Source organism: Pseudomonas kielensis, assembly GCF_030505375.1.
In the GTDB taxonomy this organism is placed as follows: Bacteria; Pseudomonadota; Gammaproteobacteria; order Pseudomonadales; family Pseudomonadaceae; genus Aquipseudomonas; species Aquipseudomonas kielensis.
Genome location: NZ_CP130043.1, coordinates 2,631,109 through 2,746,451, shown reverse-complemented (window position 1 = coordinate 2,746,451; position 115,343 = coordinate 2,631,109). Strand labels below are relative to the sequence as shown.

Sequence of the window (115,343 nt, the reverse complement as noted above, 5' to 3'; positions counted from 1 at the left end):
GAACCGCAATGACCGACACACCGCTGTCCCCCGCCGAGTTCGAAGCCGCGCTGCGGGCCAAGGGCGCCTTCTATCACATCCATCACCCCTACCATGTGGCGATGTACGAAGGCCGGGCCAGCCGCGAACAGATCCAGGGCTGGGTCGCCAACCGCTTCTACTATCAGGTGAACATCCCCCTGAAGGACGCGGCGATCCTGGCCAATTGCCCGGACCGCGAGATCCGCCGCGAATGGATTCAGCGCCTGCTCGACCACGACGGTGCGCCCGGTGAAGACGGCGGTATCGAGGCCTGGTTGCGTCTCGGCCAGGCCGTGGGCCTGGACCCCGAGCAACTGCGCTCCCAGGAACTGGTGCTGCCGGGCGTGCGGTTTGCCGTCGACGCCTACGTCAACTTCGCCCGCCGCGCCAGTTGGCAGGAGGCCGCCAGCAGCTCCCTGACCGAACTCTTCGCCCCGCAGATCCACCAATCGCGCCTGGACAGTTGGCCACAGCACTACCCCTGGATCGACCCGGCCGGCTACCAGTACTTCCGCACGCGCCTGGGCCAGGCCCGGCGTGACGTCGAGCACGGGCTGGCGATCACCCTGCAGCACTACACCACCTATGCAGGCCAGCAGCGCATGCTGGAAATTCTCCAGTTCAAACTGGACATACTTTGGAGCATGCTCGATGCCATGAGCATGGCCTATGAACTGAACCGCCCGCCTTACCACAGCGTGACCGAGCAACGGGTCTGGCACCGAGGAATCGCCTTATGAGTTTCGACCGCAGCAAGACCCCGACCTGGCGTCCCGGTTACCGCTTCCAGTACGAGCCGGCGCAAAAAGGCCATGTGCTGCTGTACCCCGAGGGCATGATCAAGCTCAACGAAAGCGCCGCGCTGATTGGCGGCCTGATCGATGGCCAGCGTGACGTCGCCGCGATCATTGCCGAACTGGACAGCCGATTCCCCGGCGTACCCGAGCTTGGCGATGACATCGAGCAATTCATGGAGGTCGCCCGTGCACAGCACTGGATCGAACTCGGCTGATCCCGCGGCCCTGCCGGCCAAGCCTGAAGTCGGCCTACCGCTGTGGCTGCTCGCCGAGCTGACCTACCGCTGCCCGCTCCAGTGCCCCTACTGTTCGAACCCGCTGGATTTCGCCGCACAAGGCCAGGAGCTGAGCACCGAACAGTGGCTCAAAGTGTTCCGCGAGGCCCGGGAAATGGGTACCGCGCAGTTGGGCTTCTCCGGCGGCGAACCGCTGGTGCGCCAGGACCTCGCCGAGTTGATCGGCGAGGCGCGCAAGCTGGGGTTCTACACCAACCTGATCACTTCGGGCATCGGCCTCACCGAGCAGAAAATCAGCGACTTCAAAAAGGCCGGCCTGGACCATATCCAGATCAGCTTCCAGGCCAGCGACGAGCAGGTGAACAACCTGTTGGCCGGCTCGAAAAAAGCCTTCGCGCAGAAACTGGAGATGGCCCGGGCAGTGAAAGCCCATGGCTACCCGATGGTGCTGAACTTCGTCACCCATCGGCACAACATCGACAAGATCGACCGCATCATCGAGCTGTGCATCGCCCTGGAAGCCGACTTCGTCGAGCTCGCCACCTGCCAGTTCTACGGCTGGGCCCAGCTCAATCGGGTCGGCCTGCTGCCGACCCGGGAGCAACTGGTGCGCGCCGAACGCATCACCAACGAATATCGCGCCAAGCTGGAGGCCCAAGGGCATCCGTGCAAGCTGATCTTCGTCACCCCGGATTATTACGAAGAGCGCCCGAAAGCCTGCATGAATGGCTGGGGCAGCATTTTCCTGACCGTCACCCCGGACGGCACTGCGCTGCCCTGTCACGGTGCCCGACAGATGCCGGTGCAATTCCCCAACGTGCGCGAGCACAGCATGCAGCACATCTGGTACGACTCGTTCGGCTTCAACCGCTTTCGCGGTTACGACTGGATGCCCGAACCGTGCCGCTCATGCGACGAGAAAGAAAAGGACTTCGGCGGCTGCCGCTGCCAGGCCTTCATGCTCACCGGCGACGCCAGCAACGCTGACCCGGTGTGCAGTAAATCCGAACATCACGGCATGATCATCAAGGCGCGCGAAGAAGCCGAGCACGCCACCCAGACCATCGAACAGTTGGCCTTTCGCAATGAACGAAACTCACGCCTCATCGTTAAAGGCTGAAGCCTTGAGCGCCCTCAAAGCCGTGTCCGCGGGGGTCGACTTCGCGGACCTGCAGGTGGGCGCCCAGGGCCTGTTCTGGAATGAATATCGCCCCCAGGATGGCGCCTGCCGGATCTGGCACTGGCGCGAGCAGCGCGCCCATTGCCTGACTCCGCCCGGCTTCAGCGTACGCAGCCGGGTTTACGAATACGGCGGCGGTGCGTTTTGCCTGGGTGATGAGGCGCTGTTCTTCGTCAACGAGGCCGACCAGCAGCTCTACCGCCAAGCCCTGACTGGCGCAACACCCCAGGCATTGACCTCGGGCGAGTGCCGATACGGTGACCTGCAGTGGGCCAACGGCCAGGTGTTGGCCGTCGAAGAACAGGCCAACCAGCACCGCCTGGTGGCCATCACTGCCGAGGGTCAGCGCCAACTGCTGGTGGAAGGCGCGGACTTTTACGCCGCGCCGACCTTGAGCCCCGACGCCCGGCAACTGGCCTGGATCGAGTGGAGCCGCCCCCATCAACCCTGGAGCGCCACGCGCCTGATGCTCGCCGAATTGAACACCGACGGCAGCCTGGCCCCACCCCGCTGCGTGGCCGGCGCAGACATCGAAGAGTCGCTGCAACAACCGCGCTTCGATGAGCGCGGGCGCTTGTATTGCCTGAGCGACCGCGATGGATTCTGGCAGCCGTGGGTCGACAGCGAATCAGGCTGGCAACCGCTGCCCAGTGCCGCGGCCGACCACGCTCCGGCGCCCTGGCAACTGGGGGGGTGCACCTGGTTGCCGCTGGACGACCAACGCTACCTGGCCAGTTGGACAGTGGCCGGGTTTGGCCGCCTGGGCCTGTGCTCAGGCCAGCAGGTCGAGGACTACACCGGCGATTACAGCCGTTTTCGCAACCTGGCGCTGGATCCGCAGTTCATCTATTGCATTGCCGCCTCACCGATCAGCCCCTCTGCCGTGATCGCCATCGACCGCCAGAGCCACCAGGTGCAGGTCCTGGCCGGCGGCGTCGCGCTGTTACCCGCCGAGCAGATCAGCCAACCCCAGACCTTGCGCTACCCCAGCGGCAAGGGCGAGGCCCATGGGTTCTTTTACCCGGCCATCGGCAATGTGGAAAAACCACCGTTGCTGGTGTTCATCCATGGCGGGCCGACCTCGGCCTGCTATCCGATGCTCGATCCGCGCATCCAGTATTGGGCCCAGCGCGGCTTTGCCGTGGCCGACCTCAACTACCGCGGCAGCAGCGGCTACGGCCGAGCGTATCGGCAGGCCCTGCATCTGCGCTGGGGCGAGGTGGATGTCGAAGATGCCTGCGCGGTGGTGACGTACCTGGCCGGACAAGGCTTGATCAATGGCGAGCACGCGTTCATTCGCGGCGGCAGTGCCGGCGGCTACACCACCTTGTGTGCCCTGGCGTTTCATCAGGTGTTCCGCGCGGGCGCCAGCCTGTACGGGGTCAGCGACCCTGTGGCCCTGGGCCGTGCGACCCACAAGTTCGAGGGGGATTATCTGGATTGGCTGATCGGCGACCCCCTCGCCGACGCCGAGCGCTACGCCGCCCGCACCCCGCTGCAACACGCGCAGAACATCCAGGTGCCGGTGATCTTTTTTCAAGGTGAACTCGACGCCGTCGTTGTCCCGCAACAGACCCGCGACATGCTCAAGGCCCTGCAAGACAACGGCATCGCGGCGCAGGCCCATTACTACCCGGACGAACGCCACGGCTTTCGCAAGGCCAGCAATCAGGCCCATGCGCTGGAGCAGGAATGGTTGTTTTATCGCGAGGTGATGAAGCCGGCAAAGGGCTGATCGCAGCGCGGTTCACGCTGCGATCCACAGGTTTACCGCTTGGCGATGATGTACACCGCGTGAACGATGCCCGGAATGTAGCCACACAAGGTCAGCAGGATATTCAGCCAGAACGCGCCGCCGAACCCCACTTGCAGGAATACGCCCAGTGGCGGCAACAGAATGGCGATGATGATGCGAATGAAATCCATAGGGGCAGCTCCTGAGTAAGGTGGGCTGTGATCAGCCACACTCCTAATCGACCCTGGGCGTTGGCCAGGGTTCCGTAACCTTCCGGCCAGGTGCCACTATTGAGCCTCTTGCCAGCGAAGAGACCCAGATAGTGTTTGCGCAAAAAAAACGCCCCATGCCAAAAGGATCAGGCATGGGGCGATGCGTTATACCGCGAGACGGTTCGGGAATTCAGGTGTTGCGATCGCGTCAGACCGCGATGCCTTTGCGGCATTGCAATTGGGCGGTGCGCACCCGGGAAAAGGCGCGCGCCAGCCGTAGGAGCATTTCGTCGATGTTGGCCTGGCTGACGGTCAGCGCCGGGGTGAAGCGCAGGCAATCGGCTTGTGGGGCGCTGATCAGCAGGCCTTCGTACAGCGCGGCCTTGACCACGGCGTCGGCCGAGTCATCACTGAGCCTGAGCCCCCAGAGCAAGCCGTGACCGCACAACTCGCCGTGTCCGTAGCGATTGGCCAGGCGCGCCAGGCCTTCGTGCAGGTGTTGAGCGCTGTCACGCACATGCTCGAGAAAACCGTGATCGAGCACGCTATCGAGCACTGCCAGGCCGGCCGATGCCATCAAGGCATTGCCGTGATGGGTACCGTCCAGCTCGCCCGGTGCAAAACAGCAGGCGCTGCCCCGGGCCAGCAAGGCCGCCACCGGCACGCCGCCGCCGAGGCCCTTGCCCAAGACGACAATGTCGGCGCGCACGCCATACAGTTGCTCGGCCAGCAATCGACCGCAACGGCCCATGCCGGTTTGCACCTCGTCGAGGATCAGCAGAATCCCCAGCTCACGGCACAAGCGCTCGACACCCTTGAGGTAATGCTCGGTCGCAGGCAATACGCCCGCCGCCTGGATCGGCTCCAGCATGATGGCCACGGTTTGCGCATCCACCGCCGCGTGCAGGGCCGGCAAGTCGTTGAACGGCACACGATCGAAGCCCGGGAGCCGGGGCTCGAAGCGATTGTCCTGAGAGTCCGAGGCCGACAGGGCCGCGAAGCCATGACCATGGCAGCTACCGCTGGCGGTAATGATTCGCGAAGCCCCGCCGCGATGCAGCTGGCCCCATTTGCGCGCCAGCTTGATTGCCGCTTCACACGCCTCGCTGCCGGTATTGAGCAGGTACACCTGGTCGCTGCCGGTGCTGCTGCACAGCCGCTCGGCCAGGTTCAACTGGCCGCGATTGAGCAACCCCGAGCCAGGGTTGATCAGCGCCTGCGCCTGGGCCGCCATCGCCTTGACCAGTGCCGTGGGGCTATGGCCGAGGCTGTTGGCGCCGGCGCCCTGAGTAAAGTCCAGGTAGGCGCGGTCGGCGCTGTCCCACAGCCAGGAACCCTGGCCGCGGACGAAAATCTGCGGGGCTCGCTCAACACTCGGCATCAGGCACTCACTGGACAGGTTGTCGCTCCTTGCGGGTAACAAACGCTCGGCCGCCAGGTCATCCAGGCTCGGCTGCGGGCGACGCAGGTTGAACAGGTTCATGCGCGCAAGCCCTCCAGCGGCAAGCCCAGCAGGCGCGCAGTCCAATCCTCGACCCGCCCGCTGCGCAGACGTTTGATGGCGATATCGCGCCAGCGCGAAGACAGCGCCGGGCAATCAATCAGTTTTTTCAAACCGGCATGTTCCAGCGGCTCGCGATAAAAACTGCGTAACGCCCAGGCCACGGTCAGGCCGGGGTAACTGCGCTGGATCAGTTCGAACGGTTGCTCGGCGCTGACAAAGCCGGGCTTGAGCACGCGGTAGAACCAGCCGCAGCGACCGGTGTCCTGGGCGAGCTGGGGCAGGATCGGCACCCCCCAGCGATGGCTCAGGCGGTAGCACGGCGAACGCGGCTGGCTGACCTGCAACAGCGCGCCACCCCAGCGAAACAGATCGCCCAGACACACTTGCTCTTCACCCAGGCCGTGGGTCGAGAGGTTCTCGCCGAAAGCCGGCGCCTGCCAGTCGATCTGTGGATAACGTTTACGCCAGTACGCGTAGTGCTCGGCCGGGTAATGATGCAGGGCCCGCTCGGGACCGGTGTGAAAGCGCGGGTCGCCGTGCTCGTCACTGCCCAGGCCCTGCGGCCACAACCAGAGTCGATTGGCAATCCGCTCTTTGTCGGTATCGCTGATCAAACCCTGTCCCAGGTTTTTTGCCTTGCCTATGTAAACACCATCAACGTAAACGGTATTCATCGCGCTTTCTGGCCCTATAAGCCTTGTGAATGCGGTTAGACTAGGCTTCTGTGGGGCGCTGAGCCATTTCGATTTCCCAGCTTTTTCGATAAGAAATACTTATGGATTTTAAGCAACTGCGTTATTTCGTCGCGGTGTACGAAGAAGGCCATGTCGGCCGGGCTGCCGAACGTCTGTCGATCTCCCAGCCGGCGCTCTCGCAACAGATCCGGCAACTGGAACAGAACCTCGATGTGAGCCTGTTCGAGCGCAGCAGCAAACGGCTGCTGCCCACGCTGGCCGCGCATACCCTGTACAACCACGCCTTGCCTTTGCTCGATGGCATGCAACGGGCGCGCGAAGCCTTGGGCAACTTCAAGGGCCAGGCCTCGCGCACCCTGGCCATCGGCGTCCTGCAAACCGTGCACACCAGCCTGGTGCCGAAAATGCTCGAACGGGTACGCACGGCCCAGCCCCATTTGGTGGTGCAGATCTACGAGCTTACCGGGCTGGAGATCGAGCGCCGCCTGCTCAACGGCTCGCTGGACATCGGCATCAGCTATCTGCCGCCGCGCCAACCGGGGTTGCATGGCGTGCTGTTGTACGAAGACGAACTGACTCTGGTCATCCCCGTCGACCACCCGCTGCGTGAATTCAAGAAAGTCTCCATGAGTCAGGCTGCCGAGTTGCCGATGTTGTTGCTGGGCGAGGAGTTTCAGATCCGCCAGATCTGGCAGGGACAACTGGCCAGTCTCGGCCGCCGCCCACAGGTGCAGGCCGAGCTGAACAACATGGCGGGGATCCTCGACAGTTTGCCCCACACCCGGCTGGCGACGGTCCTGCCCGGACGCTCACAGCGCGAGCATGGCAACAAGGCGTTGCTGTGGAAACCGTTGAGCGAACCGCGGGTGCCGCTGAAGGTGGGATTGGTCTGTCGGGACGTGCAGCGTCAACAGGCCACCCTGGCGTTGTTGCGCAACCTGCTGGAGGATGTGATCAATGGCCCGGACGGGCGCCTGGCGAGCCCGACGGTCCTGGATGTCCAGGGTTGACGGGCAAAACATAAATCGCAGGCAAAAGAAAACCCCGCCGAAGCGGGGCTTTGCAGACTGTTTCCCTGACATCCATTTCACTCCGCCGTCCTGGCAGAATCCTACGTGTCCGTGTTGTTGCTTTGCGCTTCCTGCGCGACGTCCATGTGAGTAGATTAGCTGTGGATCCAATCTGCGAACAGGGGAGAACAGTAGCACGTCATGTAAGCAAATGCTTACATGCGGTTACATACCTCAGAACTGCGCGGCATCCAGCAGGAACAGCGACTCGCTACCGGCTTTGACCGAAGCGCTGAGCGAGTGGATCCGCGGCAGCAAACGGGCGAAGTAGAAGCGCGCAGTACCCAGCTTGCTGGCGTAGAACTCATCCTGTGTTTCCTTGCCCATCGCCGCCTTGGCCATCAGGGCCCACATGTAGGCGTAGGACACATAACCAAACACCTGCAGGTATTCGACCGACGCCGCGCCGATTTCGTTCGGATTGCCTTGCACCCGGTCCAGCAGCCAGGCGGTCAGCTCATCCAGCGTCTCCACCGCTCGGTTCAACGGCCGGGTGAACTCACCCAGCTCGGCGCCAGCGGTCGCGGTGAAATGACGAATCTCATCAGCGAACAGGTTATAGAGCGCCCCGCCGCTGCCCACGATTTTGCGCCCGACCAGGTCCAGCGCCTGAATGCCGTTGGTGCCTTCGTAGATCTGGGTGATGCGCACGTCACGCACCAGTTGCTCCTGGCCCCATTCGCGAATGTAGCCGTGACCGCCGAACACTTGCTGGCCGTGAATCGTGGTTTCCAGGCCCAGGTCGGTGAGGAACGCCTTGGCGACCGGGGTCAGCAACGCCACCAGGTCTTCGGCACGCTTGCGGGTGGTTGGGTCTTCGCTGAACTTGGCGGTGTCCAGTTGCATCGCCACGTAGGTTGAGAAGGCACGGCCGCCTTCGTTCGACGCCTTCATGGTCAGCAGCATGCGCCGCACATCCGGGTGAACGATGATCGGGTCGGCAACCTTGTCCTTGTTCTGCGCGCCGGTTGGCGCACGGCTTTGCAGGCGGTCACGGGCGTATTCGACCGCGTTCTGGTAGGAGCGCTCACCGGTGGCCAGGCCCTGGATACCGACGCCCAGACGCTCGTAGTTCATCATGGTGAACATCGCCGCCAGGCCCTTGTTCGGCTCGCCGACCAGGTAACCCACGGCTTCGTCGAAGTTCATCACGCAGGTGGACGACGCCTGGATGCCCATCTTGTGTTCGATCGACCCACAGTTGACCGGGTTACGCGCGCCCAGGCTGCCGTCAGCGTTGACCATGAACTTGGGCACCAGGAACAACGAAATGCCTTTCGGCCCCGCCGGGGCGTCCGGCAGCTTGGCCAGCACCAGGTGGATGATGTTCTCGGTCAGGTCGTGTTCGCCGCCGGTGATGAAGATCTTGGTCCCGCTGACCTTGTAGGAACCATCGGCCTGAGGCTCGGCCTTGGTGCGGATGATCCCCAGGTCCGTACCGGCATGGGGTTCGGTCAGGCACATGGAACCGGCCCAGACCCCGGCGTACATGTTCGGCAGATACTGGGCCTTCAGTGCTTCGCTGGCATGGGCGTTGATCGACAGGCAGGCACCGGCGGTGAGCATCGGGTACAGGCCGAACGACAGGCTGGCGGAGTTGACCATTTCCTCGACCTGGGCCGATACGCTCTTGGGCATGCCCATGCCGCCGAACGCCGGATCACCCCCTACGCCGACCCAGCCCCCTTCAGCGTAAGTCTGATAGGCCTGTGGGAAACCTGCCGGGGTGGTCACGACGCCGTCGCTCCAGTGGCAGCCTTCTTCGTCGGCGGCCCGACTCAGTGGCGCGATGCTTTTGCTGGTGACTTTGCCAGCTTCCTCAAGGATCGCCTCGACGGTCTCGGCATCCACGGTGTCGGCCAATGCGGGAAGTTCAGCCCAGAGCTTGGCTACCTCGAAAACTTCATTGAGGACGAAGCGCATATCGCGCAGGGGCGCTTTGTAGTCAGCCATGGCAAACCTCGTAATACGTGAAAGGTGATTCGTGGGGATCGGGATACAACCAGTGCCGGGAGTGTACCCGAACAACTTTTGCGACACATAGGGTCGACTTGTGACTTTTTTGTTATTTTTAGTCACTAAAGACCATCGCGGGCCATTCTCGCCCCTCCTCCCCCAGAGGTGCAGGGCTTGCCCACGACGGGCTTAAACCACCACCGTCAAAGCGCAAACAGCCCTGCGGGCAGCTTCATCAGGCAATCACTGCCTGCCTGCACCGCTGCCCGGTGGGCCGCCGTGCGCGGCAGCAGACGCTTGAAGTAGAACTCGCAGGTGGCCAATTTGCCCTCACAGTAGTCGGCATCACCACTGCCCGCCTCCCGCTGTGCCTGAGCCACCAGCGCCATGCGCAGCCACAGGTAGGCGTGGATGATGTAACCGCTGTACATCAGGTAATCCAGCGCTGCGGCCCCCACTTCGTCAGGGTTCTTCAGCGCCGCCATGCCAACCTGGGTGGTCAGCTCACCCCACTGCTGATTGAGCCCGTCGAGCTGCGCTACATAGGTTTTGAGCTGTGGATGCTGGGCGTTGGCCTTACAGAACGTATGGACGATTTTGGTGAAACCACGCAGCAACTGGCCCTGGCTGCCCAGCACCTTGCGCCCCAGCAGGTCCAGCGCCTGGATGCCGTTCGTGCCCTCATAAATGGGCGCAATGCGGCAGTCACGCACCAACTGCTCCATGCCCCACTCGCGGATATAGCCGTGGCCACCCAACACCTGCATCCCGTGGTTGGTCACTTCCAGGCCGGTTTCGGTCATGAACGCCTTGCAGATCGGCGTCAGGAACGCCAACAGGTTCTCGGCGTCCTGGCGTTGGCCGGCGTCACTGGACAAGTGCGCAACATCGAGCAATTGGGCGGTGAAGTAAGTCAGCGCCCGGTTGCCTTCGTTGAAGGCTTTCATGGTCAGCAACATGCGCCGCACATCGGGGTGGACGATGATCGGGTCGGCGACTTTGTCCGGGGCCTTGGGCCCGGTCAGCGCGCGCATCTGCAGGCGATCGTTGGCGTACTTGATCGCCCCCTGGAAACTCGCCTCCCCCAGGCACAAGCCCTGCATCCCGGTGCCGAGCCGAGCGTGGTTCTTCATGGTGAACATGCAGTTCAGGCCTTTGTTCGCCTCACCGATCAGGTAGCCCGTGGCGCCGTCGAAGTTCAGCACGCAGGTGGCTGAAGCCTTGATGCCCATCTTGTGCTCGATCGACCCACAGCTGACCCCATTGCGCTCGCCCGCTTCGCCTTGGGCGTCGGGCAGGAACTTGGGCACGATGAACAGCGAGATGCCCTTGGTCCCGGCTGGCGCATCCGGCAGCTTGGCCAGCACCAGGTGGATGATGTTGTCACTCAGGTCGTGCTCACCGGCGGAGATGAAGATCTTGCTGCCGGTGACCGCGTAACTGCCGTCGGCCTGGGGCACCGCACGGGTCTTGATGATCCCCAGGTCAGTGCCGCAATGGGCCTCGGTCAGGCACATGGTGCCGGTCCACTGGCCGGCCGTGAGTTTGCTCAGGTAGGTCTTTTTCTGCGGCTCGGTGCCGTGGGCGTGAATCGCCGACATCGCACCGTGGGTCAGGCCCGGGTACATACCCCAGGAAGTGTTGCTGGAACCGACCATCTCGCTGATCACCAGCCCCAAGGAACTCGGCAGCCCCTGCCCGCCATACGCCGGATCCGCCGCCAGCCCATGCCAGCCACCCTCGACGTACTGGGCGAACGCCTGCTTGAAGCCCTTGGGGGTGGTGACCACGCCATTGTCGAAATGGCAGCCTTCTTCGTCGCCGCTGCGGTTCAGCGGGGCCAGGACGTTTTCGCAGAAGCGGGCGCCCTCTTCGAGGATCGCATTGACCATGTCCGGACTGGCATCGGCGGCCCCGAGCGCGGCGTAATTGGCATGGAAGTCAAACACGTGGTCGATCAGAAAGCGCATGTCGCGCAGGGGGGCTTTGTACTCAGGCATGGTCATTGCTCCGTCAGCAGATCCTTGTAACCTACTGCCGCGCGCCACCCCGGACAATCACCGTGCAGGCGCTGAATGCGCCATCATCACTCAATCCGTTGCACCCTCCATACGCACCGCGCCACGGCGGCTCTGCCCGAACGCCATCACGCAGTTTCGCCCGGCCCCCTTGGCGCTGTAGAGCGCCTGGTCGGCGCTTTTCAACACCTCTTCCGGCGTGCGCTGCTCCAGGCGCTCGGCGACCCCAATGCTCACCGTGACCGCCACACTGCAGGCACTGGCCCCGGAGCGGCGCTGCCGACCTTGTTGATCGTCCAGGGGGCGACTGTCCTGATTGCGCAACTGAATGTTGTAGCTGGCAATCGCTTCGCGGATCTCCTCCAGGTGCGGCAAACACTCTTCAAGGCTCCTGGCCGCGAACACCAGGGCAAACTCTTCGCCGCCATAGCGGTAGGCACGGCCACCGCCACCGATCTTCGACAGCTTGCTGGCCACCAGGCGCAACACCTGGTCGCCGACGTCATGGCCATGGGTGTCGTTGAATTTCTTGAAGTGATCGACGTCGCTCATGGCCAGCACGTAATTGCGTCCCAGCCGTTGCAAGCGCTCGTTCAGCGCACGACGCCCAGGCAAGCCGGTCAACTCATCGCGAAACGCCATCTGGTAGGCCTCGTGTGCCACTGCGGCGGCGATCATCAACATCACCTGGCTGCACATGATGTTCAGGGTAAACGGCAGGATGAACGTCTTGGGCAACATCCAGAACAGACCGAGCAGGCCCACCAGTTGGGCGGCGTGCAAAGGCCGGGGGTGGCGCCAGTACTGATAGGCCAGTAACACAAAGGCCGCGAGGAACAGCGGGTACGCCAGCTGGATCAAGCTCATCCAGGCACCATGCAGCGCCGGCCAACGGATTTCCGCCAGCCAGGCCTGCACGGCCTGGGGATAACTTTGCTCGAGGGCCAGGGCCACACTGCCCACGGCCAGCAGGACGGCGAACCGCGCGACCAGGTCCTGAAACAGGTGGGTCCGCTCCTGCCACGCGGCGAATGTCCCGTACAACACCGGCAACAGCAGGCAGCAGAGATGGAAGACCACCGCAGCGTCTTCCCGCACCCCGCCAAAGTCACGGTAGTAGTCGGTTTGGGTGTCGAGCAGAAAGTAGGCGATGTACACCGTGACCATCAGGAACAACTCACGCTGACGTCGATAAACCGCGCAGTACGCACCGCCGAGCAGCAGCACCAGGGTCGGCAGGACGTTGAACAACGAGGTGAAAAACACGTTGAGTTCCCTGACGTAAGCCACCGCGAGGCCTGCCAGCAGCAACAGCAACGACGGCAGGAAGTGACTCAAACGTACAGCAGAGGAACGCGACAAGGGTAAAGCTCCGGCCCGGCAAATTGATTGATGGCATTATGCCTTCATGCTGGCACGACAGTGCATGAAATGCACGGTCTACCGCTCTTTAACGGCTGCCACCTCGAACGGTTGAGGGCTCCTGGCCGGGGGGTTGTATCGCTTTATTACGGGCAAAAAAAACCGCCGCACCCGAAGGTGCAGCGGTTTGTTGAAGGACGTGCCCGAGGCTTAGTAGCCCAGTGCGAAGTCTTCTTCTTTCATGTCCATCAGGTTGTTGGCACCCGACAGCATGGTTGCAACGTGGGTACGGGTACGCGGCAGGATGCGCTGGAAGTAGAAACGCGCCGTCTGCAACTTGGCGGTGTAGAACGCCTCTTCGGTGGTGCCGGCCGCCAGTTTTTCCGCGGCCAGGCGCGCCATGTCAGCCCAGAAGTAAGCCAGGCAGGCGTAACCGGAGTACATCAGGTAATCCACGGAAGCCGCGCCCACTTCTTCGCGGTCTTTCATCGCGGCCATGCCGACCTTCATGGTCAATTCGCCCCACTCTTTGTTCAGTGCTGCCAGCGGTGCCACGAACTCCTGGACCGCTTCGTTGCCTTCGTTGGTCTGGCAGAACTTGTGCACGATCTTGGTGAAGCCTTTCAGAGCCTCGCCTTGGGTCATCAGCACTTTACGGCCCAGCAGGTCGAGCGCCTGGATGCCGGTGGTGCCTTCGTACAGCATGGAAATCCGGCTGTCGCGAACGTTCTGCTCCATGCCCCACTCGGCGATGAAGCCGTGGCCGCCATAGATCTGCACGCCGTGGTTGGCCGATTCAAAACCGACTTCCGTCATGAAGGCTTTGGCGATTGGAGTCATGAAGGCCAGCAGTGCGTCGGCTTTCTTCTTCTCTTCTTCATCCACGCCGTACTTGACGATATCGACCTGCTTGGCGGTGAAGTAGACCATCGCACGGTTGCCTTCGGCGAACGCCTTCATAGTCAACAGCATGCGACGTACATCTGGGTGCACGATGATCGGGTCAGCGGCCTTTTCCGGGGCTTTCGGCCCGGTCAGGGAGCGCATTTGCAGACGATCGCGAGCGTATTTCAAGCCACCCTGGAAGCCGATTTCGGCGTGGGCCAGGCCTTGCAGGGCGGTGCCCAGACGTGCGGTGTTCATGAAGGTGAACATGCAGTTCAGGCCTTTGTTCGCCGGGCCGATCAGGAAACCGGTGGCCTCGTCGAAGTTCATCACGCAGGTGGCGTTGCCGTGGATACCCATCTTGTGTTCCAGGGAACCACAGGTCACGGCGTTGCGTGCACCGATGCTGCCATCGGCGTTGGGCATGAACTTTGGAACGATGAACAGGGAAATGCCTTTGGTGCCAGCCGGTGCATCCGGCAGGCGGGCCAGTACGATGTGGACGATGTTATCGGCCATGTCGTGTTCACCGGCCGAGATGAAGATCTTGGTCCCGGAAACCTTGTACGAACCGTCGGCCTGTGGCTCGGCCTTGGTGCGCAGCATGCCCAGGTCGGTGCCGCAATGCGGTTCGGTCAGGCACATGGTGCCGGTCCATTCGCCGGAAACCAGCTTGGTCAGGTAAGCCTCTTGCTGCTCTGGCGTGCCGTGCTCGGAGATGGTGTTCATCGCGCCGTGCGACAGGCCCGGGTACATGCCCCACGACCAGTTGGACTCGCCAACCATTTCGCTGACTGCCAGACCCAGAGACTCCGGCAGGCCTTGGCCGCCGTGCTCGACGTCGTGCGCCAGGCTTGGCCAGCCGCCTTCAACGAATTGTTTGTAGGCTTCCTTGAAGCCCGTCGGCGTCTTAACGCCGGACTCGCTCCAGGTGCAGCCTTCGGTGTCACCCACGCGGTTCAGCGGAGCCAGCACCTGCTCACAAAACTTGGCGCCTTCCTCGAGAATGGCGTTAACCATGTCCGGGGTAGCGTCCTGGCAAGCCGGAAGGCTCTGATAGTGCGCTTCGTAGCCGAGCAGTTCGTCACGAACGAAGCGAATATCACGCAAGGGGGCCTTGTAGTCAGGCATAGCGATAAACCTCTGCTGATGTAACCGGGAATGAACGACCGCGATGATTTGTTGTGACGGTCAAACAGTTGTTTGAAACATACGTTTACGCTGAAATCTTGTCAAGCGTCGATCCTTCGCCGTTCGTCAACGTCTTCTGAATGACGCGCACGCCAAGACGCACGGCCGATGCACAACGCATCACCGTGTGTCACAAAGATTAGTTGAAGGCGCCGCAATAGCCCGGCCCGGCAGCGTATCCATCACGCTGCCGGCCCGAGATCGAGTGCGAGCTAGTCGAGCAGGTCCAGCTGCAGGTGTTCGGCCACCGCTTCGGCGGTGACCACCTTGAGTTTCGGTACCCGTCCCAGACAAGGCGCGGGCAGTCGTTCGGCCAGGGTGGCGAGGTTTTCCTCCAGGCGCGAGGTTTTGGGTTCGATGATATTCGCCACCCATCCGGCCAGTTGCAGTCCGTCGCGGGCAATCGCTTCGGCGGTCAGCAAGGCGTGATTGATGCACCCCAGGCGCACCCCGACCACCAGGATCACCGGCAGGTCCAGGGCCATGGCCAGGTCCGACAGATTGTCCTGGTCGGCCAGCGGCACTCGCCAGCCACCGGCGCCCTCGATCAAGGTGAAGTCCGCCTGTTTATCGAGGATATGGCGCATCGGCGCCAGCAACGACTGGACCGTCAGCGCAATACCGGCCTCCCGCGCCGCCAGGTGGGGGGCGATGGCCGGCTCGAACGCCTGCGGATTGACCTCGGCGTAGGTCAGCGGCAGCGAACATTGCGCCAGTAACGCCAGTGCGTCGGCATTGCGCAGGCCCTTGGGTGTCACGTCGCATCCGGAAGCCACAGGCTTGCCGGCCGCCGTGCTCAAACCGGCCAACCGTGCGGCGTGCAACAAGCCGGCGGCTACGGTGGTCTTGCCGACATCGGTATCGGTGCCCGTGATGAAATACGCTGCGCTCATCGAGGTTTCTCCAATACGGCGTAGACCACCTGATACGTGGCCGGCAGCCCTTGCGCCTGACGAAACTGCTCATAGGCTGCGATCAAACCAGTGATGCGCGCCCGACCGGTCAGCCCACCTGGCCGACCCGGATTCAGATTATGCGCGCCCAGCGCTTTAAGTTCATGGGTCAAGCTGCGCACATCCGGATAATGCAGCACGTGGGCACACTGCTGCAGGTCCAGCACGTTCAAGCCGCTGGCCGCACACAACTGCTGATAACGGCTGAACTCACGGAACCGATTGACGTGCACCTGGCCGTCGACCTGCCGCCAACTGTCGCGCAACTCATACAACGTGCCGACGCACAGGCTGGCAAACGCCAACACGCCTCCCGGCTTGAGCACCCGATAGGCTTCACTGAGCACCGCGGCAAAATCGGCGCACCACTGCACCGCCAGACTGGAAAACACCAGGTCGCAACTGGCGTCCTGCAAGGGCAGGCGTTCGGCGTCCCCGGCAATGAAATGCTGCGCGCCCCCCAAGGGCCGGGCGTGCTCGAGCATGCCTTCGGCAATGTCCAACGCCACTCCGGCGCCTGCCGGAAACGTCGCCCCCAATGCTCGGCTGAAATACCCGGTGCCGCAGCCCACGTCCAGCCAAACAGCGGGGACAAAATCTTCCGGTAGCCGACGCAGCAACGCACTCCCCACGTCGCGCTGCAACTCGGCCACGCTGTCGTAACTGGCCGCCGCGCGGGAAAAGGACGCCGCCACCTGGCGCTTGTCGGGCAAACCGCCGGGCAGGTTGGGAACAGACAAATCAGTCATCACCGCACTCGTGCAAAAAGGCCTGGATCGCCCCCGCCACTCCGTGGGGGTCTTCCAGAAGAAATGCATGACTGGCCTGTTCAATCAGGCCAATTTCCACATCGGGTAGCAGGCTCAACAACTCGCCCGCAGCTTCGGCCGGCACCAACCCATCGAGGCCGGCGAACAGGTGCAACTGCGGCCCGCGAAAAGCCTGCAAGGCCTTGCGGGTGTCCAGTTGGGCGAGCAGTTCCAGGCCACTCATCAGCACCGCTGGCGCCGTATGGGGGGCACCGCCCAACAACAGCCGCGACAGGCCGCGCGGGTCTTCGGCGCCCTGGGCACAGAGCAGGCTGAAGCGCTTGAGAGTGGTGCGTGGGTCGGCGCTGCACCCGGCCTGAAACCCATCGAACGTCTGCGCCGGCATGGCGCTGGACCACTCGGCATGGGCGACAAACGATGGATTGCTCGCCAGCGTCAGCAGGCCACAGCAGCGCTCGCCACGGCGTGCGGCCAGCTCTGCGGCAAGCATCCCGCCCAGTGACCAGCCGCCCAGCCAGGCGTCTTGCGGCACACTGGCGTCGAGCTCTTCGAGCCATTCATCAAGGTCGCTGGAATCCAGCTCCGGCAAGGGCTCGATCTCCACCCGCAGGTGTTCGTCGAGCCCTTGCAACGCGGCCGCCAACGGCTCCAGTGGAGAAATACCCAGGCCCCAGCCCGGCAACAGAATCAGACGATCACGCATGGTTCGCCGCCGCTCCCAGTTGCTGCACACAATCGGCCAGCCCCTCTAACAATAGCTGCACCTGTGCTTCGCTGTGGGCGGCGGTCAGAGTCACGCGCAACCGGGCGCTGCCGGCCGGTACGGTGGGTGGGCGAATCGCTGTGACCATCAATCCGCGCTCACGCAGCATCTGCGAAAACCGCAGCGCCCGCCCGGCATCGCCGATCATGATCGGCTGGATCGGCGTGGCGCTGTCCATCAGTTCCAGGCCAATCTGCTCGGCGCCCTGGCGGAACTGGCGGATCAGCACCTGCAAGTGCTCACGTCGCCAATGCTCGCTGCGCAGCAACTCCAGACTCTTGAGGGTCGCGCAGGCCAGCGCCGGAGGCTGGCTGGTGGTGTAGATGTAAGGACGAGCGAACTGGATCAGGCTTTCGATCAACGCTTCACTGCCAGCCACAAAAGCACCGGCCGTCCCGAAGGCCTTGCCGAGGGTGCCGACCAGAACCGGCACATCCTCCTGGCTCAGGCCGAAATGCTCGACGACCCCACCGCCATTGGCACCCAGCGGACCAAAGCCGTGGGCGTCATCGACCATCAGCCAGGCGCCCCTGGCTTTGGTTTCCCGAGCCAGGGCCGGCAGATCGGCGATGTCGCCGTCCATGCTGAACACGCCATCGGTGACCACCAGGGTATTGCCGGTGGCTTTCTCCAGGCGCTTGGCCAGGCTCACGGAATCGTTGTGCAGGTAGCGATTGAAACGCGCGCCCGACAACAGCCCGGCATCCAGCAACGACGCGTGGTTGAGGCGGTCTTCGAGCACCGTGTCGCCCTGCCCGACCAGCGCGGTTACCGCGCCGAGGTTGGCCATGTAACCGGTGGTGAACAGCAACGCACGCGGGCGCCCGGTCAGATCGGCCAAGGCCTCTTCGAGGGCGTGATGAGGTGTGCTGTGACCGATCACCAGGTGCGAAGCGCCACCACCGACGCCCCAGCGGGTCGCCCCGGCGCGCCAGGCTTCGATCACCTGTGGGTGATTGGCCAGGCCCAGGTAATCGTTGTTGCAGAACGCCAGCAACGGCTGGCCATCAACCACCACTTCCGGGCCCTGGGGGCTTTCGAGCAGCGGGCGCTGGCGATAAAGATTTTCGGCACGACGGGCCGCAAGACGCGCGGCGAGATCGAAAGACATGCAGACCTCGATTAGCGCTCAACCCTGTGGGAGCTGGCTTGCCTGCGATGACGGCGGCACATTCAGCATCAATGTGCCTGACAGACCGCTATCGCAGGCAAGCCAGCTCCCACACTGGACCGCACTTCGACAAGAGATATGGCTTAAACAGCCGCGTTGTAGAACTGCTCGCTGCTTTTCTGTTCTACCAGCGCCTGCTCGATCGCCGCCTGGTGCACTTCATCGGCATGCTCTTCACGGGCCTCCGGCAAGATGCCCAGGCGCGCGAACAACTGCATGTCCTTGTCCGCCTGCGGGTTGGCGGTGGTCAGCAATTTGTCGCCGTAGAAAATCGAGTTGGCACCGGCGAAGAAGGCCAGGGACTGCATCTGCTCGTTCATGGCCTCACGGCCGGCCGACAGGCGCACATGGGATTGGGGCATCAGGATGCGCGCAACGGCCAGCATGCGAATGAAATCGAACGGGTCGATGTCTTCGGCGTTCTCCAGCGGCGTGCCCGCCACTTTCACCAGCATGTTGATCGGCACCGACTCCGGGTGCTCTGGCAGGTTGGCCAGTTGGATCAACAGATTGGCGCGGTCGTCCAGCGACTCGCCCATGCCCAGGATTCCGCCCGAGCAGATCTTCATCCCCGAGTCACGCACATAGGCCAGGGTCTGCAGGCGCTCGCTGTAGGTGCGGGTGGTGATGATGCTGGTGTAGAAATCCGGTGAGGTGTCGAGGTTATGGTTGTAGTAGTCCAGGCCTGCCTGCGCCAGGGCCGCGGTCTGGTCCTGGTCGAGCCGACCCAGGGTCATGCAGGTTTCCAGGCCCATGGCCTTGACGCCTTTGACCATCTCCAGCACGTAGGGCATGTCTTTGGCCGAAGGGTGTTTCCACGCCGCGCCCATGCAGAAACGGGTCGAACCGATGGCCTTGGCGCGAGCGGCCTCTTCCAGGACCTGCTGCACTTGCATCAGTTTTTCTTTTTCCAGGCCGGTGTTGTAGTGACCGGACTGCGGGCAATATTTGCAATCTTCCGGGCAAGCACCGGTCTTGATCGACAGCAGGGTCGAGACCTGAACGCGGTTGGCATCGAAATGCGCACGGTGCACCGTCTGCGCCTGGAACAACAGGTCGTTGAAAGGCTGAACGAACAGCGCTTTAACTTCGGCCAAAGACCAATCGTGACGCAATTTGGCGGTGATGCTGGCGCTCATCGGCTCATTTCCTTTCTTATGCTTTGACACGTACCCCGGGAAAAACCGAATCCCCACAGGTACAACACGGATGTTTCAGCATATTTAAGGAAGACTCATGCACTGTCAACCACAGTACGACGGACCGGTTTACATCTGGTTAAAAAACACACAGCGCTGTTTACTCTGCAACGAACCCGCCGACACCCCGCAGCCCCTTTGCCAGCCCTGTGAAGCCGAACTGCCCTGGCTGGTCGAGCATTGCACGGTCTGCGCACTGCCCCTGGCCCTCAGCGGCCTGGTCTGCGGCCAGTGCTTGAGCGCCCCTCCAGCTTTCGAACAGGTAATCGCGCCCTGGTCCTACAGCTTCCCGGTCGACAGTTTGATCACCCGATTCAAACACTCGGCCAACTGGCCTTATGGCCGCCTGTTGGGCGAACCTCTCGGGCAATTCGTGCAGCATCGCTTCGATGAAGGATTGCCGCGCCCCGCCGCGCTGGTGCCGGTCCCCCTGGCGCGGCAAAGGCTGCGCGCGCGAGGCTTTAATCAGGCGGCGATGCTGGCCAACTGGCTCAGCGCCAGCTTGCAGATACCCAGCGAGGAACACCTGCTCCAACGCATCCACGACACCACCGCGCAGCAGGACCTCAGCGCCAGGGCGCGCCGGCAGAACCTGCGCAACGCCTTCGCGCTGACCCCGCAAGCAACGATCGAAGGCCGGCATCTGGCCCTGGTCGACGACGTGCTGACCACCGGCGCCACCGCCCAGAGCCTGGCACGCTTGTTGATCGACGCGGGCGCCAGCCGGGTCGATGTCTATTGCCTGGCGCGCACCGCAAAACCCGGCGCAGCGGCTTGACTCTGACGCGCCGAGCCGCCAACGTCCGACCCCATCACCCGCACTCGCAGCGCAGAACATGTCCTTGCCTACCTTGTTGTCTCAACACATCGTCCGTCGCCCGCAACGCATTGCCCTGCTGCAGCACATTGCCGAACAGGGCTCGATCACCCGCGCCGCAAAAAGCGCCGGGCTGAGTTACAAGGCCGCGTGGGATGCCATCGATGAACTCAACAACCTGGCACAAAAGCCCCTGGTGGAGCGCAGTGTCGGCGGCAAGGGGGGCGGTGGCGCGCGACTGTCCAGCGAGGGCGAGCGAGTGCTGCGCCTCTACCTGCGCTTGCAGGCCTTGCAGGCGCAAGTGCTGGAGGCCGCCGAAGATGCCAGCGACCTCGACCTGCTCGGCCGCCTGATGCTGCGCACCAGCGCCCGCAACCAGTTGCATGGCACCGTCGCCAGCATCCAGGCCCAGGGACGCAATGACCAGATCGCCCTGACCCTGGCGGGCGGCTTGACCCTGCACGCGCAAATCACCCACGACAGCACCCAGCACCTGGACCTGCAAATCGGCACCGAAGTGGTCGCGCTGATCAAGGCCGGCTGGCTGGAACTGCTGGCGCCCGAACACGCGCCTACGCCTGGCTACAACGCCCTGAGCGGTACGATCGAGCAGATCCTCGATGCCGAAGACGGCCCCAGTGAAGTGCGAATCGTCCTGCCCAACGCTCAGACCTTGTGTGCCCTCGCCGAGCCCTTGCACCTCAACAGCAACAGCCTGCTGATTGGCAAACCGGTGCTGGTGCAGTTCTCCCCCGCCAACGTGCTGCTCGGCACACCGCGCTGAACCGCTGAGCACTGCAATATTTGTGTCATCAACGCCCCTTATGGTGACTGCCAAAACCAGCAGGGAGCCTGATGTGAGCCTATTAGAAGAAAACCAAGCCACCGACCTCGAACAAATCGTCGGCCTCAGCCGTCGCGGTTTTATCAGTGCCGGTGCGCTGTGCGGGGCCGCGATGTTCCTCGGCGGCAACCTGTTGAGCCGCAGCGTGCTGGCCGCCAGTGTCAGTGCCGGCAACAGCAAACTGCTGGGCTTTGCCAGCATCGCCGCCGCCACCAGCGACACCCTCACCCTGCCGGCGGGCTACACCTCCTCGGTATTGATCAGCTGGGGCCAGCCCCTGCACAAAGACGGCCCGGCCTTTGACCCCAGTGGCCACGGCACCGCCCTGCAACAGGAAGCCCAGTTCGGCGACAACAACGATGGCATGAGCCTGTTCGCGTTCCCGGACGACGACAACCGCGCCCTGATGGCCATCAACAACGAATACACCAACTACCGCTACCTCTACCCCCACGGCGGCATGCCGCAGTCGGCCGAAGAGGTCCACAAGGCCCTGGCCTGCGAAGGCGTATCGGTCATTGAAGTGCAGCGCCAGGACGGCCAATGGCACTTCGTCCAGGGCTCGCGCTACAACCGCCGCATCCACGGCAACGCGCCGATTCGTGTCGGTGGCCCGGCCGCCGGCCACGCCTTGTTGCAGACCAGCGCCGACCCCAAGGGGATGAATGTGCTCGGCACGTTCCAGAACTGCGCCAACGGCAAGACGCCCTGGGGCACCTACCTGACCTGCGAAGAGAACTTCACCGACTGCTTTGGCAGCAGCAACGCCGAACAGAAGTTCGACGCCGCGCAAAAACGCTACGGCGTGGTGGCGGCCAGCAAAGAGATCAACTGGCACCCCCACGACCCGCGTTTTGACCTGGCGAAAAACCCCAACGAGCTCAATCGCCACGGCTGGGTCGTGGAAATCGATCCGTTCGACCCCCAGTCGACTCCGGTCAAACGCACCGCCCTGGGCCGTTTCAAGCACGAAAACGCAGCCCTGGCCGAAACCCATGACGGGCGCGCCGTGGTGTACATGGGCGACGACGAGCGCGGCGAGTTCATCTACAAGTTCATCAGCCGCGACAAGATCGACCATCAGAACCCCAAGGCCAACCGCGACCTGCTGGACCATGGCACCTTGTACGTCGCCCGCTTTGATGCCGGCGACAGCAACCCCGATCACCCCAAGGGCCAGGGCCAGTGGGTCGAACTGAGCCACGGCAAGAACGGCATCGATGCCAGCAGCGGCTTCGCCGATCAGGCCGAGGTGCTGATTCACGCGCGCCTGGCGGCCAGCGTGGTCGGCGCAACGCGCATGGACCGCCCGGAGTGGATTGTGGTCAGTCCCCGCGACGGCCAGGTCTATTGCACCCTCACCAACAACGTCAAGCGCGGGGAAGAGGGGCAGCCGGCGGGCGGACCGAACCCGCGGGAGAAGAACGTCTACGGGCAGATCCTGCGCTGGCGCACCGGGGGCGACGACCATGCCTCGCCGACATTCGCCTGGGACCTGTTCGTGGTCGCCGGCAACCCGGCGCTGCACGCCGGCACGGCCAAGGCCGGCTCGTCGAACATCACCCCGCAGAACATGTTCAACAGCCCAGATGGCCTGGGCTTCGACCAGGCCGGTCGCCTGTGGATCCTCACCGACGGCGACTCCAGCAACGCTGGGGACTTTGCCGGCATGGGCAACAACCAGATGCTTTGCGCCGACCCTGAAACCGGGGAAATCCGCCGCTTCATGGTCGGCCCGGTGGGCTGCGAGGTCACCGGCATCAGCTTCTCGCCCGACCAGAAGACCCTGTTCGTCGGCATTCAGCACCCCGGCGAGAACGGCGGCTCGACCTTCCCCGAGCACCTGCCCAACGGCAAGCCGCGCTCCTCGGTAATGGCCATCCGCCGGGAAGACGGCGGGATCGTCGGCGCCTGACCCGGCACCTTCGCGAGTCGGCTCGTTTGCACAGCCCCATGTGCGAGCCGGCTCGCGATACCATCCGCACAGCCCCCACCTATCTGCGTCCGTCTGCGCTACCATGCTTGGCCGGACGCGGCAGCCTGCTGCGCGCAGGAGTCAGCATGTCTCACCCGTTTGAAACACTTACCCCCGATCTGGTGCTCGATGCCGTTGAAAGCATCGGCTTTCTCAGCGACGCCCGCGTCCTGGCACTCAACAGCTACGAAAACCGCGTGTATCAGGTCGGTATCGACGACAGCGAACCCCTGATCGCCAAGTTCTATCGCCCGCAGCGCTGGACCAACGAAGCCATTCTCGAAGAACACCGCTTCACCTTCGAGCTGGCCGAGTGTGAAGTGCCGGTGGTGGCGCCGCTGATTCACAATGGCGAAAGCCTGTTCGAACACGCCGGCTTTCGTTTCGCCCTGTTCCCGCGCCGTGGCGGCCGTGCCCCGGAGCCGGGCAATCTCGACCAGCTCTACCGACTGGGCCAGTTGCTCGGGCGTTTGCACGCGGTGGGCTCGACCCGCCCGTTCGAGCACCGCGAAGCACTGGGGGTGAAGAATTTCGGCCATGACTCGCTGAACACCCTGCTCGAAGGCAATTTCGTACCACGCAGCTTGCTGCCCGCCTACGAGTCAGTGGCACGCGATCTGCTCAAGCGTGTGGAAGAGGTGTACGCCAGCACGCCACACAAGAACATCCGCATGCACGGCGACTGCCACCCCGGCAACATGATGTGCCGCGACGAGATGTTCCATATCGTCGACCTCGACGACTGTCGCATGGGCCCGGCAGTGCAGGACCTGTGGATGATGCTTGCCGGCGATCGCCAGGAATGCCTCAGCCAGTTGTCGGAACTGATGGACGGCTACCGCGAGTTCCACGACTTCGACCCGCGAGAACTGGCCCTGATCGAGCCGCTGCGCGCCCTGCGCCTGATGCACTACAGCGCCTGGCTGGCCCGCCGCTGGGACGACCCGGCATTCCCGCGCAGCTTCCCTTGGTTCGGCACGGAGCGGTACTGGGGCGACCAGGTGCTGGCGTTGCGTGAGCAACTGGCAGCGCTCAACGAAGAGCCTCTGAAGCTCTTCTGACCCAGACAAATCCCCCCTGTAGGAGCGAGCGCTCCTACAGAGACCGATGTTCACAAATGACCTACCTATTCAGTCAGGGCATTCGCAGACAAATCTCCTTACAATCCACTCTTTGTTAGTTGCCTAAGCAAGGATTCTGCATGCAAGCCGCCAACCCGCGTCGCGGTTACATCCTGGGCCTGAGTGCCTACATCATCTGGGGCTTGTTCCCGCTCTACTTCAAGGCCATCGCCAGCGTACCCGCCGTGGAAATCATCATCCACCGGGTGCTGTGGTCGGCGTTGTTCGGCGCGTTGCTGCTGATGGTCTGGAAACACCCGGGCTGGTGGCGCGAACTGCGGGAGAACCCACGCCGCCTGGCGATCCTGGCCCTGAGCGGGACGCTGATCGCCGCCAACTGGCTGACCTACGTCTGGTCGGTGAACAACGGGCGCATGCTCGAAGCCAGCCTCGGTTACTACATCAACCCGCTCGTGAACGTGCTGCTGGGCATGCTGCTGCTCGGTGAGCGCCTGCGTCGCATGCAGTGGCTGGCCGTTGGCCTGGCGGCCGTGGGGGTGGCGCAGCAGGTCTGGCAAGTCGGCAGCCTACCCTGGGTGTCGCTGGTGCTGGCTTTGACCTTTGGCTTCTACGGCCTGATCCGCAAGCAGGCGCCGGTCAAGGCCCTGCCCGGGCTGGTGGTGGAAACCTGGATGCTGGTGCCGATTGCCGTCGCCTGGCTGCTCTTCAACCCGACCGCGAGCAGCGCTCAAGCCGAATTCTGGACCACCTCCGAGGCCTGGTGGCTGGTGGCGGCCGGTCCGGTGACACTGGTGCCGCTGGTCTGCTTCAACGCCGCAGCCCGGCACCTGCCCTACACCACCCTGGGCTTCCTGCAGTACCTGGCGCCCACCCTGGTGCTGTTGCAGGCAGTGCTGCTGTTTGGCGAACACCTGTCCTCCAGCACCCTGGTCGCCTTCATGTTTATCTGGGCCGGGCTGGCGGTCTACAGCGTCGACGCCTGGATCAGTCTGCGTCGGCGCAACTGATCAAAAAACGCACAACCAACTGCAGGCCACGAGGTGCGTGGCCTGCAGCCATCCTTCCCAAGGTTATCCACAACCTGATCCCCGCCGTTTGTGCACAAGCCCTTGAAACTGCTGGTTTTTTGATCAACACCTGAAAAGCCACGGCCCGCCTGGGCTGCAGCTCTGTCTCTACAGGTTATCCACAGGCAGGTGCAGGTTTTTCTTGGATAACCCGGCTTGCGCCTACGGATCGCTGCGCAACACCAACTCCACCATCAGGTCATCGGCCAGGGTTTCCAGGCGCGACTGCAGCACGTCCAGCGACAGGGTCAAGGGCACCGCCAGAATCGCTTCGGCGTGGAACAGCGGTTCACTGCTCATGGGCGCTGGCCGCACCTCGGTCACCAACCGCTCCAGGTTGACCCCCTGCTCACTGAGCAGGCGGGTAATGTCCCGGACAATGCCCGGACGATCGTTGCCTACCAGCTCCATGGCAATCGGCTTCCAGGTGCAGGACTGTTCGATCCCGCTCTCGGCAATCAATACCCGAATCCCTTGGCTGGCCAACGCCTGCAGCGCATCCACCAGTTCGTCGTAGGCCTCGGCCGGCACCCCCACCCGCAGGATCCCGGCAAATTGCCCGGCCATCCGCGACATCCGGCTTTCCAGCCAGTTGCCGCCATGTTCGGCGATACATTGGGCAATGCGCTCGACCTGACCGGGTTTATCCGGGGCGAATACCGTGAGTACGAGGTGGTCCATGGCGCAGCCCTCTTGTCATGACTCTTGTTCTGGAAAGGCAAGTATAGGCAAGGGTTCAAGGGGCGGGTCCGGCACCTTCGCAGGCCAGCCCCACGCGAACGGCCGCACCACCACAATCCGGCAAAACCACAAATCGTGTACAAGTTCTTATATTTAGCTGGAACAATCTCATGGTTTTTTGAGAACATCCCGTGCCCCGACGTGACTGCAATGCGTCATGGGGTCGCAGAACGACGTAATTAGTCTAATTTTCACAACCGCAATTCATCATGTAGTATGCCGCAGCGCGCACTACATAACGTTGGATCGATGTCTGCCGCAGGCACAATCGCAACCCTGAAAGCCCCGTCAGCAAGGCCTCCAAGCCGTTGATTGGTCCCACCCAGCCGCCCTTCATGGCATGTACTGGTAGGGCGGTTTGTGGTTTAAATGGCCAGTGGCTTCATTGTCATAATTGAAGAGCTGAAAAGCGAAATAGCTGAGCAGAGTGAGGCAAGCAATGACTGAACACGTTCAAGTCGGTGGCCTGCAGGTCGCCAAAGTCCTGTTCGACTTCGTGAACAACGAAGCCATTCCCGGTACCGGCCTCACCGCCGATAAGTTCTGGGCCGGTGCCGACAAGGTCATTCACGACCTGGCCCCGAAGAACAAAGCCCTACTCGCCAAACGCGATGACTTCCAGGCGCGTATCGACGCCTGGCACCAGTCCCGTGCCGGTCAAGCACACGATGCTGTGGCCTACAAAGCCTTCCTGCAAGACATCGGTTATCTGCTGCCAGAAGCGGCTGATTTCCAGGCGACGACGCAAAACGTCGACGAAGAAATCGCCCGTATGGCCGGCCCGCAACTGGTGGTGCCGGTGATGAACGCCCGTTTCGCCCTGAACGCCTCGAACGCTCGCTGGGGCTCGTTGTACGACGCGCTCTATGGCACTGACGCCATCAGCGAAGCCGATGGCGCGCAGAAAGGCAAAGGCTACAACAAGGTCCGCGGCGACAAGGTCATCGCCTTCGCCCGCGCCTTCCTCGACGAAGCCGCACCGCTGGCCGCCGGCTCCCATGTCGACTCCAGCCACTACGCGATTGTTGCCGGCAAGCTGGTCGTCAGCCTCAAGGGCGGCAGCAACACGGGCCTGCGCAACGACGCGCAACTGATCGGCTTCCACGGCGACGCCGCGGCACCGACCGCGGTGTTGCTCAAGCACAACGGCCTGCACTTCGAAATCCAGATCGACGCCAGCACCCCGGTCGGCCAGACCGACGCAGCCGGTGTCAAAGACGTACTGATGGAAGCGGCGCTGACCACCATCATGGACTGCGAAGACTCGGTCGCCGCCGTCGATGCCGATGACAAGGTCGTGATCTACCGTAACTGGCTCGGCCTGATGAAGGGCGACCTGTCGGAAGAAGTGAGCAAGGGTGGCCAGAGCTTTACCCGCACCATGAACGCCGACCGTACCTACACCGCGCCTGACGGCAGCGAACTGAGCCTGCACGGCCGCTCCCTGCTGTTCGTGCGTAACGTCGGCCACCTGATGACCATCGACGCGATCCTCGACAAGGACGGCAACGAAGTCCCGGAAGGCATCCTCGACGGCCTGGTGACCAACCTGGCGGCGATCCACAGCCTCAACGGCAACACCCGCCGCAAAAACAGCCGCACCGGCTCGGTCTACATCGTCAAACCGAAAATGCACGGCCCTGAAGAAGCGGCGTTCACCAACGAGCTGTTCGGGCGCATCGAAGACGTCCTCGAGCTGCCACGCAACACCCTCAAAGTCGGGATCATGGACGAAGAGCGGCGCACCACCATCAACCTCAAGGCGTGCATCAAGGCCGCCAGCGAGCGCGTGGTGTTCATCAACACCGGCTTCCTCGACCGCACTGGCGATGAAATCCACACCTCCATGGAAGCCGGCCCGATGGTCCGCAAGGCCGACATGAAGGCCGAGAAATGGATCGGCGCCTACGAAAACTGGAACGTCGACATCGGTCTGAGCACCGGCCTGCAAGGCCGTGCGCAAATCGGTAAAGGCATGTGGGCCATGCCCGACCTGATGGCCGCCATGCTCGAGCAGAAAATCGCTCACCCTCTGGCCGGTGCCAACACCGCCTGGGTGCCGTCGCCGACGGCTGCCGCCCTGCACGCCCTGCACTACCACAAGGTCGACGTGTTCGCCCGCCAGGCCGAACTGGCCAAGCGCACCCGCGCCTCGGTGGACGACATCCTGACCATCCCGCTGGCGGTGAACCCGCAGTGGAGCGCCGAGCAGATCAAGAACGAACTGGACAACAACGCCCAGGGCATCCTCGGTTATGTGGTGCGCTGGATTGACCAGGGTGTGGGTTGTTCGAAGGTACCGGACATCAATGACGTCGGCCTGATGGAAGACCGTGCGACGCTGCGTATCTCCAGCCAGCACATCGCCAACTGGCTGCGCCATGGCATCGTCACCGAGAGTCAAGTGATGGAAAGCCTCAAGCGCATGGCGCCGGTGGTTGACCGCCAGAACGCCAACGACCCGCTGTACCGTCCACTGGCACCGAACTTCGACAGCAACATCGCCTTCCAGGCGGCGGTCGAACTGGTGATCGAAGGCACCCAGCAGCCGAACGGCTACACCGAGCCGGTCCTGCACCGTCGCCGGCGCGAATTCAAGGCTGCCAATGGCCTGTAAGTAAGCGCTGACGCCGGACAAAAAAAGGCCCTGATCGACAGATCAGGGCCTTTTTTCATGGCGCCGGGAGTGACGGATTACAGGGACATGCCCAGCTCATGCCTGACCAACTCCAGCAATTTGCCGGTATCGATTGGCTTGAGCAGGAAGTCCACCACGCTCATGTGCATGGCCGCAATCGCGTCCTTCACATCGGCCTCGCCGGAGACAATGATGATCGGCAGTTCGGCCCGGACCGACTCACGCACCTGGCGAATCAGGTCCAGGCCATCGACATGGCCCATGCGCAGGTCGGTGATCACCAGGCCGATCGAGGGGGTTGTCTCCAACAGCTTCAGCGCGCTTTCGCCGCTGGCGGCGGTCATGCAGCGAATGCCGGCAAGGGCCAGGAACTGCTTGAGCAGTTCGCGGGCATCCTGATCATCATCGACAATCAGTACCCGCTGGGGCGGTAAATCCGGCTCAAGCAAGATTGCACTCAGCGCTTCACGCTCGGCATCGCTCAAAATATCGTGGTCGGACATAGGTCACTCAACAGGTTCAGATCATTCCCCTAGCACACTTATCTGACATCGCTAAGCAGAGCTTAAATGTGCGCTTCGTCGGATAGTTTTCCAAGAGGGTCGAGTAAAGGTTTTAGGTACCCAGGGCGTAGGACCTCTCCGGTTTTTTCTCTCGAGGTCCAGCGACCTAGACTTACGTCCAATGGGCACCCCGTGCGTAGGGGCCGACCATGCAGATACCCCACAACAATAAATCGAAAAAGACTGCGGTCATGGTTATGAGTAAAACGGACGCCTTCACCCAGGCTGGGAAAACGGCGGTGTTGCAAAACATCCAGGGCACCTTGCAGTTCCTGCAGCGCTTCCCGCCGTTCAACCAGATGGAACACGCGCACCTGGCGTTCCTGGTGGAGCAGTGCCAACTGCGTTTCTATGCGCCTGGCGAAAGCATCATCAAGCCGGCCGACGGTCCGGTTGAGCACTTCTACATCGTCAAGCAGGGCCGGGTGGTGGGTGAGCGTCCGCACACCGCCAAGGGCGGCACCGAAACCACCTTCGAAATCACCACCGGCGAGTGTTTTCCCCTCGCCGCGCTGCTCGGTGAGCGAGCGACCCGCACCGAACACCTGGCGGGCGAAGATACCTTTTGCCTGCAGTTGAACAAGCTGGCGTTCATCAAGTTGTTCGCCCTCTCCAGCACCTTTCGCGACTTCGCCCTGCGCGGTGTCAGCAGCCTGCTGGACCAGGTCAACCAGCAGGTCCAGCAAAAGGCCGTGGAAACCCTCGGCACCCAATACTCACTCAACACCCGCCTCGGCGAACTGGCGATGCGCCACCCCGTGACCTGCGGCCCGACCACACCCCTGCGCGAAGCCGTGACCCTGATGCATGAGCAACAGGTCGGCAGCATCGTGATCGTCGATGAACACAAGGCCCCACTGGGAATTTTCACCCTGCGCGATTTGCGCCACGTGGTGGCCGACGGCACTCGCGACTTCGACCAACCCATTGCCCAGCACATGACCCAGGCGCCGTTTTACCTGAGCCCCGACCACAGCGCATTCGACGCCGCCATCGCCATGACCGAGCGGCACATCGCCCACGTCTGCCTGGTCAAGGACCAACGCCTGTGCGGCGTGGTCTCCGAGCGCGATCTGTTTTCGCTGCAGCGGGTCGACCTGGTGCACCTGGCTCGCACCATCCGTAACGCGCCACGGGTCGACAACCTGGTGGCCATTCGCGGTGAGATTGGCCAACTGGTCGAACGCATGCTCGCCCATGGTGCCTCTTCGACCCAGATCACCCAGATCATCACCCTGCTCAACGACCACACCGTGTGCCGGGTGATCGAGCTGACGCTGGCGGAAAAAGGCGACCCCGGTATCCCCTTCAGCTGGTTGTGCTTCGGCAGTGAAGGCCGCCGCGAGCAAACCCTGCACACCGACCAGGACAACGGCCTGCTGTTCGAGGCGCGCGACGCCGCCCATGCCGCCGAGATCCGTGGCCGGCTCCTGCCCATCGCCCAACAGATCAACCAAAGCCTGGCGCTCTGCGGCTTCACCCTGTGCAAGGGCAACATCATGGCCGGCAATCCCGAGCTGTGCCTGTCCCGAGCCGAGTGGGCCAGGCGTTTCGCCGCCTTCATCCGCGAAGCCACCCCCGAGAACCTGCTGGGCTCGAGCATCTACTTTGACCTGCGGGTGGTCTGGGGCGACGAGCAGGGGTGTGCGCAACTGCGCCGGGCCATCCTCGACCAGGTCGCCGACAATCGTCTGTTCCAGCGCATGCTGGCCGAGAATGCCTTGCGCCAGCGACCGCCGGTGGGACGTTTGCGCGAGTTCGTGCTGAGCAAAAAGAACGGCGAAAAAGCCACCCTCGACCTCAAGGTGCAAGGCCTGACGCCCTTCGTCGACGGCGCGCGCCTGTTGGCCCTGGCCAACGGCATTGAAACCAACAACACCCTGGAACGTTTCCGTGAGCTGGTGGCCAAGGACGTCATCGAGCCCCTGGACGGCGCGGCCTACGAAGAGGCCTATCACTTCATCCAGCAAACCCGCATGCAGCAACATCAGCGCCAGAGCCGCGAGAACCTGCCCTACTCCAACCGCGTCGACCCCGACAGCCTCAATCACCTGGACCGGCGCATCCTGCGCGAATCCCTGCGCCAGGCCCAACGCCTGCAAAGCAGCCTCAGCCTGCGGTACCAGCTATGAGCCTGTTTTCCTGGCTGCGTGCGGCCACCCCGACCCTGACCCTCGAACAGCAACAACGCCTGGCAAAACTGCCCGAGGCACCGACGCTGAACGATTGCAGCCTGCGCGAGCAACGCTGGGTAGTGCTCGACCTGGAAACCACCGGCCTGAACCTGAACAAGGACCTGGTGCTGTCCATCGGCGCCGTGGTCATCGAAGACGGCGCGATCGATTTCAGCCAGCAGTTCGAGCGCACCCTGCAGCGCCACGCGCACAAACTGGGACCCAGCGTGTTACTGCATGGCCTGGGGCCGAGCGCGATCGCCGCCGGCAGCGATCCGGTGGACGCCCTGCTGGACTTCATGGAGTTTGTCGGCGACAGCCCGCTGCTGGCCTTCCATGCCCCCTTCGATCAACACATGCTGGGTCGCGCCTTGAAGGACAGCCTGGGGTATCGCTTGCAACATAAGTTTCTTGATGTTGCCGACATGGCGCCACTGCTCTGCCCGCAAGCGCACATCCGCGAAGCCGGCCTGGATGACTGGATCAACTGGTTTCAACTGCAGATCTACGAGCGCCACAACGCCAGCGCCGACGCCATGGCCACGGCCGAGCTGGCGTTGATCCTGTTCAGCCGGGCGCGGGCGCAACAGATTGACAGCCCGTCACAGCTGCAACAACGGCTGAGCCAGTGGAAGCGGCGCCAGCAAAAACACTCCTTTTAATTGCGCTTTCGGCACAATCGACCCGACCAACGCCAATTGCACACGGCCATGGCCTCTGAGACAATCGCGAATAATTCTCGTTAGTTTAAACGTGTATTCGGTGAAGCCATTTGTCGTCAGTCCAAAGCCCTCACAGTGAACTGGTTGGTGCGTTGTATCGCGACCATCGCGGTTGGCTATTGGCCTGGCTACGGCGCAACGTGGCCTGCCCCTCCAAAGCCGAAGACCTGAGCCAGGACACCTTCGTGCGCTTGCTCGGGCGGGAAACGTTCAAACCGCCCCGCGAACCCCGGGCCTTCCTGGTGGCCATCGCCAAGGGCCTGCTGTTTGACTATTTCCGCCGCGCCGCACTGGAACAGGCCTACCTCACTGAATTGATGCTGATCCCCGAAGGCGAGCAACCCTCGGTGGAAGAACAGCAACTGATCCTCGAAGACCTCAAGACCATCGACCGCCTGCTCGGCAAGCTCTCGAGCAAAGCCCGCGCCGCCTTCCTCTATAACCGCCTCGACGGCCTCGGCCATGCCGAAATCGCCGAGCGCCTGGGCGTCTCCGTGCCACGGGTGCGGCAATACCTGGCCCAGGGTATCCGCCAGTGTTATGTGGCGCTGTACGGCGAGCCCGCATGAGTCCGGTCAGCTCCAAGCCCGTCTCGGCGCGGGTACTCGACGCCGCCATCGCCTGGCAACTGTCCCTGGATTCGGGGGCGGGCAGTGCGGTGGAACGCGAGGAATTCGCCAAATGGCACGCCGCCCATGAAGAACACGCCCGCGCCTGGCAGCAACTGGGCATGCTCGATCAGCGCTTCAGCGTGGCCAGCGGACCGGCCCGGGTGGCGCTGCTGCAATCGCGCGAAGGCATCCGTCGCCGGGTGCGCAAGCTTGGCAGCGGGATCGCCAGCGTCCTGCTGGTGATCGGCGTGGGATTGTTCGCCGGTGAGCGCTACCTGCCCCTCGACTACTGGCTGGCCGACCAACGCACCGCCACCGGCGAGCAACGCACCCTGCGCCTGGCCGACGGCACGGTGATCAACCTCAATACCCACAGCGCGCTGGACGTGCGTTTTGATGAGAAGCAGCGCCGGATCGTCCTGCGGGAAGGGGAGATCCGCATTGAAACCGGACACAACGACGCGCGCCCCTTCATCGTCGAAACCCGCGACGGCCAGATGCGCGCGCTCGGCACACGGTTCCTGGTCAAGCGCGAAGACCACGGCACGCGCCTGAGCGTGTTGCAGTCCGCGGTGGCCGCACGCCCCGAGACCCTGGCTGACGAACAGATCCTCAAGGAAGGCCAGCAGGTGCTGATGCAGCGCGACGGCCTCGGCCCGCTGCTGGCGCTCACCCCCGGCAGCGACGCCTGGACCCGCGGCATGCTGGTGGTGGACAACGTTCGCCTCGAAGACCTGGTCCACGAACTCGATCGGTATCGCCCGGGCCATCTCGGCGTCGATCCGGCCGTCGCCGACCTGCGGATCACCGGCAGCTTCCCGCTGCACAACACCGACCTGGCCCTCAGTGCCCTGCTGCCGACCCTGCCCGTGCAGATCGAACAGCACACCCCGTGGTGGGTCACCGTGATCGCCAAACCCTGAGGGTTGGGGACCGCCTCGGTCACCGGGGCCATTTTGGCTGAATCGAAATTATTTCCATCCAGCCCTATCACTTTTTCAATCTCGTTCGGCACATAGGCAATTGAGAAATATTTCCATTCAGGAGCTGCCGTATGTCACGTTCGCTAGACACCTTGTTGCGCCCCAGTCTCTTGGCCCTGGCCATTGCCTTCGGCACTCCGCTGACCAGCACCCTGCTGGTGGCCGCTGAACAGACGTCCAACGTTCGCGCCTACAACCTGCCAGCCGCGCCCCTGGCCAGCACCCTGAACCAGATCGCCAGCCAGGCCGGCCTCGCCTTGAGCCTCAACCCGTCCCTGGCCGCCGGCAAGACCTCCGCCCCGGTCAACGGCCAGTACGACGCCGCCAGCGCCCTGAGCCAGGCCCTGCGCGGCACCGGCCTGCAACTGGAACAAAGCAGCGCCGGCACCTACAGCCTGGTGGCGGTTCCCGAGGGCGTGATGGCGCTGCCGGAAACGGCGGTCATTGGTGTGGAAAACAGCGAAAGCGCCTGGGGGCCGGTAGAGGGTTACCTCGCCACCCGCACTGCCGCGGGTACCAAGACCGACACTTCGCTGCTTGAAGCGCCGCGCTCCATCTCGATTGCCACTCGCCAGCAGATGGAGGATCGCGGCGTCCAAAACCTCGATGACGCTGTGCGCTACATGCCCGGCATCGTCGCCAGCAGCTACGGCAGCGACACCCGTGCCGACTGGCTGCGGGTCCGCGGTTTCGAACCAACCCAGTTCCTTGACGGGCTGCCGCTGCCTAAAGGCGTGTACGCCAACCCGAAAATGGAAACCTGGAACCTGGACCGTATAGCCCTGCTGCGCGGACCGGCTTCTTCGGTCTACGGCCAGACCCCTCCAGGTGGCCTGCTGGACATGGTCAGCCGCCGCCCTAGCGAAGAGGCCAGCAGCGCCGTTCAAGTGCAGTACGGCAGTGACAACCACCGCCAGATCAACTTTTCCAGCACCGGCAAGATCGACGAAGAAGGCCAGTTCCTTTACGGCCTCAGCGGCGTGATACGGGACAGCGACACTCAGGTCGATGACGTTCCCAACCAGCGCTACAACATTGCTCCCAGCCTGACCTGGAACATCGACCCAGACACCAAACTGACGTTTCTCTCGCAGTTCACACGCGACGATACCGGCATCACCAGCCAGTTTCTGCCGGTCCAGGGCACCAAGATCGACATGCCGTTCGGTGATATCTCCCACCACAAAAACCTCGGGGACCCGGAGTGGGAGTACTACGACCGCACTTACTACGCCCTGGGCTATGCCTTTGAACATCGCTTGAACGATGTCTGGCAGTTCAAGCAAAACCTGCGCTACACCAAGTCGGACCTGTCTTTCCAGGCGATCACCGTGGGCTCCTACCCTTACACCGAAGTTGACGACCAAGGTAATGTCGGCCGCTCGACCACCAGTGCAGACGAAGACATCAGCCAGTTTGCCGTGGACAACCACTTCCAGGCCGACTTCGCCATAGGCGACATCACTCACACTCTCTTACTGGGCCTGGACCACCAGCGCACGAACACCAACTACACCTCGGTGTATGGCAGCGCGCCGCCGATCAACGTCAACGACCCAGCCCACGGCTTGCCGATCGTCCGGCCACCACGCTCCAGCGCGTACTATGACTACGACCAGAAGACCTACCAGACCGGTCTGTACGTTCAAGACCAGATGGCGCTCGACCAATGGCGCCTGACCCTGGGCGGCCGTGAAGACTGGGTGCACACCGGCACTCAATACTTCAACAAAAATGACGCCACAAACACCGACCGGAACAAGAACTTCAGCGCTAATGCGGCGATCAGCTACGTCTTCGATAACGGTTTCGTACCTTATCTGTCCTACGCCGAATCGTTCCAGCCAGCCAGCAACGCCAGCACCTCGCCCACCGACTCGTTCGAACCAACCGAAGGCAAGCAGTGGGAACTGGGCATCAAGTACCAGCCGCCCGGCAGCAACACCCTGTTGAGCGCAGCGGTGTATGACCTGACCCAGAAAAACGTCGATGTCACCACCACCGTCAACAACATCTCGGTTACCAGCCAGACGGGTGAAGTGAAAGTGAAGGGGCTTGAGCTGGAAGCGATTTCCGACGTGACTGAAAACCTCAAAGTCATTGCCGCTTACACCCTGGCCAAGTCGGAAGTGCAAAAAGGCGACTACAAAGGAAACCGCCTGCAATTAATGCCGAACCAGCAAGCATCGTTATGGACCGACTACACCTGGCACAACGGTGTATTGGACGGCTTTGGCGTAGGTGCCGGTGCGCGCTATACCGGCAACACCTACGGTGATCAGGGCAACACCTGGCTGGGCAAGGCAGACGCCTACACGGTGTTTGACGCTGCTGTTCATTACGACCTGGGTCGTCTGGACAACAGCCTCAAAGGCGCCTCCCTGGCGCTCAACGCCACAAACGTGTTCGACAAGGACTACATCTCCACTTGCGATAGCTTCTATTGCTACTACGGGGACCAGCGCAGCGTGGTCGCCAGTGCCACCTACAAGTGGTAACCCACTGACGTAATACGCGCCATTAACAGGCCGCCCTCACTGGGCGACTTGGGTCTTTCTGAAGGCAGTGAAATGAAAAGCAAAACCATCCGCCGCTGGTCCTTTATCCACACCTGGACCAGCCTGATTTGCACGGCGTTCCTGCTGATGCTCGCCCTGACTGGCCTGCCGCTGATCTTTCATCATGAGATCGAGCACCTGCTGGGCGATGCGCCCGTGCTGCGACAGATGCCGGCCGACACCCCGCACCTGGACCTGCAGCAACTGGTCGCAAAGGCCCAGGCCCATCGTCCCGGCGAAGTCATGCAGTACTTCGGCTGGGATGAGGACGAGCCCAACGGCGTGATCACGATCATGGCCAAGACCGCCGGCACCGAACCCAACCTGTCCCACACCTACATGCTCGACGCCCGCACTGGCGAGCCGGTGGCCATGCCCTCGGCCAACGGCGGGCTGATGATGTTCATCCTGCGCCTGCACGTCGACCTGTTCGCCGGGCTACCGGGTAAGTTGCTGCTGGCGTTCATGGGCATCCTGTTCGTGCTGGCGATCGTCTCCGGGGCGGTGCTGTACCTGCCGTTCATGCGCCGCCTGAAGTTCGGCACCGTGCGCCAGGAAAAATCCACGCGCCTGCGCTGGCTCGACCTGCACAACCTGATCGGCATTGTCACCCTGACCTGGGCCCTGGTGGTGGGTGTCACCGGCGTGGTGAGCGCCTGCGCCGACCTGCTCATCGCCGCCTGGCGCAACGAAGCCCTGAGCGCGATGATCGAACCCTACCGCGAGGCGCCCCCCCTGACCCGCCTGGCACCCGCCAGCCAGCTGCTCGAGATTGCCCAACGCGCCGCACCCGAGATGCAGGCCGACTTCATCGCCTTCCCCGGCACCCGTTTTTCCAGCGAACACCATTACGCGGTGTTCATGAAAGGCAGCACCCACCTGACCTCCCACTTACTGACCCCGGTACTGATCGACGCCAGCACCCTGGAGGTCACCGCGATCGCCGAACGACCGTGGTACATGGACGTCATGGGCATGTCGCAGCCGCTGCACTTCGGTGACTACGGCGGCATGCCGATGAAAGTCCTCTGGGCGGCACTCGATGTACTGACCATCATCGTCCTCGGCAGCGGCCTGTACCTGTGGACAGCCCGGCGCCGGGCGGCAAAACCGCCGGCCGTGGCCCAGGAGAGCACCCCATGAGACCGCGCCAGTCGAACTTCTGGAAAGTCTTCGCCACCCCCACCGTGATTGCCCTGCTCAGTGCCGCCGGGTTGTTCGCGGCGCTGTTGGGTGATGGGATCTGGGATGGCTTGAGCTGGATCGGCCTGGGCGTGCCGGCGGTGCTTGGGGTGCGGGGATTGATGCAACGCCAGTGAACCCTCACGCTGGGGGAGCGAACCGGCGGCGCTCCCCCATGAAATACGCTGGCAACGGCAAACCCCTCGCCAGCCACGCCGGAACTTACTAGGCTAAACCTCTGCTCCCCGATGATCGCCGAGGAATGCCATGTCCACCCCCAGCATGACCCTGTTCCACAACCCTGCCTCGCCCTTTGTGCGCAAAGTGATGGTGCTACTGCACGAGACCGGGCAGACCGACCGCGTCGCGCTGCAGCTCAGCCAACTGAGCCCGGTCAGCCCCGACCCGGTATTGAACCAGGACAACCCGTTGGGCAAGATCCCGGCCCTGCGCCTGGCCGACGGCAACGTGCTGTACGACAGCCGAGTGATCCTCGACTACCTCGACCAGCAACACGTCGGCAATCCGCTGATCCCCGCCGAAGGCACAGCCCGCTGGCGGCGTCTGACCCTGGCGGCACTGGCCGACGGGATCATGGATGCGGCGGTGATGGTGCGCTACGAATTGGCCCTGCGCGCCCCGGAAAAACACTGGCCGGAATGGCTCGACGCCCAGCGCGAAAAAATCCGCCGCGCCCTCTCAGTGCTCGAAGCTGACGCCATCGCCGAACTGACCTGCCACTTTGACGTCGCCGCCATCAGCGTCGCCTGCGCCCTGGGCTACCTCGACCTGCGCCACCCCGACCTGCACTGGCGCGACGCCCAACCGCAACTGGCGGCTTGGTATTTCGAAGTCAGCCAGCGCCCGTCGATGCTGGCGACGGTACCGAAGGTGTGAGGCGGCAAGCGGCGAAACACTAACAGTTCTGCTAGTTGGCAAATATTCACATAGCTCCGATGCTAAAGGCTCCACTCCAGACCTTGCTCGGAGCTCACCCCATGCCGACTTCCATCCTGAATCGTTACCAATACGACGCACTGAACCGCCAGATTGGCCGCACACCGTCGCAACAGCCGGTCATCCAGCATTTCCACTGCAACAGCCGATTGACCACCGAAATCCAGGGCGCAGCGTTCTGGAGCATCGTCCAGCACGACGAGCAGTTACTGGCACTCCAACAGTCGCAAGGCGCTGCACCCAACGCCACGTTACTGGCCACCGATCAGCAACGCTCGGTGTTGCACGCACGCGCCGGCAACCAGTCATCGGCCCTCACCTACACCGCCTACGGCCACCACACAGCGCAGAATGGCTTGCTCAGCTTGCTGGGATTTAACGGCGAACGACCCGACCCAGTAACCGGGTACTATCATTTGGGCAACGGCTATCGACAGTTCAATCCCGTGTTGATGCGATTTAACAGTCCGGACAATTTGAGTCCGTTTGGGAAGGGCGGTTTTAATGCATACGCATATTGTGCCGGGGACCCCGTCAACCGAGTCGATCCGTCCGGGCATTCGGTCCTGTCCAGGATTGCGAAAGTATTCAGGAAGACATTCCTGGACAAGACCATTAAAAACATGAAGAGAAACACAGAAGTATCTCCTTTCACAGTAGAGCTTCTGAGAGAGACAAAAACCAACCTGGGTGGGAGTAATAAAATAAAACAGATGGCTTCGACTAGCGGTGTAACCGCTGAAGAACTTCTATTGTATTCGGCCCGGATCACAGCGTTTAAAAAGGTCATGCCAGTATTAGCAAACCCTAAGGTTGTATCGATCTCCACTAATCAGCAATTCATAAAATATGCAACAGCTGGAGCTGAGATCACCAAAAGTAAACTTTTACATAGCCTCGACACGATTGATTGGTTACCAACGCCGGCTCGACAAACACCGACTTCATCAATGTCATCAAGTTATCAGTCGGTAGCGAACGCCGGACGAACCTCCCATCCTGCGGGAGAAAAAAATCGAGATATACGAAACTTAATGTAAAAACTCGCAGCAGTGGTATTTCACAGTCAGCTCAGTCACAGTCAGCCAGCGCCCGGCGAGGCTGGCGACCGTGCCGAGGGTCTAGTCCGCCACGCTGCGCCACCAACCATCCACTGATGTGCAGCAGCAATCGCGCCACCTGCACCCGCTCCTCACGCAAGCCCAGCGACCGGCTCATGCCGCCACCTGCGTCTTGCTCGTCTGACCTACCCCATACCAATCCAGCCGACGGGTCAGCACCATGAATACGCCGAGCAACCCGAACAGCAACAACGACCCCATCAACAGCGCGTAATCCTCGGCGCTCAGCAGTCCGTACAACAGCCCATACAACGCCGCCAGCCCCGCCGAAAAACCCAGGCCGTGCGGCGTGCTGTGCAGCACGTGGCGCACATAAAAACCGATCAGCAACACACAGGCACTGGCGGACAACAGGTAGGCCAGGGCGAACCCGATGTGCTCGGACAGCGACAACAGCAGCAAGTAGAAAAACGCCAGCGCCACCCCCACCAGGGCGTACTGCACCGGGTGCACCGCCAGCCCCTTGAGCACTTCGAAGAGAAAGAAGCCGGCGAAGGTCAGCACGATAAACAACAGGGCGTATTTGATTGCACGCTCGCTCTTGAGGTACTGGTCCACCGGGTCGATGAAGCTGACGCCAAAGTTGCGGCTCTTGAACTCTTCACAACCGCCACCGGCCACACAATTGCCAAGCGCCTCCTCCAGGTTGGTGGAGAAAAACGAGGTCTGCCAGTCGGCACTGAAACCTTCGGCGCTGATCTCGCGCTGCGCAGGCAAATAATTGCCGATGAAGCTTGGATGGGGCCAATCGGCCTTTAGCTTGACCTGGCTGGTTCTGCCCACCGGCGTGACCTGCAGTTGCCCGGTCCCCTGCAGGCGTAGATCAAAGCCGAACTGCAGCGTATTGGCTTTACGGCTATCCAGTGGCGCGAGCATCACGTGCACGCCCTCCCCCAGCCAGTCCTCCTGGGTTCCCGGCGCGAAGTCCAGGCGCTGGCCGTCGAGCTCCAGCTGCAAGGCATTTTCGATGCCGCGGATATCGCTGATGCCCACCGCCAGGTAAGGCTGGTCGAACTGGTAGTCGATAAAGTCTTCCTTGATGCCCAGGCGCTCGGGAAGGGAAAACTGCCCGCTGATGCGGTTGCTGGCGTGGAACAGCCGCGCCTCATAGATCCCTCGGGCCCGCAGTTCGGTCTGCACCTGGCCATCGAGCTCAAAGCGCTCCGGTAGGAAATACAAACGGCCGCGCTCCTGGCTGGTTTCCTGATAACGCTTGTTGGTTTTCTCGTTGAGCTTCCAGGTGCGCACCGCCTTGCGGTACGGCACCACCAGCAGCGGGCCGGTCAGTTGCTGGCGGTAGCTGGAACTGCGGGCGATGTCGTCGAGCACGCCATCGCGCAGTTGCTGGCGGTCGAAGATCATGCCGCTGATCATCAGCAAGGGAATCAGCAACAACAGAATCAATAGGGCAATCGCCCCGAGTTTTATGGCCAGGCTGCGGTTCATGGAAGTTCTCCCTGTTCGAATGAGGGAGAGTCTGCAAGGCCCGTGTGTGGGTTTTATGGAGCGAATATGCAGAGTGTGTGGAGAACCGGTATCTGTAGCAGCTGGCGCAGCCTGCGTTCGGCAGCGGCTACGGTAGGTGCAGCGTCACCTCAACCCCATCGGGTACATTCCCAACCCGCAGTGTTCCCCCATGCAACTTCACCACCTCTTCCACAAAATTGAGCCCCAGCCCGGTGCTTTTACGTCCGCTGTCAGGCCGTGGCAGCGAGTAGAAACGCTCGCTCAGGCGGCCCAGGGCGTAGTCGGGAATCGGGTCGGCCTGGTTGAACAGACTGAACTCGACCTGCTCGCCCCGCCGTTGCGCGCGAAAACGCAGGACGCCGTGGGACGGGGTGAAATCCAGAGCGTTCTCCAGCAGGTTGGCCAGCGCCTGGCGCAACAGAAAGGCTTCGCCTGACAGCGCCAGGTCCGCGGCGATGTGTTTTTCGATGCGCAGCTGTTTGCGTTCAATGCGTGCCTGCTGGGTCTCGAGCAACTCATCGACCAAGGCTGCCAAGGGCACCTGCACTCGCTCCTCGAGGGTTTGCCGTTGCTCGACCTGGGCCAGGTTCAACAGACGCTCGATCAACTGCTGCATACGCGCGCTTTCGCTGTCGATGTTGCTGACGAAACGCTGGCGCTGGGTGGCCGGCATCTCGTCCTGCAACAGTTCGGCCGCGCCACGAATCGCCGCCAGCGGGCTCTTCAATTCGTGGGTCAGGGTGTGCACATAACGCTCCACATACGCCTTGCCTTCCAGTTGCGTGCGCATGTGTTCCACTGCCACGGCCAGTTGCTCAAGCTCACCGCCACGGTAGTGCGGCAGCTCGGCCCGGCGCCCTTCGCTCACCGCCTGGGCATACGCGGTCAAGCGCCGCAGCGCCACGCTCAACCACCACGACAATGCCGCCCCGAACAGCAGGCCGAGGCCAATCAAGCCCGCACCGTAGCCGAGCAAACGGCGCTCGGTGCGGTCGACGTAAGGCTGCAATGAACTGTTGGGTTTGGCCACCGTGACCACACCGATGATTTGCCCGTTGTCGCGAATCGGTGCGCCAACGTGCATCACCGAAGAACTGGCGTCATCGGGATCGCTGCGGGTCGAGCGCGCGCCGTATTCACCGCGCAGGGTCAGGTACACATCGTTCCAGCGCGAGTAATCCTGGCCCACTGCACGGGCGCTGGAGTCCAGTACCACCACGCCTTTGGCGTCGGTCACGTAGATGCGATGGTTGACCTGATTCTTGGCCAGGCCCCAGATACTCGCCCCCGGCTGCCGCTCACCGTAGGCCTTGAGCAGTTCCGGCCAGCGGTTCTGATTGAGGGTTCCGGCCTTGAAGTCGTCGCGCAGGATTTCGGCCATCAGGTTGGCAGTGTCCACCAGGGTTTCTTCGGTGGACTGACGCACGCCGGGACGGATTTCTTCCATCACTGTGTTGAGCACAAAGTAACCGGTCAGGCCGACAAACAGCACATACACCAGGAAGATCCGGATCGCCAATGGCATCAGCTGGATCCCGGGCTGTAGCTGTAACCAAGGCCGCGGTGGGTCTGGATCGGCTCGGCATTGGCCGCCACCAGGCGCAACTTGGCGCGCACGCTCTTGATGTGGCTGTCGATGCTGCGCTCGTAACCGGCGTCGCTGGCAATGCCCAGCGCATCGAGCAACTGTTCGCGACTGAAGACCCGCTCCGGCTGCTCCAGCAGACACTGCAACAAGCGGTACTCATGCCGGGTCAAACTCAGAGGCTGGCCGCGATAAGTGATCAGCACACGCTCACTGTCCACCAGGAACAACGCACGGGTGGACTCGATCCCCGGTCGCGGGGCCATGCGCTTGAGAATCGCCCGCACCCGCGCCGCCACTTCCCGTGGGCTGAACGGTTTGACCACGTAGTCGTCGGCACCGATTTCCAGGCCGACGACTCGATCGATCTCGCCATCGCGGGCGCTGAGGAACATCACCGGCACTTCGCTGAACCGGCGCAACTGCTTGCAGGTTTCAAAACCGCTGATGTCCGGCAGGCCGATGTCGAGAATGATCAGGTCGGCGGGCGTTGCCTGTTGATGCTCAAGGGCGGCCGCCCCCAGGCTCACCCAGGTCGTGGTGAAACCCTCGCCTTGCAGGGCAAACACCAGGGTATCGGCAATCGCCGCTTCGTCTTCGACAATCAGGATATGAGGCATGGCATCCAGGCCCGGCAGTTAAGTGGGCGAACGGTGCCCCACGGTGTAATCGACGTCAATCCGACAAGTGTTACGCAGCGCCAAATACCGTAGGACCTTATCGGCCCTACCTGTAAGAAGTAGCTGAAAAGTCGCCACCGGCGGCTGGCCTCAACACTCCGGCTTATCCGCCGTAAACCGTCGAGCCGGATTCACCGCCGCGCCAAACTCACGCAGGGCCTTGGCACCAATCAACAACGGATAATTAAAGCTGCTGCGGTCAGTCAGGTTGACCTCGACCGTGCGTTTGACGTTGCCCAGGCACAACTCCAGATCGACCACCGGCCGCTTGCTGGGCGCGGCCACCTCTTCGTCCTCGTCCTCTTCGGAACGGGTCTTGATCTTGCTGATGCGCGCGACCTTGTGCTCGTAGACCTTGTTGCTGGCATCCTTGGTCGCGAGGCGGAAACGCACCCACTCCTCGCCATCGCGGGTGAAGGTCTCGATGTCCTTGGCCGACAGCGACGCGGTCAGCGCGCCGGTGTCCATCTTCGCCTTGAGCACTTCACCACCGATCTCCGGCAACTGGATGTACTCGTAACGGCCATACAGGGTCGGCTCGGCGGCCATGACCGGCAAGGCCAGGAGGGATAACAGTGCGAGGACAGATTTCACGTGGTGGATTCCCTGAAAGTAGGACAGCGGGATTTTAGACCGTCTGAAATGGATTGGTTCGTTCTCTGGATGGCAATCGCGGGCAAGCCCGCTCCCACATGGAACTCCACAGGTGATCCACTGTGGGAGCGGGCTTGCCCGCGAGAGGCCGGCGCACTCACCACAGCCCCCCCGCCCCATGAACATTGCTGCACCATACCCCCCAACCTGTGAAACATTCGTCAGCCCGCCGATTTGGCCTGCGCGTCGAAGCTGCTTATCATGGCCCGCCCAAAGGCTTTCAAGAGTTACTTATGCGCCGCCTGCTCACCGGCTGTTTCGTTACCCTTCTGCTGCTGCTCAACACCCTGGTCCTGATCGGGCCCCTGCTGGTGTTCGCCCTGCTCAAACTGGTCCTGCCGGGTCGTTATCGCGATGCCGCAAGCGCTGTGGTGATGTGGATCGCCGAAACCTGGGCGCAAATCGACAAACTGATTTTCGCCTGCTGCATCCCCACCCGCTGGGACATTCGTGGCGGCGAGGGCCTGCGGGTCGACACCTCCTACCTGGTGGTCAGCAACCACCAGTCATGGGTCGATATCCCCGCGCTGATCCAGACCCTCAATCGGCGCACGCCGTTCTTCAAGTTCTTCCTGAAAAAGGAACTGATCTGGGTGCCGTTCCTGGGCCTGGCCTGGTGGGCGCTGGATTACCCGTTCATGAAGCGCTACAGCAAGGCCTTCCTGGCCAGACACCCGGAGCTGCGGGGCCAGGACCTGGCAATTACCCGGGCCGCGTGCGAGCTGTTCAAGCGCCAGCCGGTGACGGTGGTCAACTACCTGGAAGGCACCCGCTTCACCCAGGCCAAGCGCAACGCCCAGCAATCCCCTTTCAAGCACCTGCTCAAACCCAAGGCCGGCGGCGTGGCGTTTGTGCTGGCGGCCATGGGCGAACAACTGGACGCCATGCTCGACGTCACCGTGGTCTATCCACAGGAGAAGATTCCGGGGTTCTGGGATTTGATCAGCGGTGCGGTGCCACGGGTGATCATCGACATCCAGACCCGTGAGCTGGATCCGGCGTTGTGGCAGGGCGATTACGAAAACGATCCGCTGTTTCGCCAAAGCGTCCAGAACTGGGTCAACCAGCTCTGGATCGACAAGGATGCACGCATCGACGCCTTGCGCGCCGAGCGTGAGTGAGGCGCGGTCAGACGCCCCAGATGCTGCCCAGGCTCTTGAGCAGGGTACCGCCAACGCCTTGCTGGCCCAGGTACTGCAGCAGGATCGGGGCAAACTGACCGACCATGCCGCTGTCCATGCCCAGCGCGCTGAACGCGGTGTTCAGGTCGTTGGTGTCCTTGACGTTACCCAGGGCATTTTCCAGGCCCGCGGCCTTGCCGGACGAACCCAGCATGCCCGCGAGGGCGCCCAGGTTACCGCTGCCACCGGAGAGCTTGTCGATGCCCGGCACGCTCTTGGCCAGTTCCGAATAGTCGCTGGCGCTCAGCTGGTTCTTGGCCAGGCCCAACATCGCGCTGGTGCCACCAATGGCTTGTTCCGGCTTAACGTCCAGGGCACTCAGGGCGCTCAACAGACCGGCGGTCTGCGAGGTCGGCGCTGCGGTTGCGGCCTTGTCGCCACCTTGCATACCCGCTACCGCACCGGCCACATCGTTCAGGTTGAAACCGGCGAAGACCGGGCTGGCGACCAATGTCATGAGCGAAGCCAAAGCAAAACCGCGTGAAATCTTCATCGAAAAACTCCTGAACCTTCAAAAATGCCCTCAAGCGGGCGCAACGCTGGCATTTTGACTGAAAATCACCCGGTATTGTTCCGCGACGGCCATTCCTTTCTTCTCATGGACTGCGCAGAGGTTTTTTTCCCCAATAAACAGGAACACCACTCGTGGCACCCAGCGCCCTTTCCAGACGCCGCCCCTAGCAGTTCTGCCAGTAGGCAATCCAGTCGGGCTAAGTCACAGTAAAACTCTGTATTGCGCACCTCTCAGGGAGCTCCATTCATGCAATCCCTCCGCCAAACCCTGCTCTGCAGCTACCGCTACGACCCCTTGGATCGCCTTGCAAACTGCACCCCAACGGCACAGGCCAGCAGCCACCGCTTCTACCTTAACGACCGCCTGTCCACCGAGATTCAAGGCGTGCTACAGCACTCGATCATGCAGCATGAAGATCAACTGCTGGCGCAGCAACAACACCAGAACGGCACGCCGGAGTCCCACTTGCTGGCCACCGACCAGCAACGCTCGGTACTGTGCATCCTCGACGCCATACGCCCCCAGCCTCTTGCTTACGCACCTTATGGTCATCGCGTACCGGAGAGCAGCCTGCTCGGCTTCAACGGCGAACTGCCGGACCCGGTAACCGGGCACTATTTGCTGGGAAATGGCTATCGGGCGTTTAACCCGGTGTTGATGCGGTTCAACAGCCCGGACAGTTGGAGTCCCTTTGGGCGGGGTGGGCTAAATTCGTATGGGTATTGTGTCGGGGATCCGATAAATCAAATTGATCCAACGGGGCACTTAGGCAACCCGATTAAAGGCATCATGAACTTGTTTGGATTAAGAACCCCGAGCAAGACTGGCACAATTAATAACTTGACCCTTCTGGCTCAAGACGTATACGCCTTCACGGACGATTCAAAATCAGGCCCTCGACTTAATATCGCAGCCCATGGATTCGTAGACCCCGCGGCCCCCAATAAAAAGATAGTCGACATCAAAGCTGGCGACGAGGAATGGACTGCCAACCATCTGTATAAAAAGCTAGCCAAGGAATTCAACTTAAATAAAGTTGGAGAAATACGCCTACTTGTATGCGGCAGCGCGAATGAAAATAAATCTTCGTTCGCCCAACAGTTCTCGAACCTGACTGGAAAACCTGTAACCGGCCACAAAAACATTGTTTCCTTTACACCCCCCTTCAAATCAGTCGAAGATCTGTGGATAAAATCGCAAAGCATCCCCAACGGAGAAAAACATTTCAGGAACCATCCAAAATTACAGCGCTACCTGATCAAGCAACAGACGCCTAGAACCTTTACACCTAACATCCGCTGATACCCCTTCAATGGAGTGCCACATGAGTGTTAAACACAGAGAAGTTCTTTGCCAATACAATTACGACCCCTTAAATTTTCTCAGCACCCGCACCAAGACAACACAAGCATCCGCCAAGCAGTTCTACCTCAAGGAACACCTAGTCACCGAGATTCAAGGCACGCTCCAGCACTCGGTCATGCAGTATGAGAATCACTTGCTGGCCCACCAGCAACGCCAAGCCGGCACGCGACACACTCACTTGCTGGCCACCGATCAACAACGCTCAGTGCTGGCCCTGATCGACTCGACGCGCGCCCATCTCCTCGCCTATTCGCCATACGGTCATCGCGCCCCGGAAAACGGCTTGCTCAGCCTGCTCGCTTTCAACGGTGAACGGCCGGATCCGGTAACCGGATGTTATTTGCTGGGCAATGGCTATCGGGCGTTTAACCCGGTGTTGATGCGGTTCAACAGCCCGGACAGTTGGAGTCCCTTTGGGCGGGGTGGGTTGAATGCGTATGGGTACTGTGTGGGGGATCCGATCAATAGACAGGATCCTAACGGACATATACCAGGACTCGTGAAGGATTTTCTGCGCTGGGCACGGATAATGAAGCCCTCCCCTAAAACGAGCAGCAACCATACTTCTAACTCTACGACTGGAAGAAACTCAACTGTCACCCCTCCCAACAGCCAGCCATACAACGTCACTGACGACAAGTCGGTTTTTCTCGGCTATCACGGCACAAGTGTGGAAAACGCGCAAAGCATGTTAACCAACGGAGTTCACAACGACACTAAACACCTCTTCATAACCAACACTTATGAAGGAGCAAGAGCTTACGCAAACTTTCACACAAGAGGCGAAGTAGTTTCTGTTCACACAACAGACTTTAAACTCCTCCACTCGAACGCTGCACGTGGAACCGCGAAAGCAGGCACCATGCAAATAGATCAAGTGAAAATCGCAAAAGCAGCGCACAGCTCGCTAGCCTTAACAATCACAGGCGACGCACAAGTGAGTTCAAACTTCAATCGATTCATGTCAGAACAAGAGCATACTAATCATTGGGTAATGAGATTTAGAGATGTACGGGAACAATAAAAACAATGCCATACAGCTCAGCGTCGCTTATGCAAATGGCGAAATAAATCTCTTACATCACACTAAAAAGCTTATGCAGATCAATCACAAACTTCTTCGGCACGCTGGCATCGAACTCGCCATAACCACGTGGCACGTCGTCCAGGCTGATCACTTCCACCCCCACGATGTCGGCAATATGAATGCGGTCCCACATGATCGTCCGCATCAGTTGGCGGTTGTACTTCATGACCGGGGTCTGGCCGGTGTGGAAGCTGTGGGATTTGGCCCAGCCCAGGCCAAAGCGGATGTTCGGGCTGCCCATCGTTGCGACAGCGCCCTTTCCAAACGCCGACCCTAGCAGTTCTGCTAGTAGGCAACTCAGTCGGGCTAGGTCACAGTAAAACCCTGTATTGCGCACCTCTCAGGGAGCCTCATCCATGCACCCCCAGCGCAAAACCCTGCTCTGCAGCTATCGCTACGACCCACTGGATCGCCTGGCCGACTGCACCCCAACAGCACAGGCCAGCAGCCAACGTTTCTACCTCAAAGACCGCCTGTCCACCGAGATTCAAGGCGCGCTACAGCACTCGATCATGCAGCACGAAGATCAACTGCTGGCGCAGCAACGGCGTCAGAACGGCACATCGCAATCGCGCTTGCTCGTCACCGATCAGCAACGCTCCGTGCTGTCCATCCTCGACGCCACGCGTTTCCTGCACCTTGCCTACACCCCTTATGGTCATCACGTACCGAAGAGCTGCCTGCTCGGCTTCAACGGCGAACGGCCGGACCCGGTGACCGGGCATTATGTATTGGGCAATGGTTATCGGGCGCTCAATACGGTGTTGATGCGGTTTAACAGTCCGGACAGTTGGAGTCCGTTTGGGCGGGGTGGGTTGAATGCGTATGGGTATTGCGTGGGGGATCCGGTGAATCGGAGTGATCCGACAGGGCATTCCAATTTCATAATGCGTTTTGGCAAAGGATTAGCAAACCTTTTGGGTCTCAGACAACGGAGGCCTGAGAAGACTCCAGCCTGGACAACGCGAGACCTGTTCTCTGTAGATGCAACTTCAACGACCCAACTCCAAACGTCTGCAAGGCACTCGACATCTTCCGGCTCTGTTGAAACGGCACTCACTTCACTAACAGAGGCACCTGCGAGGTATACAAACCCTTACAGCTCCTCGCCGCCAACAAGCGGGGCGCGCGAAATTCCGACTACAAATAGAAACATCACCGACATACAGAGCACTGTGAGGAATCTTCATTCAAGTGCACGGCGTCCTTGGCAACTGCACGACAAACCACCTCCGTACTCAGAATACGCACCTCCTCGTTATGATGAATGGTTAAAACGCAACTCAACTTCAAGCACCGAAGTTCGCCGCCCTAAAGATATCCGAGGCGCCCCAGAAAATAGTTGATAACGAAAGTTTCCACCGCCAACGCCACAAGCTTGTGCTTTGGTCTTGTTGCCAGTGCCTATCTGTTCACTGGGAGAACACACTAGCAGTTCGACTATTAGGCAGAGTCGTCCGGCTGGTCCAAAGTAATCCCATGTCGCTCAAGGAGTTCGCCCCATGTCGACTCAACGCCAAACCCAGCTCTGCAGCTACCGCTACGACCCACTGGATCGCCTGGCCGACTGCACCCCAACGGCACAGGCCAGCAGCCAACGTTTCTACCTCAAAGACCGCCTGTCCACCGAGATTCAAGGTGTGCTACAGCACTCGATCATGCAGCATGAAGATCAACTGCTGGCGCAGCAACGGCGTCAGAACGGCATATCGCAATCGCGCTTGCTCGTCACCGATCAGCAACGTTCCGTGCTGTCCATCCTCGACGCCACGCGTTTCCTGCACCTTGCCTACACCCCTTATGGTCATCACGTACCGAAGAGCTGCCTGCTCGGCTTCAACGGCGAACGGCCGGACCCGGTGACCGGGCATTATGTGTTGGGCAATGGTTATCGGGCGCTCAATACGGTGTTGATGCGGTTTAACAGTCCGGACAGTTGGAGTCCGTTTGGGGAGGGGGGAGTGAATGCTTATTCATATGCTGCGGGCAACCCAAGTAAGTACTCTGACCCAACAGGCCATGGCCGCTTTGACTTCATTTCTAAGTTTTTTTCTACAACACCACCGTCAACGAAGCGGAATTCATTAAATATTTTCCAATATGGTGGCTCTAACCGCCAGGCAACTGCACGCTGGGGTGAAAGACGGCCTCTTGAAATCACTTCATCTCAGAAATCAAAAAGACGCAGCTCTCTTCCAGAGCTTGGCACGCCACCAGCTCAGGACCAGTTCATCGGCTACCACGGCACCGACGACACTTCAGCCAACCGCTTACTGAATGAAGGTGTTAATCAAAAATATTTCAAGAGCACAAATTTGGGTGCTGGATTTTATGTCTCCCCGAATTTATCTGTCGCACAGAAATACGCAGGACTGAGCAAAAATGGTCGTGGCCAAGTTGTCGAGGTCCACATGAAAAACTTCTCAGGCATGAAGCCTGGAAGAGACTATGACTTCAAACACCATGACGTAGCTCCAACACTGAACATGGAGATGGTCATTAGACCCCACCAAATAAAAGCTATCTCGATCAGAAAGCTCGGCTCCTACTCTGGCAAGAATAAAAGCACCCCAAGGGCGCTGGAAGTTCATTTTTGAGCTTTTTCGATTGCATCAAGCCAACGAACAGACCTGATCAGATTTACATTGTAAAAAGCGGCGATCCAAGGATCGCCGCTTCCTCGATTTTTATGCTTAAGCCGCACTAAACAACTTATGCGGATCAATCACAAACTTCTTCGGCACGCCCGCATCGAACTCGCCATAACCACGTGGCGCGTCGTCCAGGCTGATCACTTCCACCCCAACGATGTCGGCAATATGGATGCGGTCCCACATGATCGCCTGCATCAGCTGGCGGTTGTACTTCATCACCGGGGTCTGGCCGGTGTGGAAGCTGTGGGATTTGGCCCAGCCCAGGCCAAAGCGGATGCTCAGGCTGCCCATCTTGGCGGCGGCATCCACCGCACCCGGGTCTTCAGTCACGTAAAGGCCAGGGATACCGATTTTGCCAGCCACACGCACCACGCCCATCAATGAGTTGAGCACGGTGGCCGGGGCTTCATGTTTCACCCCGGCATGGCCATGCCCGCGAGCTTCGAAGCCAACGGCATCGACGGCGCAATCGACTTCCGGCTCACCCAGCAGCGCGGCGATCTGTTCGTGCAGCGGGGTGTCCAGGGACAGGTCGGCAATTTCGAAGCCCTGGGCCTTGGCGTGCGCCAGGCGGATTGGGTTGACGTCACCGATGATCACCACCGCGGCGCCCAGCAGACGGGCCGAAGCGGCAGCCGCCAGACCGACGGGGCCGGCACCGGCCACATACACGGTGCTGCCCGGGCCAACGCCGGCAGTCACGGCGCCGTGATAACCGGTAGGCAGGATGTCGGAGAGGCAGGTCAGGTCGCGGATCTTCTCCATGGCGCGGTCGCGATCCGGCAGTTTCAGCAGGTTGAAGTCAGCGTACGGCACCATGGCGTATTCGGCCTGGCCACCGGTCCAGTCGCCCATGTCGACATAACCGTAGGCGCCGCCCGGGCGAGCCGGGTTCACGCTCAGGCACACGCCGGTGTGCATTTCCTTGCAGGAACGGCAGCGCCCGCAAGCCACGTTGAACGGGACCGAGACCAGGTCACCGATTTTCAGGTTCTCGACGTCGCTGCCCTTCTCGATCACTTCGCCGGTGATCTCGTGCCCCAGCACCAGCCCGGTCTGGGCCGTGGTGCGACCGCGCACCATGTGCTGGTCGGAACCACAGATGTTGGTGGAGACCACGCGCAGGATCACCCCGTGCTCGATCTTGCGGCCGCGCGGGTCCTGCATTTTCGGATAGTCGATTTTCTGTACTTCGACCTTGCCCGCGCCGAGATACACCACACCACGATTGCCAGACATGCTTTCACCTCGCTGTTGTTTTTATGAAACCGCGTTGCCCAGGCAGGCAGCGCGTTAAGTGCTCGGGTACAGATGCTGAATCTTGTGCTGCTTGTAATGACCTCATCGCCAGCAGGCCAGCCCCCACACTTATTCGGGGTGGACACAGGATTGGTGAACAACCCAGAACCTGTGGGAGCTGGCCTGCCAGCGATGGCGATCTAAAGAACGACCGTGCGATTGGCGTTCAAGAACACCCGCCGCTCAATGTGATAACCCACCGCCCGGGCCAGCGTCAGGCCTTCGATATCCCGCCCCTTGGCGATCAGGTCTTCGGGGTAATGGCTGTGATCCACCGCCTCCACGCCCTGGGCAATGATCGGGCCTTCGTCCAGGTCGTTGTTGATGTAGTGCGCCGTGGCGCCGACCAGCTTCACGCCCTTGTTGTAAGCCTGGTGGTAGGGCTTGGCGCCCTTGAAACCGGGCAGCAACGAGTGGTGGATGTTGATCGCCTTGCCGTCGAGCTTGCGGCACAGTTCCGGCGACAGCACTTGCATGTAACGCGCAAGGATCACCAGTTCGGCGCCGGACTCCTCGATCACCTGCCACACCTGACGCTCCTGGGACGGTTTGTCGTTGGGGTCGAGGGGGAAGTGGTAATAGGGAATGCCGTGCCAGTCGGCCAATGGCTTGAGGTCCGGGTGGTTGGAGACCACCGCCGCCACGTCCATCGACAGCTGGCCGATGCGTTGACGGTAGAGCAGATCGTTGAGGCAGTGATCGGCCTTGGAGACCATGATCACCACTTTTGGCCGGTGGTGCGGCGGGGTCAGTTCGAAAATCATCCCGAAGCCTTCGCCGCGCTCGGCCAGGCCGGCACGGAAGGACTGCTCGTCGAACCCCTCGGGCTGGCGAAACTCCACACGAATGAAAAAGCGTCCCGAGAGCCGGTCATCGAAGGAGTGGTGCTCGGTGACGTAGCAGCCTTGCTCGAACAGAAAGCGGGTCACCGCGTCCACGGTGCCGAGGACGCTGGGGCAGTCGGCGGTCAGAATCCATGTGTCTGGGGCGCGGCTCATAGTGCGGTGACTCCTGTGAAATCGGTGGATGCCTACTGTAGGAGCGAGCAGGCTCGCTCCTACAGGTTCTCATCAAGCCTGAACGCTCAGCCCGTACTCGGCCGCAGCGTCCTGCAACCACAACCACCAGTAATCCGAGAAGCTGCGGCGGATCAGCAATTCCCAGGTGTCTTCTGCGGTGTGGCGGATCACCAGTTGCGACTTGGCGAACACCGTGCCCACGGCCTTGCCCACCGGGAAGTTGTTGGGGTGCACGTCGTAGCTGGTGGACTTCATCAGCACCTGGCGCACGTTCGGGCCGCTCAGTTCGAGGATCTGCTGGCCACCGCTGACGTTGACGATCTGGATGTGCAACTCGCCCAGGGCTTCACGCAGCTTCTGCTCGGCGGCGAACTCTTCACCGCCTGGCACGATCAGCAGCCATTCATCCGGGCCCATCCATTGCAGGCTGGTTTCACCCTTGACGATGACACTCAACGCACCTGGCAATTCGATGCCCAGGGCCTTGTGCACACCGGCGGCGAACGCGGCATCGTGACCGTCGCCACGCAGGGTCAGGTGACCGAGGAGCTTTTTCTCACGCACGATCACGCCGGCGTTTTTGCGGCCCTTGCCCACCAGGCTGGCGAGGTCGGCATGATGCAACGACGACTCGGCCTTGGCCCCGGTGGTTGGGCGTTGTTGGTACACATTGGCTACGGTCATAAAGCACCTGCTTGAATTCTGTTGGTTCCGACCTTTGTGGTGGCTGTTCTATTGCCATCGCGAGCAAGCTCGCTCCCACAGTGGATTGATGCCTGACACAAACTTTTCCGGCGACTTCGATCCTGTGGGAGCGAGCTTGCTCGCGATGGCGGCAGCTCACACCCCACAGGACCCAAAGCAATCACACGTTCTGGCGATCACCCTTCGGATCGAAGAACACCGAAGAAACGATTTCCGCCTCGATCACGCTGCCATCGGCCAACGGCGCGAATACCCGCTCGCCGATGCGCTTCAAGCCGCCTTTGACCACGCCCATGGCAAACGAGTAGCCCAGGGAGTTGTGCAGGTAGCTGGAGGTCACGTGACCGACCATGCTCATCGGGATCGCCTGCTTGGTGTTGAACACCAGCTGCGCACCCTCCGGCAGCCACTTGGTCGGATCGATCGGCTTGAGCCCGACCAGCTGTTTACGCTGATCACGCACGCAGTCTTCGCGGTTCATGCCCCGCCAGCCGATCCACGAGAACGGTTTGGTGCGTCCCACACACCAGCCCATGTTCAGGTCGTCCGGGGTCATCGAACTGTCGGTGTCCTGGCCAACGATGATGAAGCCCTTCTCGGCCCGCAGTACGTGCATGGTCTCGGTGCCGTACGGGGTCAGGTTGTACTTCTTGCCGGCCTCGACGATTTTTTCCAGTACGCCCATGGCGTAGTCGGCCTGCACGTTGACTTCGTACGACAGCTCACCGGTAAAGGAAATCCGGAACACCCGCGCCGGCACGCCACCCACCAGGCCTTCTTTCCAGGTCATGAACGGGAAGCCGTCCTTGTCCAGGTCGATGTCGGTGACTTCGCTGAGCAGCTTGCGGCTGTTCGGCCCGGAGAGCGTCATGGTGGCCCAATGGTCCGTCACGGAAGTGAAGTACACCTTCAGGTCCGGCCATTCGGTCTGGTGGTAGATCTCCAGCCATTGCAGCACGCGAGCCGCGCCGCCGGTGGTGGTGGTCATGACGAAATGGTTGTCGGCCAGGCACGCCGTCACACCGTCGTCGAAGACCATGCCGTCTTCCTTGCACATCAGGCCGTAGCGCGCCTTGCCCACGTCCAGCTTGGTCCAGGCGTTGGTGTAGACGCGGTTGAGGAACTCGCGAGCGTCCGGGCCTTGAATGTCGATTTTGCCGAGGGTCGAGGCGTCCAGCAGGCCGACGCTTTCGCGCACCGCCAGGCATTCACGCTTGACCGCCGCATGCAGGTCTTCGCCGTTGCGCGGGAAGTACCACGGACGTTTCCACTGACCGACGTCTTCGAATTCGGCGCCGTTTTTCAGGTGCCATTGATGCAGTGCGGTATAGCGCACCGGCTCGAAGATGTGCCCACAGTGACGACCGGCTACCGCACCGAAGGTCACCGGGGTGTAGTTGGGGCGGAACATGGTGGTGCCCATCTGCGGGATCGTCACGTTCAGCGAACGGGCCGCGATGGCCAGGCCGTTGACGTTGCCCAGCTTGCCCTGGTCAGTACCGAAGCCCAGCGCGGTGTAGCGTTTGACGTGCTCGACCGACTCGAACCCCTCGCGGGTCGCCAGTTCGATCGCCGCGGCAGTGACGTCGTTCTGCAGGTCGACAAATTGTTTCGGCGCCCGTGCGGTGTTCTTTTCATGGGGCACCTGGAACAGCGCCAGGGTCGCCTCTTCATGGCGACTCAGGGCTTTGGGCAACACACCCTCGACCGTCTGGAACCCGGCTTCGGCAGCGGCGCGGGCGCCGCCTTCAAAACCGTCGGCCAGGGAATCGCCGAGGCCATAGACGCCGTTGATCCCGCCCACGCACACGCGTTTTTGCGGCGCTTCGCCCGGGACAAAACCGAGGATGTCTTCACGCCAGGTCGGCTTGCCGCCCAGGTGCGACGCCAGGTGGACCACCGGGCTGTAGCCGCCGGAACTGGCCACCAGGTCGCACTCCAGCCATTCGCCCGGGCTGGTCACGGTGTGCGCCTTGACGTCGATCGCGGCCACACGGGCGGCGGTAACATGTTTGCTGCCACGGGTTTCGATCACCGCGCTGCCGGTCAGGATGCGGATGCCCTTGGCCCGGGCTTCTTCCACCAGCGCACCGCGTGGGTTGCTGCGGGCATCGGCGATGGCCACCACTTGCAGGCTGGCGTCGAGCCAGTCCAGGGCGACGCGGTAGGCGTGATCATTGTTGGTGCTCAAAATCAGCTTCTTGCCCGGTGCCACGCCGTAGCGCCGCACGTAGGTGGAGACCGCACCAGCCAGCATATTGCCCGGCACGTCGTTGTTGCCGTAGACCAGCGGCCGCTCGCACGCGCCGGTCGCCAGCACCACGCGCTTGGCGCGAACCCGGTGGATGCGCTGGCGCACCTGGCCAATCGGCGCACGGTCACCGAGGTGGTCGGTGAGGCGCTCGTGAATGGTCAGGAAGTTATGGTCGTGGTAACCGTTGACCGTGGCGCGCGGCAACAGCAGCACGTCCGGGGTGTCTTTCAGTTCAGCGATGACGCTGGCGACCCAGTCGGTGGCCGGCTTGCCGTCGAGGCTTTCACGGGAATCGAGCAGGCTGCCGCCGAACTCTTCCTGTTCGTCGGCGAGGATCACCCGCGCCCCGCTGCGCGCAGCCGCCAGTGCCGCGGCCAGGCCAGCAGGACCGGCGCCGACGATCAGCACGTCGCAGTGCTGGTTCATGTAGTCGTAGGTGTCCGGATCGTTTTCGGTCGGCGAGCGACCCAGGCCAGCGGCCTTGCGGATGTACTTCTCGTAGGTCATCCAGAACGATTGCGGGTACATGAAGGTTTTGTAGTAGAAACCCGGCGGCATCAGCTTGCCGCCGACCTTGCCGAGAATCCCCATCATGTCGTTGTTCACGCTTGGCCAGCCGTTGGTGCTGGTGGCGACCAGGCCCTGGTACAGCGCCTGTTGGGTGGCACGCACGTTGGGGATCTGGGTGGCTTCGGTGGCGCCGATCTGCAGCACCGCGTTCGGCTCTTCGGCACCGGCGGCGAAGATCCCGCGCGGACGGGAATACTTGAAGCTGCGACCGATGATGTCGACGCCGTTGGCCAACAGGGCCGCGGCCAGGGAGTCACCTTCAAAGCCCTTGTACACCTGGCCGTTGAACGTGAAGCTGAGAACTTTGTTGCGGTCGATCCGTCCACCGTTGGACAGGCGATTGATCTGGCTCATACCTTCGCTCCCAGAGCCTGCGCGGCCGCTTTCGAACTATCAGTCTTGTCGGTGAACTGCGGCTTGCTGCCGATCTTGTAGGTTTCGAGAATCTCGTAGGTCACGGTGTCGCGGGTGACGTTGAAATACTGGCGGCAACCGGCGACGTGATCCCAGAGTTCGTGGTGCAGGCCACGGGGGTTGTCACGGAAGAACAGGTAGTCGCCCCACTCCTCGTCGGTGCAGGTGTTCGGATCCAGCGGACGCGGGATGTGCGCCTGGCCGGAAGCGTGGAATTCCTCTTCGGAGCGCAGTTCGCCGCAGTGAGGACAGAAGATATGCAACATAGGAAATTTCTCCTGTTAGTGGGCGACGGCAGCAGCGCCGTGTTCGTCGATCAGCGCACCGTTGTGGAACCGGTCGATGGAGAAAGGTGCCGCCAGCGGGTGCATTTCACCCTTGGCCAGGCTCGCCGCAAACACGTTGCCCGAACCCGGCGTGGCCTTGAAGCCACCGGTACCCCAGCCGCAGTTGAAAAACATGTTCGGCACCGGGGTCTTGGAAATGATCGGGCAGGCATCCGGCGTGGTGTCGACGATGCCGCCCCACTGGCGGTTCATGCGCACCCGCGACAGCACCGGGAACATCTCGACGATGGCCTGGATGGTGTGCTCGATCACCGGGTACGAACCGCGCTGGCCGTAGCCGTTGTAGCCGTCGATACCGGCGCCGATCACCAGGTCGCCCTTGTCGGACTGGCTGATGTAACCGTGCACCGCGTTGGACATGATCACGCTGTCGATAATCGGCTTGATCGGCTCGGACACCAGCGCTTGCAGCGGGTGTGATTCGATCGGCAGACGGAAGCCGGCGAGCTTGGCCATGTGCCCGGAGTTACCGGCAGTCACCACACCGACGCGCTTGGCACCGATGAAGCCCTTGTTGGTTTCGACGCCGATGCACACGCCGTTTTCCTTGCGAAAGCCGATCACTTCGGTCTGCTGGATCAAGTCCACGCCGAGGGCGTCGGCGGCCCGGGCAAAGCCCCAGGCCACGGCATCGTGACGGGCCACGCCGCCGCGCCGCTGGACGGTAGCGCCCATCACCGGGTAGCGAGTGTTCTTCGAGCAGTCCAGGTACGGAATCTCGTCGGCAACCTGTTTGGCGTTGAGCAGTTCGCCGTCGACGCCATTGAGGCGGTTGGCGCTGACCCGACGCTCGGAATCACGAATGTCCTGCAGGGTGTGGCACAGGTTGTAGACGCCACGCTGGGAGAACATCACGTTGTAGTTGAGGTCTTGGGACAGGCCTTCCCAGAGTTTCATCGCGTGTTCGTAGAGGTGCGCCGACTCGTCCCACAGGTAGTTGGAACGCACGATGGTGGTGTTGCGTGCGGTGTTACCGCCGCCCAGCCAGCCTTTCTCGACCACGGCCACGTTGGTGATGCCGTGCTCCTTGGCCAGGTAGTAGGCGGTTGCCAGACCATGCCCGCCACCGCCGACGATGACCACGTCGTAGACTTTTTTCGGGGTCGGCGTGCGCCACATGCGCTGCCAGTTTTCGTGGTGGCTGAGGGAGTGTTTGAAGAGGCCGAAGCCTGAGTAGCGTTGCATAGTCATTTCTCCAAAAACCGCGCTCAGCGATAAACCGGGAAGTCAGCGCACAGGGCCGAGACCTGCTGGGCGACATTGGCCTCGACATCGGCATCGCCGAGGTTGTCGAGGATGTCGCAGATCCAGCCGGCCAGCGTGACGCACTGGCTCACTTTGAAGCCGCGCGTGGTGACCGCCGGGGTGCCGATGCGCAGGCCGGAAGTGACGAACGGCGACTGTGGGTCATTCGGCACGGCGTTCTTGTTCACCGTGATGTGCGCACGACCAAGGGCGGCATCGGCGTCTTTGCCGGTGAGACCCTGGCGGATCAGGCTGACCAGGAACAGGTGATTGTCGGTGCCGCCGGACACTACATCGTAGCCACGTTTGATAAACACGCTGGCCATGGCCTGGGCGTTGTCGATCACTTGTTGCTGATAAGCCTTGAAGCCTGGCTCCAGCGCTTCCTTGAAGCACACGGCCTTGCCGGCAATCACGTGCATCAGCGGGCCACCCTGGGCACCGGGGAACACAGCGGCGTTGAGCTTCTTCTCGATTTCCTCGTTGGCCTTGGCCAGGATCAGGCCGCCACGCGGACCGCGCAGGGTCTTGTGGGTGGTGGTGGTGACCACGTCGGCGTACGGCAGCGGATTGGGGTACAGACCGGCAGCGACCAGGCCGGCAACGTGGGCCATGTCGACGAACAGCAGCGCGCCGACCTTGTCGGCAATCTGCCGGAAACGCGGGAAGTCGAGGGTCTTGGAGTAGGCCGAGAAGCCGGCGACGATCATCTTCGGCTGGCACTCGACGGCCAGGCGCTCGACCTCGTCGTAGTCGATCAGGCCGGTCTTGGTGTCGATCCCGTACTGTACGGCGTTGTACAGCTTGCCCGAGGACGACACCTTGGCGCCGTGGGTCAGGTGACCGCCGTGGGCCAGGCTCATGCCCAGGATGGTATCGCCAGCCTGGATCAGGGCCAGGTACACCGCGCTGTTGGCCGAAGAGCCGGAGTGCGGCTGGACGTTGGCGTAGTCGGCACCGAACAGTTGCTTGGCGCGCTCGATGGCCAACGCTTCGACTTTATCCACATGCTCGCAGCCACCGTAGTAACGCTTGCCCGGATACCCTTCGGCGTACTTGTTGGTCAGGCCACTGCCCTGTGCTTGCATGACGCGCTTGCTGGTGTAGTTCTCTGACGCGATCAGCTCGATGTGATCTTCCTGGCGTTGCTCCTCGGCATTCATCGCCGCCAGCAGTGCATCGTCATAACCCTGGATCTGGTCTTGCTTGCTGAACATCGCGTCTCTCCCAGCGGCGGTGGTGCGCCATTTTGTCTTGGTGAGGCACCGGCCTGGCGGCAGTGCCCTTTGATGCGATGGTATGACCGGCGCAGACCGGTCAAATGCCTACGGACGCCACGCAAAGGTGCGTTTACGACATGGGCTGAAATGGACACGTCGTACCCGCTCACAAGATCAACACACTACCTGTGGGAGCGGGCTTTCTCCGGGCGGCGTTCCGACGATGGCGGAGGGTCAGCCGACTCTTATGCCGGATGTGACGCCGTCATCTCGGGCAAGCCGGCTCCCACACGGTTATGCGGCGATATTGCGGACGAGTAACAGAAGCAGAAAATGTAGCGGATACAAGGCATACGCCCAACGGCGCATCGGCGGTGGCTTGAGATGTCTGGTATGTCGCAACAAGACCAGACCCAGCAATGGCGCAATCAGGCAGACACCAAGAGCGACCACCGCCACCGGGTTGCCCAGGCGGGTGGCGGCAATCAGCACCTGCCATTGATTCGCCGCCAGGCAGACCAGCCCCGGCAACACGGCCCAGTACCATGGCCGACGCATCACCAGCCATGTCGCCAACGGTAGCAACACGCCAAAAACGCCAAACATCAGTCGCTCACTGAACAGCGTCGCCAGCAGCAGCGCGACCAGCCCCAAGCCCCGCGCCTGCAGGTCCTTTCGCAACCAGCCACGCGCCACCAGCAAGCCCAACGCCAGCGTCGGCAACACGTTCAGCACATCGGGGTCGGGAATGAACAGGCGGTAGGGGATTTCGCTCACCAGGCTAAACAGCATCAACCACCCCAGATAACGCCACTGACCGCCGGTCGGCGCTGTCGGCGTACGGGCCAGGTTTACCGCCATCGCCAGGCAGAACCAGGGAAACGCCAGGCGGCCCGGCACATAGAGCACATCGAGCGGCCAACCGACATAGCGCAGATGGTCCAGAACCATGCTCAGCAGTGCCAACCATTTGAGCAGATCGAGTGCACCGTCACGCTGCGTCACGTGCATAATTGCGCCTCGACTGTGTAGTTTTCTGACAGATACATCGCGTGTGCTCTCCGGACGATCTTCGGTAACGTACGCACCCTCATTGACCACGAGCCGCTTCACCATAAGCGCCTCGACCACGGAAGCCGGCCATGACCGATAAGAGCCAACAATTCGCCAGTGACAACTATTCCGGCATCTGCCCTGAAGCCTGGGCGGCCATGGAACAGGCCAACCAGGGCCACCAGCGCGCCTACGGCGACGATGAATGGACTGCCCGCGCCTCGGACTATTTCCGCAAACTGTTCGAAACCGACTGCGAAGTGTTCTTCGCCTTCAACGGCACCGCTGCCAACTCCCTGGCCTTGTCGTCGTTGTGCCAGAGTTACCACAGCGTGATCTGCTCGGAAACCGCCCACGTCGAAACCGACGAATGTGGCGCCCCGGAATTCTTCTCCAACGGCTCCAAGCTGCTCACCGCGCGCACCGAAAACGGCAAGCTGACGCCGGAGTCGATCCGCGAGATCGCCCTCAAGCGCCAGGACATCCACTACCCCAAACCACGGGTCGTGACCCTGACCCAGGCCACCGAAGTCGGCAGCGTCTACACCCCGGAAGAAATTCGCGCCATCAGCGCCACCTGCAAAGAGCTGGGCCTGAACCTGCACATGGATGGCGCGCGTTTTTCCAACGCCTGTGCCTTCCTCGATTGCTCGCCGGCCGACCTGACCTGGAAAGCCGGGGTCGACGTCTTGTGTTTTGGTGGCACGAAAAACGGCATGGCGGTGGGTGAAGCGATTCTGTTCTTCAACCAGAAACTGGCCGAAGACTTCGACTACCGCTGCAAACAGGCCGGACAACTGGCGTCGAAGATGCGCTTCCTCTCGGCGCCCTGGGTTGGCCTGCTGGAGCACGACGCCTGGCTCAAGCACGCCCGCCACGCCAACTACTGCGCACAACTGCTGGCGGAACTGGTCAGCGACATTCCCGGCGTCGAACTGATGTTCCCGGTGCAGGCCAACGGCGTGTTCCTGCAACTTTCGGAAGCCGCCGTGGCCGCACTCACCGCTCGCGGCTGGCGCTTCTACACCTTCATCGGCAAAGGCGGCGCACGCTTCATGTGCTCCTGGGACACCGAGGAAGAACGCGTGCGGGAATTGGCGCGGGACATCCGTGAGGTGATGAGCGCCTGAGGTCGCTGCCAACGGCGCTGCACATCTCGGCGGCGCCGTTCATCCGAACTGGCATTTCTGACAGTTCAACGCCTCCAAGTCGCCAGCGTAGCCTGTACACACCTGAAAAGGAGTTCACGCAGTCTTTCAGGAACCATGGTCTGTCGAAGATTCGACGGAGAACCTGAATTCCAGAAGAGCGCAATCAAAATGAACGATAAAACCTTGGGCCAACCGCTGACAAACGACTCCGAAAGCACCGCCACGCCTATCACGTGGGACGAATTGGTCAAAATTGTGCAGGTCGGCGACATCGTTCGCAGGTCAAACAGAAACTCACAGATCACGGGCAAGGAATTCAAGGAGGATGCGCAAGGGCTATTCAACATAATGCTGATTAGCCGTGAAGTTTAAGTACCGACGCCAATAGCCCGCATCATCGATTAATGGCGGCTTGAGTCCTGACTCACTCCACTGCGGCCAGATGCTTGCCGCCTCGGCGCAGTGGCCTCCACCCACCACAGACACTGTGGATCGAAACCTCCAGAAGCCATCCCTCACACCGACGCCTGCAAGACTTCGTCTACATTGTCTATCGAGCCAACCCGCTCGCATAACAATAATCAGGAGCGTCAGCATGTCATTGCAAGGCAAAACCCTGTTCATCACCGGCGCCAGCCGCGGCATCGGCCGCGAGATCGCCCTGCGGGCCGCGCGCGATGGCGCCAACATTGTGATCGCCGCCAAAAGTGCCGAGCCCCACGCCAAGCTGCCGGGGACGATTTTCAGTGTCGCAGAGGAAGTGCAGGCCGCCGGGGGTAAAGCCTTGGCGCTGCAGGTTGATGTGCGTGATGAAGACGCTGTGCGGGCGGCGCTGGCCCGGGCCAACGAACATTTCGGCAGCATTGATGCACTGATCAACAACGCCGGGGCGATCAAGCTGACCGGGGTGCAACACATCGAGCTCAAGCGTTTCGACCTGATGCACCAGATCAACACCCGCGCGGTCTTGCTGTGCAGCCAGGCTGCGTTGCCGTACCTGAAAAAGTCCGGCGGCCACATCCTCAACCTGTCCCCACCGCTGAACCTGGACACCAAGTGGTTCGCCCAGTACAGCCCTTACACCGTCACCAAATACGGCATGAGCATGCTGACGCTGGGCATGAGTGAGGAATTCAAGGGTTACGGGATCAGCGTCAACTCGCTATGGCCGCAGACGATGATCGCCACCGCCGCAATCGAGTTCCAGTTGGGCTCACGGGAATCGTTCAAGCATGCGCGCCTGCCTGCGATCATGGCCGATGCTGCCCATGTGATTCTGAGCAGCAGCGGGCGCAGCCTGACCGGGCGCTTACTGATTGATGAGCAAATACTGCGCGAAAGCGGCGTGACGGAGTTCGAACACTACCGGTTCGCACCCGACAGCAGCGACACGTTGATGACGGATCTCTTCGTCGACTGAAAAACACCCTTCCCTGTAGGCGCGAGCGCCCGCTTGCTCCTACAGTAGATCGGTGTTGATCAGAACTCGATCCGCACATCCCCCTTCGGCACGCTGCAGCACGACAGGATGAACCCTTCGGCCTCGTCTTCCTCGGTGATCCCGCCGTTGTGATCCATCTCCACCTCGCCCCCCAGCTTCATCACCTTGCAGGTCCCGCAAATGCCCATGCCGCAGGCCTTGGGAATCAGCAGGCCAAGCTTGGCCGCCGCCGCGTGCACGGTTTCTCCCGGGGCCACGCGGATGCTTTTGCCGGACGCGGTGAACTCCACCTGGTGCAGGTCGGCGACGTCGATTTCCGGGGCATCGGCCGCCTGCTCCGCTTGCTCCACCGCATCGGCGCGGGCTTCCGGCGGCGTGGCACCGAAGGACTCCTCGTGGTAGCGCGTCATGTCGAAGCCTGCCGCCTCCAGCAAGCGCTTGACCGCATTCATGTACGGCGTCGGGCCGCAGCAGAACACTTCACGCTCGAGGAAGTCCGGCGCCATCAGTTCGAGCATCTTGTGGTTCAGGTAACCGCGATAACCGGACCACGGCTCGCCCAGGCCGTGCTTCTCGCAAATCAGGTGCAGGCTGAAGTTGTCGATCCGCGACGCCATGTGCTCCAGCTCGCGGTGATAAATGATGTCTTTCGGGGAGCGGGCGCTGTGGATAAACACCATGTCGACATTGCCGTTGGTGTCGTAGAACCAGCGCGCCATCGACATCACCGGGGTAATGCCCACGCCGCCGCTGAGGTAGAGCACTTTCGGCGCGGTGAAATCCATCGCGTTGAACAGCCCGACCGGCCCGTGCACCGCCAACTCCTGGCCTTCGTGCAGGGTGTCGTGCAGCCAGTTTGAGACCTTGCCGCCCGGCACCCGCTTGATGGTCACCGAGAAGCTGTAGGGCACCGACGGCGAGCTGGAGATGGTGTATGAGCGCATGATCGGCTGGCCGTCGATTTCCAGCTCCAGGGTGACAAACTGCCCCGGCTTGAAAAAGAACATGATCGGCTGGTCGGCCATGAAACAGAAGGTGCGCACGTCCCAGGTTTCCTGGATGACTTTGACGCAACGGACAATGTGTCGACCATTGGCCCAGGTCTGGGTGGTTACCGGGTTCAGGAAGCTGTTGGACATGCTGTTCTCCACGGCCGACTGTCGGCCTCATGTTGGCGATTCTGCGTATAGCGCTGACCGGCCATTTACCTATCTGCGACATTCACATGCTTATCGCGACCAGCCCCTTGCTACCGGGGGTTGAGCGTCGGGAACAGAGTGGGCCATGTCGCTCGTGGATAAGGTTCTGGGCGGCTGCAGCCCCACACTCGCCTCAACAGATAAACACTGTTTATGTCTTGCGTAGCAACCGTATCAGCCACTATTCGCCGGCCACACAGAATGGCCTTGAGGACTCAATCGATGGACGTCACCGCAAAAATCAGCCTGGGCGATCCGCTGGAACCCGCACGCAAGGCCACCGCCCAGATGTTGCAGGAACGTGAGCGCACGTTCTCGCTGCCCCAGCCGTTCTACTCTGATGAGCGGCTGTTCGATATCGACATGCAGGAGATTTTTCAGAAAGAGTGGTTGATCGCCGGCATGACGTGCGAAATCCCGACCAAGGGCAACTACCTGACCCTGCAGATCGGCAAGAACCCGATCATCGTGATCCGCGGTGCCGAGGGGGTGGTGCATGCCTTCCACAACGTCTGCCGCCACCGTGGCTCGCGCCTGTGCACCAGCGATAAAGGCAAGGTGGCCAAGCTGGTCTGCCACTACCACCAGTGGACCTATGAGCTGGACGGTCGCCTGCTGTTTGCCGGCACCGAGATGGGTGACGACTTCGACATGAAGCAGTACGGCCTCAAGCCGGTGAATGTGAAGACCGCGGGGGGCTATATCTTCATCAGCCTGGCGGAAAACCCGCCAGCCATCGATGACTTCCTGTCGACGCTGAACCACTACATGGAACCGTACGATATGGAGAACACCAAGGTGGCGATCACCACCACCTTGATGGAAAAAGCCAACTGGAAGCTGGTGCTGGAGAACAACCGCGAGTGCTACCACTGCAACGCCTCGCACCCGGAACTGCTGAAAACCCTGCTCGAATGGGACGACGTCACCGACCCCCGTGCCGACCAGGCCTTCAAGGACCACGTCGCCGCCTCTGCCGCTGCCTGGGAAGCCGAGAAGATTCCGTACGCCCACGCCAGCTTCGGCCTGCGCAACCGCATTGTGCGCATGCCGCTGCTCAAGGGCACCGTGTCGATGACCCTGGACGGCAAGCAAGGCTGCAAGAAACTCATGGGGCGCATCCAGAACCCGGACCTGGGCTCGATGCGCATCCTGCACCTGCCGCACTCCTGGAACCACTGCATGGGCGATCACATCATTGTGTTCACCGTGTGGCCGATCAGCGCCCAGGAAACCATGGTCACCACCAAGTGGCTGGTGCACAAGGACGCCGTCGAAGGCGTGGACTACGACGTCGACCGCATGCGCCAGGTCTGGGACGCCACCAACGACCAGGACCGTCGCCTGGCCGAAGAGAACCAGCGCGGCATCAACTCCACCGCCTACCAGCCAGGGCCCTACTCCAAGACCTATGAGTTCGGCGTGGTGAACTTTGTCGATTGGTACAGCGAGCGGTTGCTGAGCAACCTGGGCGCTGAGCCTGCGCCTTACCTCAAAGGGGTTCCGGTTCAAGGCTGACGCCACCGCCCGTGTAGGCGCGAGCAAGCTCGCGCCTACACGGGGCTTGTTCGCAACTTCCGTTAGAACTGTACGAAATATGATCTATTGCGTTCAGAGCTATATTGCACGTGCCTCCCAGCCTTCAGTAAACAAGTTATCCACACCTCCACCCACAGCTAATGGGGACAACTGTGGAAATGCTGCCGATTTTCTCCACAGAAACTGAAGAAAATCCGTGACTTATCCAAATGTGTGGTTTTCACCGGTGATTGGTTGTTTTTTGATCGAAAGCCTGCAAGCCACGGCCTGTATGGCTCTTACCAGATCGCAAACACCTTATCCACAGAAGCGCCAACAGACTTTGGGGGCAACTTGTGCACCGTCGCCCTGTTGTGTGGAAAACCCTGTCCAGACAGCAGATTTCAAGGCGTCCAGAGTGCATTGAGGGGTATAAACAGGCATTTGGTTATTTATTGACCAAAATCTTGAAAGGCCCGATTAATAAGGCTCACAGCCAATAGCGAACATCTTATCCACAGAAGCGCCAACAGAGATTGGGGGCAAGTCTTGAACCCGGCAGCGCCTCATCCACTGAAAAAAGCTCGAAAAAACAAGCAATAGCACTGGTTGTTTTTCGTACAAAGGCCTGCAGGGCTTGCTGTGCAGGGCGTGTAGCGATGGGCGAACATGTTATCCACAGAAGCGCTAACAGGGATTGTGAGTAATTCATCCGCAACGACTGAACCGACTAGGATGACTGACGTATAGAGCCGGCATCAGTCACCAGGCTGGACGTTTGCCCAGGGGCGTCTGGGGAGCTCACCACGACCTGCTGTAAAGGAACATCAGGAGCTCTCCCCGGCACCTGACCCGGCGCTTGCCTGCGGAGCAGGTTCCACCCACTGGCCTCCTTGGTCGCCTCCCACAACACACGCCACCTTGACTGCCCATTGCTGGCGGCGGTGGCCATCCATGTCCGAGCAATAACGTAATTCTGCTTGAGCGCACCGCCCCCCGTCAGAACCTGGCCGGCAATGACCCCCACGCTCGAACCCAGCGACATACTGGTACCGGGCATCTGCGCAGCCACCGCCGCAGGAACACCGATTGCACGAGACGGCACACTCGTCGCGCCCCCCCAGAAACTCATCGCGTTGCCAATACGCGTCAACATGCTTTGAGGTTTGCCGGCGACGATTGCTGCCGCCGCCCTGTTGATCGCCGCCCCGGCAAAGATGGAATTCAAAGCAGTGCCCACAACATTCCCCAGCAGCGATAACCACGCCCTGCCGGAGGGATCAACCCGGTTCATGGGAGAGCCCGAACAATACGCATACGGGTTCAGTCCCCCCTTACCAAACGGACTCAACCGATCCGGGCTGTGGAACCGCATCAACAGCGGGTTATAGACCCGATGGCCATTGCCCAGGTGATACCAGCCAGTAGGACGTTCTTTGAGCTGCCCATTGAAGCCCAGGCCCGCACTCGTCGGCCTCAGGCTACTGGGCGAACCATAGGGGGTGTAAGCGCGAAGGTTCGGACCGCTGCAGTCCAACTCGGCGAGGATGGATTGTTGCAGGTCGGTGGCCAGCAACAGGATGCGCGGTTGCAAGACCGTGGCTGGCGGTAAGCGGACAGGAATTGGTGAGTTACCGGTAACGTGCATCAGGCAGCCTCGCATCGATCCAGACGCCCCGCAGCACGCCTGCGGGGGCTCATCCATGCTCATCAACCTAACAAAAGCGCATTGAATGCAACACTAGCAGTTCTGCTAGGAACGCCGTCAGAACTAGCGAACAACGCCCTCTTCGACCAGCAACTTGAGGATCGCCTCGGCACCTTCCTGGGCAGTCACGCCCTTGAGCACCTGGCCACCGCCACCGCTGGCCTTGGCCGTCGCGGCTTTCATACGGTCGGCACCGCTTTTGGCCTTGATCACCTTCAAGCGTTTGGGCCGTGGCTTGGCCGGTTGCAGGGTGGCGACCGCCAATAGTTCATCGTCGACGATCTCCACGTCCTCGGCCTGCAACACCCCGCGCCGGGCCGGGCCGTAGGCGCTCTGGCGTGGCTTGGGTGCGGCGTTATCCACCGTCGCCAGGAACGGCAGGCGCACCTTCAAGCGACGGCGTTGACCGCGGGGCAAGGCTTGCAGCACCAGCGCAGACGCGCCGTCGATCGACTCCACCTGCGCCAGCCCCACCACCAGCGGCCAGCCGAGGCTTTCAGCCAGCAGGAACGGCAACATGCCCGAGCCTTCACCGGTTTCCGCCTGGCTACCGGTCAGCACCACCTGGGCTCCGGCATCACGCAAGTACGCGGTCAAGGCCGGCAGCGCATCGGCGCCTTCCGGTTGTTCCAGCACATGCAGCTGTTCCAGCCCCATGCCCAGGTAAGCGCGCAGGGCGGGCTCGGCGATGTCGCCGGCATGCAGCACCTGCAAGTTATCCCCAGCCAGTTGCAGACCCAGTTCCACCGCCCGCGCATCCTGCTCCGCGCGACGGGGCCGACCGGAAGTCGGGTGGGCGCCGATGGAGACCAGGCTGATGATTTTCGTGCTCATAACCCTTTCCTTCCCTTAAGCCGCATCGCGCTTGGCTCCGTTGCGGTAAGCCTCTACCGCCGCGATCAAGGCGTGAAGAATCTCGGCGCTCTCGCCGATCACCGACAGGTCGGCCCGCTTGATCATGTCGCACCCGGGATCCAGGTTGATCGCCACCACCTTGTCGCAGGCACCGATGCCCTGCAGGTGCTGGATCGCCCCGGAAATCCCCACCGCCACGTAGACCCGTGCGGTGACCCAGGTGCCGGACGCCCCGACCTGCCGGTCGCGGGCCATGAAGCCGTCGTCCACCGCCACCCGCGAGGCGCCTTCGGTGGCCCCCAGCGCAGCGGCGGTCTGGTGGAACAACGCCCAATCCTTGACCCCGTTACCGCCCGAGAAGATGAACTCGGCTTCGGCCATCGGAATTGCTGCCGGGTCCACTGCCACCGCCCCCAGATCCTCAATCCGCGAGAGACTGCGCGCGACGGTTGTGGATAACTCCACCGGCAAGGCTTCGTGACGGGTTTCGCTGACCGGTTCGGCGCATTCGACGGCGGCCAGAATCAAGCGTGCGAGCGGACGAGCAAGGTCTTGCAAGCCGGCGCCGGCACGGCCGATGCACGCCTGGTCCTTGACCTGCCAGACCCGCGTGGCCGGGCGTTCGCCCAGGGCGGCGGCGAAGTGCCGACCCAGTTCACCGCCACCGGTGCGACTGTCCGGCAGCAACCAGTGACGCGGGCTGAACTGGTTATCCACAGCCCGCAGGCCCTGGACCCGTTGTTCCGGTGCATAACCGCTGAACTGCTCGCCTTCGAGCACCAGCAAGCGATCAACGCCAGCCGTGGCGAAGGCGCTCTCTTTGTGTTCGCCGAAGACCACGGCCAGGACCGCGCCGTCCTTGCCGGCCAATTGATGCGCCAGGCCGAGCAAGTCGCGGTCATGGCTGCTCAAGCGGCCGCCGACCATGTCCGGCACCACGCTGATGTAAAACGCCGGTGCAGGCACCTGATGCAACGGCAACTGCACTTCAACGGCGGCCGTACGCTTGGTCGCGCCGCCCTGCTGCGCGCCACTGCGGTCGATGCGCTTGACCCCGTTGGGGCCGATGAAGCCGACTCCATGGGGATTCTTGCGGATGACGCCGTTAGGCCCCATCCAGCTGTGTTGCGCCGGTTGCATGGCCGCGTGCAGCGGGTGCAGGCGGTTGCGGGCAATCCATTCAGCACGGGGGTCGCGGCGGATAATCTCGCTCATCAGTGCAACTCCGCAGGTTCACGTTGGGCCGGCGTGATCGGCTTGCTGGGTGCCTGGTCTTCCAGCAGCGCATCGGCCACCAATTCGGCAATGTCCTTGATCAACGGTCGCGGCTCGACCACGCCTTCCAGCATCGCGGTGCACTGCGGGCAGCCCACGGCCACCAGTTCGGCGCCTGTTTCGCGGATGTCTTCCATGCGCATGTCCGGAATCCGCTGCTTGCCGGGGATGTCCGTGATCGGCGCGCCGCCGCCACCGCCGCAGCAGCGCGAGCGGAAGCCGGAGCGTTGCATCTCTTTGACTTCGATACCGAGGGCGCGCAGCACTTCACGCGGTGCCTCATATTCGCCGTTGTAGCGGCCCAGGTAGCACGGGTCGTGATAGGTCACGCTATTGCCTTTGTGCTGGCCGAGGTTCAACGCACCGGCACCGATGATTTGTGCCATGTAGGTACTGTGGTGCTGTACCAGGTAATTGCCATCGAACGCGCCGTACTCGTTTTTCAGCACGTGGAAGCTGTGCGGGTCACAAGTGACGATACGGTTGAAGCGGTATTTGGCCAGGGTCTGGATGTTGCGTTTGGCCAACAGTTGGAAGGTCGCTTCATCGCCCAGGCGTCGGGCCACGTCACCGCTGTCGCGCTCTTCGAGGCCAAGCACGGCGAAGTCGACTTTGGCCGCTTTCAGCACTTTGACGAACGCGCGCAGCGTGCGCTGGTTGCGCATGTCGAAGGCGCCGTCGCCGACCCATAACAGCACGTCGGTGGATTGCTTCTCGCTGAGCAGGTTCAGGTTCAGGTCCGCCGCCCAGTTCATCCGCCCGCCAGGGGCGAAGCCGCCCGGGTTGTCGGTGGCGATCAGGTTTTCCAGGACCTCGGCACCCTTGTTCGGGGTCGCGCCTTTTTCCAGGGTCAGGTGCCGGCGCATGTCGACGATAGCGTCCACGTGCTCGATCATCATCGGGCATTCTTCGACACAGGCCCGGCAGGTGGTGCACGACCACAGGGTCTCGGCGTCCACCAGACCGTTGACGATCGGCTGATGCGGATTGCCTGCATGTTCGCCGATTGGCTTGCCTGGGTACGGGCTGCCGGCGAACTTGGCGTCGGTGCCACCGGCCAGGCCGACCACCATGTCCTGAATCAGCTTTTTCGGGTTCAGTGGTTGGCCGGCGGCAAACGCCGGGCACGCGGCTTCGCACTTGCCGCACTGCACGCAGGCGTCAAACCCCAGCAGTTGGTTCCAGGTGAAATCCTTGGGTTTTTCCACGCCCAGCGGTGCGCTTGGATCGTTCAGATCCAGTGGTTTCAAACCGGTGGAGCGACCGCCACCAAAACGCTCGGCGCGACGGTGCCAGGCCAGATGCAAGGCGCCGGCGAAGGCGTGCTTCATCGGCCCGCCCCAGGTCATGCCGAAGAACAACTCGGACACGCCCCACAGCACCCCCAACCCGAGGATCGCCACCACCAGCCAGCCACCGAAATGCTCCGGGAGAATGCCCGCCACTGGCAGGGTCACCAGGAAGAAAGACGCCGAGAACGCCAGCAGGCTCTTCGGCAAACGCATCCACGGGCCTTTGGACAACCGGGCTGGCGGGTTGCGCCGGCGCAGGTAAACGAAGATCGCCCCCACGAACATCACTGCCGTCATCAACAGCAGCGCATACCCCAGGAAACGGTTATGCAGGCCAAATCCGTGGACCAGGATCGCCAGCACCGCCGACGCGACAGCGCCGCCGGCCGTGGCGACGTGGGTATTGGCGATGTATTTGTCCCGCGCCACCACGTGGTGCAGGTCGACCATGTAGCGCTTGGGCATGGCGAGCAGGCCGCCGATCAGGTCGACTTTCGAAGCCCGGCCCCGACGCCACATGGCCACCCGCCGCAAGGCGCCCAGGACAGCCAGGCCCAGGGCAGCAAACAGCAGGATGGGAAGAATTGTGTTCAACATGGGTGTTGCTCCCAAAGACCTCAGGGTCTTAACGATCTGGATACCTGACCCGACTCCTGTGGGAGCGGGCTTGCCCGCGATAGCGATAGGTCAGTCAACATTGGTGTTGAATGTGCTGCCGTCATCGCGGGCAAGCCCGCTCCCACATTGGTTTGGCGTCGTATCAGAAATCCTTGCACAGCCGCAGGGCGTCATAGATCGCAGCATGCGTGTTGCGCTGGGCCACGCAGTCGCCGATGCGGAACAGCAGATAACCGTCGCCGCTCTGTTCCAGGCAAGGCTGGGGCTTGATCGCGAACAGGGCTTCAACGTCCATCTGGCCCTTGTTGCGCGAACCTTCCTTCAGCGCGTAGTAGATTTCTTCATCCGGCCGCACGCCGTTTTCCACCACCACCTGGTCGACCACCCGCTCCTCCTTGGCGCCGGTGTATTCGTTCTCCAGCACGGCAATCAGCTTGTCGCCTTCGCGGTAGACCTTTTCCAGCATCATGTCGCCGGTCATGATCACTTCCTTGGGGTACATGCTGCGGTAGTAGGTCGGGAACGACGTACCGCCGATGGCCACGCCGGGCTTGATGTCGTCGGTGACGATCTCGACCTGGCAACCCTTGTCGGCCAGGAAGTCGGCCACCGACATCCCGGTGAATTCACAGATGGTGTCGTAGACCAGCACGTTCTTGCCGGGCGCCACCTTGCCGTCGAGCACGTCCCAACTGCTGACCACCAGGCCTTCGGCCGCGCCCCAGTGTTCGTTCTGCTCCAGGAACGGATGCCCGCCAACCGCCAGCACCACCACGTCCGGACGCAGGTCGAGAATGGTCGCGGCATCGGCCGCCACACCCAGGCGCAGGTCGACTTTCAGGCGTGCCAGTTCCAGCTGGAACCAGCGGGTGATACCGGCGATCTGGTCCCGTTGCGGGGCTTTGGAGGCCGTGGTGATCTGCCCACCGATGAGTTCCTTCTTCTCGAACAGGGTCACGTCATGGCCACGTTCCGCCGCGACGCGCGCAGCTTCCATCCCGGCCGGGCCGGCACCGACCACGACCACCTTGCGTTTCGGCCCGGTGGACTTCTCGATGATGTGCGGCACGCCCATGTATTCACGGGACGTCGCGGCGTTCTGGATGCACAACACGTCCAGGCCCTGGTACTGCCGGTCGATGCAGTAGTTGGCCCCCACGCATTGCTTGATCTGGTCGATCTGGCCCATCTTGATCTTGGCGATCAGGTGCGGGTCGGCGATATGGGCGCGGGTCATGCCGACCATATCGACATAGCCGCCTTCCAGAATCCGCGTGGCCTGGTTCGGGTCCTTGATGTTCTGCGCGTGCAACACCGGAACCTTGACCACTTCCTTGATCCCGGCCGCCAGGTGCAGGAACGGCTCCGGTGGATAACTCATGTTGGGGATCACGTTGGCCAGGGTGTTGTGGGTATCGCACCCCGAGCCGACCACACCGATGAAATCGAGCATGCCGGTGTCGTCGTAGTACTTGGCGATCTGCTTCATGTCTTCGTGGGACAGACCGTCCGGGTGGAACTCGTCACCGCACAGGCGGATGCCGACACAGAAGTCGTCACCGACCTCGGCACGCACTGCCTTGAGCACTTCCAGGCCAAACTTCATGCGGCCTTCAAAGGTGCCACCCCACTCGTCAGTGCGCTTGTTGACCCGCGGGCTCCAGAACTGGTCGATCATGTGCTGGTGCACGGCCGACAGCTCGACGCCGTCCAGACCGCCGGCCTTGGCCCGACGCGCGGCCTGGGCGTAGTTGCCGATGACCCGCCAGATTTCTTCCGGCTCGATGGTCTTGCACGTGGCGCGGTGTACCGGTTCACGGATGCCCGACGGCGACATCAGGGTCGGCCAGTTAAAACCGTCCCACCGTGAGCGGCGGCCCATGTGGGTAATCTGAATCATGATCTTGGCGCCATGCTTGTGCATGGCGTCGGCGAGGTTCTGGAAGTGAGGAATGATGCGGTCGGTGGACAGGTTGACCGAGCTCCACCATTCCTGCGGGCTGTCGATGGCCACCACCGACGAACCGCCGCAAATCGCCAGGCCGATCCCGCCCTTGGCTTTCTCTTCGTAATACTTGACGTACCGATCGGTGGTCATGCCGCCGTCAGTGGCATACACCTCGGCGTGCGCGGTGCTGAGCACGCGGTTGCGGATGGTCAGTTTGCCGATCTGGATCGGCTGGAACATTGCTTCGAAAGCCATGGCAGGATCCTCGACTTACAACGGCTTGACGGTGAACAAGCCGTCGTCGTGGCCTTCTTCGGAGCCACCGTAAACCTGTTCGGCGACGGTGCGGATCTTGCTGCCGCGCGCCTGCAGGATCTGGTCCATGGCACCGGCAAACCAGCCAGTGAACATGTAGTCGACCTTGCGTCCAACCTTGCCGTACACATAGACAAACGCCGAGTGCTCGAGCTTGACGCTGGCGGTGCCTTTGTCGAGGTCAATGTCCTGGATCTTGAACAGGCCCCAGCCCCGTTGCGACAGGCGCTTCATGTAGTGCTCGAACACCGCGACACCTTCCAGGCCGTGGCATTCGGCTTCCTTCTCGCACCAGTGCCAGGCGGACTTGTAGCCGGCCTTGTAGAGGATTTCGGCGTAGGCGTCGGCACCCAGTACTTCTTCGATGCCCATGTGGTTATTGACGAAGAAATGGCGCGGCACGTACAGCATCGGCAGGGCGTCGGAGGTCCAGACACCGGTCTCGCTGTCGACTTCGATTGGCAATTGCGGGGCGATCTTGGCCATGGAAACTAAACTCCAGAAAATTCGTGGTCAGTGCTTAGCAAAGCTTTTGCTTTGCTCTTATAAACAAGCTGTGTGAATGACTTTGGAGCCGTAGCGAGCACGTCGAGAGCAAGGAAGGACCGGAGCGACAAGCGAGACAGTACGGGACGTACGGCGAGCTTGGCGCGAGGACCTGACGCAGCTATCGGCGAGCGGAGTAGGCTCCAGAGTTATTCACTCGCCCCAGACGTCTTTGAGAACGTTGACCCAGTTCTCGCCCATGATCTTGCGCACCACGCGCTCAGGATGGCCGCGCTTGAGCAGGGTTTCGGTCAGGTTCGGGAACTCGCCCACAGTGCGGATGCCCAGCGGGTTGATGATCTTGCCGAAGCTGGTCAGGCGGCGGGCGTAGCCCTTGTCGTGGGTCAGGTATTCGAAGAAATCCTGGCCATGGCCCTGAGTGAAGTCGGTGCCGATACCGATGGCGTCTTCGCCGACGATGTTCATGGTGTATTCGATGGCTTCGGCGTAGTCGTCGATGGTCGAATCGATGCCCTTGGCCAGGAACGGCGCGAACATGGTCACACCGACAAAACCGCCGTGGTCGGCAATGAACTTGAGCTCTTCATCGGACTTGTTGCGCGGGTGCTCCTTGAGGCCCGACGGCAGGCAGTGGGAGTAGCAGACCGGCTTTTTCGATTCGAGGATGACTTCTTCCGAGGTCTTGGAGCCGACGTGGGACAGGTCGCACATCACGCCGACGCGGTTCATCTCGGCGACGATCTCCCGGCCGAAACCCGACAGGCCGCCGTCACGCTCGTAGCAACCGGTGCCCACCAGGTTCTGGGTGTTGTAGCACATCTGCACGATGCCAACGCCGAGCTGCTTGAACACCTCGACATAGCCGATCTGGTCTTCGAAGGCGTGGGCATTCTGGAAGCCGAAGAGGATCCCGGTCTTGCCCAGCTCCTTGGCCTTGCGGATGTCGGCGGTGGTGCGCACCGGCATCACCAGGTCGCCGTTCTCGCGGATCAGTTTCTGGCTGGCGGCAATGTTGTTGACGGTAGCCTGGAACCCTTCCCACACCGACACGGTGCAGTTGGCCGCGGTCAGGCCACCTTTGCGCATGTCTTCAAACAGCTCACGGTTCCACTTGGCAATGATCAGCCCGTCGATAACGATGCTGTCGGCGTGCAGTTCGGCTGGGCTCATCAGGCTGTCCCCTTATTGGCGATTCATGCGCCGAATCGTCTGCCGGCGCTTTGGGTCAGCATATGCCTCGGTGCCTGGGCAGCCGGGTGCAAAAACGACAGGGGGTTTGCCGAAAGCGTCAATCCACGACAAAGGGTCACATCACCACCGGTTTGCCCGTCTGTTCTTTACCCCGCGCTTGGGCCAGAATCCGCCGCATCACTGAATGCTTCACGGAATTGGGACGACAGCTCAATGAAATCGATCTTCTTCGCATTGGCACTGATCGCGACCGGGGTACAGGCAGCTGAAGACGCTGACAACAACCCTTGTGATGCGGTCGAAAACGACATCCAGACCCTGGAATGCTCGGCGTACAACAAGACCACCGCCGAACAACTGCTCAAGGACAACTACCAGGGTTTGCTGGAGCGGTTCAGGGCTGAATACGCAGGCAACAAGACTCAGTTGGCGGACATCACCGGCAAACTGCAGGTCGCCGAACAACTGTGGATCAAGTCGCGGGACGCCGATTGCGCGATCGCGCCATTCCCTGCCGCCGTGGGCAGCAAGGCCTACATCATCGATCAGAACGACTGCCTGGCGAACAAGAGTGACGAACGCTCGGAGTTCCTGGAGTCACTGGCTCAGTGACGCAGCCACACCCCTCAACAACTGACTGAAAAAGGCGACCTCCATGAAACTCTGCGGCATCGAAATCAAAGGCAGTGAAGCGATCATCGCCGTCGCCTCCCTCGACGGCCAGGTGCTCAGCCACGTCGCCCTTTCCACCAAGAAAATCGCCCTGGACGATGACGACGACGCCGCCCACGTCAAACTGTTCGCCGCGCAAGTCGCAGCATTCGTCCGCGAGAACTCGATCGACCGCATCGCGATCAAAAAGCGCAGCAAGAAAGGCGAGTTCGCCGGCGGCCCGACCACCTTCAAGATCGAAGGCATATTCCAGCTGCTCGACAGCTGCGAAGTCACCCTGCTGTCGCCCCAGACCATCAACGCGCAGGCCAAAAAACACGACTTCGCCCTGCCGACCACCCTCAACAAGTACCAGCATGAGGCCTACAAGGCGGCGTGTTCGGCCTTGATGAAGTCGTAGGAACAGAACAAACCTCATCGCTAGCAAGCCGTGCGCTGGCTCCGATCCTCTCGCGGACAGCGCTCGAACCGGGCCCGGTAGCTGCGGGTGAAATAGGACGGCGATTCAAAGCCGCAAGCGATGCTCACCTCCAGGACGCTCATGTCGGTCTGGCGCAGCAGTTGCCGGGCCTTTTCCAGGCGCAGGCCCAGGTAGAAATTGCTCGGGGTGTCGTTGAGGTGCAGGCGGAACAGACGCTCCAGCTGGCGCCGGGTAACTTTGATCGACTCCGCCAGTTCCAGGGTGCTCAGGGGCGGCTCGCTGTGCTGCTCCATCTCGCCAATCACCTGCACCAGCTTCTTGTTGCTGATGCCATAGCGCGTGGCGATCTGCATGCGCTGGTGGTCCTTGCGCGGGCGAATGCGCCCCAGCACGAACTGCTCGCTGACCTCGATCGCCAGCTCCGGGCCGTGGGCCTGGGCGATCAGGTCGAGCATCAGGTCGATGGACGCCGTACCGCCGGCCGAGGTGATACGCCGACGGTCGATTTCGAACAGCTCCTGGGTCACGCTGAGCTGTGGATAAGACTCCTTGAACGCCTCGATGGCTTCCCAGTGCAGGGTCACCCGATGGCCGTCCAGCAGACCCGCCTGGGCGAGGACAACACTGCCGGTATCGATCCCGCCGAGGGTGACGCCCTCGTGATCGAGGCGGTGCAGCCAGTGCTCCAGCGCCGGGTCGACGAACTTCAGCGGTTCGAAGCCGGCGACCACCAATAACGTCGCCCCCCTCTTCAACGGCTCCAGCGCCGCGTCGGCGTTGAGCGACATGCCGTTGCTGGCCAACACCGGCCCACCGTCGGCGCTCAGCACGTGCCAGCGATACAGCTCACCACGAAAGCGGTTGGCCACCCGCAGCGGCTCGATCGCCGAAATAAAACCGATGGCCGAAAAGCCCGGCATCAACAAGAAGTAGAAATCCTGGGACATGGAGCGCACTCGGTTGACGGGTAGCGTGGGGACGTTGATACGCCACTTGCAACAGGCATTCAAGAGCACAGGTCGCTGCAGTGCAAGAGCTGGTCGCCGTGGTGCGCTTTCATGGGCCTTGAGCTGCGTAACTTGGCATCACCGGCGCACAAAGACGACCGGACCCACAATAACGAACTGCCGAGGAACCTGAGATGAAACGACTGATAAGCCGCTGTGTTGTTGCGCTCAGCGCTAGTGCTTTGCTGAGTTCCGGCGCCATGGCCGCCGACCCCGCCGCGTGCCAGAACGTGCGCATGGGCGTGGTCAACTGGACCGACGTGATCGCCACCAGCGCCATGACCCAGGTCCTGCTCGACGGCCTCGGCTACAAGACCAAACAGACCAGCGCCTCGCAACAGATCATCTTCGCCGGCATTCGCGACCAGCGCCTGGACCTGTTCCTCGGCTACTGGAACCCGCTGATGACCCAGACCATCACCCCGTTCGTCGAAGCCAAGCAGGTCACGGTCCTGGCTGAACCCAGCCTCAAGGACGCCCGCGCCACCCTGGCCGTGCCGACGTACCTGGCCGACAAGGGCTTGAAGACTTTCGCCGACATCGCCAGGTTCGAAAAAGAACTGGGCGGCAAGATCTATGGCATCGAGCCCGGCTCGGGTGCCAACACCCAGATCAAGGCGATGATCGCCAAGAACCAGTTCGGCCTGGGCAAATTCCAGCTGGTCGAGTCCAGCGAGGCCGGCATGCTCGCGGCGGTCGACCGTGCCGTACGGCGCAAGGAAGCCGTGGTGTTCTTCGGCTGGGCGCCGCACCCGATGAACGTCAACGTGCAAATGACTTACCTGACCGGCAGCCAGGACGCCCTGGGGCCGAACGAAGGCTCGGCCACCGTCTGGACCGTGACCGCCCCCCAGTACGCCAGCCAGTGCCCGAACGTCAGCCGCCTGCTCAGCAACCTGACGTTCACCGCCGAAGATGAGAGCCGGATGATGCAACCGCTGCTGGACCACAAGGATGCGTTCGAGTCAGCCAAGCAGTGGCTCAAGGATCACCCGCAAGACCAGCAGCGCTGGCTGGAGGGCGTGACCACCTTTGACGGCAAGCCGGCGGCCGAGAACCTGCAACTGACCAGCAAATAAACCCGAATCGATCACCGTTTCGCAGCCGAGCGTGGCTGCGAACGGGCGCCCTATGCCCCACACAACCGGCCTGAAGGAAATTACCCCATGAACCACGACGTCATCATCACCTGCGCACTGACCGGTGCTGGCGACACGACCGCCAAGAGCCCCCACGTGCCGGTCACTCCGAAACAGATTGCCGCCGCCGCGGTGGAAGCCGCCAAGGCCGGGGCCACGGTGGTCCACTGCCATGTGCGCAACCCGCAGACTGGCAAGTTCAGCCGCGACGTGGCGCTGTACCGCGAGGTGATGGAGCGCATTCGCGAAGCGGATATCGACATCATCGTCAACCTCACCGCCGGCATGGGTGGCGACCTGGAAATCGGCGCCGGCGAGAACCCGATGGAGTTCGGCCCCAACACGGATCTGGTCGGTCCGCTGACCCGCCTGGCTCACGTCGAGGCACTGCTGCCGGAAATCTGCACCCTGGACTGCGGCACCCTCAACTTCGGCGACGGCGACACCATCTACGTCTCCACGCCTGCGCAACTGCGGGCCGGGGCCAAACGCATCCAGGAACTGGGGGTCAAGGCCGAGCTGGAAATCTTCGACACCGGCCACCTGTGGTTCGCCAAACAGCTGATCAAGGAAGGCCTGCTGGACGATCCGCTGTTCCAGCTGTGCCTGGGCATTCCGTGGGGCGCGCCGGCCGACACCACCACCATGAAAGCCATGGTCGACAACCTGCCCGCCAATGCGGTGTGGGCCGGCTTTGGCATCGGTCGCATGCAGATGCCCATGGCTGCCCAGGCGGTGCTGCTGGGCGGCAACGTGCGGGTCGGGCTGGAAGACAACATCTGGCTGGACAAGGGCGTGCTGGCGACCAATGGCCAACTGGTGGAGCGCGCCGGCGAAATCCTCAGCCGCCTCGGCGCCCGCGTCCTGACCCCAGCCGAAGGGCGCAAGAAAATGGGCCTGGTCCAGCGCGGCTAAGCCCAACCTACTTCTAACACCTGTGGGAGCGGGCTTGCCCGCGAAGAGGCCGGTGCAACCAAAGCCTCTTCAGTGGTGATCCACCGCTTTCGCGGGCAAGCCCGCTCCCACAGGGATCGCCGGTATCTTTCAGGAAATCGCCATGAGCTTTATCACCGAAATCAAAACCTTCGCAGCGTTAGGCAGTGGTGTCATCGGCAGCGGCTGGGTGTCCCGCGCCCTCGCCCATGGTCTGGATGTAGTGGCCTGGGACCCAGCGCCCGGGGCCGAAGCGGCGCTGCGCAAGCGTGTTGCCAACGCCTGGGGTGCCCTGGAAAAACAAGGCCTGGCACCCGGCGCGTCACAGGATCGGCTGCGTTTTGTCGACACCATCGAAGCCTGCGTAAAGGACGCCGACTTCATCCAGGAAAGCGCCCCGGAACGCCTTGAATTGAAACTCGACCTGCACAGCAAGATCAGCGCCGCGGCCAAGCCCAACGCACTGATCGGTTCGAGCACCTCGGGCCTGTTGCCCAGTGAGTTCTACGAGGGCTCGACCCACCCGGAACGCTGCGTGGTCGGCCACCCGTTCAACCCGGTGTACCTGCTGCCGCTGGTGGAAGTGGTCGGCGGCAAGCACACCGCGCCCGAGGCGGTACAGGCGGCCATGCAGGTCTATGAATCCCTGGGCATGCGCCCCCTGCATGTGCGCAAGGAAGTGCCGGGGTTCATCGCCGACCGCTTGCTCGAAGCCCTGTGGCGCGAGGCGTTGCACCTGGTCAACGACGGCGTGGCCACCACCGGCGAGATCGACGATGCGATCCGCTTTGGCGCCGGCCTGCGATGGTCGTTCATGGGCACGTTCCTCACCTACACCCTGGCCGGCGGCGATGCCGGAATGCGCCACTTCATGGCGCAGTTCGGTCCGGCCCTGCAACTGCCGTGGACCTACCTGCCCGCCCCGCAGTTGACCGAAAAACTGATTGATGATGTGGTGGACGGCACCCGCGAACAGCTGGGCAACCACAGCATTGCGGCGCTGGAGCGCTATCGTGATGACTGCCTGTTGGCCGTACTGGACGCGGTGAAAAACACCAAGCAAAAGCACGGGATGAGCTTCAGCGAGTAATGAATCGGCTGGTCTGGCCCCTTCGCGGGCAACCCCGCTCCCACAGGTTGTGCCCTGACCATGTGGGAGCGGGCCGGGCGGCGTTCCGCTTGCCCGCGAAAGCGCCAGTCCTGTCACCCCCCCTATCGGAACCTGAAACATGCCCGCACTCACCACCTACCAGACCACCATCATCGCCGACTGGGTCGACTACAACGGCCATCTGCGCGATGCCTTTTATCTGTTGATCTTCAGCTACGCCACCGACGCGCTGATGGACCAGTTGGGCATGGACAGCGACAACCGCGAGGCCACCGGCAACTCGCTGTTCACCCTCGAACTGCACCTCAATTACCTGCACGAAGTGAAGCTCGGCGCCGACGTCGAAGTGCGTACGCAGATCATCGGCCATGACCGCAAACGCCTGCACCTCTACCACAGCCTGCACCGGGTGGGAGAGGCTCAGGAACTGGCGGGCAACGAGCAGATGCTGCTCCACGTCGACCTGGCCGGCCCGCGTTCGGCGCCGTTCAGCGAGCAGGTGGCGAACAAGCTGCTGGCCATGACCGCGCTGCAATCAGACCTGCCCACACCCGCCTATCTCGGCCGGGTGATCGCCCTGCCAGCGGAAAAATAATCACAAGACAAGGAGCGCTCATGAACACCGCCGCCCCCATTGCCGACTTTCGCCGTTACCCCATGATCAGCGCGTTGACCGCCGTGCAAACCCTGGCCGATCGCGTTTCAGTGCAGTGGGCCGATGGCCGGACCAGCCCCTTCCACCACCCCTGGCTACGGGACAACTGCCCCTGCGCCAAGTGCGTCTACAGCGTTACCCGCGAGCAGGTGCTGGAGATCGTCGACGTCCCTGAAGATCTGCTCCCCCGCGCTACCCGGGTGGACAGCGATGGCTGCCTGCACATCGATTGGCAGGACGGCCATGTCAGCCGCTTCGACCCCGGCTGGTTGCGCGCCCACGCCTATGACGATGCTTCCCGCGCCGAGCGCCGTGCGGCAAAACCGCAAAGCCGGCTGTGGGACAGCCAGTTGCAGCTGCCGGTGTTCGAGTACCAGGCGCTGATGGACGACTCCCAGGCCCTGCTGCAATGGCTACTTGCACTGCGCGATATCGGCCTGAGCCAGGTGCGTGGCGTGCCCACCGAACCGGGCTCACTGACAGAGATCGCCCAGCGAATTTCTTTCATCCGCGAGAGCAATTTTGGTGTGCTGTTCAACGTGCAATCACGCGCCGACGCCGACAGCAATGCCTACACCGCCTTCAACCTGCCGCTGCACAGCGACCTGCCGACACGCGAGTTGCAACCGGGGCTGCAGTTTTTGCACTGCCTGGTCAATGAGGCACAGGGTGGCGAGAGTATTTTTGTCGATGGTTTTGCCATCGCCCATGCATTGCGCCAGGAAGACCCCGAGGCCTTTCGCGCACTGTGTGAAATCCCCGTGGAGTTTCGCAACAAGGACCGTCACAGCGACTACCGCTGCCAGGCACCGATCATCGCCCTCGATGCATCCGGGCAAGTGGCGGAGATCCGCATGGCGAATTTCCTGCGCGGACCGTTCGATGCTTCGGTCGAGCAGATGCCCGACCTCTATCGGGCCTATCGGCGTTTTATCGCCATGACCCGCGAGCCCCGGTTCCGCCTGATCCAGCGCCTGGAGCCCGGCGAACTCTGGTGCTTCGACAACCGCCGTACCCTGCACGCGCGCAACGCCTTCGACCCCACCAGCGGCGCCCGACACTTTCAGGGCTGTTATGTGGACCGCGATGAATTGTTGTCGCGGATTCTGGTATTGCAGCGCTAGCGCTCACCGCGGGCAGGTCTGTGCAACCCCCGGATTCACAGGCAAAAAAAACCCCGATTCAGCCGTGACTGGATCGGGGCCCAAGGTACTGTTGAGGAGCCGTTGCGCGAGGGTGACCAAACCTTCGTGTAGCGAGCTGGGATCAGTGTGCCCAGTCCCTGACAGGGTGAGTTAGCCGAAAACGACCTGTTCATAGGTATTGCGGCCATTACGACAATTCGCCCTTGCCCACACCCCAAGCCCCCACCAGAATCGAATCACGACACCGTTCCCTGAAGAAGGATTGCGTCATGATGCACGCCGATTTGATAGACCAGGAAGACCTGTTGGGCCAACTGAAGTCATTGGGGTTTCAAGTACCGAGCGGCTCCACCGCCGAGCAGGCATGCGAGTGTGCGGTGCGCGGCTTGAACGATGAGCGGGCCAACACCCTGCGCACCATGATCAAGCAGATGTACACCAGCAGCGCGACAATCCTGCCGGCCGTGCGCCAGGCCATCGACAAGCAACTGTTGCCGGCATTGACGGCGTATCAGCAGAGCCGCAGCGCCTGACAGATCCAATCGCCAGCAGGCTGGCTCCCACAGGTTTTGTGTCTGACCACACACTTGTGATCGACAACAACCCTGTGGGAGCCAGCCTGCTGGCGATGAACGATGCCTCGGTTTAAAGCCTTACGCTAGCGAACGTCGACTCATTACGCGCCTGGCTCAACGCCGACATCGGCCCGGACAACGGCGCCAGCACCAGCGCCTGCGGGATCGGCATCATCGCCACTTGCTGGGAGTTGTTGGAGCCAACACGTTCGTCACGCGGTGGAATACCGAAGTATTCGCGGTAGCACTTGGAGAAGTGCGGCGTGGAGACAAAACCGCAGACCGATGCCACCTCGATGATCGACATCGGCGTTTGCTTGAGCAACTGCCGGGCGCGGATCAGGCGCAGCTTGAGGTAGTAGCGCGACGGCGAGCAGTGCAGGTATTTCTGGAACAGCCGCTCCAGCTGCCGACGCGACACGGCGACGTACACCGCCAGCTCATCGAGGTCGATGGGCTCTTCCAGGTTGGCCTCCATCAGCGCGACGATTTCCTGCAGCTTCGGCTGATTGGTGCCCAGCATATGCTTGAGGGGCACGCGCTGGTGATCCTGTTCGTTACGAATGCGCTCGTAGACAAACATTTCCGAAATCGCTGCCGACAGTTCGCGACCGTGATCGCGGCTGATCAGGTGCAGCATCATGTCCAGCGGCGCGGTGCCGCCGGAGCTGGTGAAGCGGTTGCGGTCGAGGGTGAACAAGCGGGTGCTCATGGCCACGCGCGGGAAGGCTTCCTGCATCGCGGCCAGGCATTCCCAGTGCACGCTGCAATCAAAACCGTCCAGCAGCCCTGCGCAGGCCAGTGCCCAACTGCCGGTGCAGACGGCGCCAAGACGGCGCGATTGACGGGCCTGGCTTTGCAGCCATGACACGTGTTCGCGGGTCACCGTACGCTGGATGCCGATACCGCCACAGACGATGATGGTGTCCAGTGGCGGAGCTTTGTGCATGGAAGCGTCAGGGGTGATCTGCAAGCCGTCACTGGCCCAGACCTGGCCTCCGTCGACGGTGAGGGTCGTCCAGCGATACAGCTCGCGACCGGACAACTGGTTGGCCATGCGCAGGGGTTCGACTGCGGAGGCCAGAGAAATCAGCGTGAAATTGTCCAGCAGCAAAAAGCCGATGGATTGAGGCGCACGGTTCTGGGGTTGAGCCCCGGAGTTGAACGACGTCATCGCGGTATCTCCTCACACAAAGCGGGTGATGGCCTCAGGCGGAGGCTCTTGTTATGGCCATCGTTCTCGCGTGGGAGACGGGCTTTGTAATGACAGAGCAATTGCCATGCCTAAAGTTGAATGCGTATTCAATAACTCCTGAAAACGACGTCGCGGCGTGTCTATATAAGACGCGCGGGAAGTAGGGATTAACCGCTCTCTTTCTGGCGGCAAGTGCGCTGTACCCCGGCCCGTGAGCAAATCGGTAGCACTTGTGGGAAGAGGGCTACAGGGCATCGGGCAAGAGTGTCACCGCAGGCACAGGTGACAGGCGGTAAGCGCCGGTTTGGATCCCTGGGCGGGAGTCGCGGGCTTGTCTGATAGCGACGCGCCAAAAGGTGGCGCGTCGAGGTGCAACTGTTCACTGAGCGAGCACTTTTGACTGATGGCCTCCCCTCAATCTGCTCGCGAAAAGGCGCAATCGCCTCTCAGCATTCCACCGCGCTGACCGCCAAGCCACCGCGCGAAGTCTCTTTGTATTTGTCATGCATGTCGGCCCCGGTGTCACGCATAGTGCGGATCACCCGATCCAGGGAGATGAAGTGCTGGCCATCGCCGCGCAAGGCCATCTGCGCCGCGTTGATCGCCTTCACCGCAGCAATGGCGTTGCGCTCGATGCAGGGCACTTGCACCAGGCCGCCGACCGGATCGCAGGTCAGCCCCAGGTTATGTTCCAGGCCGATCTCCGCCGCGTTGCACAGTTGCTCCGGCGTGGCCCCGAGAATCTCCGCCAACCCGGCCGCGGCCATGGCGCAGGCAGAACCGACCTCCCCTTGGCAGCCGACCTCGGCCCCGGAAATCGATGCATTCTTCTTGCACAGGATGCCCACGGCCGCGGCGCCGAGGAAGTAATCGACCACGTTGGCGTCGGTCACCGCCTCGCTGAATTTCATGAAGTAGTGCAGCACCGCCGGGATAATCCCCGCCGCCCCGTTGGTCGGCGCCGTGACCATGCGGCCACCGGCAGCGTTTTCTTCATTGACCGCCAGGGCAAACAGATTGACCCACTCCATGGCGCTCAAGGTCGAGCCGATCACATTCGGTTTGCCCAGCTCTTGCAGGCTGCGATGCAACTTGGCGGCGCGCCGGCGCACGTTCAGGCCACCCGGCAGGATGCCTTCGTGCTTGAGGCCCTGCTCGACGCAATCCTGCATGGCGCGCCAGAGCTTCATCAGGCCGCTGCGGATGTCTTCTTCCGAACGCCAGACCTTCTCGTTCGCCATCATCAGTTCGGCGACCCGCAGGTTGTGTTTCTGGCACAGGGCAAGCAACTCCACCGCGCTGGAAAAGTCGTAGGGCAGCACGGTGCGATCCAGGTCCACCACGCCACTCGACGCCTGGGCCTCATCCACCACAAAACCGCCACCGACCGAATAGTAGGTATCGCGGTGCAATTCCCCCGCCTCACCTTCGGCCACCAGCGTCATGGCGTTGGGGTGGAATGGCAGGTTTTCGTCGATCAGGCGCATGTCCCGCGACCAGACGAAGGGCACCGGCAAGCGCCCGTCGAGCAGCAAGGTCTGGGTTTCGCGCAGGGTCTCGATGCGCACGCCAATCAACGACGGATCGATCGCATCCGGCCACTCCCCCATCAAGCCCATGATCACCGCGTTGTCGCTGCCATGACCGATACCCGTGGCCGACAACGAACCATACAGCTGTACCTCAATGCGCCGTACCTGCTCCAGCAGGCACTTTTCCCGCAGCGCCTGGACAAACAACGCGGCCGCCCGCATGGGGCCGACGGTGTGCGAACTGGAGGGGCCGATGCCGATTTTGAACAGATCGAAAACACTGATAGCCATGACGTACGGGACTCCTCGATGAGCGGATTCCAGGCGTCAAAGCGCCTGGCGACGGAGCTGCTACGCTCAAGCAGCAATCCGTTGACTGGCCGCATCATCAGGCTTTTGCGAGGTCGCTCAACGTCTCACACCGACGTAACCATGCCCACTAACGCCGCTGGCCGCAGACGACACATTACGGCGTATTTTTTGCGGTGCAGAGCGCTGAAAAGGTCCGAATAAAGCTGTAAACGACCTCGCTGACACTGGATGCGACCCTCCCTGTACTGGATACGACGCACCCTGTAGGCGTCAGATTTTCACTGGTACATGATCGGTTACGACTCGATTGCGAGGCGCCGTGGCAGAGCAGTTGCCAGGCACCACCAACCGCAACACTTATAAGTGCGGTGTCCTGTCGGAACACCGCCAAGAAAACACCAAGGAGTCCACCCATGAAAGGTTCCCCGTCGTTGTTGTTGGCCGCCATGCTGAGTTTGCCGGTGCTGGCTCAAGCTGCAGAACCGGCCCAATGCAGCACCGTAAACTTCTCCGATGTTGGTTGGACCGACATCACCGTGACGACCGCCACCACCAGCGTCATCCTCGACGCCCTCGGCTACAAGACCAAGACCACCATGATCTCCGTGCCCGTGACCTACAAGTCGCTGGCCGACGGCAAGAACATGGACATTTTCCTCGGCAACTGGATGCCGACCATGGAAAACGACATCAAGCCGTACCGTGAGGCCGGCACCGTGGAGACCGTGCGCGCCAACCTGGAAAACGCCAAGTACACCCTCGCGGTGCCAGAGGTGCTGTACGAAAAAGGTCTGAAGGATTTCGCCGACATCGCCAAGTTCAAGAAGGAACTGGACGGCAAGATCTACGGGATCGAGCCGGGCAACGACGGCAACCGCATGATCCAGAGCATGATCGACAAGAACGCCTTCGGTCTCAAGGACGCCGGTTTCAAGGTCGTCGAATCCAGCGAAGCCGGCATGCTGTCCCAGGTCGAGCGCGCCTCGCGCCGTAACACCGACGTGGTGTTCCTGGGCTGGGAACCGCACCCGATGAACACCCGCTTCAAGATGAAGTACCTGACCGGCGGGGACGATTTCTTCGGTCCCAACTATGGCCAGGCCACCATCTACACCAACACTCGCAAGGGCTACAGCCAGGAGTGCAGCAACGTTGGCCAGTTGCTGAAGAACCTGTCGTTCACCCTGAACATGGAAAGCACCCTCATGGGTAACGTTCTGGACGACAAGATGAAACCGGACGCGGCTGCCAAAGCGTGGCTGAAGAATAACCCACAGGTCCTCGATACCTGGCTCGCTGGCGTCACCACCATTGACGGTAAACCAGGGCTGGAAGCCGTGAAAGCCAAGCTCGGGCAGTAATCGCGACGCCGGGCGAGCGCGCTCGCCCGGGCTGTTTTTTTCCTTGCATGCGGACGTTCACTACCATGCTGATTGATCAGAAAATCCCTTTAGGCCAGTACATCGCTGCCTTCGTTGAATGGTTGACGCAACACGGCGCCAATACCTTTGATGCGATTGCCGTGACACTGGAAACGATGATCCACGGCGTGACGTTTGCGCTGACCTGGTTCAACCCGCTGGCATTGATCGGCCTGATCGCCTTGCTGGCGCACTTCATTCAACGCAAATGGGGCCTGACCGGCTTCGTCATCCTGTCCTTCCTGCTGATCCTCAACCTGGGTTACTGGCAGGAAACCATGGAAACCCTGGCCCAGGTGTTGTTCGCCACCCTGGTCTGCGTGCTCATTGGCGTGCCGTTGGGCATCGTCGCCGCGCACAAACCGATGTTCTACACCATGATGCGACCGGTACTCGATCTGATGCAGACCGTACCGACGTTCGTGTACCTCATTCCTACCCTGACCCTGTTTGGTCTGGGCGTTGTCCCAGGGCTGATCTCCACGGTGGTGTTCGCGATTGCCGCGCCCATCCGCCTGACCTACCTGGGCATTCGAGATGTGCCACAAGAACTGATGGACGCCGGCAAGGCCTTTGGCTGCTCGCGCCGGCAGTTGCTCTCGCGAATAGAACTGCCCTACGCGATGCCCAGCATCGCGGCCGGTATCACCCAGTGCATCATGCTGTCGTTGTCGATGGTGGTGATCGCCGCACTGGTGGGCGCCGATGGCCTGGGCAAACCCGTGGTCAACGCACTGAACACCGCCGATATCGCCCTGGGCTTCGAAGCCGGGCTGGCGATCGTCCTGCTGGCAATCATGCTCGACCGTATCTGCAAACAACCCGATGCAAAAGTAGTAGGGGGTGACGCATGAGCATAATCCGCTTCGATAACGTCGACGTTATCTTCTCCAAGGATCCACGCGAGGCCCTCAAGCTGCTGGACCAGGGCATGACCCGCAATGAAATCCTGAAAAAGACCGGCCAGATCGTTGGCGTGGAAAAGGCCAGCCTGGACGTCGAGAAAGGTGAAATCTGCGTGCTGATGGGCCTCTCCGGTTCCGGCAAGTCGAGCCTGCTGCGCTGTATCAACGGCCTGAACACGGTGAGCCGCGGCAAGCTGTTCGTCGAGCACGAAGGCCGGCAGATCGATATCGCCTCGTGCACCCCGGCAGAACTGAAAATGATGCGCACCAAGCGCATTGCCATGGTGTTCCAGAAGTTCGCCCTGATGCCCTGGCTGACCGTGCGCGAGAACATCAGCTTTGGCCTGGAAATGCAGGGTCGTCCCGAAAAGGAACGACGCAAGCTGGTCGACGAGAAGCTGGAGCTGGTGGGCCTGACCCAATGGCGCAACAAGAAACCCGACGAGCTGTCCGGCGGCATGCAGCAACGCGTCGGCCTGGCTCGCGCCCTGGCGATGGACGCCGACATCCTGCTGATGGACGAACCCTTCTCGGCCCTCGACCCGCTGATCCGCCAGGGGCTGCAGGACGAACTGCTGGAACTGCAACGCAAGCTGAGCAAGACCATCGTGTTCGTCAGCCACGACCTCGATGAGGCGCTGAAACTGGGCAGCCGCATCGCGATCATGAAAGACGGCCGGATCATCCAGTACAGCAAGCCCGAAGAAATTGTGCTCAACCCGGCCGACGACTATGTGCGCACCTTCGTCGCCCACACCAACCCGCTCAACGTCCTCTGCGGTCGCAGCCTGATGCGCACCCTGGACAACTGCAAACGCATCAACGGCTCGGTGTGCCTGGACCCAGGCGGCGATTCATGGCTGGACCTGGCCGAAGGCAACACCATCAAGGGCGCCCGCCAGAACGGTGCGAGCCTGGACCTGCAGAACTGGGTCCCGGGGCAATCGGTAGAAGGCCTGGGCCGGCGGCCAACCCTGGTGGACTCCAGCATCGGCATGCGTGACGCGCTGCAGATCCGTTACCAGACCGGCAACAAACTGGTGCTGCACGACAATAACCATGTGGTCGGGATTCTCGGCGACAGCGAGCTGTACCACGCGCTGCTCGGCAAGAACCTGGGATAGACCAGACAGCAGACACAAAAACGCCGCGAGAGGATCGCGGCGTTTTTGTTTATAGGAAGATCGGGCGCTGCGGTGTTGAAGTTGAAGGCCCCATCGCCAGCAGGCCGCAAGCGGGCGCTGGCTCCCACAGGGGGAATGCATTCCAATGTGGGAGCCAGCGCCCGCTTGCGGCCTGCTGGCGATGATGCCGACGCGGAGCTTCTGACTGAAACACCGCGTCACTCACACCTCAGCTATAGACACGGCCAAGGAGCTGCCGATGGCTTTCAAACTGATCGAGCACGTCACGGGTGATCTGATCCTGGGTGAAGCCCATCAAGTCGTACTCCTGGCTGCCGTTGTGCAGGTACACCTCGGCGCGGTAGTAACGGGTGCGGGTTTCATCCGGGCTCGGCGATTCGCTTGGCGCCGCCAGGTAACCGTCCAGGCTGACCTCGTAGACAAACGGGTTGCCCTCTTCCATCTCGATCCGCAGGCCCATGCAGCGCTTGGCTTTACCCAGCAGGGTTTGCACGTCCAGCCCTTGCGTGCGCAACTGCACCGCCGCGTCTTCCAGCGCCGGGCTCACGTGCTTGTCCATGAAACGTTGCACGATCGCCTGGGTCGGTTGCAGTTCCAGTGCCGTCAGCCGCTCGCTGAAACCACGACGACCCCGCGCCGCCAGCTCGGCCTGTTCCTGTTCGATCTGCACGTCCTGGCGCATGGCCTTGTGCAAGCCGAACATGAAGCACACCAGCACCACCGAGAACGGCAGCCCGGCCAGCACCACCATGGTTTGCATGGCTTCGAAGTTACCGGCGAACAACAGACCGATGGTCACCAGGGTGATCACCACCGACCAGAAGATCCGCAGCCAGTGCGGCGCATCTTCATCCACGTTGCCGCCCTTGCAGGACAGGTTCGCCATCATCACCGCGCCGGAGTCGGCAGGGGTCAGGAACAGCACGAAGCCGACGAAGATCGACACCCCGATCACCACTTTCGATGCCGGGTAATGCTCGAGCAACTGATAGATCGCCATCGACGGCTGCTCGAGCGCCGTCTTGCCCAGCTCCACCGCCCCCTGGTTCATCACCAGGTCCAGGGCCGAGTTACCGAAGATCGACAGCCAGGCCAGGGTGAAGCCCAGTGGAATCAGGAGCACACCGGCAACCAGCTCGCGCACGGTCCGGCCACGGGAAATACGCGCGATGAACATGCCGACGAAAGGTGCCCAGGAAATCCACCAGGCCCAGTAGAACAGGGTCCACAGGCCCAGCCAGCGCTCGGACTTGGCGGTGTCGGCTTCGTACACATACAGGTCGAACGTCTTCAGCACCACGCCGTTGAGGTAGTCACCGACGTTCTGCACAAAGCCGTTGAGCAGGTGCAGGGTCGGGCCGAACAACAGCACAAAAATCAGCAGGCCACTGAACAGCACGATGTTCAGGTTGGACAGGCGACGAATGCCGTTCTCCACACCCGACACGGCCGCGATGGTCGCCACGGTGCTCATCACGATGATCACGATCAGCAGGTTGGTATTGTTGTGCTCCATGCCGAACAGGTTCTCCAGCCCCGACGACACCTGCAGCGAGCCGATCCCCAGGTTGGTCACCAGGCCCAGCAGGGTCACGAACATGCCGAAGCCGTCCACCGCATGCCCGGCCGCCCCCTTGACCCAACGCTCGCCGACCAGCGGATAGAGCGCCGAACGCAGCGCCAGCGGCTGGTTGTGACGGTAGGCAAAGTACGCCACGGCCAGGCCGACCAGGGCATAGATCGCCCAGCCGTGCAGGCCCCAGTGCAGGAACGTCAGTTGCACCGCCTGGCGCGCGGCCAACTGGCTGCCCGCCACGCCTTCTGGCGGGTTGAAGTAGTGATCCAGGGGCTCCGAAGCACCGAAGTACAGCAGCGAGATGCCGATACCGGACGAGAACAGCATCCCGGCCCAGGCGCCATAGCTGAAGTCCGGGGTATCGTCCTTGCTGCCCAGCTTGAGCTTGCCGTAGGACGAAAACGCCAGGCCGACCACAAACACCAGGCAGGCGGCAATCACCACCATGTAGTACCAGCCGAAGCTGCGCGACAACCAGGCCTGGGCAATCCCCAACATTCTCCCGGCTTCTTGCGGCGCGGCGATGAGAATGGCGGTCAACAGCAGGATCAACGCGGTAGAGGTGTAGAACACCCAACCGTTGACCGTCACCTTCTCGGGTGGGGTCTTTATAAGAGAGGCAGAACTCATTGCACAGATGCTCCAGGCAGTGCGAGAGAAGGACACAAGGCAAAGCAGCACCCGACTAATCGGTTAGTGGGCAGCCGACCGACGGGTGATATAAAGACACCCCGAAAAAAGCCCGAAGCCCGCAAGCGCCAGAGCACGTGGGTTTCGAGCATTTTTGGATGCCGTTTTTCCGCCAACCATACGTAGGAAAAACCTGTAGGTAGCGACGATTTGTCGCAGATCTTATTCTTTGTTGATTGAACGTTCAATCAAAACAAAATAGACTGGCCCTTAATCCGACAGACGCTTTGCGCCTGCCGGAAGGCCTAAGGAGATGTGCAGATGCCCAAGGTCGGTATGCAACCCATCCGCCGCCAGCAATTGATCGAAGCCACGTTGCTGGCTGTAGATCAGGTCGGAATGGGGGACGCCAGCATTGCGCTGATCGCCCGTTTGGCTGGTGTCTCGAATGGCATCATCAGTCACTACTTCAAGGACAAGAACGGTCTGATCGCCGCCACGGCGCAGTACCTGATGAGTGTCCTCAGCGAGAACGTCACCGCGCGCCGTCAGGCGCTGGTGGACAACAGCCCGCGGGCCCACCTGAAAGTGATTATCGAAGGCAACTTCGACGCCAGCCAAGTCAATGGCCCGGCAATGAAAACCTGGCTGGCCTTCTGGGCCACCAGCATGCACCACCCGTCTTTGCACAGGTTGCAGCGGATTAACGATCACCGCCTGTATTCCAACCTGTGCTGCCAGTTCCGCCGAGTGTTGCCGCTTGATCAAGCGCGCAGTGCAGCCCGCGGCCTGGCGGCCCTCATTGACGGCCTGTGGTTGCGCGGCGCGCTGTCGGGAGATGCTTTCGACACCACGCAAGCGCACCAGATTGCGTACGAATACATGGATTTCCAACTGGCCAAGCAGGCGTGCTAGAGCACACATAAAACGCTCAGCCCCTGAACTGTCGCGAATCGGTGATGCCACACCCTTAGGGCACCACCGTTGTGACCAACGCCAACCACTTATGCACTTGCGAGGACTTTATGGCCCGTTTCGAACTGCAAAAACTCTACATCGACGGCGGCTACACCGACGCTGGCAGCGATGCCACCTTCGAAGCCATCAACCCGGCTAACGGTGAAGTTCTCGCCAACGTGCAACGTGCCACTTTCGACGACGTTGAACGCGCCGTTGTCAGCGCCGAGAAAGGCCAGAAGATCTGGGCCGCGATGACCGCCATGGAGCGTTCGCGCATCCTGCGCCGTGCCGTCGACATTCTGCGTGAGCGCAACGACGAACTGGCCGCCCTGGAAACCCTGGACACCGGCAAGTCGTACTCCGAGACACGCTACGTCGACATCGTCACCGGTGCTGACGTGCTGGAATACTACGCCGGCCTGGTGCCCGCCATCGAAGGCGAGCAGATCCCGCTGCGCACCACCTCCTTCGTCTACACCCGTCGCGAGCCGCTGGGCGTCGTGGCCGGCATCGGCGCGTGGAACTACCCGATCCAGATCGCCCTGTGGAAATCCGCCCCGGCCCTGGCGGCGGGTAACGCGATGATCTTCAAGCCGAGCGAAGTGACGTCCCTGACCACCCTGAAACTGGCCGAGATCTACACCGAAGCCGGCGTTCCGGATGGCGTGTTCAACGTCCTGACCGGCAGCGGCCGTGAAGTCGGCACCTGGCTGACCGAGCACCCGCGCATCGAGAAAATTTCCTTCACCGGCGGCACCGACACCGGCAAGAAGGTCATGGCCAGCGCCTCGAGCTCTTCGCTCAAGGACGTGACCATGGAACTGGGCGGCAAGTCCCCGCTGATCATCTTCGACGACGCCGACCTCGATCGCGCCGCCGACACCGCCATGATGGCCAACTTCTACAGCTCCGGTCAGGTCTGCACCAACGGCACCCGCGTCTTCGTGCCGAGCCACCTGAAAGCCGCGTTTGAAGCCAAGATCGCCGAGCGTGTTGCGCGCATCCGCGTGGGCGACCCGCAAGACGAGAACACCAACTTCGGCCCGCTGGTCAGCTTCGCCCACATGGAAAGCGTGCTGGGCTACATCGCCAAGGGCAAGGAAGAAGGCGCTCGCGTACTGTGCGGCGGCAACCGCCTGACCGACGGCGAATTCGCCAAGGGCGCGTTCGTTGCGCCGACCGTGTTCACTGACTGCACCGACGAGATGACCATCGTCCGTGAAGAAATCTTCGGCCCGGTGATGAGCATCCTCACCTACGAAACCGAAGAAGAAGTGATCCGCCGTGCCAACGACACCGACTTCGGCCTGGCCGCCGGTATCGTCACCAAGGACCTGAACCGCGCCCACCGCGTGATTCATCAGCTCGAAGCCGGTATCTGCTGGATCAACGCCTGGGGCGAATCCGACGCCAAGATGCCGGTCGGTGGCTACAAGCAGTCGGGCGTGGGTCGTGAGAACGGCATCAGCTCGCTGAACAATTTCACTCGCATCAAATCGGTACAGGTCGAACTGGGCGATTACGCCTCGGTGTTCTAAGGCGTCAATCGCCTCGCCTGCGAGGCCGTCATCGCCAGCAGGCTGGCTCCCACAGGTTTGGTGTCATGCACCAAATCTGTGGCATCCCCAATCCCCTGTGGGAGCCAGCCTGCTGGCGATTGAGTGCAAAGCACTCACCCGGCCTGACCTGACCACTATCAAAGAGGGTGCATCCAATGTCCCAAGAATACGACTACATCATTGTGGGTGCCGGCTCGGCCGGTAACACCCTGGCGACCCGTCTGACCGAAGACGAAGGCGTCACCGTCCTGCTGCTGGAAGCCGGTGGACCGGACTATCGTTTTGACTTCCGCACACAAATGCCGGCAGCCCTGGCGTTCCCGCTGCAAGGCCGACGCTACAACTGGGCCTACGAAACCGATCCAGAGCCACACATGGACGGCCGCCGGATGGAATGCGGTCGCGGCAAGGGCCTGGGTGGCTCGTCCCTGATCAACGGCATGTGCTACATCCGTGGCAACGCCATGGACTACGACGGCTGGGCCAAACTCCCTGGCCTGGAAGACTGGACCTACCTGGACTGCCTGCCGTATTTCCGCAAGGCGGAAACCCGCGACATCGGCCCGAACGACTACCACGGTGGCGACGGTCCGGTCAGCGTGACCACGCCCAAGGCCGGCAACAACCCGCTGTTCCACGCGATGGTTGAAGCCGGTGTACAGGCCGGTTACCCGCGCACTGAAGACCTGAACGGTTACCAGCAGGAAGGTTTCGGCCCGATGGACCGTACCGTCACGCCCAACGGCCGTCGCGCCAGCACCGCTCGCGGTTACCTGGACACCGCCAAGAAGCGTTCGACCCTGAACATCGTCACCCATGCCCTGACCGACAAGATTCTGTTCGAAGGCAAGCGTGCGGTTGGCGTGCGTTACCTGGTCGGCAGCGCCGAAGAGCGGGTTGAAGCCCGTGCCCGCAAGGAAGTGCTGGTGTGCAGCGGCGCGATCGCGTCCCCGCAACTGCTGCAACGCTCCGGCGTCGGCCCGGCCAAGCTCCTGGAAAGCCTGGACATCCCGGTGGTTCACGACCTGCCGGGCGTGGGCGAGAACCTGCAGGATCACCTTGAGCTGTACCTGCAGTACGCCTGCACCCAGCCGGTGTCCCTGTACCCGTCGCTGCTCTGGTACAACCAGCCGGCGATCGGTGCCGAGTGGCTGTTCAACGGCACCGGGATCGGCGCCAGCAACCAGTTCGAAGCCGGCGGTTTTATCCGTACCCGTCCTGACTTCGAATGGCCGAACATCCAGTACCACTTCCTGCCGGTGGCGATTAACTACAACGGCAGCAACGGGGTGAAAGAGCACGGCTTCCAGGCACACATGGGCTCCATGCGTTCGCCAAGCCGTGGGCGGATCCAGGTCAAGTCCAAGGACCCACGCCAGCACCCGAGCATCCTGTTCAACTACATGGCCACCGAACAGGACTGGCAGGAATTCCGTGACGGCATCCGCCTGACCCGGGAAATCATGCAGCAGCCGGCACTCGACCCCTTCCGTGGTCGCGAGCTGAGCCCGGGCATCGAGGTGCAAACCGACGAGCAACTGGACACCTTCATTCGCGAACACGCCGAAACCGCGTTCCACCCGTCCTGCTCGTGCAAGATGGGCACCGACGAGATGGCGGTGGTCGATGGCGAAGGTCGCGTCCACGGGATGCAGGGCCTGCGCGTCGTCGATGCCTCGATCATGCCGCTGATCACCACCGGCAACCTGAACGCGCCAACGATCATGATCGCCGAGAAAATCGCCGACAAGATCCGCGGTCGCCAACCGTTGCCTCGCAGCCAGGCCAAGTACTACGTCGCGGGCGAAACCCCGGTGCGTGGCAAGCCGCTGCGTGAAGTGAGCCGGACCGCGCAATAACCCGGCGCCTTCGGCGCATCCCGGGCAAGCGGAGCGGCGCTCCGCTTGCCCGCGATCGCTTGCTACCCAACGCTACTCATCCCCCGTCCTACACCGCCCCACCCTTGCTCCCACCCCCTGCACCGGCCTACTCTAGGCACCGCGCAAACGTTTCACCCCCCCGCCCCACCGACAAGCCGCCACCTGGCTGGCCACGAGGCTTACTCATGTTTGATGTCGTCTCTTCGAGCAAATGGCCCACCGGCTATCTGATCAATCCCAACGTAGAACCCCTCGATCCGAAATGGCTGACCGAGTTCAGCAAGATCCCCGCCGCCGCCGTCAGTGACTGCCTGGGACGCAACGTCGGAGGCCTGGGGCTCAAGGCCTTCCATGGCAATGCGCCGATGCTCGGCAGCGCCCTGACCGTGCGCGTTCGCCCCGGCGACAACCTGATGATCCTCAAGGCCATGCAGATGGCCCGCCCCGGTGACGTGCTGGTGATCGACGGCAGCGCCGACCTGACCCGCGCCGTGTTCGGCGGCATCATGCGCGCCATGGCCCTCAAGGCCGGCATCGTCGGCGTGGTGATCAACGGCGCCCTGCGCGACCTCGACGAATGGCAGACCGGCGAACTGCCGGCCTATGCCATCGGTGGCGTGCACCGGGGCCCGAGCACCGACGGTGGCGGCGAGATCAACGTACCGATCTCCTGCGCCGGCATGCTCGTAGCACCTGGCGACCTGATGATCGGCGACGGTGACGGCGTCGTCGCCGCTGCCCGCGCCGAATTGCCGGAACTGCTGGTGCGTTGCCACGACCTGCTGGCCCGCGAACAGGCTACGCTTGCGGCTATCGAAGCTGGCACCCTGGACCCGGATCGCTTTGACGCTATCCTGCGCGCCAAGGGTTGCCCGGTCTGACGCCAAAAGCATCGCGGGCAAGCCGCAAGCGGGCGCCCGCTTGCGGCTTGCCCGCGATGAGGTCCACAAGGTCACCGCCACTCACAAGGAGGTTCGTGCATGTTCGATTTCCACCCCCAGCTCAAGCAGCGTTTCGCTGCCCTGCGCACGGGCGCTGAATTTTTTTCGCTGCGCTACGTGCGCGAATCTGGCCAGTACCTGTCGGTACGCAAGAACGTCGCCGAGCCACCCCACCTGAGCCGCGACGAAGGCGCGATGCTGACCGCCCGGGTCAATGGCGTCGAAGCCTATGCCGCGACCAACGACCTGTCGCCCGCCGGCCTGCAGGCCGCCCTCGACCGCGCCGAACAACAGGCCCGCGCGCTCGCGGCCCACGCCCTGCTCGACCTGCGCCAGCAGGCCGTTTCCAGCGAACGTGGCGACTACCTGTCACCGAATCTGCAACAGCCCTTCCCGTCCCTCAGCGAGTGCTACCAACTGCTCGGCGCCGAATCCGCCGCCGTGCCCAAGGACGAGCGCCTGGTGAACTGGCAGGTCAGCATCGGCATCAACCATGTCGAGCAGATTTACCTCAACAGCGCCGGCGCCGAACTGCGCCAGGCGCAACGTTTTGTCTACCCGGGCCTGGACGTCACCGCCTACGACGGCCACGACAGCCAGACCCGCAGCCTGGGCCGCGAGAACTTCGGCCAGCAAGGCAGCGCCGACGTCATCAGTCGTTGCGGGCTGATCGGCGCAGGCCCCCTGGTCGCCGACCAGGCCCTGCAGTTGCTCCTCGCCCCCAACACCCCGCAAGGTGTGCGCGACCTGCTGTTGATGCCCGACCAGATGATGCTGCAGATCCACGAATCCATCGGCCACCCGCTGGAGCTGGACCGCATCCTCGGTGACGAGCGCAATTACGCCGGCACCAGCTTCGTCAAGGCCAGCGACTTCGGCCACCTGCAATATGGCTCGCGGCTGCTCAATGTGACCTTCGACCCGGACATTCCCGAAGAGCTCGCCAGCTACGCCCATGACGACGACGGCACTGCCGCCAGCAAGCAGTTCCTGATCCGCGAGGGCCGGCTGGAACGCCCACTGGGCGGTGCGCTGTCGCAGTTTCGCGCCGGCCTCGGCGGCGTTGCCAACAGCCGCGCCTGCGGCTGGAACCGGCCGCCGATCGACCGCATGGCCAACCTCAACATCGAGCCGGGCGAGCAGTCCCTCGAGCAACTGATCGGCGGCATCGAGCACGGCGTGATGATGTCGACCAACCGCTCCTGGTCCATCGACGATGCGCGCAACAAGTTCCAGTTCGGCTGCGAGTGGGGCCAACTGATTGAAAACGGCGAACTCAAGGGCGTGGTGAAGAACCCCAACTACCGGGGCATCAGCGCGCAGTTCTGGAACAACCTCAGCGCCGTGGGCGACCGCAGTACGTTCAAGGTGCTGGGCACGCCGAACTGTGGCAAAGGCGAACCGAACCAGGTGATCCGCGTGGGTCATGCCTCGCCGGCCTGCGTATTCAGCAACATTGATGTGTTTGGGGGAGATGCCTGATGAGCAGCGCATTGAGTCAGGTCGAACAGTTCAAGGCCCTGGTGTCCTGGCTGCGCAGCGCCTTGCGCGAGCCGGAGCAATTCACCTTGAGCTATGCCGCCGAATCCTCGGCGTTCGTACGCTTCAACCACGCCAAAGTGCGCCAGGCCGGAGAGGTGCAACAGGCCAGCCTGGGCTTCAAGCTGATCGACGAGGACCGGCACGCCGACCTCAACATCACCCTGGCCGGCGACCCGCAAGTCGACCAGCAACGCCTGGCCGAGGGCCTGCAGCAGTTGCGCGAGACCCTGCCCTTGCTGCCACCGGACCCGTACCTGCTGCTCAACCACACCGGCTGGCAGAGCAAGCAAGTGCAGGAGCACCCGCTGCCGGACACCGCCCAGGTGGTTGAGCAGATCACCCGTGCGGCCGAAGGCCTGGACCTGGTCGGTTTTTATGCCGCCGGCCCCATCAGCCGTGGTTTTGCCAGCTCGGCCGGCGCTTTCGGTTGGCACCAGGCCAACAGCTTCAACTTTGATTTCAGCCTGTTCCACGCCAATGGCCAGGCGGTAAAGGCCAGCTACGCCGGGCACGACTGGAGCGACGCCGGTTTTGCCAAACGCTTTGAACAGGCGCGCGAGCAACTGCAGTACCTGGGCCGACCGCTGCATACCCTGGCACCCGGGCAATACCGGGCCTACCTGGCCCCGGCCGCACTCGACGAGATTCTCGGCATGCTCTGCTGGGGTGGTTTCTCGGCACAGTCGATTGCCAGCAAAAGCAGTCCGTTGCAAAAACTCTACGGCGGCGACCAGCACTTCAGCCCGCTGCTGGATCTTGCGGAGAAAGTCAGCGGCTCCCTGAGCCCGGCGTTTTCCGGCGAGGGCTACCCACGCAGCGACCTGGCACTGATTGTCGCCGGCGCGGCAGGCGAACGACTGGTGGGCTCGCGCAGCGCCGCCGAGTATGGCCTGACCGCCAACGGTGCGGGCGGCGGTGAGTCGCCCAGCGCCCTGAACATGGCGGCCGGCACCCTGCCCGAAGCCGAGATTCTCAAGCAACTGGGCACGGGCCTGTACATCAGCAACCTGTGGTACCTGAACTACTCGGACCAGCCGGCCGCGCGCCTGACGGGCATGACCCGTTTCGCCACCTTCTGGGTCGAGAACGGCGAGATCCAGGCACCGGTCAACACCATGCGTTTCGACGACAGCGCCTACAGCCTGCTGGGCTCGCAGACTGGAAGCGCTGACCCAGGAGCGCGAGCTGATTCTGTCGGCCAGCACCTACGACCAGCGTGCCACGGCATCGGCGCTGCTGCCGGGAGCGCTGGTCAGCCGTTTGACCCTGACCTTGTAAACACACTCTGTAGCCGTTGGCGAAGCCTGCGTTCGAGGACGCAGTCCTCGCAAAATCCGCAAGCGCATTTCTTCTGAAGAAACGTGATTGTCAGGTTTCACAACCGCTTCGCGGCCGAACGCAGCCTTCGCCAGCGGCTACAGGGGTTCCATCGCTCTGCGGCTTATGTCATCAAACAATGCCTAGAGGTCCCATGCCCAATCGCCCTGACCTGGACGCCACCACCGCCCGCTGGATTCCCTGGGTGGTGGCGATTGCGTTTTTCATGCAGTCCCTCGACGGGACCATCCTCAACACCGCCCTGCCCGCCATGGCCCGCGACCTGGCCGAAGACCCATTGCGCATGCAGGGGGTGATCATTGCCTACATGCTCACCGTGGCACTGCTGATTCCCGCGTCAGGCTGGATCGCCGACCGCTTCGGCACCAAAAAGATCTTCTTCAGCGCGATCCTGCTGTTCAGCTTTGGCTCCCTGCTCTGCGCGCTGTCGCAGACCCTGAGCATGCTGATCGGCGCCCGGGTGATCCAAGGCCTGGGGGGCGCCTTGATGCTGCCGGTCGGGCGCCTGGTGGTGTTGCGCGCCTACCCCCGCTCGGAACTGGTGCGGATCATGGGGTTCATCACCATTCCCGGCCTGCTCGGCCCGCTGATCGGGCCGACCATGGGCGGCTGGATGGTGCAGTACCTGACCTGGCACTGGATTTTCCTGATCAACCTGCCCGTGGGCCTGGTGGGTTGCTACGCCGTCTGGAAGTTCATCCCCGACCTGCGGGGCACTGAGCGCACGCGCTTCGATGGCCTGGGCTTCGTGCTGTTCGGCGCGGCCATGGTGCTGATTACCATCGCCATGGAAGGCCTGGGCGAACTGCACCTACCGCACCTGCGGGTGATGTTGCTGCTGTTCGGTGGCATGGCCTGCCTGGCGGCCTACTGGCTGCGGGCCGGGCATATCGACAACCCGCTGTTCGCGCCGTCGCTGTTCCGGACCCGAACCTTCGCCGTGGGCATTCTGGGCAACCTGTTCGCCCGCCTGGGCAGCGGTGCATTGCCGTTCCTGGTGCCGTTGCTGCTGCAGGTGGCACTGGGTTATTCGCCCTCCCAGGCCGGGATGAGCATGTTGCCATTGGCCGCGGCCGCCATGCTTGCCAAGTCGGTGGCACGACCGTTGATCGAGCGTTTTGGCTACCGCATGGTGCTCACCAGCAACACCCTGGCGCTGGGGATCATGCTGGCGAGCATGGGCCTGGTCAGCGAGCAGACGCCCTACTGGCTGCTGCTGGTGCACCTGGGCGTGCTCGGGGCCATCAACTCCCTGCAGTTCACCGCGATGAACACCGTGACCCTGATCGACCTCGACGACGCCAGCGCCAGCAGCGGCAACAGCCTGCTGTCGGTGGTCGCGCAACTGTCCCTGAGCCTGGGGGTGGCCTGTGCCGGCGCGTTGCTGGGCGGCTTCACCGCCGAGGTCGGCAACGATGGCGTGGACACCATTCTCGGGGCGTTTCAGCTGACCTTTGTCACCGTCGGCATCATGGCCATGCTGGCCGCGACGATCTTCTCCCAGCTGTCCAGAGAAGACGGACGGCGCGTCAAACGTCCGGAATCGCACATCGAACCTTAGGGCGAATGGCCACCGGACTGGTACACTGCGCGACATTTTGTTTTGCAGGCCAGTCCCGTGACCACCATCGCCACCGCTTTTAATACTTTGCCGCTGTCCGCCGCCATGCTGGCTAACCTCGACTCTTTGGGTTATGCCGAGATGACGCCGATCCAGGCGCAAAGCTTGCCGGTGATCCTCAAGGGGATGGATCTGATTGCCCAGGCCAAGACCGGCAGCGGCAAGACTGCCGCCTTTGGTATCGGCCTGCTGAACCCGATCAACCCGCGCTTCTTCGGTTGCCAGGCGCTGGTCATCTGCCCGACCCGCGAGCTGGCCGACCAGGTCGCCAAGGAAATCCGTCGCCTGGCCCGTGCCGAAGACAACATCAAGGTCCTGACCCTGTGTGGCGGCGTACCGTTCGGCCCGCAGATCGGCTCCCTGGAGCACGGCGCGCACATCATCGTCGGCACCCCGGGCCGCATCCAGCAGCACCTGCGCAAGGGTTCGCTGGTCCTGCACGGCCTGAACACGCTGATCCTCGACGAAGCCGACCGCATGCTCGACATGGGTTTCTACGACTCCATCGAAGAAATCATTGCCCAGAGCCCGGAGCGCCGCCAGACCCTGCTGTTCTCCGCCACTTACCCGGTGGGCATCAAGCAACTGGCCGCCAAGTTCATGCGCAACCCGCAGCAAGTGAAGGCCGAGGCGTTCCACGACGACACCCAGATCGAGCAGCGCTTCTTCGAGATTTCCCCGGAAGAGCGCATGGACGCCGTGGTCAAGGTGCTTGCGCACTACCGTCCGCAGTCCACCGTGGCGTTCTGCTTCACCAAGCAGCAAGTGCAGGAAACCGTCGATCACCTGACCGCCAAGGGCATCTCGGCCGTCGGCCTGCACGGTGACCTGGAGCAACGTGACCGTGACCAGGTCCTGGCGATGTTCGCCAACCGCAGCACCTCGGTCCTGGTCGCCACCGATGTGGCCGCCCGTGGCCTGGACATCGATGCGCTGGACATGGTGATCAACGTCGAGCTGGCCCGGGATTCGGAAATCCATATCCACCGCGTTGGCCGTACCGGTCGTGCCGGTGAAAAAGGTATCGCGATCAGCCTGGTGGCGCCGTCCGAAGCCCACCGCGCCCAGGCCATCGAGCTGCTGCAGAAGTCGCCGCTGAGCTGGGATCAACTGAGCAACCTGCCCTCCCAGGGCGGTGGTCCGCTGCTGCCGGCCATGAGCACCCTGTGCATCGGTGCCGGGCGCAAGGACAAGGTGCGTCCGGGCGATATCCTTGGCGCACTGACCGGCGACGCCGGCGTGCCGGGTGCCCAGGTCGGCAAGATCGCGATCTTCGACTTCCAGGCCTACGTGGCCGTGGACCGCAGCATCGCCAAGCAGGCTGTGCAGCGCTTGAGCGAAGGCAAGATCAAAGGCCGCTCGTTGCGCGTGCGGATTTTGTAAGCGATCTTCATCCCAACGAAGATCCCTGTGGGAGCGGGCTTGCCCGCGATAGCGGACTGACAGACAACATCAATGTTGAATGTGCCAGCCCCATCGCAAGCAAGCCCGCTCCCACAGTCAGTTTTGTGATGACACACCAGAGGACACCGTTTTGCGCTCTACCGAAGTCGTGATCATTGGCGCTGGCGCCGCAGGGTTGATGTGTGCGCTGACCGCTGCCGGACGCGGGCGCAAGGTGTTGTTGCTGGACCACGCCAACAAGGCCGGCAAGAAAATCCTCATGTCGGGCGGCGGTCGCTGCAATTTCACCAACATGTACACCGAACCGAGCAATTTTCTCTCGCAGAATGCGCATTTCTGCAAATCCGCACTGGCCCGCTACACCCAGTGGGACTTCATCGGCATGGTGGCCAAGCATGGCGTGCCGTACCACGAGAAGAAGCTCGGCCAACTGTTCTGCGATAACAAGTCCAGTGACATCCTCGAGATGTTGCTCAGCGAGTGCGAGCAGGCCGGCGTCAGCCTGCACCTGGACACCTCGATCCAGACCATCGAGAAGCTCACCAGCGGCTACCTGCTGGACACCACCCTCGGCCAATTGACGTGCGAGTCCCTGGTGATCGCCACCGGCGGCCTGTCGATCCCGACCCTGGGTGCCACGGGCTTCGGGTATCAGGTCGCCCGCCAGTTCGGTCACGAACTGCTGCCGACCCGCGCCGGCCTGGTGCCGTTCACCATCACCGACCAGCTCAAGGAGCTGTGCGGCGAGTTGTCCGGCACCTCGGTGGACTGCCTGGTGAGCTGCAACGAGCAGAGTTTCCGCGAGAACATCCTGTTCACCCACCGCGGCCTCAGCGGCCCGGCGATCCTGCAGATTTCTTCGTTCTGGCAGTCCGGCGACACGGTTGAAATCAACCTGATGCCCGACCACGACGTACCGGCCTGGCTGCAACAGCAGCAAGCCGAACGGCCCAACAGCGAGCTGAAAACCCTGCTCGGCGAGATCTTCACCAAGAAGATGGCCAACCTGCTGGCTGACAACTGGTTCGTCTCCAAGCCGATGAAGCAGTACACCCACGCCGAAATTGCCGAGATCGCCGACAAGCTGGCGAGCTGGAAGCTGGTACCGGCCGGCACCGAAGGCTACCGCACTGCCGAGGTCACCCTGGGCGGTGTCGACACCCATGAAGTGTCCTCCAAGACCATGGAATCGCTGAAAAGCCCCGGGCTGTATTTCATCGGCGAAGTGCTGGATGTCACCGGCCACCTGGGCGGCTTCAACTTCCAGTGGGCCTGGGCTTCGGGCTACGCGGCGGCGCAGTACGTCTGATGCCTGCGTGCCCTTTGCAGGGGGCACGCAAACCGCCAAGGCCAATCCGACAAGGAACACTTTTTGCTGTCAGATGTGATCGACGCCATTGCGTCGGCGTCATTACTGGCTCAATTTAGCGTCATTGCCCCGGAAGGCCTTCGCACTTCATGCCATCGACTTCGTTTCGTCAGTCTCTGCGTCGCCTTTGGGCACTGGATAAATTCAGCTACAGCGTGCGGGTGTTCATCGCCCTGACCGGCAGCATGGCGCTGTGCTGGTACCAGGATGAGATGGGCCTGCTGATCCCGCTGTTCCTGGGGATTATCGCCAGCGCCCTGGCCGAAACCGACGACAGCTGGCAAGGCCGGCTCAATGCGCTGGCGGTCACGCTGGTGTGTTTCAGCGTCGCGGCATTCTCGGTCGAGCTGTTATTCCCCTACCCCTATATCTTCGTGTGCGCCCTGGCGCTGGCCAGCTTTGGCCTGACCATGCTCGGCGCCCTGGGCGAGCGGTATGGGGCGATTGCCTCGGCGACCCTGATTCTCTCGGTCTACACCATGATTGGCGTAGACCAGCGCGGCGGCGCGGTCACCGACTTGTGGCACGAGCCCCTGCTGCTGGTGGCCGGGGCGGCCTGGTACGGCCTGCTCTCGGTGTTGTGGCAGGCGCTGTTTTCCAACCAGCCGGTGCAACAGAGCCTGGCGCGGCTGTTCCGCGAGCTGGGGTTTTACCTCAAGCTCAAATCATCGCTGTTCGAGCCCGTCCGGCAGATGGACGTCGAGGCCCGGCGCCTGGAACTGGCGCAGCAGAACGGGCGAGTGGTCGCCGCCCTGAACGCCGCCAAGGAAATCATCCTGCACCGGGTCGGCAACGGGCGGCCGGGGTCGAAGGTCAGCCGCTACCTGAAGCTGTACTTCCTCGCCCAGGACATCCACGAACGCGCCAGCTCCTCGCACTACCCCTACAACGCCCTGGCCGATGCCTTCTTCCACAGTGACGTGCTGTTCCGCTGCCAACGCCTGCTGCGCCAGCAAGGCAAGGCCTGCCGGGCGCTGGCCGAGTCGATCCAGATGCGCCAGCCGTTTGTCTACGACGCCAGCTTCGCCCAGGCCCTGAGCGACCTCGACGCGTCCCTGGAGCACCTGCGCATCCAGAGCAATCCGGCCTGGCGCGGCCTGCTGCGCTCCTTGCGGGCCTTGGCCGCCAACCTTGGCACCCTCGACCGCCTGCTCAGCGATGCAAGCAACCCCGACAGCCTGGCCGATGCGACCGACAGCAGCCTGCTCGACCGCTCGCCACGCAACCTCAAGGATGTCTGGACCCGCCTGCGCACCCAACTGACGCCCACCTCGCTGCTGTTCCGGCATGCCCTGCGCCTGCCCCTGGCGTTGACCATCGGCTACGCCATGGTGCATTTGATCCACCCCTCGCAGGGCTACTGGATCATCCTCACCACGCTGTTTGTCTGCCAGCCGAACTACGGCGCGACCCGGCGCAAACTCGGGCAACGGATCATCGGCACCGCCATCGGCCTGACCGTGGCCTGGGCGCTGTTCGACCTGTTCCCCAATCCGCTGGTGCAATCGTGCTTCGCGATCGCCGCCGGCGTGGTGTTCTTCATCAACCGCACCACCCGCTACACCTTGGCCACGGCGGCAATCACGGTGATGGTGCTGTTCTGCTTCAACCAGGTCGGCGACGGCTACGGGCTGTTCCTGCCACGCCTATTCGATACCTTGCTCGGCAGCCTCATCGCCGGCCTGGCGGTGTTCCTGTTCCTGCCGGACTGGCAGGGCCGCCGACTGAACAAGGTGCTGGCCAACACCCTGACCTGCAACAGCATCTACCTGCGCCAGATCATGCAGCAATATGCCGCCGGCAAACGGGACGACCTGGCCTACCGCCTGGCCCGCCGCAACGCGCACAACGCCGATGCCGCACTGTCCACGACCCTGGCCAACATGCTCATGGAGCCTGGGCATTTCCGCAAGGAAGCGGACGTCGGCTTCCGCTTCCTGGTGCTGTCCCACACCTTGCTCAGCTACCTCTCGGGCCTGGGTGCGCACCGCGAGACGCAGCTCCCGGATGAAGTGCGCGAGCACCTGATCGAAGGTGCCGGTGTCAGCCTGGCGGCGAGCATCGACGAAATCGCCCAGGGCCTGGCAAGCAAACTGCCGATCGCCATTCACAGCGACGCCGAAGAAGCCCTGGCCGCAGAACTTGAGCAGATGCCGGATGAAATCGATGAAGGCCAGCGCCTGGTACAGAGCCAACTGGCGCTGATCTGCCGTCAGCTCGGGCCGTTAAGGACGCTGGCAGCGCATTTGATCAAAGATACGCGCCAGGATTGATCGTCGGGGTGTCTGTGGAGGGCTTCATCACGAGCAGACGGAGTCCCGCCCGGCTCGCACACAGTAAATCTGGCGGCCCACAAATTTTGCGTATGGCCGCCAAATCTGTGGGGCCGGGCGCCCGCTGCGGCTTGCCCGGGGCCCGGGATGGCAGTGGGTCAGGCACCATAAATGTTGAATGGGGCGGCCCCATCGCTAGCAGACTAGCCCCCGCAGGGTTTCACATCCCATGCTGACGGAGCAGCCTGTCGTAACTCCCATCGGCCTTCATCTCGGCGATTTCCCGATCGAACCCGGCGACGATCTTCGCGTGGTCCGGGTTCTTCAGGCTGACCAGGATATGCAGGCTGTTTTCACTCAAGGGCCGGGGCAAGAACTCCACCGCGTTGCGCACCTTGGGTGACTCACGCGCCAGGTAGTAGCGGGCCACATACTCGTCCTCCAGGGTCAATTGCACCCGGTCAGCCGCCAGCATCCGCACGGCCATGGCGAAGTTGTGCACCTGGACCTTCTGCAGGGCGGCGTCGCCGTCAAAGTCCGGGGAATAGGCATAACCGCGCACCACCGCGATCGGGTAGGTGTGCAACTGCTGCAGGTTGTTGTATTCGATGGGAGCATCCCTGCGCTTGAGAAAGCGGATGCGATTGAGCAGGTACTCGGCGGAATACTGCCCCAGATGGGTGCGCTCCTCGTTGTACCAGGCATTGACCAGGACGTCGTAGCGCCCCTCGCCCAGGCCCAGCAACGCCCTGGCCCAGGGTACTTGCTGGAAATCACTGGCATAACCGGCCCGCGCCAGCGCGGTGCTGACAATATCAGTGGCCAATCCACCATTGACCAGCGTGGCGTCAGTGAAGGGAGGCCAGACATCGGCCACCAGGCGCAACTTGTCTGCTGCAGCGCTCTGGCTCAGCAACAGCAGGCCAATCAAGGCCAAGACTCGATGCAATCGCGGCATGCCCATGGATCCTTAAAGGGCGCGAAGCCCAGCGTGTGTTGAGCCGGATTCGATACCCCGTACGCCGACTGGCGGCCACAACCCGGGCTATAACAATAGCTGACCACGGCTTCGGCAAAGTGCCTCAAAGCAGATTACACAAAGATGACCACGCCGCGCGAAATGAATGATGGCATTTTGGTCTTTGTCACAGAATTTCCTGCAGACAAGACATCACGCAGCCAGACGCTTAGTATCAGGACCAGACTTTTCTAAGGACGCGAAGATGACGGTTGAATGGGTTTGCAAACACCACAGTGACCTGGGCAAAGAGCAGCTCTATGCCATTTTGCAGTTGCGCACAGAGGTGTTCGTGGTCGAACAGAAGTGTGCCTACCAGGAAGTCGATGGCCTGGACCTGGACAGCGACACCTGCCACTTGATGGCCTGGGACGGTGATCAACTGGTGGCCTACGTGCGCCTGCTCGACCCGACCTCGCAAGGCGGTGACGTGGTGCTCGGCCGGGTGGTGATCGCACCGCAGGCCCGGGGCCAGGGCCTGGGTCATGAGCTGATGGCGCAGGCGCTCAAGCAGGCCGAGAAGCATTGGCCGCAGACTCCGATCTACCTGTCGGCCCAGGCCCATCTGCAGGGGTATTACGGGCGCTACGGGTTTGCCGTGGCCGGCGAGCAATACCTGGAAGACGGCATTGCGCATATCGGCATGCGCCGGCCCTGAAGGCTTTTTCGCACAGTCGTGCTGGTTTGCCAGCACTCCTGTGCGAACTCAGGGATACCCCAACACCGCCTTGATCTGCCGCAGATGCTGCTCGATCCAGCGCGGATCGATCGCCCCCCACTCGCGAATGCAGTAACGTCCGGCGTGGTTGCGCGCGCCGTCCTCCTGCTCGAACTCGCAGACCACATCCAGGTCCGCCAGGGCGGCAATGGTGTCCTGGGCCGTGCGCCGGGGCATACCGGTGATTTCGGTCAGCGCCGGGACACTGCTGGCCAGCCCGCTGTCGATCAGGTACGCCACGTACAGGCGACGGTAGAAGCTGCTCTTGGTCTTGCTCACGTCCATCCAGACACTCCTGCTGGTGATGATTACTGCATGTCCCGCCAGGTCAGATAAACCCGCAAATCGAATTCCAGCTGGTGATAACCGGGCAGCATGTGTTCGCACAACTTGTAGAACGCCTTGTTGTGGTCGGACTCTTTGAAGTGCGCAAGTTCGTGCACCACGATCATCTTGAGGAACTGCGGCGCGGCCTCCTTGAACAACGAGGCGATGCGGATTTCTTTCTTGGCCTTGAGCTTGCCGCCCTGCACCCGGGAGATGGCGGTATGCAGGCCCAGTGCGCGATGGGTCAGGTCCAGGCGGTTGTCGAACAACACTTTGTCGATGGCCGGCGCGTTGCGCAGGTACTCCTGCTTGAGCTCCAGCGCATAGCTGTACAGCGCCTTGTCACTCTGCACGGCGTGCTTGTCCGGGTAGCGTTGGCTCAGGTACTCGCCCAGCCGATCCTGCTCGATCAGTTGATGCACCTGCTGTTGCAGGGCGGGGGGATAAGCCTGGAGGTATTTAAGCGCGGTCATGGGGCAACGACAGAAGTCACGAAAGATCGCCAGTGTAGCGAATTCAGACGGTCGTCGCGCTCCAGTCGAACGGCTGCACAAAGTCCCTGACCTCCTCCGCCATCAATGGCCGCGCCACCAGGCAACCCTGGGCAAAGGGACAACCATTGGCCAGCAGCCACTGATACTGGGCAATCGATTCGACCCCTTCGGCGATCACCAGCACGCCGAATTGCCGCGCCAGCTCGATGATGTTTCGCGCCAGTGCCGCATCCCGGGGGGAGTCCAGGACCCGGGCGACCAGATGCCGGTCGAGCTTCAGGGTATCGAGTTCGACATCGCGCAGATGGGTCAGCGAACAAGGCCCCGCGCCGAAGTCGTCGAGCGCCACCCGCACCCCTAGGCTGCGCAGCAGGCGCAGTTGCTTGCGCGCTTCCTCGGGGTTGTGCAGCAAGGCCTCTTCGGTGATTTCCAGCTCCAATTGACGGGGCATCAACTGATGGCGCTCCAGCACCAGCCGCAACTCGGTGGCCAGGTTGGGCATGCCGAACTGGGTGTGGCTCAGGCTGACCGCCAGCACCATGTCTTCGCTGAACAGTTTGTCCCAGGTCTTTCGTTGCTGGGCACTGCTCTGGTAGATCCAGCTGCCCAGGCGACTGATCAGTTGTGCCTCTTCCAGCAACGGCAAGAACAGCCCCGGCGAGACATCGCCCACACTGGGATGTTGCCAGCGCAGCAAGGCCTCGAACCCACGTATGCGTCCATCGACCAACGAAACCTGAGGCTGGTAGACCAGGTTGAACTCCTTGTGTTCGATGGCCGAGCGCACGCTCTCCTCGAGCATCAAGCGGGTCCGCGCGCGACCATTCATGTCGTGGTCGTAGAAGCGGTACTGCTGGCGACCCGCGCGCTTGGCCTCATACATGGCGATATCGGCGGTACGCAGCAAGTCGTCGAGGCTGGCGCCGCAATCCGGGTACGTGGCGATGCCGATGCTCGCGCCCAGCGCCACGTCCAGCCCGTCAATCTGCTGACAGACCGACACCCGTTCTATGAGTTTTTCCGCCATCTTCGCCGCTTGCTCGGCAAACTCGAGGTCGAGCAGCGCGGTGAATTCATCCCCGCCCATGCGCGCCAGAATATCGAAGGGGCGCAGGCAGGCCTTCAACTGCTCCGCAACCCAGCGCAGCACCCGATCGCCGGCGTCATGCCCCAACGAATCGTTGACCCGCTTGAAGCCATCCAGATCCAGGTACAGCAACACCCAGACACTGCCCGCGCGCTCGCCGCGCAGCAGCAGGTTTTCCGTGGCCTGGTAGAAACCCCGGCGGTTGAGCAGGCCGGTCAGCGGATCGGTGACCGCCTGGAACTCCAGTTGCTGATGCAGGTGGCAGACCACCGACATGTCGAGCACGGTGACCACCATCGCTCGCTGCTCGGGCGGCAGCGGCGCACAGGATAGCGCCACCGGCACTTGCTGCCCGGACGCAGTGCGCAGCATCGCATCATGGGCGCGCCAGGTCTCGCCACGGCGGTAGTGAGCGTGGATATCCGAACCGCTCCACAGCGTGATCGGCGGCTTTTGCAGAAAATCGATGAAGCCTGTCCCCTGCAACTCGTCGACCCTGGCGCTGAGCAAGCGGCACATGGCCGGGTTGGCAAAGCGAACTCGCCCATCCTCGCCCACCACCAGGATGCCTTCGGCGGCATTCTCCAGCACCGAGGCGTTAAAGGCTCGCGCAGCCTCCAGGTCCCGGCTCAACTGCTGCAAGGCCCGGCGACTGCGCTGGTGCTCTAGCAGGGCCTGGACCTTGGGCTTGAGAATCTGTGGGTCGAACGGTTTGAACAGGTAGTCCACCGCGCCATGGGCATAGCCCTTGATCACGGCATCCGGGGATTGCTCGTTGGCGGTCAGGAAAATGATCGGGGTCAGTTGGGTGCGCTGGCTGCCGCGCATCAGGCGGGCCACTTCGAAGCCATCCATCCCCGGCATCTGCACGTCCAGCAGCACCAGGTCGACCTCGTGTTCAAGTAACAGATTCAGGGCTTCCAGGCCCGAGGCCGCGGTCATTACCTGCCAGTCCTGGCGCTGCAGCAAGGCACGCATGCTGACCAGGTTTTCCGGGTAATCATCAACGATCAAAAGAACCGAGCGGCCGTCACCTGGCTTAGGTTGCGCGCATTCCATGCTGCTTCTCTTTGTGGGGAGGGGTGAAACGGCTTACCGAAAAAACCGGAAAATTGCTGTGGTTTCACTCTAGACCGGGTTTTGCCCAATCAGTAGGCATCAACACGCCATCACCGCACCAAAGCAGGCGGCTCCCGACTAACGGACTGTCTTTGCAGGCCCCGCAAACCGCTAGGTGTGGCACGTCGCCATTTGGCTGGCGCCAATTAACCGCCAGACGGGCATTAACAACGCGCGCTCCCGAGCTTATAAAGGCCGCCCCCAAGATGGCCGGACCAGAGCTTGTGCCGCGCCATTTCCGCCAGAACCCGTGGAATTCTTTGACGATGATCGATCTCGCAACCTGGAACCTCAGCGTTCCCGTTGGCACGCCCCCGGCTACCATCGACACCCCGAAACTGGTCAGTGGTTTCAAGAACCAATACTTCCATTCCGACACCGGCACCCTGTTTTTCTGGGCACCGGTGACCGGCACCCGCACTGAAAACGCGATCTATCCACGCACCGAGCTGCGCGAAACCTTCAGCAACGGCACCCTGCGCAACTGGCTCTACCCGGACGCCGACAACTCGTTGCGGGCGACCCTGGCGGTGAATCAGGTGCCGAGTTCGGGCAAGTTGGTGATCGGCCAGATCCACGCGTACGACAGCCAGAAACCGCTGGTGAAACTCGAGTACCAGTACAAAAGCACAACCGCCACCGGCAACATCGTCGCCAAGGTGCGGATGCGCCCGGACGATGCCGAAGGCCGGGTGATCATCATCGCCAGTGGGGTCAAGCTCGACCGCGACTTCTCCTACCTGATCCACCTGAGCCCGGGCGGCGCCCTGGGCATCAGCGCCGCCGGCGCCCAGTGGGACAGCAAGATCAGCTCCACCTGGCGCAACAAACCGCTGTATTTCAAGGCCGGGGTCTATGTGCAGGACAACAGTGGCAACAGCCAGGAAGGCGGCAAGGTGACCTTCAGCAAGCTGGACATCGATCACGACAAATAAACGGGTGTGGCACGGGCGAGACGGGACACAGATGCAGCACCACGACGCTTTCAGACAGATCCGCGTCGAGGGGGTCGACATTTTTGTAGGACAATCTGAGTATTGCCCCGCGTAAATACGACACCCCCTATCAGTACGTCATGGAGACACACCCGATGCCCTTTACTCGCTCCCTTCTCGCACTCTCTCTGGGCATGGCTTTGTTGCACAACCCGGTCTTCGCGGCGCCCCCTTTGTCGATGACCGATGGGGTGGCTCAGGTCCACGCCCAGGACAGCAACGCCTGGGTCGAAATCAACAAGAGCGCGTTCGAAAACAACATTCGCGCCTTGCAAGCCACCCTCGCCGATAAATCAAAACTCTGCGCCGTACTCAAGGCGGACGCCTACGGCCACGGCATTGGCCTGCTGATGCCGTCGGTGATCGCCATGGGCGTGCCCTGCGTGGGCGTTGCCAGCAACGAGGAAATCCGTGTGGTGCGCGAAAGCGGCTTCAAGGGCCAATTGATCCGCGTGCGCACGGCTGCCTTGAGTGAGCTGGAAGCGGCCCTGCCCTACAACGTCGAAGAGTTGGTGGGCAACCTCGACTTCGCCGTCAAAGCCAGCCTGATTGCCGAACAGCATGGCCGGCCGCTCGTGGTGCACATTGGCCTGAACTCCAGCGGCATGAGCCGCAACGGCGTGGAAATGACCACTGCCCAGGGTCGCCGCGACGCGGTAGCCATTACCAAGGTGCCGAACCTGGACGTGCGGGCAATCATGACCCACTTCGCGGTGGAGGACGCCGCCGACGTGCGTGCCGGCCTCAAAGCGTTCAACCAGCAAGCCAAATGGCTGATGAGCGTGGCCCAACTGGACCGCAGCAAGATCACCCTGCATGCGGCCAACTCCTTCGCCACCCTGGAAGTGCCCGAGTCGCACCTGGACATGGTCCGTCCCGGCGGCGCGCTGTTCGGCGACACCGTGCCATCCCATACCGAATACACCCGGGTGATGCAGTTCAAATCCCACGTTGCCTCGGTCAACAGCTACCCCAAGGGCAACACCGTCGGCTACGACCGCACCTTCACCCTGGCCCGTGACTCGAAACTGGCCAACATCACCGTGGGCTACTCCGACGGCTACCGTCGTGCGTTCACCAACAAGGGCATCGTGCTGATCAACGGCCATCGCGTGCCGGTCGTTGGCAAGGTTTCGATGAACACCTTGATGGTCGACGTTACCGATGTACCGAGCGTGAAAAGCGGCGATGAGGTGGTGCTGTTCGGCAAGCAGGGCAACGCCGAGATTGCCCAGGCAGAAGTCGAAGACATCAACGGCGCGCTGCTGGCCGACCTGTATACGGTGTGGGGCAACTCCAACCCGAAACTGCTGGTCGACAAATAAGCCCACACCGAGCACAAAAAACCCGCCTTTCGGCGGGTTTTTTTATGCAGGCGGTGCAACGCTCGAGGCTTAGTTGACCTTGGCGTTCAGCTCACCTTTGAGGTAACGCTGGTACATCGCTTCCAGGGAGATCGGCTTGATCTTCGAAGCGTTGCCGGCGGTGCCGAAGGCTTCGTAGCGGGCAATGCACACGTCGCGCATGGCGGTCACGGTGGCGCCGAAGAATTTACGTGGGTCGAACTCGCTCGGGTTGGTGGCCATCAGGCGACGCATCGCACCGGTGGACGCCAGGCGCAGGTCGGTGTCGATGTTGACCTTGCGCACGCCGTGCTTGATGCCTTCGACGATTTCTTCAACCGGTACGCCGTAGGTTTCTTTGATGTCGCCGCCGTACTGGTTGATGATCGCCAGCCACTCTTGGGGAACCGAGGAAGAGCCGTGCATCACCAGGTGGGTGTTAGGGATGCGCTTGTGGATTTCCTTGATGCGGTCGATCGCCAGCACGTCGCCGGTAGGTGGCTTGGTGAACTTGTAGGCGCCGTGGCTGGTGCCGATGGCGATGGCCAGGGCATCGACCTGAGTGCGCTTGACGAAGTCAGCCGCTTCTTCCGGGTCGGTCAGCATCTGGCTGTGGTCCAGCACGCCTTCGGCGCCGATGCCGTCTTCTTCACCGGCCATGCCGGTTTCCAGCGAACCCAGGCAACCCAGCTCGCCTTCTACCGATACGCCGCAGGCGTGGGCCAGGGCAACGGTCTGCTGAGTGACACGGACGTTGTAGTCGTAGTCGGTCGGGGTCTTGCCGTCTTCACCCAGGGAGCCGTCCATCATGACCGAGCTGAAGCCCAGTTGGATCGAACGCTGGCAGACGTCAGGGCTGGTGCCGTGGTCCTGGTGCATGCACACCGGGATATGCGG

At 62.0% G+C, this 115,343-nt stretch carries 97 protein-coding genes and 2 pseudogenes (1 of these 99 running past the window's edge); 53 read left to right on the top strand and 46 right to left on the bottom strand.

All coding sequences use genetic code 11. The features are described 5' to 3' along the window. The first annotated feature begins 8 nt into the window (after positions 1–8). Genes pqqC through Q1W70_RS12675 form a run of 4 tightly spaced genes read left to right on the top strand, consistent with a single transcriptional unit; the run spans position 9 to position 3,969 of the window. A complete protein-coding gene (pqqC, locus tag Q1W70_RS12690) occupies positions 9–761 on the top strand; it encodes a pyrroloquinoline-quinone synthase PqqC (protein ID WP_166591274.1) in 753 nt (250 codons plus the stop codon). After that, the gene (pqqD, locus tag Q1W70_RS12685; RefSeq protein ID WP_166591273.1) at positions 758–1,033 is read left to right on the top strand and encodes a pyrroloquinoline quinone biosynthesis peptide chaperone PqqD; all 276 of its coding nucleotides are present in this window, start codon (positions 758–760) and stop codon (positions 1,031–1,033) included. The genes pqqC and pqqD overlap by 4 nt, the downstream gene beginning before the upstream one ends. Further along, positions 1,005–2,174 carry a pyrroloquinoline quinone biosynthesis protein PqqE gene (gene pqqE, locus Q1W70_RS12680; RefSeq protein ID WP_302098859.1) on the top strand — a complete coding sequence of 390 codons (1,170 nt, stop codon included), beginning with the start codon at positions 1,005–1,007 and terminating at the stop codon, positions 2,172–2,174. The genes pqqD and pqqE overlap by 29 nt, the downstream gene beginning before the upstream one ends. After that, on the top strand, positions 2,140–3,969 hold the full coding sequence (locus Q1W70_RS12675; RefSeq protein ID WP_302098858.1) for a S9 family peptidase: 1,830 nt from the start codon (positions 2,140–2,142) through the stop codon (positions 3,967–3,969). Before pqqE ends, Q1W70_RS12675 begins: the two co-directional genes overlap by 35 nt. Positions 3,970–4,001: 32 nt before the next feature. On the opposite strand, the gene Q1W70_RS12670 is transcribed toward Q1W70_RS12675, so the two are convergent. The 3 genes from Q1W70_RS12670 to Q1W70_RS12660 all read right to left on the bottom strand — a co-directional run bounded on the left by Q1W70_RS12670 (position 4,002) and on the right by Q1W70_RS12660 (position 6,359). Next, complete coding sequence (locus Q1W70_RS12670; RefSeq protein ID WP_003228885.1) at positions 4,002–4,160, bottom strand: YqaE/Pmp3 family membrane protein; 159 nt, start codon at positions 4,158–4,160, stop codon at positions 4,002–4,004. 229 nt (positions 4,161–4,389) lie between these two features. Further along, entirely contained in the window at positions 4,390–5,664 is a 1,275-nt protein-coding gene (locus Q1W70_RS12665) for an aspartate aminotransferase family protein (protein WP_302098857.1), read from the bottom strand. Next, positions 5,661–6,359: an MOSC domain-containing protein gene (locus tag Q1W70_RS12660; protein WP_166591269.1), complete on the bottom strand. Its 699-nt coding sequence runs from the start codon at positions 6,357–6,359 to the stop codon at positions 5,661–5,663. The genes Q1W70_RS12665 and Q1W70_RS12660 overlap by 4 nt, the downstream gene beginning before the upstream one ends. Positions 6,360–6,460: 101 nt before the next feature. Here Q1W70_RS12660 and Q1W70_RS12655 point away from each other — a divergent pair, with 101 nt between their 5' ends. Beyond that, entirely contained in the window at positions 6,461–7,390 is a 930-nt protein-coding gene (locus tag Q1W70_RS12655; RefSeq protein WP_166591268.1) for a LysR family transcriptional regulator, read from the top strand. A gap of 234 nt (positions 7,391–7,624) precedes the next feature. Here Q1W70_RS12655 and Q1W70_RS12650 read toward each other — a convergent pair whose 3' ends face one another. The 9 genes from Q1W70_RS12650 to bioB all read right to left on the bottom strand — a co-directional run bounded on the left by Q1W70_RS12650 (position 7,625) and on the right by bioB (position 19,658). Then, positions 7,625–9,403, bottom strand: a complete 1,779-nt coding sequence (locus Q1W70_RS12650; RefSeq protein WP_166591267.1) for an acyl-CoA dehydrogenase C-terminal domain-containing protein — start codon at positions 9,401–9,403, stop codon at positions 7,625–7,627. 206 nt (positions 9,404–9,609) lie between these two features. After that, the gene (locus tag Q1W70_RS12645; protein ID WP_302098856.1) at positions 9,610–11,406 is read right to left on the bottom strand and encodes an acyl-CoA dehydrogenase C-terminal domain-containing protein; all 1,797 of its coding nucleotides are present in this window, start codon (positions 11,404–11,406) and stop codon (positions 9,610–9,612) included. A 90-nt stretch (positions 11,407–11,496) separates the two neighbouring features. Beyond that, entirely contained in the window at positions 11,497–12,786 is a 1,290-nt protein-coding gene (locus Q1W70_RS12640) for a GGDEF domain-containing protein (RefSeq protein ID WP_166591265.1), read from the bottom strand. A 210-nt stretch (positions 12,787–12,996) separates the two neighbouring features. Then, complete coding sequence (locus tag Q1W70_RS12635) at positions 12,997–14,802, bottom strand: phenylacyl-CoA dehydrogenase (RefSeq protein ID WP_166591264.1); 1,806 nt, start codon at positions 14,800–14,802, stop codon at positions 12,997–12,999. Between the two features lie 272 nt (positions 14,803–15,074). Continuing rightward, on the bottom strand, positions 15,075–15,755 hold the full coding sequence (gene bioD, locus Q1W70_RS12630; protein ID WP_182342649.1) for a dethiobiotin synthase: 681 nt from the start codon (positions 15,753–15,755) through the stop codon (positions 15,075–15,077). After that, positions 15,752–16,564, bottom strand: coding sequence for a malonyl-ACP O-methyltransferase BioC (gene bioC, locus Q1W70_RS12625; protein WP_302098855.1), 813 nt, complete (start codon positions 16,562–16,564; stop codon positions 15,752–15,754). Before bioC ends, bioD begins: the two co-directional genes overlap by 4 nt. After that, positions 16,557–17,288: an alpha/beta fold hydrolase gene (locus Q1W70_RS12620; RefSeq protein WP_166591261.1), complete on the bottom strand. Its 732-nt coding sequence runs from the start codon at positions 17,286–17,288 to the stop codon at positions 16,557–16,559. Before Q1W70_RS12620 ends, bioC begins: the two co-directional genes overlap by 8 nt. Then, entirely contained in the window at positions 17,281–18,459 is a 1,179-nt protein-coding gene (bioF, locus tag Q1W70_RS12615; protein ID WP_166591260.1) for an 8-amino-7-oxononanoate synthase, read from the bottom strand. The genes Q1W70_RS12620 and bioF overlap by 8 nt, the downstream gene beginning before the upstream one ends. 143 nt (positions 18,460–18,602) lie before the next feature. Next, on the bottom strand, positions 18,603–19,658 hold the full coding sequence (gene bioB, locus Q1W70_RS12610) for a biotin synthase BioB (RefSeq protein ID WP_302098854.1): 1,056 nt from the start codon (positions 19,656–19,658) through the stop codon (positions 18,603–18,605). Positions 19,659–19,755: 97 nt separating this feature from the next. On the opposite strand from bioB, the gene Q1W70_RS12605 reads away from it, so the two are divergent. From Q1W70_RS12605 to rarD, 5 genes are all read left to right on the top strand, one after another. Further along, on the top strand, positions 19,756–20,496 hold the full coding sequence (locus Q1W70_RS12605) for a ComF family protein (protein WP_302098853.1): 741 nt from the start codon (positions 19,756–19,758) through the stop codon (positions 20,494–20,496). A 58-nt stretch (positions 20,497–20,554) separates the two neighbouring features. Beyond that, positions 20,555–21,319, top strand: coding sequence for a TOBE domain-containing protein (locus tag Q1W70_RS12600; RefSeq protein ID WP_166591257.1), 765 nt, complete (start codon positions 20,555–20,557; stop codon positions 21,317–21,319). Between the two features lie 73 nt (positions 21,320–21,392). Continuing rightward, the gene (locus tag Q1W70_RS12595; protein WP_166591256.1) at positions 21,393–23,294 is read left to right on the top strand and encodes a PhoX family protein; all 1,902 of its coding nucleotides are present in this window, start codon (positions 21,393–21,395) and stop codon (positions 23,292–23,294) included. 146 nt (positions 23,295–23,440) lie between these two features. After that, positions 23,441–24,415: a serine/threonine protein kinase gene (locus tag Q1W70_RS12590; RefSeq protein ID WP_166591255.1), complete on the top strand. Its 975-nt coding sequence runs from the start codon at positions 23,441–23,443 to the stop codon at positions 24,413–24,415. Between the two features lie 140 nt (positions 24,416–24,555). Next, on the top strand, positions 24,556–25,443 hold the full coding sequence (gene rarD / locus Q1W70_RS12585; protein WP_182342661.1) for an EamA family transporter RarD: 888 nt from the start codon (positions 24,556–24,558) through the stop codon (positions 25,441–25,443). 222 nt (positions 25,444–25,665) lie between these two features. Here rarD and Q1W70_RS12580 read toward each other — a convergent pair whose 3' ends face one another. Then, entirely contained in the window at positions 25,666–26,184 is a 519-nt protein-coding gene (locus Q1W70_RS12580) for a glycine cleavage system transcriptional repressor (protein WP_166591253.1), read from the bottom strand. 499 nt (positions 26,185–26,683) lie between these two features. On the opposite strand from Q1W70_RS12580, the gene Q1W70_RS12575 reads away from it, so the two are divergent. Continuing rightward, entirely contained in the window at positions 26,684–28,861 is a 2,178-nt protein-coding gene (locus Q1W70_RS12575) for a malate synthase G (RefSeq protein ID WP_182342665.1), read from the top strand. 77 nt (positions 28,862–28,938) lie between these two features. Here Q1W70_RS12575 and Q1W70_RS12570 read toward each other — a convergent pair whose 3' ends face one another. Continuing rightward, a complete protein-coding gene (locus Q1W70_RS12570; RefSeq protein WP_182342668.1) occupies positions 28,939–29,385 on the bottom strand; it encodes a response regulator in 447 nt (148 codons plus the stop codon). A 251-nt stretch (positions 29,386–29,636) separates the two neighbouring features. Between Q1W70_RS12570 and Q1W70_RS12565 the strand changes: the two genes are divergently transcribed. The 9 genes from Q1W70_RS12565 (at position 29,637) to Q1W70_RS12525 (ending at position 39,672) form a co-directional block, all read left to right on the top strand. After that, a complete protein-coding gene (locus Q1W70_RS12565; protein ID WP_166591250.1) occupies positions 29,637–31,577 on the top strand; it encodes a putative nucleotidyltransferase substrate binding domain-containing protein in 1,941 nt (646 codons plus the stop codon). Beyond that, on the top strand, positions 31,574–32,281 hold the full coding sequence (locus Q1W70_RS12560) for a 3'-5' exonuclease (protein ID WP_182342671.1): 708 nt from the start codon (positions 31,574–31,576) through the stop codon (positions 32,279–32,281). The genes Q1W70_RS12565 and Q1W70_RS12560 overlap by 4 nt, the downstream gene beginning before the upstream one ends. A gap of 110 nt (positions 32,282–32,391) precedes the next feature. Next, positions 32,392–32,910 (top strand): RNA polymerase sigma factor, encoded by a 519-nt coding sequence (locus Q1W70_RS12555; RefSeq protein ID WP_166591248.1) that lies wholly within the window; start codon positions 32,392–32,394, stop codon positions 32,908–32,910. Then, positions 32,907–33,875: a FecR domain-containing protein gene (locus Q1W70_RS12550; protein WP_166591247.1), complete on the top strand. Its 969-nt coding sequence runs from the start codon at positions 32,907–32,909 to the stop codon at positions 33,873–33,875. The genes Q1W70_RS12555 and Q1W70_RS12550 overlap by 4 nt, the downstream gene beginning before the upstream one ends. A 131-nt stretch (positions 33,876–34,006) precedes the next feature. Beyond that, on the top strand, positions 34,007–36,433 hold the full coding sequence (locus tag Q1W70_RS12545) for a TonB-dependent siderophore receptor (RefSeq protein WP_166591246.1): 2,427 nt from the start codon (positions 34,007–34,009) through the stop codon (positions 36,431–36,433). Between the two features lie 72 nt (positions 36,434–36,505). Beyond that, positions 36,506–37,636, top strand: a complete 1,131-nt coding sequence (locus tag Q1W70_RS12540) for a PepSY-associated TM helix domain-containing protein (RefSeq protein ID WP_182342674.1) — start codon at positions 36,506–36,508, stop codon at positions 37,634–37,636. Then, a complete protein-coding gene (locus Q1W70_RS12535; RefSeq protein ID WP_166591244.1) occupies positions 37,633–37,812 on the top strand; it encodes a hypothetical protein in 180 nt (59 codons plus the stop codon). The genes Q1W70_RS12540 and Q1W70_RS12535 overlap by 4 nt, the downstream gene beginning before the upstream one ends. A 130-nt stretch (positions 37,813–37,942) precedes the next feature. Next, positions 37,943–38,572, top strand: coding sequence for a glutathione S-transferase (locus Q1W70_RS12530; RefSeq protein WP_166591243.1), 630 nt, complete (start codon positions 37,943–37,945; stop codon positions 38,570–38,572). A gap of 101 nt (positions 38,573–38,673) precedes the next feature. Beyond that, complete coding sequence (locus tag Q1W70_RS12525; protein ID WP_166591242.1) at positions 38,674–39,672, top strand: RHS repeat-associated core domain-containing protein; 999 nt, start codon at positions 38,674–38,676, stop codon at positions 39,670–39,672. A 31-nt stretch (positions 39,673–39,703) separates the two neighbouring features. Here the strand turns inward: Q1W70_RS12525 and Q1W70_RS12520 are convergent, their stop codons facing one another. The 5 genes from Q1W70_RS12520 to rloA2 all read right to left on the bottom strand — a co-directional run bounded on the left by Q1W70_RS12520 (position 39,704) and on the right by rloA2 (position 44,079). Next, the gene (locus Q1W70_RS12520) at positions 39,704–39,850 is read right to left on the bottom strand and encodes a hypothetical protein (RefSeq protein ID WP_166591241.1); all 147 of its coding nucleotides are present in this window, start codon (positions 39,848–39,850) and stop codon (positions 39,704–39,706) included. Beyond that, the gene (gene creD, locus Q1W70_RS12515) at positions 39,847–41,199 is read right to left on the bottom strand and encodes a cell envelope integrity protein CreD (protein ID WP_185818110.1); all 1,353 of its coding nucleotides are present in this window, start codon (positions 41,197–41,199) and stop codon (positions 39,847–39,849) included. The genes Q1W70_RS12520 and creD overlap by 4 nt, the downstream gene beginning before the upstream one ends. A 127-nt stretch (positions 41,200–41,326) precedes the next feature. After that, a complete protein-coding gene (gene creC, locus Q1W70_RS12510; RefSeq protein WP_185818109.1) occupies positions 41,327–42,745 on the bottom strand; it encodes a two-component system sensor histidine kinase CreC in 1,419 nt (472 codons plus the stop codon). Continuing rightward, positions 42,745–43,425 (bottom strand): two-component system response regulator CreB, encoded by a 681-nt coding sequence (gene creB / locus Q1W70_RS12505; RefSeq protein ID WP_166591238.1) that lies wholly within the window; start codon positions 43,423–43,425, stop codon positions 42,745–42,747. The genes creC and creB overlap by 1 nt, the downstream gene beginning before the upstream one ends. Positions 43,426–43,575: 150 nt before the next feature. Further along, positions 43,576–44,079, bottom strand: coding sequence for a retropepsin-like aspartic peptidase RloA2 (gene rloA2, locus Q1W70_RS12500; RefSeq protein WP_185818108.1), 504 nt, complete (start codon positions 44,077–44,079; stop codon positions 43,576–43,578). Positions 44,080–44,372: 293 nt separating this feature from the next. Between rloA2 and yihG the strand changes: the two genes are divergently transcribed. Then, the gene (gene yihG / locus Q1W70_RS12495) at positions 44,373–45,260 is read left to right on the top strand and encodes a 1-acylglycerol-3-phosphate O-acyltransferase, YihG family (RefSeq protein ID WP_166593179.1); all 888 of its coding nucleotides are present in this window, start codon (positions 44,373–44,375) and stop codon (positions 45,258–45,260) included. A 7-nt stretch (positions 45,261–45,267) separates the two neighbouring features. Here yihG and Q1W70_RS12490 read toward each other — a convergent pair whose 3' ends face one another. Continuing rightward, a complete protein-coding gene (locus Q1W70_RS12490; protein ID WP_166593178.1) occupies positions 45,268–45,813 on the bottom strand; it encodes a DUF2780 domain-containing protein in 546 nt (181 codons plus the stop codon). 267 nt (positions 45,814–46,080) lie between these two features. Here Q1W70_RS12490 and Q1W70_RS12485 point away from each other — a divergent pair, with 267 nt between their 5' ends. Beyond that, a complete protein-coding gene (locus Q1W70_RS12485) occupies positions 46,081–47,136 on the top strand; it encodes an RHS repeat-associated core domain-containing protein (protein WP_182342681.1) in 1,056 nt (351 codons plus the stop codon). 22 nt (positions 47,137–47,158) lie between these two features. Then, positions 47,159–48,223: an RHS repeat-associated core domain-containing protein gene (locus Q1W70_RS12480; RefSeq protein WP_185818106.1), complete on the top strand. Its 1,065-nt coding sequence runs from the start codon at positions 47,159–47,161 to the stop codon at positions 48,221–48,223. A 52-nt stretch (positions 48,224–48,275) separates the two neighbouring features. On the opposite strand, the pseudogene Q1W70_RS12475 reads toward Q1W70_RS12480, so the two are convergent. Beyond that, positions 48,276–48,518: pseudogene (locus Q1W70_RS12475) on the bottom strand (formaldehyde dehydrogenase, glutathione-independent); the annotation flags it as partial. A 124-nt stretch (positions 48,519–48,642) separates the two neighbouring features. Between Q1W70_RS12475 and Q1W70_RS12470 the strand changes: the two are divergent. Both Q1W70_RS12470 and Q1W70_RS12465 read left to right on the top strand, forming a co-directional pair. Next, the gene (locus Q1W70_RS12470; RefSeq protein WP_302098852.1) at positions 48,643–49,632 is read left to right on the top strand and encodes an RHS repeat-associated core domain-containing protein; all 990 of its coding nucleotides are present in this window, start codon (positions 48,643–48,645) and stop codon (positions 49,630–49,632) included. Positions 49,633–49,788: 156 nt separating this feature from the next. Then, positions 49,789–50,883, top strand: coding sequence for an RHS repeat-associated core domain-containing protein (locus tag Q1W70_RS12465; protein WP_302098851.1), 1,095 nt, complete (start codon positions 49,789–49,791; stop codon positions 50,881–50,883). A 96-nt stretch (positions 50,884–50,979) separates the two neighbouring features. Here the strand turns inward: Q1W70_RS12465 and fdhA are convergent, their stop codons facing one another. From fdhA to Q1W70_RS12425, 8 genes are all read right to left on the bottom strand, one after another. Further along, positions 50,980–52,179 (bottom strand): formaldehyde dehydrogenase, glutathione-independent, encoded by a 1,200-nt coding sequence (gene fdhA, locus Q1W70_RS12460; protein ID WP_095164333.1) that lies wholly within the window; start codon positions 52,177–52,179, stop codon positions 50,980–50,982. A gap of 200 nt (positions 52,180–52,379) precedes the next feature. Beyond that, the gene (gene purU, locus Q1W70_RS12455; RefSeq protein ID WP_166592034.1) at positions 52,380–53,237 is read right to left on the bottom strand and encodes a formyltetrahydrofolate deformylase; all 858 of its coding nucleotides are present in this window, start codon (positions 53,235–53,237) and stop codon (positions 52,380–52,382) included. A 72-nt stretch (positions 53,238–53,309) separates the two neighbouring features. Beyond that, complete coding sequence (locus tag Q1W70_RS12450) at positions 53,310–53,942, bottom strand: sarcosine oxidase subunit gamma (RefSeq protein ID WP_166592033.1); 633 nt, start codon at positions 53,940–53,942, stop codon at positions 53,310–53,312. Between the two features lie 181 nt (positions 53,943–54,123). Continuing rightward, on the bottom strand, positions 54,124–57,141 hold the full coding sequence (locus tag Q1W70_RS12445) for a sarcosine oxidase subunit alpha (RefSeq protein WP_166592032.1): 3,018 nt from the start codon (positions 57,139–57,141) through the stop codon (positions 54,124–54,126). After that, a complete protein-coding gene (locus tag Q1W70_RS12440; protein WP_166592031.1) occupies positions 57,138–57,467 on the bottom strand; it encodes a sarcosine oxidase subunit delta in 330 nt (109 codons plus the stop codon). Before Q1W70_RS12440 ends, Q1W70_RS12445 begins: the two co-directional genes overlap by 4 nt. 15 nt (positions 57,468–57,482) lie before the next feature. Beyond that, positions 57,483–58,733, bottom strand: coding sequence for a sarcosine oxidase subunit beta (locus tag Q1W70_RS12435; RefSeq protein WP_003206307.1), 1,251 nt, complete (start codon positions 58,731–58,733; stop codon positions 57,483–57,485). Between the two features lie 23 nt (positions 58,734–58,756). Continuing rightward, positions 58,757–60,010 (bottom strand): serine hydroxymethyltransferase, encoded by a 1,254-nt coding sequence (glyA, locus tag Q1W70_RS12430; protein ID WP_166592030.1) that lies wholly within the window; start codon positions 60,008–60,010, stop codon positions 58,757–58,759. A gap of 297 nt (positions 60,011–60,307) precedes the next feature. After that, a complete protein-coding gene (locus Q1W70_RS12425) occupies positions 60,308–61,024 on the bottom strand; it encodes a TraX family protein (protein ID WP_166592029.1) in 717 nt (238 codons plus the stop codon). A gap of 131 nt (positions 61,025–61,155) precedes the next feature. On the opposite strand from Q1W70_RS12425, the gene Q1W70_RS12420 reads away from it, so the two are divergent. From Q1W70_RS12420 to Q1W70_RS12410, 3 genes are all read left to right on the top strand, one after another. Next, complete coding sequence (locus tag Q1W70_RS12420; protein ID WP_166592028.1) at positions 61,156–62,196, top strand: threonine aldolase family protein; 1,041 nt, start codon at positions 61,156–61,158, stop codon at positions 62,194–62,196. Positions 62,197–62,385: 189 nt separating this feature from the next. After that, the gene (locus Q1W70_RS12415; RefSeq protein ID WP_166592027.1) at positions 62,386–62,589 is read left to right on the top strand and encodes a hypothetical protein; all 204 of its coding nucleotides are present in this window, start codon (positions 62,386–62,388) and stop codon (positions 62,587–62,589) included. 223 nt (positions 62,590–62,812) lie between these two features. Then, positions 62,813–63,637, top strand: coding sequence for an SDR family oxidoreductase (locus Q1W70_RS12410; RefSeq protein WP_182342689.1), 825 nt, complete (start codon positions 62,813–62,815; stop codon positions 63,635–63,637). A 59-nt stretch (positions 63,638–63,696) separates the two neighbouring features. Here Q1W70_RS12410 and gbcB read toward each other — a convergent pair whose 3' ends face one another. Continuing rightward, positions 63,697–64,797: a glycine betaine monooxygenase reductase subunit gene (gene gbcB / locus Q1W70_RS12405; protein ID WP_166592025.1), complete on the bottom strand. Its 1,101-nt coding sequence runs from the start codon at positions 64,795–64,797 to the stop codon at positions 63,697–63,699. A gap of 282 nt (positions 64,798–65,079) precedes the next feature. On the opposite strand from gbcB, the gene gbca reads away from it, so the two are divergent. After that, on the top strand, positions 65,080–66,375 hold the full coding sequence (gene gbca / locus Q1W70_RS12400; RefSeq protein WP_166592024.1) for a glycine betaine monooxygenase oxygenase subunit: 1,296 nt from the start codon (positions 65,080–65,082) through the stop codon (positions 66,373–66,375). Between the two features lie 730 nt (positions 66,376–67,105). Here the strand turns inward: gbca and Q1W70_RS12395 are convergent. The 7 genes from Q1W70_RS12395 to Q1W70_RS12365 form a co-directional block, all read right to left on the bottom strand. After that, positions 67,106–68,080: an RHS repeat-associated core domain-containing protein gene (locus Q1W70_RS12395; RefSeq protein ID WP_302098850.1), complete on the bottom strand. Its 975-nt coding sequence runs from the start codon at positions 68,078–68,080 to the stop codon at positions 67,106–67,108. A 66-nt stretch (positions 68,081–68,146) separates the two neighbouring features. Beyond that, positions 68,147–68,917 (bottom strand): electron transfer flavoprotein subunit beta, encoded by a 771-nt coding sequence (etfB, locus tag Q1W70_RS12390; protein ID WP_166592022.1) that lies wholly within the window; start codon positions 68,915–68,917, stop codon positions 68,147–68,149. Between the two features lie 15 nt (positions 68,918–68,932). After that, entirely contained in the window at positions 68,933–70,153 is a 1,221-nt protein-coding gene (etfA, locus tag Q1W70_RS12385) for an electron transfer flavoprotein subunit alpha (protein WP_302098849.1), read from the bottom strand. Beyond that, the gene (gene dgcB, locus Q1W70_RS12380) at positions 70,153–72,102 is read right to left on the bottom strand and encodes a dimethylglycine demethylation protein DgcB (RefSeq protein ID WP_185818101.1); all 1,950 of its coding nucleotides are present in this window, start codon (positions 72,100–72,102) and stop codon (positions 70,153–70,155) included. The genes etfA and dgcB overlap by 1 nt, the downstream gene beginning before the upstream one ends. A gap of 163 nt (positions 72,103–72,265) precedes the next feature. Beyond that, complete coding sequence (gene dgcA, locus Q1W70_RS12375; protein WP_166592019.1) at positions 72,266–74,326, bottom strand: dimethylglycine demethylation protein DgcA; 2,061 nt, start codon at positions 74,324–74,326, stop codon at positions 72,266–72,268. A gap of 15 nt (positions 74,327–74,341) precedes the next feature. After that, positions 74,342–74,872, bottom strand: a complete 531-nt coding sequence (locus Q1W70_RS12370; RefSeq protein ID WP_008033249.1) for a DUF5943 domain-containing protein — start codon at positions 74,870–74,872, stop codon at positions 74,342–74,344. A 213-nt stretch (positions 74,873–75,085) separates the two neighbouring features. Beyond that, positions 75,086–76,063 (bottom strand): dipeptidase, encoded by a 978-nt coding sequence (locus tag Q1W70_RS12365; protein WP_095147212.1) that lies wholly within the window; start codon positions 76,061–76,063, stop codon positions 75,086–75,088. Positions 76,064–76,297: 234 nt separating this feature from the next. On the opposite strand from Q1W70_RS12365, the gene Q1W70_RS12360 reads away from it, so the two are divergent. Together Q1W70_RS12360 and Q1W70_RS12355 are read left to right on the top strand one after the other, a co-directional pair. Then, positions 76,298–76,696 carry a lysozyme inhibitor LprI family protein gene (locus Q1W70_RS12360; RefSeq protein WP_166592017.1) on the top strand — a complete coding sequence of 133 codons (399 nt, stop codon included), beginning with the start codon at positions 76,298–76,300 and terminating at the stop codon, positions 76,694–76,696. 43 nt (positions 76,697–76,739) lie between these two features. Further along, the gene (locus tag Q1W70_RS12355) at positions 76,740–77,156 is read left to right on the top strand and encodes a DUF3010 family protein (RefSeq protein WP_302098848.1); all 417 of its coding nucleotides are present in this window, start codon (positions 76,740–76,742) and stop codon (positions 77,154–77,156) included. 20 nt (positions 77,157–77,176) lie between these two features. On the opposite strand, the gene Q1W70_RS12350 is transcribed toward Q1W70_RS12355, so the two are convergent. Beyond that, complete coding sequence (locus Q1W70_RS12350) at positions 77,177–78,124, bottom strand: GlxA family transcriptional regulator (RefSeq protein WP_182342699.1); 948 nt, start codon at positions 78,122–78,124, stop codon at positions 77,177–77,179. A gap of 194 nt (positions 78,125–78,318) precedes the next feature. Here Q1W70_RS12350 and Q1W70_RS12345 point away from each other — a divergent pair, with 194 nt between their 5' ends. The 6 genes from Q1W70_RS12345 to Q1W70_RS12320 all read left to right on the top strand — a co-directional run bounded on the left by Q1W70_RS12345 (position 78,319) and on the right by Q1W70_RS12320 (position 83,700). Continuing rightward, positions 78,319–79,263 carry a choline ABC transporter substrate-binding protein gene (locus Q1W70_RS12345; RefSeq protein WP_166592014.1) on the top strand — a complete coding sequence of 315 codons (945 nt, stop codon included), beginning with the start codon at positions 78,319–78,321 and terminating at the stop codon, positions 79,261–79,263. 87 nt (positions 79,264–79,350) lie between these two features. Further along, positions 79,351–80,238, top strand: a complete 888-nt coding sequence (gene cdhC, locus Q1W70_RS12340; protein WP_265536904.1) for a 3-dehydrocarnitine:acetyl-CoA trimethylamine transferase CdhC — start codon at positions 79,351–79,353, stop codon at positions 80,236–80,238. Between the two features lie 142 nt (positions 80,239–80,380). Then, positions 80,381–81,346: an L-carnitine dehydrogenase gene (locus Q1W70_RS12335; RefSeq protein WP_166592012.1), complete on the top strand. Its 966-nt coding sequence runs from the start codon at positions 80,381–80,383 to the stop codon at positions 81,344–81,346. Positions 81,347–81,485: 139 nt separating this feature from the next. After that, complete coding sequence (locus tag Q1W70_RS12330) at positions 81,486–81,962, top strand: thioesterase family protein (RefSeq protein ID WP_166592011.1); 477 nt, start codon at positions 81,486–81,488, stop codon at positions 81,960–81,962. A gap of 20 nt (positions 81,963–81,982) precedes the next feature. Then, positions 81,983–83,146, top strand: coding sequence for a gamma-butyrobetaine dioxygenase (locus Q1W70_RS12325; RefSeq protein WP_166592010.1), 1,164 nt, complete (start codon positions 81,983–81,985; stop codon positions 83,144–83,146). A gap of 290 nt (positions 83,147–83,436) precedes the next feature. Then, a complete protein-coding gene (locus Q1W70_RS12320; RefSeq protein WP_159998327.1) occupies positions 83,437–83,700 on the top strand; it encodes a hypothetical protein in 264 nt (87 codons plus the stop codon). 112 nt (positions 83,701–83,812) lie between these two features. Here the strand turns inward: Q1W70_RS12320 and gbdR are convergent, their stop codons facing one another. Continuing rightward, positions 83,813–84,916, bottom strand: coding sequence for a choline metabolism transcriptional regulator GbdR (gene gbdR / locus Q1W70_RS12315; protein ID WP_095164384.1), 1,104 nt, complete (start codon positions 84,914–84,916; stop codon positions 83,813–83,815). A 467-nt stretch (positions 84,917–85,383) separates the two neighbouring features. After that, on the bottom strand, positions 85,384–86,760 hold the full coding sequence (locus tag Q1W70_RS12310; protein WP_166592009.1) for an L-serine ammonia-lyase: 1,377 nt from the start codon (positions 86,758–86,760) through the stop codon (positions 85,384–85,386). A 434-nt stretch (positions 86,761–87,194) separates the two neighbouring features. Here Q1W70_RS12310 and Q1W70_RS12305 point away from each other — a divergent pair, with 434 nt between their 5' ends. The 3 genes from Q1W70_RS12305 (at position 87,195) to choV (ending at position 90,231) form a co-directional block, all read left to right on the top strand. Continuing rightward, complete coding sequence (locus Q1W70_RS12305) at positions 87,195–88,142, top strand: choline ABC transporter substrate-binding protein (protein WP_302098847.1); 948 nt, start codon at positions 87,195–87,197, stop codon at positions 88,140–88,142. A gap of 65 nt (positions 88,143–88,207) precedes the next feature. Continuing rightward, positions 88,208–89,056 carry a choline ABC transporter permease subunit gene (choW, locus tag Q1W70_RS12300; protein WP_166592007.1) on the top strand — a complete coding sequence of 283 codons (849 nt, stop codon included), beginning with the start codon at positions 88,208–88,210 and terminating at the stop codon, positions 89,054–89,056. Then, a complete protein-coding gene (gene choV / locus Q1W70_RS12295) occupies positions 89,053–90,231 on the top strand; it encodes a choline ABC transporter ATP-binding protein (protein WP_166592006.1) in 1,179 nt (392 codons plus the stop codon). The genes choW and choV overlap by 4 nt, the downstream gene beginning before the upstream one ends. A gap of 229 nt (positions 90,232–90,460) precedes the next feature. Here the strand turns inward: choV and Q1W70_RS12290 are convergent, their stop codons facing one another. After that, on the bottom strand, positions 90,461–92,401 hold the full coding sequence (locus Q1W70_RS12290) for a BCCT family transporter (protein ID WP_302098890.1): 1,941 nt from the start codon (positions 92,399–92,401) through the stop codon (positions 90,461–90,463). A 378-nt stretch (positions 92,402–92,779) separates the two neighbouring features. Here Q1W70_RS12290 and betI point away from each other — a divergent pair, with 378 nt between their 5' ends. From betI to yccS, 10 genes and pseudogenes are all read left to right on the top strand, one after another. Beyond that, positions 92,780–93,373 (top strand): transcriptional regulator BetI, encoded by a 594-nt coding sequence (gene betI, locus Q1W70_RS12285; protein WP_166592004.1) that lies wholly within the window; start codon positions 92,780–92,782, stop codon positions 93,371–93,373. A 110-nt stretch (positions 93,374–93,483) separates the two neighbouring features. Next, positions 93,484–94,956 (top strand): betaine-aldehyde dehydrogenase, encoded by a 1,473-nt coding sequence (gene betB / locus Q1W70_RS12280; RefSeq protein ID WP_166592003.1) that lies wholly within the window; start codon positions 93,484–93,486, stop codon positions 94,954–94,956. A 176-nt stretch (positions 94,957–95,132) separates the two neighbouring features. Then, on the top strand, positions 95,133–96,836 hold the full coding sequence (gene betA, locus Q1W70_RS12275; RefSeq protein WP_185818097.1) for a choline dehydrogenase: 1,704 nt from the start codon (positions 95,133–95,135) through the stop codon (positions 96,834–96,836). A gap of 206 nt (positions 96,837–97,042) precedes the next feature. Continuing rightward, positions 97,043–97,738, top strand: a complete 696-nt coding sequence (locus tag Q1W70_RS12270; RefSeq protein ID WP_095147478.1) for an RraA family protein — start codon at positions 97,043–97,045, stop codon at positions 97,736–97,738. Positions 97,739–97,837: 99 nt separating this feature from the next. Next, positions 97,838–99,280 carry a TldD/PmbA family protein gene (locus Q1W70_RS12265; protein ID WP_166592295.1) on the top strand — a complete coding sequence of 481 codons (1,443 nt, stop codon included), beginning with the start codon at positions 97,838–97,840 and terminating at the stop codon, positions 99,278–99,280. Beyond that, positions 99,280–100,618, top strand: a pseudogene (locus Q1W70_RS12260) (TldD/PmbA family protein). Before Q1W70_RS12265 ends, Q1W70_RS12260 begins: the two are co-directional and overlap by 1 nt. Before the next feature lie 193 nt (positions 100,619–100,811). Next, complete coding sequence (gene mdtD / locus Q1W70_RS12255) at positions 100,812–102,239, top strand: multidrug transporter subunit MdtD (protein ID WP_166592297.1); 1,428 nt, start codon at positions 100,812–100,814, stop codon at positions 102,237–102,239. A 105-nt stretch (positions 102,240–102,344) separates the two neighbouring features. Then, complete coding sequence (gene dbpA / locus Q1W70_RS12250; RefSeq protein WP_232534648.1) at positions 102,345–103,682, top strand: ATP-dependent RNA helicase DbpA; 1,338 nt, start codon at positions 102,345–102,347, stop codon at positions 103,680–103,682. A 151-nt stretch (positions 103,683–103,833) separates the two neighbouring features. Further along, positions 103,834–105,012, top strand: a complete 1,179-nt coding sequence (locus Q1W70_RS12245) for a BaiN/RdsA family NAD(P)/FAD-dependent oxidoreductase (protein WP_302098846.1) — start codon at positions 103,834–103,836, stop codon at positions 105,010–105,012. 149 nt (positions 105,013–105,161) lie between these two features. Next, positions 105,162–107,345: a YccS family putative transporter gene (gene yccS, locus Q1W70_RS12240; RefSeq protein WP_166592300.1), complete on the top strand. Its 2,184-nt coding sequence runs from the start codon at positions 105,162–105,164 to the stop codon at positions 107,343–107,345. Positions 107,346–107,565: 220 nt separating this feature from the next. Here the strand turns inward: yccS and Q1W70_RS12235 are convergent, their stop codons facing one another. Next, positions 107,566–108,303 carry a substrate-binding periplasmic protein gene (locus Q1W70_RS12235; RefSeq protein WP_182342709.1) on the bottom strand — a complete coding sequence of 246 codons (738 nt, stop codon included), beginning with the start codon at positions 108,301–108,303 and terminating at the stop codon, positions 107,566–107,568. 265 nt (positions 108,304–108,568) lie between these two features. Between Q1W70_RS12235 and Q1W70_RS12230 the strand changes: the two genes are divergently transcribed. Beyond that, positions 108,569–109,021 (top strand): GNAT family N-acetyltransferase, encoded by a 453-nt coding sequence (locus Q1W70_RS12230; protein ID WP_166592302.1) that lies wholly within the window; start codon positions 108,569–108,571, stop codon positions 109,019–109,021. Positions 109,022–109,069: 48 nt separating this feature from the next. Here Q1W70_RS12230 and Q1W70_RS12225 read toward each other — a convergent pair whose 3' ends face one another. The 3 genes from Q1W70_RS12225 to Q1W70_RS12215 are packed head-to-tail and all read right to left on the bottom strand — an operon-like array spanning position 109,070 to position 112,048. Next, complete coding sequence (locus Q1W70_RS12225; protein WP_166592303.1) at positions 109,070–109,366, bottom strand: winged helix-turn-helix domain-containing protein; 297 nt, start codon at positions 109,364–109,366, stop codon at positions 109,070–109,072. A 23-nt stretch (positions 109,367–109,389) separates the two neighbouring features. Then, positions 109,390–109,881, bottom strand: a complete 492-nt coding sequence (locus Q1W70_RS12220) for a M48 metallopeptidase family protein (protein ID WP_302098845.1) — start codon at positions 109,879–109,881, stop codon at positions 109,390–109,392. 43 nt (positions 109,882–109,924) lie between these two features. Then, positions 109,925–112,048 (bottom strand): putative bifunctional diguanylate cyclase/phosphodiesterase, encoded by a 2,124-nt coding sequence (locus tag Q1W70_RS12215; protein WP_185818095.1) that lies wholly within the window; start codon positions 112,046–112,048, stop codon positions 109,925–109,927. Between the two features lie 326 nt (positions 112,049–112,374). On the opposite strand from Q1W70_RS12215, the gene Q1W70_RS12210 reads away from it, so the two are divergent. Together Q1W70_RS12210 and alr are read left to right on the top strand one after the other, a co-directional pair. Then, positions 112,375–113,043 (top strand): polysaccharide lyase family 7 protein, encoded by a 669-nt coding sequence (locus Q1W70_RS12210; RefSeq protein ID WP_166592306.1) that lies wholly within the window; start codon positions 112,375–112,377, stop codon positions 113,041–113,043. Between the two features lie 155 nt (positions 113,044–113,198). After that, positions 113,199–114,428, top strand: coding sequence for an alanine racemase (gene alr / locus Q1W70_RS12205; protein WP_166592307.1), 1,230 nt, complete (start codon positions 113,199–113,201; stop codon positions 114,426–114,428). Between the two features lie 69 nt (positions 114,429–114,497). Here alr and fba read toward each other — a convergent pair whose 3' ends face one another. Next, a protein-coding gene (gene fba / locus Q1W70_RS12200) for a class II fructose-bisphosphate aldolase (protein ID WP_027617054.1) crosses the window boundary here: on the bottom strand, positions 114,498–115,343 show its 3' portion. The gene runs 219 nt beyond the window's last position; only the last 846 of its 1,065 coding nucleotides appear in the window; its start codon lies beyond the right edge, outside the window; its stop codon occupies positions 114,498–114,500.

Coding starts and splice junctions, on each gene's coding strand:
- pqqC (WP_166591274.1), top strand. CDS start 9: ATGACCGACACACCGCTGTCCCCCGCCGAGTTCGAAGCCGCGCTGCGG.
- pqqD (WP_166591273.1), top strand. CDS start 758: ATGAGTTTCGACCGCAGCAAGACCCCGACCTGGCGTCCCGGTTACCGC.
- Q1W70_RS12675 (WP_302098858.1), top strand. CDS start 2,140: ATGAACGAAACTCACGCCTCATCGTTAAAGGCTGAAGCCTTGAGCGCC.
- Q1W70_RS12670 (WP_003228885.1), bottom strand. CDS start 4,160: ATGGATTTCATTCGCATCATCATCGCCATTCTGTTGCCGCCACTGGGC.
- Q1W70_RS12665 (WP_302098857.1), bottom strand. CDS start 5,664: ATGAACCTGTTCAACCTGCGTCGCCCGCAGCCGAGCCTGGATGACCTG.
- Q1W70_RS12660 (WP_166591269.1), bottom strand. CDS start 6,359: ATGAATACCGTTTACGTTGATGGTGTTTACATAGGCAAGGCAAAAAAC.
- Q1W70_RS12655 (WP_166591268.1), top strand. CDS start 6,461: ATGGATTTTAAGCAACTGCGTTATTTCGTCGCGGTGTACGAAGAAGGC.
- Q1W70_RS12650 (WP_166591267.1), bottom strand. CDS start 9,403: ATGGCTGACTACAAAGCGCCCCTGCGCGATATGCGCTTCGTCCTCAAT.
- Q1W70_RS12645 (WP_302098856.1), bottom strand. CDS start 11,406: ATGCCTGAGTACAAAGCCCCCCTGCGCGACATGCGCTTTCTGATCGAC.
- Q1W70_RS12635 (WP_166591264.1), bottom strand. CDS start 14,802: ATGCCTGACTACAAGGCCCCCTTGCGTGATATTCGCTTCGTTCGTGAC.
- bioD (WP_182342649.1), bottom strand. CDS start 15,755: ATGAGCGCAGCGTATTTCATCACGGGCACCGATACCGATGTCGGCAAG.
- bioC (WP_302098855.1), bottom strand. CDS start 16,564: ATGACTGATTTGTCTGTTCCCAACCTGCCCGGCGGTTTGCCCGACAAG.
- Q1W70_RS12620 (WP_166591261.1), bottom strand. CDS start 17,288: ATGCGTGATCGTCTGATTCTGTTGCCGGGCTGGGGCCTGGGTATTTCT.
- bioF (WP_166591260.1), bottom strand. CDS start 18,459: ATGTCTTTCGATCTCGCCGCGCGTCTTGCGGCCCGTCGTGCCGAAAAT.
- bioB (WP_302098854.1), bottom strand. CDS start 19,658: ATGAGCGCCAGCATCACCGCCAAATTGCGTCACGATTGGTCTTTGGCC.
- Q1W70_RS12605 (WP_302098853.1), top strand. CDS start 19,756: ATGCACTGTCAACCACAGTACGACGGACCGGTTTACATCTGGTTAAAA.
- Q1W70_RS12600 (WP_166591257.1), top strand. CDS start 20,555: ATGTCCTTGCCTACCTTGTTGTCTCAACACATCGTCCGTCGCCCGCAA.
- Q1W70_RS12590 (WP_166591255.1), top strand. CDS start 23,441: ATGTCTCACCCGTTTGAAACACTTACCCCCGATCTGGTGCTCGATGCC.
- rarD (WP_182342661.1), top strand. CDS start 24,556: ATGCAAGCCGCCAACCCGCGTCGCGGTTACATCCTGGGCCTGAGTGCC.
- Q1W70_RS12580 (WP_166591253.1), bottom strand. CDS start 26,184: ATGGACCACCTCGTACTCACGGTATTCGCCCCGGATAAACCCGGTCAG.
- Q1W70_RS12575 (WP_182342665.1), top strand. CDS start 26,684: ATGACTGAACACGTTCAAGTCGGTGGCCTGCAGGTCGCCAAAGTCCTG.
- Q1W70_RS12570 (WP_182342668.1), bottom strand. CDS start 29,385: ATGTCCGACCACGATATTTTGAGCGATGCCGAGCGTGAAGCGCTGAGT.
- Q1W70_RS12565 (WP_166591250.1), top strand. CDS start 29,637: ATGGTTATGAGTAAAACGGACGCCTTCACCCAGGCTGGGAAAACGGCG.
- Q1W70_RS12560 (WP_182342671.1), top strand. CDS start 31,574: ATGAGCCTGTTTTCCTGGCTGCGTGCGGCCACCCCGACCCTGACCCTC.
- Q1W70_RS12550 (WP_166591247.1), top strand. CDS start 32,907: ATGAGTCCGGTCAGCTCCAAGCCCGTCTCGGCGCGGGTACTCGACGCC.
- Q1W70_RS12545 (WP_166591246.1), top strand. CDS start 34,007: ATGTCACGTTCGCTAGACACCTTGTTGCGCCCCAGTCTCTTGGCCCTG.
- Q1W70_RS12540 (WP_182342674.1), top strand. CDS start 36,506: ATGAAAAGCAAAACCATCCGCCGCTGGTCCTTTATCCACACCTGGACC.
- Q1W70_RS12535 (WP_166591244.1), top strand. CDS start 37,633: ATGAGACCGCGCCAGTCGAACTTCTGGAAAGTCTTCGCCACCCCCACC.
- Q1W70_RS12530 (WP_166591243.1), top strand. CDS start 37,943: ATGTCCACCCCCAGCATGACCCTGTTCCACAACCCTGCCTCGCCCTTT.
- Q1W70_RS12525 (WP_166591242.1), top strand. CDS start 38,674: ATGCCGACTTCCATCCTGAATCGTTACCAATACGACGCACTGAACCGC.
- Q1W70_RS12520 (WP_166591241.1), bottom strand. CDS start 39,850: ATGAGCCGGTCGCTGGGCTTGCGTGAGGAGCGGGTGCAGGTGGCGCGA.
- creD (WP_185818110.1), bottom strand. CDS start 41,199: ATGAACCGCAGCCTGGCCATAAAACTCGGGGCGATTGCCCTATTGATT.
- creC (WP_185818109.1), bottom strand. CDS start 42,745: ATGCCATTGGCGATCCGGATCTTCCTGGTGTATGTGCTGTTTGTCGGC.
- creB (WP_166591238.1), bottom strand. CDS start 43,425: ATGCCTCATATCCTGATTGTCGAAGACGAAGCGGCGATTGCCGATACC.
- yihG (WP_166593179.1), top strand. CDS start 44,373: ATGCGCCGCCTGCTCACCGGCTGTTTCGTTACCCTTCTGCTGCTGCTC.
- Q1W70_RS12490 (WP_166593178.1), bottom strand. CDS start 45,813: ATGAAGATTTCACGCGGTTTTGCTTTGGCTTCGCTCATGACATTGGTC.
- Q1W70_RS12485 (WP_182342681.1), top strand. CDS start 46,081: ATGCAATCCCTCCGCCAAACCCTGCTCTGCAGCTACCGCTACGACCCC.
- Q1W70_RS12480 (WP_185818106.1), top strand. CDS start 47,159: ATGAGTGTTAAACACAGAGAAGTTCTTTGCCAATACAATTACGACCCC.
- Q1W70_RS12470 (WP_302098852.1), top strand. CDS start 48,643: ATGCACCCCCAGCGCAAAACCCTGCTCTGCAGCTATCGCTACGACCCA.
- Q1W70_RS12465 (WP_302098851.1), top strand. CDS start 49,789: ATGTCGACTCAACGCCAAACCCAGCTCTGCAGCTACCGCTACGACCCA.
- fdhA (WP_095164333.1), bottom strand. CDS start 52,179: ATGTCTGGCAATCGTGGTGTGGTGTATCTCGGCGCGGGCAAGGTCGAA.
- purU (WP_166592034.1), bottom strand. CDS start 53,237: ATGAGCCGCGCCCCAGACACATGGATTCTGACCGCCGACTGCCCCAGC.
- Q1W70_RS12450 (WP_166592033.1), bottom strand. CDS start 53,942: ATGACCGTAGCCAATGTGTACCAACAACGCCCAACCACCGGGGCCAAG.
- Q1W70_RS12445 (WP_166592032.1), bottom strand. CDS start 57,141: ATGAGCCAGATCAATCGCCTGTCCAACGGTGGACGGATCGACCGCAAC.
- Q1W70_RS12440 (WP_166592031.1), bottom strand. CDS start 57,467: ATGTTGCATATCTTCTGTCCTCACTGCGGCGAACTGCGCTCCGAAGAG.
- Q1W70_RS12435 (WP_003206307.1), bottom strand. CDS start 58,733: ATGCAACGCTACTCAGGCTTCGGCCTCTTCAAACACTCCCTCAGCCAC.
- glyA (WP_166592030.1), bottom strand. CDS start 60,010: ATGTTCAGCAAGCAAGACCAGATCCAGGGTTATGACGATGCACTGCTG.
- Q1W70_RS12425 (WP_166592029.1), bottom strand. CDS start 61,024: ATGCACGTGACGCAGCGTGACGGTGCACTCGATCTGCTCAAATGGTTG.
- Q1W70_RS12420 (WP_166592028.1), top strand. CDS start 61,156: ATGACCGATAAGAGCCAACAATTCGCCAGTGACAACTATTCCGGCATC.
- Q1W70_RS12415 (WP_166592027.1), top strand. CDS start 62,386: ATGAACGATAAAACCTTGGGCCAACCGCTGACAAACGACTCCGAAAGC.
- Q1W70_RS12410 (WP_182342689.1), top strand. CDS start 62,813: ATGTCATTGCAAGGCAAAACCCTGTTCATCACCGGCGCCAGCCGCGGC.
- gbcB (WP_166592025.1), bottom strand. CDS start 64,797: ATGTCCAACAGCTTCCTGAACCCGGTAACCACCCAGACCTGGGCCAAT.
- gbca (WP_166592024.1), top strand. CDS start 65,080: ATGGACGTCACCGCAAAAATCAGCCTGGGCGATCCGCTGGAACCCGCA.
- Q1W70_RS12395 (WP_302098850.1), bottom strand. CDS start 68,080: ATGGATGAGCCCCCGCAGGCGTGCTGCGGGGCGTCTGGATCGATGCGA.
- etfB (WP_166592022.1), bottom strand. CDS start 68,917: ATGAGCACGAAAATCATCAGCCTGGTCTCCATCGGCGCCCACCCGACT.
- etfA (WP_302098849.1), bottom strand. CDS start 70,153: ATGAGCGAGATTATCCGCCGCGACCCCCGTGCTGAATGGATTGCCCGC.
- dgcB (WP_185818101.1), bottom strand. CDS start 72,102: ATGTTGAACACAATTCTTCCCATCCTGCTGTTTGCTGCCCTGGGCCTG.
- dgcA (WP_166592019.1), bottom strand. CDS start 74,326: ATGGCTTTCGAAGCAATGTTCCAGCCGATCCAGATCGGCAAACTGACC.
- Q1W70_RS12370 (WP_008033249.1), bottom strand. CDS start 74,872: ATGGCCAAGATCGCCCCGCAATTGCCAATCGAAGTCGACAGCGAGACC.
- Q1W70_RS12365 (WP_095147212.1), bottom strand. CDS start 76,063: ATGAGCCCAGCCGAACTGCACGCCGACAGCATCGTTATCGACGGGCTG.
- Q1W70_RS12360 (WP_166592017.1), top strand. CDS start 76,298: ATGAAATCGATCTTCTTCGCATTGGCACTGATCGCGACCGGGGTACAG.
- Q1W70_RS12355 (WP_302098848.1), top strand. CDS start 76,740: ATGAAACTCTGCGGCATCGAAATCAAAGGCAGTGAAGCGATCATCGCC.
- Q1W70_RS12350 (WP_182342699.1), bottom strand. CDS start 78,124: ATGTCCCAGGATTTCTACTTCTTGTTGATGCCGGGCTTTTCGGCCATC.
- Q1W70_RS12345 (WP_166592014.1), top strand. CDS start 78,319: ATGAAACGACTGATAAGCCGCTGTGTTGTTGCGCTCAGCGCTAGTGCT.
- cdhC (WP_265536904.1), top strand. CDS start 79,351: ATGAACCACGACGTCATCATCACCTGCGCACTGACCGGTGCTGGCGAC.
- Q1W70_RS12335 (WP_166592012.1), top strand. CDS start 80,381: ATGAGCTTTATCACCGAAATCAAAACCTTCGCAGCGTTAGGCAGTGGT.
- Q1W70_RS12330 (WP_166592011.1), top strand. CDS start 81,486: ATGCCCGCACTCACCACCTACCAGACCACCATCATCGCCGACTGGGTC.
- Q1W70_RS12325 (WP_166592010.1), top strand. CDS start 81,983: ATGAACACCGCCGCCCCCATTGCCGACTTTCGCCGTTACCCCATGATC.
- Q1W70_RS12320 (WP_159998327.1), top strand. CDS start 83,437: ATGATGCACGCCGATTTGATAGACCAGGAAGACCTGTTGGGCCAACTG.
- gbdR (WP_095164384.1), bottom strand. CDS start 84,916: ATGACGTCGTTCAACTCCGGGGCTCAACCCCAGAACCGTGCGCCTCAA.
- Q1W70_RS12310 (WP_166592009.1), bottom strand. CDS start 86,760: ATGGCTATCAGTGTTTTCGATCTGTTCAAAATCGGCATCGGCCCCTCC.
- Q1W70_RS12305 (WP_302098847.1), top strand. CDS start 87,195: ATGAAAGGTTCCCCGTCGTTGTTGTTGGCCGCCATGCTGAGTTTGCCG.
- choW (WP_166592007.1), top strand. CDS start 88,208: ATGCTGATTGATCAGAAAATCCCTTTAGGCCAGTACATCGCTGCCTTC.
- choV (WP_166592006.1), top strand. CDS start 89,053: ATGAGCATAATCCGCTTCGATAACGTCGACGTTATCTTCTCCAAGGAT.
- betI (WP_166592004.1), top strand. CDS start 92,780: ATGCCCAAGGTCGGTATGCAACCCATCCGCCGCCAGCAATTGATCGAA.
- betB (WP_166592003.1), top strand. CDS start 93,484: ATGGCCCGTTTCGAACTGCAAAAACTCTACATCGACGGCGGCTACACC.
- betA (WP_185818097.1), top strand. CDS start 95,133: ATGTCCCAAGAATACGACTACATCATTGTGGGTGCCGGCTCGGCCGGT.
- Q1W70_RS12270 (WP_095147478.1), top strand. CDS start 97,043: ATGTTTGATGTCGTCTCTTCGAGCAAATGGCCCACCGGCTATCTGATC.
- Q1W70_RS12265 (WP_166592295.1), top strand. CDS start 97,838: ATGTTCGATTTCCACCCCCAGCTCAAGCAGCGTTTCGCTGCCCTGCGC.
- mdtD (WP_166592297.1), top strand. CDS start 100,812: ATGCCCAATCGCCCTGACCTGGACGCCACCACCGCCCGCTGGATTCCC.
- dbpA (WP_232534648.1), top strand. CDS start 102,345: ATGCTGGCTAACCTCGACTCTTTGGGTTATGCCGAGATGACGCCGATC.
- yccS (WP_166592300.1), top strand. CDS start 105,162: ATGCCATCGACTTCGTTTCGTCAGTCTCTGCGTCGCCTTTGGGCACTG.
- Q1W70_RS12235 (WP_182342709.1), bottom strand. CDS start 108,303: ATGCCGCGATTGCATCGAGTCTTGGCCTTGATTGGCCTGCTGTTGCTG.
- Q1W70_RS12230 (WP_166592302.1), top strand. CDS start 108,569: ATGACGGTTGAATGGGTTTGCAAACACCACAGTGACCTGGGCAAAGAG.
- Q1W70_RS12225 (WP_166592303.1), bottom strand. CDS start 109,366: ATGGACGTGAGCAAGACCAAGAGCAGCTTCTACCGTCGCCTGTACGTG.
- Q1W70_RS12220 (WP_302098845.1), bottom strand. CDS start 109,881: ATGACCGCGCTTAAATACCTCCAGGCTTATCCCCCCGCCCTGCAACAG.
- Q1W70_RS12215 (WP_185818095.1), bottom strand. CDS start 112,048: ATGGAATGCGCGCAACCTAAGCCAGGTGACGGCCGCTCGGTTCTTTTG.
- Q1W70_RS12210 (WP_166592306.1), top strand. CDS start 112,375: ATGATCGATCTCGCAACCTGGAACCTCAGCGTTCCCGTTGGCACGCCC.
- alr (WP_166592307.1), top strand. CDS start 113,199: ATGCCCTTTACTCGCTCCCTTCTCGCACTCTCTCTGGGCATGGCTTTG.